The sequence below is a fragment of the Nocardia pseudobrasiliensis NBRC 108224 genome (assembly GCF_001613105.1).
Classification (GTDB): domain Bacteria; phylum Actinomycetota; class Actinomycetes; order Mycobacteriales; family Mycobacteriaceae; genus Nocardia; species Nocardia pseudobrasiliensis.
In genome coordinates, this window is the sequence record NZ_BDBS01000009.1 from 57347 (window position 1) to 172220 (window position 114874).

Sequence of the window (114874 nt, forward strand, 5' to 3'; positions counted from 1 at the left end):
CGCTCACCCCGTTCGTCGTCGATCTGCACACCGCCGGGGTGACCCGCAGCGATCCGTTCCCCAAGACCGCGCTGACCGCGGTTCCCATGGGCGCGATCGACTTCGACGACGCGGCGGCGCTCGCGATGGTCGGGGCCGAGGGTTCGGGTCTGGCGCTGCTCGCGGCGACCACGGCCTGGGAGCGGGCGCTGCTGCTGTCCTATGCGCTGGGACCGATGCATGTGACGCTACAGCGCTGTGTCCGCTGGGCCGGTGAGCGCAAGCAGTTCGGGCGGGCCATGGGCTCCAGCCATCTGGTCGCCGCGCGGATCGCGGATATGGCCGCATGCCTGTTCCGGTCGCGGCGGCTCGTGTACGACCTTGCGGCCCAATTCGATCGGGCCACCAGCTGGCGACGCCTGGCCACGACGGCGGCGATGGCGAAGATCTCACTGTCGGAGGATTTCGCCAAATTCACCACCCTGGCCGCGGGTCTGGGCGGCGCGCGCAGCTTCGTGGAGGGCACCGGCCTGACGGTCGATCTCATCAGCCCCGCCGCGGCGGCCACCTACGCCGGACCCAACGACCTGCTCCGGATCGCGATCGCCCGCGATCTCGGGCTGCCCGTCGAAAACTGAATCCTCGGAGGGGACTATGACAGTGGCGATGACGTCCGATCTCGAAGCGATCGCCACCGCGGTCGCGGACGGGTTGGCCAAGAACGCGGCGGATGTCGATGCGGGCAGGACCGACGCGCAGGACAGCTACCGGATCGTGAAGGAGTCCGGGCTGCTGGCCGCGCTCGTCCCCGAGCGGTTCGGCGGGTACGGGCTCTCGTTCAGCGGTTACACCCGGATTCTGGAGATTCTCGGGCGCTGCGACGGCAGTTCGGCGCTGGGCTTCAATATGCACAATGTCGCCATCGGCGCGATGTGCGATCTCGGGGACAGCGCATTGCCGAAGGCCGCGGAGGATTTCCGGGCCTGGGCCTTCGACGAGATCATCGGTCAGCGCCGAATGTTCGCCTCGGCGACATCGGAGATGGCGGGCGGGTCGAAGCTCAGCAAGATCACCACGACCTACGAGAAGACCGCCGACGGCGGCTATCGGCTCGAGGGGACCAAGGCGTTCGTCTCGCTGTCGCGGGTGGCGGACTATTACGTCGTGGCGGCCCGGGCGGCCGATTCGACCGACCGCTCCGAGGTTTCGCACTTCGTCGTGCACAGCGCCGACGCCGGGGTTCGGTTCGGCGGCAGCTGGGACGGCGTGGCGCTGAACGGAACGCACACCGGCACAATGATTTTGGACGACGTGCGGATTCCGCGGAGTCGGCTGTTCATGGGCATCGAGGGGATGTCGCTGTTCAAGGTCATCCGGGAGCCGCACTGGATGGTGGCCGGCTATATGGGCGCGTACCTCGGAATCGCCAGGGGGATGGTCGATTTCGCGGTGGATTACATCGGCCGCGACGAGAATCGGCGGTCCTCGGCGGCCGTGCGCGCCGAATTGGCGCGCATGAGTATCGAACTCGAGCAGACCCGCGCACTGGTCTTCCACGCGACCGCGCTGCTGGATTCCCAGCGCGGCACCACCGAGGCCAATCGCGCGGTGTATTCCGCGAAGTACTCGATCGGCTACACCGCGCCTCGAATCGCGCTCGACGTGGTCAAGCTGTGCGGATCGGCCGCGGTGCGCAAGGCGAATCCGTTGGAGCGCATGCTGCGTGAGTCTGTCTTCTGCTCGGTGATGCCCGCCAAGCCGGACGAATGCCTCGAGTACGTGGGCAAATCGCTGCTGGGGTTCAATATGCTCGACGCTCGCGAGATGACGTGGTGACCCATGCCGATGATCGAATTGTCGCCCGGGCCGATCGAATACCTGGTCCACGCCGGTGATCCCGGCCTGAACCCGCTGGTGTTCCTGCACGAGGGGCTCGGTTCGGCCGGTATGTGGGGCAAGCTGCCTCGACTGCTCGCGGCGCGGACCGGCCGCTCGACCGTGGTGTACTCGCGCAGCGGCTACGGCGGTTCCGGTCCCGCCCGATTGCCGCGTGAGCCCGGCTATATGCACACCGAGGCGCGGGTGCTGCGAGAGCTGTTGGGTGAGTTGGAGATCGACCATCCGATCCTGGTCGGTCACAGCGACGGCGCGTCGATCGCGATACTCTACGCCGGGTCGGCGGAGGTTTCGGCCGACGCGCTCGTCCTCATCGCACCGCACGTGATCGTCGAAGAGGTGACCTTGGCCGGTATCCGGACCGCGGTGGATCGGTTCACCGACGGCTCGCTGGCGCGCAAACTGGCCCAGTTCCACAATGATCCGGAGCGGGTGTTTCGCGGCTGGACCGATATCTGGCTCTCGCCGGGGTTCCGCGACTGGGATATTCGTCCGGCGCTGCCGGGCGTCGCCTGTCCGGTCCTGGTGATCCAGGGCGATGCGGATCAGTACGGGACCGCGGCGCAGTTGGACGCCATCGAGCACGGGGCCGCCGGAATCGTTCGGCGTCTGGAACTTCCGGAGACCGGGCATGCGCCACATCTCGAGCAGCCGGTGGTCATCGCCGAGGCGATCACCGACTTTCTCGGCCTCCTCGACCGTGATCGGACCGACCTACGAGGTTAGGGAGCATGTCTACCACTCCAGCGCCCGCGCTCACCGCGATTCGGCCCCGGGCCGGATTCGCCTCCGCCCTGGCCATTCTGCTGCTGGTCGTCGTCATGATGGGCGGCACCGTATCGACTCCGCTGTTCCCCATCTACGCGAAAGCCGATGGGCTGACGCCGATCACGATCACCACCGTCTTCGCTGTCTACGCGGTCGGAATCCTGGTGACGCTGTTGGGGTTCGGGCGCATCTCGGATTCGGTGGGGCGCTTGCCGATCATCGTGCTGGGTGTGGCGCTGGCCGCGGTCGGCATGGTGATTCCGATCCTGTCCTCGCAGTTGCCCGCATTGCTGATCGCGCGGCTGTTGACCGGGGTGTCGGTCGGGTTCACGACCGGGGCCACGACCGCCTATCTCGGTGAGCTGCACGGCAATCGGGCCCGCGCGGCACTGGTGGCGGGCATCGCGAATATGGCCGGGCTCGGGTTGGGCGCGCTGCTGGGCGGTGTCACCGCACAGCTCAGCGACGCGCCGCTGCGGCTGCCCTATGCGCTGATGATCGTGCTCATGCTGCCGGTGGCGGTCATCGGGCTGCTGCCCGAAACCGTGCCCGACCGGTCGGCCTGGTCGTTCCGTCCCCAGCGGCCGAGCATCCCGGAAAGCGCGATGGGCGTATTCGTCCCGGCGGCCGCCGGGGTGTTCACGGCGTTCTCGGTACTCGGTCTGACCGCGGGCCTGGCGGGAAGTTTCCTTGCCGGATCCCTGCATTCGACCAACCACATCCTCGCCGGCGGCGCGATCCTGCTGTCCTTCGGGGCCGCCGCGCTCGCCCAGCCGATCACCGTCCGCACCGATATCCGCACCGGCCTCATCGCCGGATCGATCCTCCTGCCCATCGGCGCGGTCCTTTTCGCGACGGCCCTCAACACCGCCTCCCTGCCGATCTTCCTGATCGGCACCACCATCGGCGGCGCGGGCGCGGGCACCGCCTTCCGCGCGGGTCTGTCCGCGGTCACGGTGGCCGCTCCGCCCACCCGAGTAGGCGAGGTAGCCTCCGCCTATTTCGCCGCCGCCTACCTCGGCCTCACCATGCCGGTGGTCGGCGTGGGCGCGCTGGCCATCTGGGTCCCCCTGTCCACCGCCGCAATCGTTTTCGCGATCGTCGTTCTCGTCCTGGCGACAGCGGTCGTCATCGGCGCGAACAGACGACACAGCGAGCCGAACTGTGAGAATCAGCCCTGAAACCCCAGCGCCGCCCCGAACCCGATCAGCGCCGTACCGGTCGCCGCGTCCAGTGAGCGGCGAACCTTGCGGCGCTGCAGGGCCGGGCGGATCCGACGGACGAGGAAGACCAGCGCCACGAGCCAGAGCCCACCCAGCGCGGATACGGTGTAGGCGAGCAACAGCGCATCCCACATAGTGGTGACGCCCGGATGCAGGAATTGGGGCAGCACGGAAAGGTAGAGCGCCAAGACCTTGGGATTGGTGATGTTGGACAGGAACCCCTCCCGCCAACGCCGCCACGAACCCACCCGCGCACCGGTCTCGTCCAACCCCGCGTACTCCCCACGTCGCGCGGACAGCAGCGCCTGAATACCGAGGTAGGCCAGATAGAGCGCGCCGACCCAGCGCAGCGTGATGAACACCGGCTGCGACCGCACGATCAGCGCCCCGAGCCCGAGCGCCACGGCCGTGCCCTGTACGACATTGCCCACGGTGATGCCGAATGTCGACATCAGTCCGCCCCGCTGTCCACCCGCGAGGGCGTTCTTCAGAACCACGACGGTATCGGGACCGGGAGCGATCACCACCAGCACGACGAAAACCAGATACGCGAGATAGGAACTCCAGGTCACCGGACCATATTAGCCAGATCGGCCGGTCACCTCCGCGTACTGCGCCTGGGTCACCGGAAGGACCGACAGCCGGAACCGCGCGACCTCCACCGGCCAGCGCCGTTGCGTCCGCCGATCCGACAGCTCGACCCGCCCGGGCGAGATATCGACCATCTCGAAGGTATCGGCACCGCGTCGCTCACCGCGCACCGGCGTGGACCAGATGAACCACCGAATCCGTTGGACGACTTGCGATCCCGTAGTCGTCCAGGATCCGCGCCGCCGAAAGGTCCCGAATCCGTTCGTAGCCGAGCGACTGCAGCAGGCTTCGCATCTCGTCCTCGTCGAAGAAGCTGAGCCATGGCTCACCCACCGCCGCCACCCGATCCACCCGCTGCCGATCGGGCGCGGCGACGGGATACCGATAGTCGAAAACCACCTCGACCGGACCATCCTGCTCGGCGATGTAGCGCAGCGTGTCCTCGATCGATTGCCGGGTCAGATACACCACGACACCGAGCCACACGAAGATGACGCCGCGGCCGCGATCGAACCCCACCGCGGCCAATCCGTCGGCCAGCGTGGACTGTTCGAAATCCACCGGCGCGAAAGTCAGTGAGGCGGGAACCTCGATCCCCGTCCGCGCCAGCCGCTGCCGCTTCCACTCCTGTGTCACGGGATGGTCGACCTCGAAGAATCGAATATCCGCCCGAGTATTCCGATACGCGGCGGTATCCAACCCCGCCCCGAGCACGACAACCTGATCGACCCCACGATCGATCGCCGCCGCGACGGCCTCATCGGCGAACCGACTGCGCGCCGCGATCAGCAATCGCCGATGCCGCACCGCGTCGTCATCGAGCCCCTCCTGGAAGTCGTTCGCTCCCCGATCGTCACCCTCGACGATCCGCACGGCCAGCGGATCGGCGAATACCCGCGCCCCATCGACGATTTGGTGATCGGCCCTGGCATGCGCCACGGCCATTGCCGTCCTACTGGGTTGCCCGACCTGCATACCGGCCAGCGTAATCGACCCTTCGCGCTTCGACTCGCGCTTGATTAATCAAGCTTGACTATATTTGGGCCGCCTCCTACCGTGGGGGCATGCGAGAGCGAGTGGCCGTACTGGTCGTAGGTGCGGGGTTGGCCGGTTCGGCCGCCGCGATGTTCCTGGCACGACGGGGAGTCGAGGTGTTGCTGGTCGAGCGGCGGTCCGCGATCTCACCCTTTCCGAGGGCGATCGGCCAGAACCAGCGCACGATGGAACTGCTGGGATTCGGCGGGATCGCCGGGGAGGTGCCGCAGGCGACCGAGCGGCTGGCCCGATTTCGGGTTCGGGTCGCGGCCACTGTGCCGGGCCCGGCTCTGCACGAAGAGGTTTCGAGCGAGGACGGCGGTGCGATCGGCGCGCTGTCCCCGGCCGGATTGGGTGCGGCCGGGCAGCACGAATTGGAGCCGATGTTGCTACGACGGGCCGAGAAGCTGGGCGCGGAAATACATTTCGGCACCGAGCTGGTCTCCTTCGAACAGGACGACGACGGTGTCACCGCACTGCTGCGCCACGACGGGCGGACCACGCGGGTGCGCGCGGCGTATCTGGTTGCCGCCGATGGCAATCGCAGCGATGTGCGCGCGGCGCTCGGCGTCGAACGTCACGGCCCCGGCAGCCTGTCACACCACATCAGCATCATCTTCGACGCCGATCTGGGCCGCCTGGTCGATCCCGAACACCCGACCCTGCACATCCTGCACAACGAACACCTCGGCGGCGTATTCACCACCATCGACCACGCCGCCGACCGGCATCTGCTGACCACCGGCTACGATCCGGCCGCCGGGCAGACCCCGCCCGACTTCACCACCGAGCGATGCGTCGACCTGATCCGGCTGGTCACCGAATTGCCCGGCCTGGAACCGAGAATCGCCGCGGTGCGCCCGTGGGAGATGGCGGCCGCGGTCGCCGACCGCTTCCTCGTCGGCCGGGTGCTGCTGGCCGGTGACGCCGCGAAGGTCACCCCGCCCAGCGGCGGACTGGGCGGCAATACCGCGATCGGTGACGCCTACGACCTGGCCTGGAAACTCGCCGCGGTACTCGACGGGACGGCCGGACCGCGGCTGCTGGAAACCTATGACGCCGAACGCCGTCCGATCGCCGAGCGGGTCGTCGCCGAGGCGCTGCGACTGCTGGCCGAGCGCGGATCCGCCTCGGACGCGAACGCCGAAAGGCAACGCGCACTAGAGCTCACCCTCGGATTCCGCTATCGCTCCGCGGCGATACGCACCGACGACGACGACCCCGCCGACACCGAGGATCCGTTCCATCCGAGCGGCCGCCCCGGATTCCGCGCGCCGCATGTGTGGCTGCGCCACGAAACACTGTCGACCATCGACCTTTTCGGCGACGGGTTCGTTTTGCTGACCGGCGCGGGCAATCTCTGGTCCGAGGCGGCCGCGGGGCTGGAAGCGGCCGTGAGAATCCACCCGATCGGCGCGGAGCCCGGCGGAGAATTCTTCGCCCGCTACGGAATAGGCCCGTCGGGCGCGAGTCTGGTACGCCCGGACGGCGTCATCGCGTGGCGCGTCTTCGAGGCCCCGAGCGATCCGAAGCAGGCCCTTTCGGACACGCTCGCAACGGTTTCGGCACGCTAGTTCAGCCCGCGTCGTCCATTACTTCAGATACCAATCGACCAATCGTTCGACGAGGTCGAGATCGCAGACCGCGTCCGGGACGGTCAGCGTCGATTCGAGATTACGCCGCTCGAATTCGATCGTATCGACCAGATATTTACCGGTATAGGCCAGCCGCGCGGCCACCGCCCGATCCAGCGTGCTGAGCCGCGAATCGGCCCAGTCCCGTGTGTGAACCGGCCGCAGCGTCATGCCGAGTCCCGCGCCGATCGTTCGAACCGTCTCCGCCGCCGAAACACCGACGCGGTCGGTCAGATTCACGATTCGCGGCGGTTTCTCGACCTCGGCCAGGGCCAGCAGCCAGTCCACACATATATCGATCGGCACAAGATTCAGCGTCGCGGACTCACCCACCTGCACCGCGGCGGATCCGCCGGGAAAGCGGGCGGCCACCCGGCGCATCCCCTTCATGAAGTTGTAGATCCCGAAATCGGAGGTGGTGTGCGCGGTTTTCGACGAGCCCACCACCTGCCCCAACCGAAATACCGCGCCGTCGATACCGTGTTCGGTCAGGTAATCGCGGAAGATCAGTTCACCGCCGCGTTTGGTCTCCTCGTAGACCGTGCGGAAGCGGCAGTCCGCGGTAATGGGTAGCCAGTCCTCCCGGGTCGGCGTATCCGAGACGCCACCGACATAGGCGGTGCTGATCAGAAAGAACCGCGAGCCCGGCCGAGCGTGCTCGGCGAACAATCGCAGCGCCCGCTCGGTCCCCCGGGTATTGACCTCCGCGAGCAGCGCGGGCCGGTTCGGAGACAGATCGACCGCGGCGGCGAAATGCCAGAAATCGCAAGGCTCGGCGAAGATCTCGGCCGCCACTGCGTCGTCGATGCCCAGATTCTCCCGCGTCAATTCGCACTCGTAGGTCTCGACCTTCTCCACCCCGGGCGGTGGCAGTTCCCCCTCGTTGACCGTCGCCATCGCGAGCGCCTGCGGAACCCGCGTCCGCGCCCCGCGCGCGAGCGCTTTCACGCGGACGCCGCGTTTGACCATCTCGCAGATCGTATTACTGGCGACGTATCCGTTCGCGCCGTCCACGACGGCCACTGTCGGGGGAACCATCAAACGCTCCATATGTTGCTGCGGAAGCGGCGATCGACGGTGTCGATCAGCCGCCCGAGTTCGACCGCGGGATCCCGAGCGGCCTCGAGGCACAGGTCGACGACGGTCGCGCACATGGCCGCGGACAGCTCGTCGCTCCACAATCGCTGTGCCGCATTGAATGTCATCGCCAGCGCGTGCGGTGCGCCCTTGATCGTGAGCATGCCGTCGATGGGCAGCACATTGCCCACCGAGGTCCGATGCAGGGCGTACTCCGCGACGACGCAGTCGGGGCCGAAAAGCCCTTCGGCCCTGGTGGTTTTCGGGACATTGAGCATCTGCACCGGGAACAGGGCGCTGCTCGGATCGATCAGCGATACCGACAACTCCGGGCAGATCTCGAGCACCTCGATGAAGGGGTACCACTGAAACCGATAGGCGGGCAGCGCGTTTCGCTTGAACGTCGCGACCAGCTCCGCGAACGTCATCCCCGGCGACCAGGCGAATTTGATCAGGAAGGGATTGAAAAGCATGGCCACCGACTCGTGGAACCGTGGATCCCGGCGACCGTGGGTGAAGGTCGGCAACAGATACGCCTCGCTGCCGCCGAGCCGTCCCAGAATGAAGCCGTAGGCCGCGGCCAGCACCATGAACGGGGTCGCCCGCAACCGCCCGGCCAGACCGCGCACGGCCGCGGTCTCCGGCGGCCGCAGGCTGCGATCGCCCCGGCCGGTGATCGCCGGATCGCCCTGCGGCCGCGCCTGATCCAACCCGGCGGTCTGCAACACCTCGAACGAGCCCAGATACTCCGGCCAGAAGGTCCGGGCGGCATCGGCCTCCGCCGATTCCAGCGCGGCCAGCTCATCGAGGACGATTCGCGCGTAATTCACCTGCGGCGGTGCGGGTTTCGGTTCCAGACCGGCCGCCGCGCGGTAGTACCGGCCGATATCGCCCGCGAGCACCTCGAGCGACCAGGCGTCGGCCACGCTGTGATGGACCGTCACCTGTAGCAGCCATCGCCGGTCCGAGGCGTTCTCGAGCAGCAGTACCCGCAGCAACGGCGGCCGCGTGAGATCGAAGGGCCTGTTGTTGTACTCGGCCAGCAGCGCCTCGATATCCGGTTCGGCCCAGGATGTTCCGGCCGACACCCGTCGCACCGTCGCCTCGGGCTCGAAATCGACCCCGATGACCTGCTCGGCCATGCCTCGCCCGCGCACCACCGCGACCCGCAGCGCGTCGTGGCGTCCGACCGCCGCGGCGACGGCGTCGAACAGCCGCCCGCGATCGAGCCGACCGTCGATCGTGAGCCGCAGGGAGATGTTGAACGCCTCGGCCGCGCCGCCCGGCCGGATCGATTCCAGAAAGTCCAGCAGATGCTGCCCCGGACTCAGCGGCAGCCTGGTATCGCCGGTCTCGCGCGGACCCGCCATCACGAGCCGTCGCGCAGAAAGCGTTGTGCCGCAACAGCGTATGTCAGCGCGTACCGTTTCAGATCGCTCACCTCGACGTATTCGTCGGCCTTGTGCGCGATCCACTTACCCCCGGGCCCGTATACGACGCTGGGGACCTTGCCGTAATGGGTCAGGATGGTGCCGTCGGTGGTGCCGGGCACCCCGCCGACCACCGGCCGCACCCCGTTGACGATCTCGTGCGCCGCGACCAGCGATGCCACCAGCGGTGTGTCCGAGGCGGTTTCGACCCACGGACGATCGTCGATGACGGTCACGGCCGTGCCGATCTCACAGTCGCGCGCGGCGGTGTCGATACATTCGCCGATGCGCTTCAGGACCGTCTCGTGGTCCACCCCGGGAATCGTGCGGACATCGACGTACAGCGCGGTCGTGCCCGGAATGGTGTTCATCTGATCCGGAGTCCCCGCCCGCACCACAGTGGGCGTGATGGAGGGCGCGCCGAGCGTTGGCAGGCTGCCGACCTCCTGGATCAGGGTGTGTTCGAGCGTCTCGAGGGCGAGCACCACCCGGGCCATGGCGGGCAGGGTGTTGCGGCCCTGGGTCGGCATGGCGCCGTGGCTCATCACACCGGTGAAATCCACCCGCAGCCGGATCGCGCCCTTGGAGACCGGGCACACCTCGTCGCCTTCGGGCTCACAGCAGATCACCCCGTCGACATCGCGGACGAAGCCCTGGGCCACGGCCGCTTTCGCGCCCGTCATCAGTCCCTCTTCGTCGGCGAGCAGCAGCAGTCGGATACGTCCGGGGAAGGGACCGGCCAGCTGGAGCGCCCGCGTCCCGTAAAGCATTGTCGCGACGCCGGATTTCATATCCGCCGCGCCGCGGCCGTAGAGCTTGCCGTCGCGAATCTCGCCGCTGTAGGGGTCCATGGTCCACTGGGCCGGATCGCCCTCGGTCACCACATCCAGATGACCCTCGAACGCCAGGGTCGGACCCGCTCCCCCGCCTCCGTCCAGGGTGATCACGATATTCGGCCGGCCGCCGGAGTCGAAAAACCGCGGACGCCAACCCCATTCGGTGATCTTCGCGAGCAGGAAGGCCGCTACGGCGCGTTCACCCCTGCCTTCTTCGTCCGGGGTGTGGGTGCGCACGAGGTGCTGCGTGAATTCGACGAGTTCGCGCTCGTCGATCCCGGCATCCAGAGCGGCGATGTCCACGGAGCCTCCCAGGTGTCAGAGTGTCCATGCTACGACGCCGTCGGCGCCCTACAACCCGTTTCTTTTTTGGGCTTTGATCCAAGACATGGCCTGACGCAGCCCGGCCACCTCACCCGCCTCGGTCACGAAATTCGTACCGAATACCCCCTCGTCGTCGCTCGGTTCCAGCGCCGCCACATGCCGCCGCACCTCGGCCGATTCCTGCGCACCGGCTCCGCCGTCGGCCAGCCACTGCGCCAGCGGGCGATAGCTGGTGGTGCGTCGACATTCGAGTACGTCCAGCGAATTGATTTGCAGCAGTTCGACGATCCGGTCCTCGGTCAGCGTCGAGGAATGCCCCGGATCCCGCAGGCGCTGAATCGTCTCGACCCGCTCGTGCGCCGCACCGGACAGTCCCGTGACATTGTCGGCGACGACGAGATGACCGCCCGGGCGCACCACACGCGCCAGTTCGGCGACCGCGACGGCGGGATGTCGAACATGGTGCAGCGCACGGGTGCACAGCACCAGATCGAACGCGCCGTCGGCGAACGGCAATTCCTCGACGATGCCGACCACGGGCAGCACACCGGCCGCACGCGCCTGCACGAGCATCTCCGCCGAGGAATCGACGCCGATGATCTTCGCGCCCGCACCGACTTTCGCGGCCACCGCGGCGGCGGCGCCGGTTCCGGTGGCCACATCGAGAACGAATTCGAAACGCACCGGTCGGATCAGCTCGGCCAGTAATTCGCCGTCCAGGCGTCGGCCCTGCCCGTCCGCATAGGTCCGGGCAATCGTTTTGAACCTCAATCGGTTCCGGGAAACCTGTTCGCGGTAGCCTTCGGTCATCTGTTCGCGCAACCCCATAGAAATGATGGGTCGGCGAATTCTGATACTCGCCGATATCGACTCGGCCTACGGTACCGTGGATCGACCGGCGTCCGTACCGGGTTCTCGTCTTGTTGGAGGCAGGTGGTCGATGGACGCCGCCGATACTCGAGTCAGCGACCTGTTGCTGGACTCGCCTCGCACGATCGTCGGCGTGCGGGCCGCGGAGGTCGCCACCGAGATTGTGGCCGAAGCCGCGGGCACCGCCGTGGCCCCGCGCGTGGTCCTGATCGCGGGCGGCGGATTCACCGGACGCGGCTGGTCCGCACCGCTACTGACCGCGCTGCGTTCGTATCCGCTGCGCATGGTGATCCAATCCGGTTTGCCCACACCGGAATCCGTGGCAGTACTGGCCCGGCAGGTGCGCGCCCACCGCGCCGATGTGGTGCTCACGGTGGGCGGAGGCAGCGTCATGGACGCGGGCAAAGCCGCTGCGGCCCTGTCGATCCGCACCGATCCCACACCTGAGCTGGTCGTGCGCGCCTGCGCCGAGGAGACCGGCGGCGAGGCCGCGCCGCCCGTCATCGCCCTGCCGACCACACCCGGGACCGGAGCCGAGGCAACGCCTTTCGCGACGATCTGGCACCGGGGTCAGGGCCGGAAGCTTTCCCTGCGCGGGGCCTCGCTGCGGCCGGTGACCGCGGTGCTCGATCCGGATCTGCTCATCGGACTCCCCGAGGCCCACCTGATCAGCTGCCTGCTGGACACCCTCGCGCAGGGCCTGGAGGGCGCGTGGTCGATCCGCGCCGATCAGCAGTCCGAATGGCTGGGCGGGGCGGCGTGGGCGCTGCTGGCCGATCTGCTGGACCGCCGACCCGACGACTGGGGAGCGGCCCAGCGCCACGCCGCGCTGCTGGCCGGACATCTGGCCGGACGGGCGATCGCCCTCGCGGGAACCACTGTGTGCCATGCGATGTCGTATCCGCTGACCCTGCGCCACGGGCTCGGCCACGGGCACGCCTGCGGGCTCACCCTGGCAGCGGTGCTGCGCTACAACGCCTCGGTCGGCGCGGACTGCGCCGATCCGCGCGGACCACAGCGGGTGCGCGCGACCATCGCGCGGGTGGTCAGCGCCGCGGGCGTCGAGGACGTCGAGGAATTGGCGCGCAGGATCGACACGCTCGCGGCCTCGCCCGCGCTGCCGGTCGCGCCCGATCTGCGCCGCGACGCGATCCGGATCGCCACCGAAGCGCTCGCCTACGACCGCGCGGGCAACAATCCGCGCCGGGTGGATGTTCAGGCCCTGACGCGGCTGCTGGCCGGGATCACGGAGCGGGATTATGCGCGTTGACAATTACAAGGTCGTGCACTGGCTCAATATCAGGAAGACCACGACCGGGCAGCTGGCCGCGGCCGTCGGCGCCGATCACGAACACCTCGCGAAACTGATGTCCGCGCCCGGTGAGAGCGATTGGCCCGACGATATCGCCGACGCGGTGGCCCGCGCGTTGCAGCTCACGCCCGAACAGCTCGTCGCCAGCGGCCGATCCGATCTGACGGTGTCGATCCGCACCCCCGAGCAATTGCGCGACACCCGCCGACCGATTCAGCGTGACGGCATCCACTTCTACAACTACTACACAATGGCCGCGCCGCCGGGCGCGGTCGCACCGGTCATCCTCGATATTCTCTGCCCGGTCGATCGGGTGCCCGCCCTGAACAACGGACATCTCGAACCGGCGATCACGATCAACCTCGGCCCCGGCGACATTCACGGGCGATGGGGCGAGGAACTCGACGAGTCCACCTGGCAGGTCATCGAAACCAATGGGGGCCAAGACGATTGGATCGTCGGCGACTCCTATGTGGAACCTTCGTATTGCCCGCACAGTTATTCACTGGCCGGAACCACCCCGGCCCGAATCGTGTCCTACACGGGTCAATCCTCGCTGGCCGGACTGATCGAGGACCTCAACGACTGGTCCGATCCGGCCGCGACGGCGATGTTCGAATGGCTTGCGGGCGAATCGGTTCCGCGGCAGGTGGCGCTTCTGCTGCTGTCGCGTCGCGGACACACCCTGGCATCGGCCGCAGCCGGTCTGGGGGTGCGCGAGGCCGATCTCGCCGCGGCGATCGATGCCGGATCACCGGAATTGCTGCGGGAGTTGGGTACCGCGCTCGGCTTCGACTACCGGCTGCTGATACCGCCCACGACCCGGCACGACGCGGTGGGCAAGACCTTCAAATCCGTCGCGGAGTGCCGCGCGGAGATTCGCGCCTTCCAGGGTTATCGGGTCACCTCGATGGCCTCCGCGCCGCACCTGCCCGATCTCACCGGACTGTTCCTGCGCGTCGCGGGCGAGGGCGGCCGATTGTGCGAGCCGGCGCAATCCCACTACCTGGTCACCGGCGGCGCGCCCACGCTGCACTGGATTCGCGCCGACGGCTCCGAGGAGCGTGCCGAATTGGCCGCCGACGCCTCGGTGTGGGTGGCGCCGTTCGTCTCGCATCGTTGGTCCGGCGCGGGCGCGCTGATCAAGCTGGGGTCGGGACGACATCTGGGCTATCTGGACCTGTTCGAGCTGACCAACACCTACGCCCCGGCGGCCACCCTGCGGCGCGGCCGCCGGGACAGCCGCGGGTGGGGTTACGACTCCGGGAGATGAAGATTGCGCGTCGTCTACACCGATCCCGCCTGGGCGCTGAACGAGCGAGGACAGCCGGATCTCGCCCTGGCCGATATCGAGCGCGCGGCCTTCGGCGAGGGGATCGAGCTGCGGCTGGGGCTGTTCGACGGCCGATATATCCTGCGGGGCACGGACTTTCACGAACATGTGCGCGGCGCGGACGCCCTGGTGGTCTATCGCTGCCAGGTCACGCGGGAACTGCTCGACGCGCTCGGGCCGGGCTGCCGGGTCATCGCCCGCAGCGGCGTCGGCATCGATAATCTCAACGCCCCGCTGCTGGCCGAGGCGGGCATCATGTCGTTCAACGTGCCCGACTACTGCGTCGACGAGGTCAGCACCCACACCCTGGCCCTGCTGCTCGCGCTGGAACGGCGGGTCTGCACCCAGGACCGTTTGGTCAAGACCCGGCAGTGGAACATTCACGCGGGCGGGGTGCCGCGACGGGTGGGGACTCGGACCGCCGGAATCGTCGGATTCGGCCGCATCGGCCGGGCGACCGCGCGCAAACTACAGGCGTTCTATCAGCGCGTCATCGCCTACGACCCCTACGTCTCGGCCGATCTCATGGCCGGGTACGGCGTCACCGCCGCAATGGATCTCGCCGAATTGTTCGGCGCCGCCGACGCCGTGGTGATCCACGCGGCGCTGACTCCGGAAAGCGATCGGCTCGTCGACGCCGCGGCACTGGCCGCGGCGCGGCCCGACGCTTTCCTGGTCAATACCGCCCGGGGGCGGCTGGTCGATCCGGCCGCGGTCCTGGCGGCTCTGGAGGCCGGCCGGCTCGGCGGTTTCGCCTCCGATGTATTCACCCCCGAGGATCCCAACGACGATCCGACCGCGCGCAAACTGCTGACCCGCGACGACGTGGTGGTGTCGGCGCATCGCGCATTCCTGTCGGTGGAATCCGAGCGAAGCAGTAGGCGACGCATCGCCGAGGGCGTCGCGGGGGTTCTGGCCGGTGGCCCACCACCCGCCGAAGGCCGAGTCACCTGAGAGAGGCAGTGCGTGTGAGAGAAAACCTCCCTGTTCGAACGAGACCACCGGCCGCGGGCGTCGCCGGCGCGCAGTTACGCGGACTGCTCGCCGAACCCGAACCGTCCTACCTCATGGGCGCGCACGACGGGCTCAGCGCCCGCATCGCCGCCGAGGCCGGATTTCCCGCGATCTGGGCGTCGGGGCTGTGTATGTCGACGATCCTGGGCTGTCGCGACAACGACGAGGTGTCCTGGAGTGAGCTGCTGGATCTGACCGCGCGGATGGTCGAGGCGGGCGGCGTGCCCGTGCTAGTCGACGCGGACACCGGCTACGGCAATTTCAACACCGCCCGGCGCTTCGCCGCCCGCGCCCAGCGGATCGGCGCGGCGGGAATCTGCGTCGAGGACAAGGTCTTTCCGAAGATGAACTCGTTCTTCGGAGAACAGCATCCCCTGGCGCCGATCGGTGAGTTCTGCGCCAAGATCGCGGCGTGCCGCGACTGCGTCGACGACGAATTCGTGATCGTGGCCCGGGTCGAAGCCCTGATCGCCGGGGCCGGAATGGCCGAGGCCCTGCGCCGGGCCGAGGCATACCGGGAGGCGGGCGCCGACGCCATCTTCATTCACTCACGGCAGCGGACCGTCGAGGAGATCGCCGAATTCACCAGGGAGTGGGGCGCGCGCCTGCCGTTGGTGATCGCGCCGACCACCTATTACACCGTGCCCGCTCAGACCTTCGCCGAACTCGGTATCGCCGCGGTGATCTGGGCCAACCACGCCATGCGCGCCTCGGTGGCCGCCATGCGGGAGGCCTGCCGGGCGCTGCGCCGCGACGGCGCGGCCGCGGTGGAACCGGTGATCACCCCGCTCGACGAATTATTCTCGCTCATGGGCTATCCCGAGCTGGAGGCCGATCAGGCGCACTACAGCTCACTCGCGCAGAAGTGGGTGGATTCGTGATCGACGCCGACGAACTGCTCGGCGGACTGATCACCCGCGGCGTGGTCGATGTCGTCGGCGTGCCGTGCTCGTATCTGACGCCGATGATCAATCGGGTGGCGTCCGGTTCGGCCGCGGGCTATCTGCCGGTGACCCATGAGGGCGAGGCCGTGGCCATCGCCGCCGGGTGTTGGCTCGCGGGAGCCACGGCCTGTGTGATCGGGCAGAATTCGGGTCTGGGCAATATGGTCAATCCGCTGACCTCGCTCACCCATCCCAGCCGTATTCCGGTGCCGCTGCTGGTCAGCTGGCGCGGGGAACCGGGTTTCCCGGACGAACCGCAGCACGAGCTGATGGGCGAAATCACCCCCGCACTGCTCGAGCTCATGCGCGTCGGTCACGCGATACTGCCCGCCGAGGCCGCCGAACTCGACAAGTGCCTGGAGGCGGGCTGGACCGAAATGGACCGGGAGCAAACGCCTTTCGCGTTCATCCTCCGCAACGGCGTCATGGCCGCCCAGCGACTGGACGAGCCGCCGCTGGCCGATCCGGTGACCGCGACGTTCATCCGATCCCGGCGTTCTCGCGACGCGCCGACGCGCATGGCCGCCCTCGAATGTCTGATCGGAACCCTCACCGACGAGGCCGCCGTGGTGTCCACCACCGGCAAGACCAGCCGTGAACTCTATACGCTGGCCGACCGGCCGCAGCATTTCTATCTGGTCGGGGCGATGGGTTCGGCCAGCGCGGTGGGTCTGGGCGTCGCGCGGCATACCTCGCGACCCGTTGTCGTGATCGATGGCGACGGCGCGGCGCTCATGCGATTGGGCACGCTGGCCGCGGTCGGCGCGCACGGCGGACCGAATCTGACGCATGTCCTGCTGGACAACCGGGTGCACGATTCCACCGGGGGGCAGCGGAGTTTGGCGTCCCAGGTCGACTTTCCGGCCGTGGCGCGGGCCTGCGGCTACGCCCGCGTGTACGACTGCGCCGATCTCGACGAATTCGCCGAGGCCGTGGGTGCAGCGCAGGCCGAGCCGGGACCGGCGTTCGTCTATTTGACGATCCGCCCGGGTTCCCTCGCCGAATTGGGCCGTCCCGCGGTCCGCCCGCCCGAGGTGGCGAGGCGGTTCCGCGATTTCGTGACCGGTCGGGGGAAGGACGTCGACCATGTTTCGTGACGGCGCGATACAGCCCGCCGCCGACCGGCTCACCGTGCGCAATCCCTGGACCGGCGAGAGCGTGGGAACGGTTGCGCGCGATACGGTTTCGGATATGGACGCGGCGGTGCGGGCGCTTCGCGACTCCTGGCGACCGCTGCGGCCGGACCGGCGGGCGGGCATTCTGAACGCGGCCGCGACGCTGATCCGGGAGCGTTCCGGGGAGCTGGCCGAACTGATCTCGTGCGAATCCGGAGTGTGCATCGCCGAGACCCGCAAGGAAACCGAGCGCGCCGCAACCAATCTCGACGTCGCCGCGACCGAGACCGAGCGGCTGCGCGGGGAGACCATCCCCATTCCGGGCCAGGATCGGTTGGCGCTGACCGTCTTCGAGCCGATCGGGGTGGTCGCGGCGATCACGCCGTTCAATCGGCCGCTCAATCAGGTGGTCGTGAAGGTGGCTCCCGCGCTGGCCGCCGGATGTCCGGTCGTGGTGAAACCGTCGGAGCAGACGCCGCTGACCGCCCTGGCCTTCGCCGAGATCATGCTCGCGGCCGGGCTGCCGCCCGAAAACCTCGTCGTCACAACGGGTGAGCCCGGCGTCATCGGTCCCGCGCTGGCCGGGCATCCCGACATCGATATGGTGACCTTCACCGGTTCGGTCGGTACCGGCCGCGCGGTGGCGGCCGCGGCCGCGGGCCGCAAGACGCTGTTGGAATTGGGCGGCAACGATCCGCTGATCGTGCTGCCCGACGCCGATCTGGAACTCGCGGTGGGGTTGGCCGCCCAGGGCGCGTTCGCCACGGCCGGACAGTCCTGCCGGGGGATCAAGCGCATCATCGTCGTGGGCGAGGTGGCCGACGAACTCGTCGCCGCGCTGGTGGCGGCGGCCCGGGCCAAACGGGCCGGGGATCCGATGGATCCGAGCACCGATGTCGGGCCGCTGATCAGCGAGCAGGCCGCGATCACGGTACACCGGCGCATCACCGACGCGGTCGCCGCCGATGCGAAACTGCTGCTCGGCGGCGATCGGAACGGGCCGCTCATCACTCCGGCCGTGCTCGATCGGGTGCCCGCCGAGGCCGAATTGGTCGTGGAGGAAACCTTCGGGCCGGTGGCGCCGGTGATCCGGGTCGCCGATACCGCCGAGGCGATCCGGGTGGCCAACGGGACGCGCTACGGCCTGCAGGCCGGGGTGGTCACCTCGGATGTGGCCGAATTCTCCGCCGTCGCCGCGGCCCTGCGGGTCGGGGCGGTGAATCTCAATGCGGGACCGCATTTCGATTCGCCGCATATCCCGTTCGGCGGCGTGAAGGCCAGCGGTGTCGGCCGCGAGGGCATCCCGTATTCCGTGCGGGAGATGAGCGTGGTCAAGACGATCACGCTGCCCTACCACTCGTGAACGTTAGGACCATGCGATGACCGATTACCGAGCGCTGTTCCGGCTCGACGGGAGACGTGCCCTCGTGGTCGGCGCGGGCAGTGGCATCGGCCGCGAATCCGCGCTCGCCCTGGCGGCATTGGGCGCGGAGGTGGTGTGCGCCGATATCGATCCCGCGAAGGCGGAGGAGACCGCGGCGCTGGCCGAAGCTCCGGCCACGGCGTATCGGTTGGATGCCCGCGACGCCGACGCGGTCGAGGCGGCCGCCGCGGCGATGTCCGAGCTCGACGTCTTCGTCTTCACCACCGGACGCAATGTCCGCAAGCGCGTATTCGACTATGACATAGCGGAATTCGATGCCGTACTCGATCTCAATCTGCGGGCCGCCTTCCATATGATCCGGGCGTTCGGCAAGGGCATGGTCGCCCGGGGCAGCGGGTCCATTGTGGGTCTGTCGTCGATCCGGGCGGTCACGGTGGAACCCGGACAGGCCGTGTACGCGGCGACGAAAGGGGCTCTGCTGCAGCTGATTCGGGGGGCCGCGGCGGAATTCGGGCCCGCGGGGGTCCGGGTGAACGCGGTCGGGCCGGGCGTGGTGCGCACGCCGCTGACCGATTCGATCTACGCGGTGCCGGAATGGCAGGCGGCGTACGCGTCCAAGAGCGCGCTGGGCCGCTGGGCGCGGCCCAGCGAAATCGCCGGAGCCGTCGCGTTCTTGGCGACCGATGCCGCCAGCTTCGTCACCGGCACGATGCTCTACGTCGACGGCGGTTGGACCGCCGTCGACGGTCGCTACGATCCGCCCTGCTGAGAGGACCGCGAATTCAGCTGCGTCACCGTCTCTTCGACGAAGGTTCCCATATCGGGCGCCTCGAACAGCACGGTGACCGACAGCCCCTCGCCGAACTCGGTGCGCAGCGCGGCCATCAGCTGATCGGCCAGCAGCGAATCGCCGCCGAGCTCATAGAAGTTCGCGCCCGACTCGGTGTAGTCGCTGCCGCACACCCGCCCGACGACGGCCCAAACTCGTTCCCGCACGGTCATACCTCTCTCCGCAGTTTGCCGGAGGCCGTCCGGCGTACATCGTCGACGATTTCGATCACTCGCGGCGTCTGCGCGCGCGTGAGCTCCGCGCGGCAGTCGCGCCACAGCTCGGCCAGCACCTGTTCCGTCGCGCCATCGTGCAGGCTGACCTGCGCGCACACGACCTCCCCGAGCCGGGGATCGGGCATGGCGCGCACGCGGACATCACGGACCGCCGCGTGGCGTTCCAGGACCCGTTCGACGTCGCGGGGGAACACCTTCACACCGCCCACATTGACAGCGTCGTCCTTGCGGCCCACCAGAGTCACGTAACCCTCGGCATCCCGGTACGCCAGATCGCCGACGCTGAAGTACCCGTCCGCTTCGGCCAGTCGCGGTCCGTCGCCGAGATAGACAGGCTGCGCGGCGTTCTCGTCGGTCATGAACAACTCCCCCGTCGTACCGGTGGGGGCCTCGCGATGGAATTCGTCGAGGATCCGGACCGAACAGTGGATCGGCCGCCCGACGGATCCGGGATGGCGCAGCCATTCGTCGCCGCGAATGCTGAGCACCCCGATCCGTTCGACGCTGCCGTACTCCTCGTACACCCGATCCGGTTCGATCAGCTCCAGCCAGCGGCGTTTCACCGACTCCGGACAGCGGGCCGCGGTGTGCACGACCAGCCGCAGGGTAGCGAACCGGCGGGCGTCTCCGCCGCTGGCTTGGATGAGGGTGCCCATTTGCGCGGGGACGGTCCGAAACACCTCGACCCCTTCGGATTCGAGCAGTTCCAGGAACAGTTTGGGTGAGGCGTTGGCGGGCACGATGATCCGATGTCCCAGGGCGAGGCCGTGATACAGCGCGCCGAAACCCGCGTGGTAGAGCGGCAATCCGACGATCTGGGTCTGCCCGTAGGCCATTCCCCGCTCGCGTTCCTTCCCGCTGAGCGGTCCCGATTCGGGATAGGCCCACGGCCGGTTGCGGATGAGGAGTTTGGGAACGCCGGTCGTTCCACCCGACAGCGACACCGACCGGGGCAATCCGTCGGCGGTCAATTCGGCCAGGCCCGGAATCGGATCGTCACCCCCGTGATAGGAGACCAGGTTGAGCTCGCTCCCCTCGACCACCCAGCCGCGCGGATAGCGTTCGACCACATCGGATTTCGCCGCGGCGGTCCAGCGATGATCCACCGGAACGACCACCGCGCCGAGTTCCCACAGCGCCAGCGTCGCCACCACGTGGCCGATACCCGGCGCGAGCGCGACCGCGACCACATCGCCCGCGCGCAATCCGGTGCGCCGGAACGCCTCGGCTCGTTCACCCGCTCGGGCCGCGAGGTCGCGCCAGGTGATGGCGTCGCTGGTGGCGGCGGTGAAACCACGTACCTCCACGGCGTTGTCGCGCGGCCGCCCCGCCGCCGACCGCGCGACGAGTTCGCAGATCGACACCTTGCCCTCAGCCATGGCCGATCACGTATTCGTCCGCGATGGAAAGGGATCGGTCCAGCAGCGCCAGTCCCTCGCCGATCTCGGCCTCGTCGATGATCAGCGGCGGGCATACGAGCACGATGTTCCAGTGGGTGAGCAGATACAGCCCCCGGGCGAACGCGTCGGCGGTCAGCCGCGCCATCGGTTCAGCGGCCGCGGCGTCGGGGTTGTACGGGACGAGGGGCTGCCTGGTCTCGCGGTCGGTGACCAGTTCGATTCCCCAGAAGCAGCCGCTACCACGGATATCCCCGATCGAGGGATGCCGCTCGGCCAATTCGCGCAGTCCCGCGCCGATCAGCGCGCCCAGCTGCTCGGAGCGTTCGACGAGCCGATCCTTCTGATAGACCCCCAACGCGGCCACCGCGGCGGCGCAGGCCACGGGGTGGGCGCTGTGGGTCAGCCCGTAGGGAAACATCGACTCCTGCAGCCACGGGGTGAACCGGTCGCTGACCGCGACCGCCGCCAGGGGCAGATATCCGGCGGTCAAACCCTTCGCGCAGGTGATGATGTCGGGCACCACATCCCAGCGATCGCATGCGAACCAGGTTCCGGTGCGCCCGAATCCGGTCATGACCTCGTCCAGGATCAGCAGGATCCCGTACTCGGCGCACACCTCGCGGATGGCCCGCAGATATCCGTCGGGCGGGACGATCACGCCGTTGATTCCGGTGATCGGCTCGATGATCACCGCGGCCACATTCTCCGGGCCCTCGTACTGCAGCAGTTCGCGCAGATGCGGTGCGCCCGAGCACACCGGACACGGCGAGGGATGTCCGGCCGGGCAGCGGTAGGTGTAGGGATCGAGCATGCGCACCACACCGGGCACGCCCGGCTCCCCGACCCAGCGCCTCGGTTCGCCGGTCAGCGTGAGAGCGCCCGCGGTGCTGCCGTGATAGGACCGGTAGCGGGCGATGATCTTGTCGCGGCCGGTGTAGGCCCGCGCCAGCCGGATGGCGGCCTCATTGGCCTCGGTTCCGCTGCAGGCGAAGAAGAACGAGTTGAGATCGCCCGGGGTGACCTCGGCGAGCCGGTCGGCCAATTCGCCGACGACCTCGACATCCCAGGGACGGCCGAGGGTGGCCATGGTGGCGACCTGTTTCTGAATCGCCTCCTGAACCTCGGTGCGGCTGTGTCCCAGATTGGCGTTGACGAGCTGGGAACCGAAGTCGAGATAGGACCGGCCGGAGGCGTCGAAGAACCGGCAACCGCTACCACCGACGATCCGCGGCGGCGCTTGCAGACCCTGTTTCGACCACGACTGGATGACCCGCCCGCGGGCTGATGTGGACTCTGCCATTTCGGTGCTCCTCCTTCAGCGGATCGCGACCCGACGCTGACTTCCCGGATCGAAGGCGACGGTCGCGATGATCGACAGCACGCAGGCCCATCCGATGAGTACGGCGAGATTCTGCGCGATACTCGCCAACCCCCCGTGTTCGGTCAGGACCCGGCGCATACCATCCACCGCCCAGTACTGCGGGGTCAGCGGCGCGAGCGGACGATCCCAGGCAGGCATGAGCCGCACCGGCACGATCGCGCCGCCGACCGCGCCCATTCCGAGTACGACCAGCTGGCACAGGTTCTGCATGGCCGAGACATTGCGGGTGAGCGAGGTCAGCACGAGTCCCAGCGCGATGGCGGTCCAGGCGATGGTCACGACGAGTACGGCCAGGGCCACCGGTGAACCGTTGATCGTGCCGCCGAACAGCATTCGGCCGGTGAGCACCAACAGCGTCATCTGCGCCGCCGAGAGCAGGAAGTACGGTATCGCGAGCTGGATCGCCATCACACCCCGCGACAGCCCGCTGGAACGCACCAATGTCCATGCGCCGGAGGCATGTTCGCGATAGTGGGAGGTGCCCATGAACATCATGACATAGAAGCCGAACATGATCGTGAAGCCGGGGACGGTCTGATTCGCCCCCGCGCCGCCGGTGATCCCGGAGAAAGCATCGCTGAGCAACGCCTGCATCAGAAGCGGTGCGGCGAACAGGAATACGAACAGGGTCGGATCCTGCCGCCAGGTCGCCAGCTCCTTGCGAATGAAGGCCCAGGTGAGGGTCATCGAACCTCCGATCCGGGCCGGTACTGTTCGAGCGCGTGCAGGAACGCGTTCTCCAGCGAAACCGGTATCGAACGCACATCTTTGACGGGCAGGTGACTCTCGTCGATCGCGCGGACCACCGCGGGCAGGATCTCCACCTGTGGCGTGCTCACCCGAATACGCCTGTCGCGCACGGTGATCGCGATATCGGGCACCGCGTCGCGCAGCAGCGCCGCCACGGCCGCGGTCTCGTCGGTGGCGATCTCGCAGTACGGGCTGGCGTATTCGGCCACGAAGTTCTTCACGTCGGCGGTGACGACGATCGATCCGGTATCGAGCACACCCACACGGTCGCAGAGGGATTCGGCTTCCTCGAGATGGTGGGTGGTGTAGAGGATCGTCGAACCCTCGCCGCGCAGTTCACGCAGCAGATTGTGAATGGCGTGGCGAGAGTCGATATCGACGCCGGTACTCGGCTCGTCCAGCACCATCAGCGGCGGCGAATGCACGATTCCCATGCCGATCGAAAGCCGACGGCGTTCGCCCCCGGACAGATACGCCCCACCGCGATCGGCGATCCGATCCAGCCCGAGGCGTTCCATCACCTCCGCGGCCCGGCGCTGTGCGCCGCGCCGCGACAGGCCGCGCGCGATGGCGGCGAAGCGCAGGTTCTGCCACACCGTCATCGCCAGATACACCGTATTGTCCTGCGGCACATAGCCGATCCGCCGTCGCACCGATCGGCCGTGCCCGCGCACATCGCGGCCGAAGACCTCCACCTGTCCGGCGCTCGGCGCGAGCAGCCCGCAGATGATGTCCAGGGCGGTGGATTTACCCGCGCCGTTGCGGCCCAGCAGTCCGAAGATCTCCCCGCGCCCGATGGCCAGATCCACGCCGTTCAGGGCCGTGACCGAGCCGTACGCCTTACGCAATCCCCGCACGAGGACGACCGGCTCGTCGAGGGCCGCGTCCACGGTCAGGCCCGGTACTGGGCGACGATCGAGCGGACCTCGTCGCGATAGTGGACCGCTCGCCCGTAGCACTGGGTCATCAGCACCGCGCCCACCCCGCTGGGAATGTCGTAGACGAAACAGGTCGCCGCGCGGCCCAGCCAGCCCACGGTGTGCGCGCTCGGATCCGCTGCCGCCCAGGCCGGTTCGCTGCTCGGCACGTGCAGGCCGTAGGAGAAGCCGTAGCCCTTGCCGGGGATGTAGTCGGGGCCGCCGCCCGCGAGCGGTCCGATCCGATCGACGAATATGTCGCGGGTGACGGGTCCCAGGGCCGGGATGGACAGTCGGCCGTCGCGGTCGGCGGCGATCGCGCACAGCAGCCGGGCGAAATCGGCGGCGGTCGAGTAGCCGCCGGATCCGGCCGACAGCCAAGCGGGACGCTTGCGGTGGGTCACGAGGTGTTCGGGTGTTCCGGGTTGGTCCGGCAGCGGTTCGGCCACGCGGTGCAGATCCGCCGCACGGACGCTGAAACCGGTGTCGCGCAGGCCGAGTGGGCGGCAGACCCGCTGCTCGATGATCTCGTCGAGGGGTCGGTTGTCGGCGAGTTCCAGGATGCGGCCGAGGACGTCCATGGCCATGCCGTATTCCCAGACGGTGCCCGGGTCCGCGGCCAGGGGTTGGCGGGCGAGGGTGCGCACGACCTCGTCCAGGGTGTGCGAGTCGGTGCGGTGCTCGTACTTCCGCACCGCGGCGCGGTCGTAGTAGGGCTTGATATTGCGCGAGGTGTGATGCCCGCCGCCGATGCCCGCGGTCTGGCGCATCAGATCCTCGATCAGCAGTGGCCGTTTCGGCGGGCGCAGTACGCCGTCGGCCTCGACGCGTACGTCGGTGAAGTACGGCAGCCATGTCGACACCGGGTCGTCGAGTCGGAGCCGGCCCTCGGCCGTCATCGTCAGGGTCGCCAGGGCCGTGAAGACCTTCGTCATGGAGTAGATGCGAAAGATCGCGTCCTCGCGCATGGGTGTCGCGGCGTCGGGACCGAGGGTGCCGACGGCGCGCAGATCGATCAGCGAGCCACCGGCCGTGACCGCCACGACCGCGCCCGCGATTCGGCGCGCCCGCACATCGTCGGATACGGCCTCGAGCAGGTCCGTGATCATGTCCATTGTTGCCTTCGGGTCAAATCTCGAGATTGTCGATCAGTCGGGTGTTCCCGACCCAGACGGCCGCCACCAGCCGGTTGCTACGGATCGCGATCCGCACGGGTTCGAGGGTTTCACTGTCGACCAGTTCCAGATAGTCGATGCGCGCCACGCCCGCCCGCACCAACTCGCGGCGGCCCTCGTCGAGTATCGCGGCGACCGAATCCGGTTCGGCCCGCAGCGCCGCGACCAGTTCGGACAGGATGCGGAAAAGCGCTGCGGCGCTGGGGCGTTCGGCGATGGTCAGATAGGCGTTGCGGGAGGACAGGGCCAGACCGTCCGGCTCGCGCACGGTCGGCACCCCGCGCACCTCGAGTGGCAGGCCCAGGTCGCGGACCAGAGCCCGCATCACCACCAATTGCTGAAAGTCCTTCTCCCCCAGATACACCGCGGTCGGGGCGAGTTGGATCAGGATCTTGGCCATCTCGGTGGTGACCCCGGCGAAATGGGTGGGGCGACTGCGCCCGCACAGCACCGACGACAGCCGCGGCACCGCGACGGTCAGCCCGAAGCCGGGCGGGAACAGCTCCTGCGCCGAGGGCAGCCAGGCGATATCGACCTCGGCCTTCTCGCAGAGTCCCAGATCCCGGTCCTCGTCGCGCGGATAGGATTCGAAATCCTCATGGGGCGCGAATTGCAGCGGATTGACGAAAACCGACGCCACCACCACATCATCACGCGTCTTGGCCGCGCGGACGAGGGCGAGATGTCCTTCGTGCAGGGCGCCCATGGTCGGCACGTAGCCGATGCTCTCACCCCGATCGCGTGGCGCCGAGAGCATTTCGCGCAGCTCGGCCATACTCCGGACAACGATCATCGCGGTGAATCCTCAGCAGTACGACCCGCGGCGATCGCCGCCGTGGACATCCGGCAATCCTAACAAGGACTTCGCGGCACGGTCGCGAATCCGTCCTACTCCGAACGGATTTCGCGAGTGCGGACCGGTCGCTCTACCAGGGGACGGTCTTGCCGTGGCGATCCAGGAATTGCAGACCCGGCGCGCCCGCCTGCGCCTCGAGGACGTCGACGACCGCCGGGATGCTGTCCTCCGGTTCGAGGGGTGCGTCGGGTCCGCCGAGCAGGGTCCGGTTGTGACCCGGGTCGATGAGCAGTTTGGTGTGCCCGTCGTCGACATAACGGGTGGCGTAGCTGCGCATCAGCTGATTGAGCGCGGCCTTGCTGGCCTTGTAGAGCTCGTAGCCCTCCTCGGTGTTCTGCGAGACGCTGCCCTGTTCGGAGGACATGATCGCGACGGTTCCGCCGGGGACGACCAGGTCGCGCAGGGTCTCGACGGTGCGTAGCGGGCTCAGCGCGTTGGTGATCATCACCTCGGTGAACATCTCGGTGGGGACCTGATCGATCGACAGATCGCCGCGATCGATCGCGGCATTGACGAACAGCAGATCGAATGCGCGGTCGGCCAGGCGCTCACGCAGGGCGGTCAGTTGGGCGGGGTCGGTCATCTCGAGCGATTCGATGATCAGCTGTCCGTTCGACGCCTCGGCCCTGGCCTGTAGTTCGCCGCCGGGTCGGCGGGTCGTGGCGATGACCTGCCAGCCGCGGCGGATGAGCTCGTCGGCCAGGACCAGGCCCAGGCCGCGGGAGGCGCCGACGACGAGGGCTCGGCGGTGGGATGACGTGGACATATCTACTCCTATTTCGATTAGACGCAACGTTGTGTCTAGACGCAACGTTGCGTCAACGGTACAGCACGTCCCCGCTGGTTGGTAAGGTGTCGCCATGCCTGCTGCGGATTCCCACCCTCCCAGGCCGCGTTCCGGCAATCGTCGCGACGAGGCCGCGCGCCTGGCCGTGCTGCACGCGGCCGATGATCTGCTCGTCGAGCACGGCTTCGGCGCGCTGACCATCGAGGCGATCGCGCGGCGGGCCGGGGTGGCCAAGCAGACGATCTATCGCTGGTGGCCGTCGAAGGTGGAGATCCTGCTCGATACGCTGATCGAGGACAGCGAGAAGCGGTTTCCGGTCCCGGCGGACAGGGCAACGGTCGACGGCATCCGCGGTTATCTGCGCGGCTTCGCGCGATTTCTCACCCGCGATCCCGCGGGCAAGGTGCTGCTCGCGCTACTGGCCCAGGCGCAGCACGATCCCGCCACTGCCGCGAGTCTGCGGCAGCGTTATCTCGCGCCGCGCCGGGCTCGGGAGCGCGAATTGCTCACGCGCGCGGTGGATGCCGGGGAGATCGCGCCGCGCCTGGGCGTGGATGCCGCACTCGACGCCCTGGTCGGGCCGATCGTGTACTGCGCGCTGACCGGGTCGAGTATCGCGCGGGGCCTGGTGGACACCCTGGTCGAGGATGTGTTGCGGCCCCGGTCCACATGATCACAGCATCCCGGCGGCACGAAACAGACGGTCGTAGATCTCTCGAATCACCCTCTGCTTGCGGATGTTGTAGTCCATGACCCCGCCGCCGCCCGGAACCGCCTCCCGCTTGGCCCGTTCGTACAGTGCGCGATCCTCGGGATGTTCACGCAACCAGTCACGAAACATCCGATGGCGGATGATCTCCGGACTCTCCGGCCCGAACACATGCAGATTCACTCGAGGCTCGCCGAGCCTGAGACAACGATGCTCGTGAAACGACGGCTCCCGAACCGTCAGCACGTACCCGAGCGCTTCGAGGGCCGGAACATAGGAAGGCTCGTCGGTCGGATCCGCCACGGTGAGGTCGATATCGACCACATCCTTGGCGGCGAGCCCCGCCACCGCCGTGGACCCCACATGCTCGACCTCCAGCGCCGCCTCACCCAACACCGCCCGAATATCGTTGGCCAGCAGCTGAAAACGATCCGGCCACCGCGGATCGTAGGCGACGATCACCACGGTCTCCGCCCGCGGCGGCCCGTCGACCCAGGGGTTCTCGGTGGGGTCGGGGTCGGTATGCCGGGTGATCTCCTCGAATGTGGGCACCCCGAGGAAGTTAGCCGCGCGAAAGAGTCAGGGCAATCCTATTTCTCGGAGGTGAAGAGGTGGTCGCACAGTTTCGCGAATTCGGAGTAGGTCAGTTTGCCGTTTCGGTCGAGGTCCAGATCGGTCATGAATTGGTCTGTGCCGGTGGTGGCGCCGAATTCTCGGAGCATGGCGGCTAGTTCGTCGCGGTCGAGGTAGCCGCTGTCGTCGGTGTCGTAGACCCGGAAGATCGCCTCGTAGTTGTGACCGGTTGCCATGACTGGAGTATGGCAGACCGGCAGGTGGCCGGGACGGCGGTCAGCCCCAACGCATTTCGCCCTTCACCACCTTGGCGCTCAATTCCAGATTGCTGTCACCGGGCAGCCCGGGATAGCGCTGTCGCATGGCGGCGATGAGGGCCGCGCTGTCGGAGGTGTGCGCGTCGGCGTCGTCGAAGGCGGTCAGATAGTCGCGGGTGAAGCGCAGCGCGGCAATGCCGTTATCGATTCCGGCGGCCGCGTGTCCGGCCACGACGATCTTCGGATTTCGGCCGAGCATGGTGTCGAGCGTGGTGATCCACTGCTGCCGCTGTGCCAGGCCGGGCAGATCGGCGATGAACAGATGTTCGCCGGAGAAGACCAGATTGCCGCCGAAGATGGCGTCGAGATCGGGCGACCACAGGTAATAGTGATCGCCCAGATTGTCGGCGCGCACGATATCGATCGAATGCCCGCCGACGGTCAGCGTCTGCTGCGCGGTGGGATGCGGCGCCACGACATCGGCCACCGCGCGCGGCCCGTTGTCGCCCAGTTGTGGGGACCAGGTCGCGATCTTGCCCGCGACACTGCCGTGAATCGCCGCCACCACATCCTCGGGCGCGATCACCTTGGCGTCGGGGAATCGCTCGGTGATCGGGCGCAGGCCGAAGTAGTAGTCCGGATCGCTGGCGGAGACGAATACGCTCGTCAAAGGTTTGCCGATGGAGGCGATTCGGTCGGCGACGGCTTTTCCGTCGGAGAGCGTGAACCCACCGTCGACCAGAACGGATTCGTCACCGGAGGTGAGAATGACCGGCGCCCGCCCGAATCCGGCCGCATCCGCGCGAATGGCCGTCCACCGCAGCGCGTGGCCGCCATGCTCGTTCGAATCGCATGCCACGACGCTCGCTATGAGAATGCCCGCGCCGATCAGTAGTGTCACGCCCTTACCGAACTTCATGAAAGTCCTTCCGGTCGCCGCGCCTGTTTCGAGAATCCTCGCACGATGCTCGCCCTGCCGACCGGTAGGCATGCTTGGTAACCTGCGGATATGACGACCATCGATCGAGGCAAGAGCATATTTCCCGAATGGCTCGACCGGCTGCAGGTCCGGTACATGAATCCGTTGGTGCGCCCGCTGGCGCCGTATCTGCCCGGCTTCGCGGTGATCGAACATCGCGGACGCAAGTCGGGGCGGGCCTATTCGACTCCGGTCAACGGGTTCCAGCACCGGGGCAAGTTCTATGTCGCGCTCGGGCACGGGCGCACCGACTGGGCCAAGAATGTGGTCGCCGCCGGGGAGGCCGATGTACGACGTCTCGGACGCCGGCTGCATGTGGTCAACGCGCGCATCATCAACCGCGAGGACGAGGGTCCGGGCCTGCCGCTCGCCGCGCGCCTGGCCGGACGCCGACTGCTGTTGTTCGTCGCCGATATCGCCTAGCGGTACCGCACCCGCGCACCGGCGTAGAGGCAGATCGCCGCGGCGGCAGCCAGATTCAGACTTTCCGCGCGGCCGTGGATCGGGATGCGGATGCGATGGTCGGCGCGCTCGGCGACCGCCGGATCGAGTCCGTGCGCCTCGTTGCCGAACAGCCACGCCACCGGCCCGCGGAGTATCTCCTCGGCGTCGTCGAGGTCGACCTCACCCCGGGCGGTCGTGGCCAGCACGGTGATTCCGGCCTCGCGCAGCGCCGCCAGCACGGTGTCGGTATCGCGTTCGCGGGCGAGGGGAACGTGGAAAAGGCTGCCCGCACAGGCGCGTACGCATTTGCCGTTGTGCGGATCGACCGAATCCCCGGCCAGGACGACGCCGTCCGCGCCGACCGCGTCGGCCACCCGGATCAGGGTGCCCGCATTGCCCGGATCGGAGATCTCCACCGGTACGGCCAGCATGCGCGGCGCGGCCGAAAGTACCTGCGGCAGAGGGATATCCACCGAACGACACACCGCCACCAGACCGGGCGGGGTCACCGTCTCCCCCAGCTGCTCGGCGGCCCGCTCGCTCACCAGCGTGGCCCGCACGCCCTGGGCGATCGCACCCGCGACCAGTTCGTGTTCGCGTTCGGCGGCACGCACCGAATAGAACAGCTCATGGACCCGTTCCGTATCCAGCGCCGCCGCAACGGAATTCGCGCCCTCGGCCAGGAACAGCCCGGATTTGCGACGCGCGACGCCGCGATGCAGCTTCACAGCCGAAACGACCCGTGGATTGCGCTCGGACAGCGCTTCCACGGGTCGTTCCGAATGACGAGAGATCAAGGCTCGGGGCTCAGGCGGCCGGAGCGTTGACGTCCTCCGGCAGAGCCGCCTTGGCGACCGCGACCAGACCGGCGAACGCCTCGGCGTCGGACACGGCCAGCTCGGCCAGGATCTTGCGGTCCACCTCGACACCCGCGGCCTTCAGGCCCTGGATGAAGCGGTTGTAGGTCATGTCGTTCGCGCGAACCGCCGCGTTGATACGGGCGATCCAGAGCTTGCGGAAGTCACCCTTGCGCGCCCGGCGGTCCCGGAAGGCGTAGGTCAGCGACTTGAGCTGCTGCTCCTTGGCCTTGCGGTACAGCCGCGACCGCTGGCCACGGTAGCCCTTGCTGGCTTCGAGAACGGAACGGCGCTTCTTCTGAGCGTTGACGGCCCTTTTGACGCGTGCCACTGGTCAGTCCTTGTTCGATCGAGGGGCGCTCGCGGCGCCCGGAGGGATGGTCGGTTGAGGCGTCCGTAAACGGATCGCGGAGGGCTGGCTCTAGAGACCGAGCAGCTTCTTGATGCGACGGACATCGGCCTTCGCGACCGGCTCCGTACCGTCCAGACGACGAGTCCGGGTAGTGGGCTTGTGCTCGAGCAGGTGGCGACGGTTCGCCTGCTGGCGACGCAGCTTGCCGCTACCGGTCACCTTGAATCGCTTCGAGGCGCCGCTGTGGGACTTCATCTTCGGCATGGATTCCTCAATCTGTCTCGTTCCGGCGGCGCGCGAAACTCGCGAAACCGCCGGTCCTGTATCGGGTTTACTGCGGAGGGGCCCCGCCGGCCTCCGCGGCCGGAGCTTCTCCACCGGTGGCGGGCGCGGCATCTCGCTGCGACGATGCCGCCTGCTGTGCCTTCGTCCGCGTCTTCGCGCCCTTGTGCGGCGCGAGGACCATTGTCATATTCCGGCCGTCCTGCTTGGCCGAGGTCTCGACGAAACCGAATTCGGCGACGTCGGACGCCAACCGCTGCAGAAGCCGGAAGCCGAGCTCGGGCCGCGACTGCTCGCGACCACGGAACATGATCGTGACCTTGACCTTCGAGCCCGCCTGCAGGAAGCGCAGGACGTGACCCTTCTTCGTCTCGTAGTCGTGGTCATCGATCTTCGGACGGAGCTTCTGCTCCTTGATCACGGTCTGCTGCTGGTTCTTCCGGGACTCGCGCGCTTTCTGCGCCGTCTCGTACTTGAACTTGCCGTAGTCCATGATCTTACAGACCGGTGGGCGCGCATCCGGTGCGACCTCGACCAGGTCGAGATCAGCCTCCATGGCGACGCGCAGTGCATCTTCAACACGCACGATCCCAACCTGCTCGCCGCCGGGTCCGATGAGGCGGACCTCGGGTACGCGGATGCGATCGTTGATGCGGGTCTCAGTGCTGATGGGGCCTCCTAGGTCAAGCGGTGTCGTCCAACGACCGCAAGCTATAGCTGCAACCCCATATCCAACACGAAAGCCCCGTTACGGTATTTCACCGCCACGGGGCCCGATGTCGACCGGCCGTCGACGCGAACAACTCGCATCGACCCTGCGCTGGGAAAACCCCGCGCGAGGAACCCATCGAAAATGATGGGCGACCGGACCGTCGTACCTGGCGTGTCGCGTGAACAACACAGTGCCGGTGGACGGTGGGAGTCGGGCTCCACTTAGAGCCCCGAGCCGATCCGAAGAACGGGACCGGGGCGGTCGTCGCCGGACAGCTTAACATCCCCCACCGTGAACCCTGAAATCGCCCGCCCCCGCGACCAGGCACATCGGTTCCGGATGCCATGCTACGGGCATGAGTGAGGCGCCGCTGAACGAAGCCGAGACCGTGCGCGAACTGGCGGACATCCCCGCCGTCGAGGTGATCAGCCGCGCGGCCGTGATGCTGATGAGTTCGGCCGCCGAGAAGCTGGGCCTGGCCGACGAGGACCCCGACACCAGCCCGCGCCGCGATCTGGACGAGGCCCGCCGCGTCATCACCGCCCTGGCCGGACTGGTCACCGCGTCGGTGGAGTATCTCGGACCGCACGCCGGGCCGATCCGCGAGGGCCTGCAGTCGCTGCAGCGCGCGTTCCGGGAATCCTCGGCGCATCCGGACGAGCCGGGTAAGGGACCGGGCGAGAAGTACACCGGCCCGGTCTACTGATCGGCGAATTTGCAGGCGTAGCCCTCGGCGATCAGATCTATCTGCGGGACAGCGGCATTCGGCCGAGCCCGGACCGGTCGACTCCCGCGCCCATGGCGACGCCCGAGGTGGGCGCGGGTCATCGGCACGGGTGATATCCGTCGGTCCGAACCCACGGAATGCCGGACATACCAGGCAAATTCGCTACACCCGCCGCGCGGGCGCGACCCCGCCTCCTTGCTACGATTGACGCTCTGTCGCTGAGGAGGTGCGGGTGTCGAAGCTCGGGCGTGCGCCGAAGGGCGTCGATGCCTCCAAGCCGAATTCCGCGCGGGTGTACGACTATCTACTCGGCGGGCGCAACAACTACTCCGTCGATCGGCTCGTGGCCGAGCAGATGATCGAGGCCATCCCCGATATTCGAGCCATTGCCGCCGCCAATCGGCAGTTCGTGCTGCTCGCCACGACCACGGCCGCGCAAGCCGGGGTGCGGCAGTTCATCGATCTGGGCGCGGGCATCCCGACCTCACCGGCCGTACACGAGATGGCGCAGAAGATCGACGCGGACGCGCGGGTGGTGGCCGTCGATTACGACCCGGTCGTACAGGCGCACGCGAACGCGTTCCTGTCCGGTGTACCCGGCGTGACGCCGATCCTGGCCGACGCCCGGCGACCGCGCGAGCTCATCGCTGCGCTGCGCGACCGCGAACTGATCGATTTCGAGCAGCCGATCGCCGTCCTGCTCACCGGCGTACTGCACTACGTGATGGACGACGAACATCCGGCCGAGATCATCGCGGGGTATCGCGAGGCGATGGCGCCCGGCAGCTATCTGGTGCTCAGCCACGGCTCCACCGATACCGAGCCGACCTTTCTCGAGGAATCCGCGGGGGCCGCGGCGGGCAGCTCCGCCCAGTTCGTGTACCGCTCCCACGCCGAGATCGCCGAGTACTTCGAGGGATTCGAACTTCTCGAGCCCGGTGTGGCCCCGGTGCAGCGGTGGCTCGGCGACGACGCGCCCGCCACCCGGCTGACGATGCTGGGCGGTATCGCCCGCAGGCCCTAGGACGAAAACCCGCGCACAATTGGCGCACAGGGGCCAGGAAAATGCGGAGCGCCCCGCGGTCCAGGCATGCCATGCTCGAGGCCATGGCGATCCTTCTGGTACCCGGCTTCTGGCTGGGCGCGTGGGCGTGGGACGAGGTGGCCGGCGAGTTGCGACGCCGGGGCGACGAGGTGCGGGCCCTGACCCTGCCCGGATTGGATCCCGCCGATCCCGGACGGCTCGATGTCACGCTGAAACAGCAGGCCGACGCGATCATCGACGCGGCCGGGGACGAACCCGCGGTACTGGTATCGCATTCCGGCGGCTCCGCGCCCGCCTATCTGGCGACCGATCTTGCGCCACAGCGGTTCTCGCGCACGATCTACGTCGACTCCGCACCGCTGCCGAACGGCTTCGTCCTCGTCCCCCAACTGCCCGCGTCCGCGCGCGAACTGCCGCTGCCGGATTGGCCGGAGCTCGAGGCCGCGGGCAACAGCCTGGTCGGGCTGGACGAGGCGGCCCTGCGGCACTTCCGCGAGCACGCGGTCTCCGAACCCGCGAGCATCGCCACCGCACCGCTGGAACTGAGCGATTCCCCCGCGCGCCTGCACGTTCCCACGACGATCATCTGCAACAGCTTCAGCGCCGAACTGGTCCAGCGCCTGCGCGACGAGAGCTCCGAACCGCTGTTCGGCGAACTGTCCCGGCTGCCCGCCGACTACCTCGATCTGCCGACCGGGCACTGGCCGATGTGGTCGCGACCGACCGAACTCGCCGAACTGATCCACAGGATCGCCGCTGGGTGATATCGGTCAAAGCGCGCTCAATTCGCCACGCGCCGCGCTGGTCCGCTCCTACCATGCCAGACACGAACGATCAGGAGCAGCATGAGCGCGAGAGCAGACCTCGAACAGGAGCTACGCGGGCCGCTGGCGGCCACCGACGAGCTCACCGAGCACGAAACCAATGATCTGCTGGCGCTTTTCCACTCCGCGCGCGAGCACGAGGCGGCCGCCCTCGGCGAGGCCGTCGACGCCATGATCGGCGCGCTGCCGCGGCCGCTGCGGGGCGTCACGAAGAAGATCATGTTCGGCGACCGGCTCGGCCGATGAGCGATCCGATCACTCGGGCGCAGATCGTCCTGCTGGCGCGCACCCTGCACGTGCCGCCGGAGCGGCTGACGCATCTGGAACGCCTCGGCGCACAACAGGTGCACGAGATCCAGCAGCGGATGGCCGCGATGCTGTTCGATCAGCATGCCGAAACATTCGGGCGGATCAGTAAATTGGTGCCGATCATCCCGCTGTCGATCTCGGTGCCGCTGGTGCAGCGGCTGGTGCCGCCGCTGGTGGCCGGGCGCGCCGCGGGCGCGGTCGGGGTCGATCATCCGAAGAAGGCGGCCGAGGTCGTCGCGCTGTTGGATCCCGCCTACGCCGCCGACTGCGCGCCCTTTCTGGATCCGCGCACGGTCGGCACGCTCGCCGATGTCGCGCCGCCGGAACCGGTGGTGCGCATCGTCAACGAGATACTGCGCCGCGGCGACTACATCACGGCCGGGCCGTTCCTGGCCTATGCCACACCGGCGCTGATCGAGGCCGTCGAACAGGGTGTGCAGGACGACGCGGGATTGATGTTCTCCGCGGCCTACGCCTTCTCCGCCGAGGCCCTCAGCGCCATCGTGCGCCAGCTGCTCGGCGGTGCGGGACAGCGGATCCTGCGCATCATCGATACCGTGCTGGCCGGGACGCCGGAGCTGCAGACGGCATCGCTGACGGTGTTCGCCCGCTGCGAGCCCGATATCATCGCCACGGTCGGCGACATCCTGTTCACCGTCGGCTCCGATCAGGCGCTGGGCACGCTCATCGATACGGCCATTCGCGCGGGCGCGGTACCCGAATTGTTCGCCGTCGCGGGCCATCTCGGTCCCGAGGCGCTGACCCGGCTGGCCGCCAATCCGATCGTTTCCCACGAACCCTCGATGCGGGCGCTGATCGCCGCACTCGACGGCGATTCCCGGCCGACCAGCTGGCGTGGCCTGTTCACACTGCTCGGGGCCCTCGAGCCGGAGACCCGCCGCTGGTTCGCGCGGCTGCTGGCGGGCCTGTCGCCCACCACCCTCGCCGATCTGCCCGCCTGTGCCACCGAGGCCGATCTGTGGCAGCCGATGCTGGAATTCCTGGCGGGCGCCGATGCCGAGGTGCAATCGCATATCGGCGCGGTCTGGGCGACGCTGCGGCGCGAGCGCCGGGCCGGATTGCATTGGCATCTGGCCGAATACCGTGACGATGCCCGGTTGAGCGTTCTGGTCGACGCGATTCCGTGGGAATCGATGGAAGAGGTGTTCTTCAAACGCCGCCAGCTCGGGCGTCGACGGGGATAGTCGCGGATCTAACGCCGGGTATCCAAGCGTTCCAGAAGTTGGCGCGGGCCCATGGTTTTCGCGCCGAGCGCCGTCACGCGCTCGCGCAGGCCGCGATCGGCGGTGACCACGGTGACCGAGGCCGTACCCGCGCGGATCGCCGAATCGACCACCGCGACGATCGCGTCGTCGCCGGCCCCCTCGGCCGCCACCACCTCCACGCGTGAATCCGCCTCCGCCGCAGCGCCTTTCGCCGCACCCTCGAGGACAACCACCGTGCGCGGCAGTTCGTCGCCCAGCGCCGACAATCGCGACAGCAGCCGCCGGGCGGCCCCCGCGCGATCGCGCCACCAACCGTCGGGCCGCGAGCCGATCACATTGGCCGCGTCCACCACCAGCAATTGCTCCTCGCCCTCGGTCATCCCCTCAGTCTCCCCTATCCGCCGAATCGGTTCGCATATGCGTCGCGCCCCCTCGACAGGAACTCTTGCCTTTACGGCGCATGGTGATAAATTCGATTCATGGTCGCCGGAAAGTATGTGACCGCAAGGGTTTGCGGGGGAATTCTCGGTGCCGTGGGATGTCTGTTCGGGACGAGCCTGTTCGGTGTCGGCGCCGCGCACGCCGCCGACACCGTGTATTTCGCCATGGGCGGGTGGAACTGCTCGATCGGCGCGGACTCGGTGGTGGGCTGTGACCTGACGCCCCCGGCGCCGTCGATGAATGTGCTCTATGCCGGGGCGCAGATGTCGGTGCCGAATGTGCCCGCGATCGTCATCGATTCGGCCGCGATGCCCGCACATCCGCAGTGGAACTCCAACGGCAGCCATACCCTGCCGGGCGGAAATCCGCCGCTGGCCCGCATCGAATCCGCCGATGCCCGCGCCGCGCGGTTCTCGATCACCTACGCCGGGGCGAATTGCCAAATCACCTATCGCGATGTCGCCGTATGCTCCTCGATGGGCCACGGCTTCAGCCAGTGGGGACCAGTGCCGCAGGGCTACTGATCCCCAGGATTCATCGGATTACCGGTACCAGACCCCGGAATCCCAATCGCCGTAGTCCCAGACGTTGAAATCGTAGCGACCGTGCGCGCCGGCGAACAGGTAGCCATACCAACCGGCCGAGGTGTCGCAGATCTGATCGTCGTGGTTGCAGACGGTCAGGACCGGGAACGGACCGAACCAATCGTCGACACCGGCCAGCGGATAGCCGACGATCCCGCTGCCGGGCGTCGAGGACAAACCGCCCCACCCGGGTCCGGGTGCGCGCTTGGGATCCGCCAGCAGAATGGCATTGGCATTGTCGACGCCCTGATGGGCCGTGACCCACGCGTGCAGAATGCCCGCGCCTTCGCTGTGCCCGATCAGCCGGATGTGATCGCCCGGGCATTCGTCGCGATGCGACCAGAACAACCGGTCGAGTTCGTTCAATCCCGACAGCGGATCGGTGGAGTTGTAGCCGACTGGCTGATCGACGAACGGAATGAACACCGACGATGTGTTGTCTCCCAGTCCGCCGATTCCGATGGACCACTCCCCGAAACAGCTGGCGGCGTTCGCCTTCGGTCCGGTCAGATTGACGAGAGTGAAGAGGATGGCCAACAGTATTGCGGCGGAGAGCGCCGTTGCTCTACGCATGATCGTAACTTCTTCATTTGTCGTGCCTCCGGGTCTCGCCCGGCTTGCAGGAGTGTGTACCCAGAAATTGCCAGGCCCCCGGTCTCCGCGCGAAACAGTTATGACAATTGTCAAAATGGTGGCCGATCCGAGACCCCGGCACTCGCTCAGAATACGATCATGTGGTCAAAATTGTTCGGGCATTGCGGATTTCGGGGATTCCGAGCGCCCGGGCCGCGAGCAGGAAGACCGCGACGCCGATCGACGCGCCCGCCGCGAGGGTCAGCAGTCGGGCGAGCATCGGATCGGCGACCGCGTGCCGCGCGGCGGCCATGGCGATCAGACACGACCACCCGGCCAGCGCGGCGGCCCAGCTCGCGCGCGCGAAAGTGACTGCGACGGTGGAGAATCCGAGGAGTCCGTAGCGTCTGCGCAGCAAAAGATGCCCGGCGAGCGCGCCGACGAGGTAGGCGGCCGACCCGGCCACGCTCAGCATCACCACCACCGCGTGATCGGGCAGCGCCGCGGCCGATACGGCCAGCACCGACACCTTGGTCGCCACCATAGCGAGGTTGATCAGCGTGGGCGTGCGAGTGTCGTTGTCGGCGTAGAACACTCGCATCTGCAGCATCACCAGGGCGAACGGCGCCAGCCCGAATGCCGACGCCGCCACCGCCGCACCGATCAGCCGGGCCGAGTCCGCGTCCACGCGACCGGTGAACACCACCGCGGTGAATACCGGCCCGAGCAGCGCCATGGCCACCGTCATCGGCACCATGGCCACCGTGAGATACCGTGCGCCCCGGCCCAGATCGGCGATCACGGCCGGACGATCACCGGCCGCGGCGGCGCGCGACAGGCGCGGCATGAGCACCGTGAGCAGCGAGGCCGCGAGAATGCCGTAGGGAACCTGGAACAGCGGATCGGCGTAGGTGTACACCGAGATGCCGCCGTGATCGGAGGCGACGCGCATGGTGACCGCGACGCCGATCTGGCTGATCGCGGCGTAGCACAGGACCCAGGTCAGCAGCGGCGTCGCGGCGCGCACCGGACGCCAAGTGTAGGGAATCGGCCGGACGCGGAAGTTCCAGTGAAAGCCGTTGCGCCGCAGTGCGACCGCTACCCACGCGGCCTGTCCCGCGATGCCCGCGGTGGTGCCGAGGCCGAGGGTGAGGACCTGCGCGGTGGTCATCGAGGTCGGCGTCAGCGTGACCGGCCCGGGCAGCAACACGAACACACCCGCCGTCGCCAGCACGACGACATTGTTGACCACCGGCGCCCACGCCGCCGCGGCGAAGCTGTCGCGGACATTGAGCACGGCGGTCAGCATTACCGTGATCCCGTAGAAGAAGATCTCCGGCAGCAGCAGGTACGCGAACAGCGTTGTGAGACCGCGCCGCTCGGCCCCGGCACCGAGCAATCGCACCAGCAGCGGCGCGCAGAGTACGGCCACGGCGGTGACCGCGGCCAGGCCGAGGACGGCCGCCACCAGTACCCGCTGGGTGAACTCGTGGGACCGGGCGCGGCCGAGCCCGCGCGACCGCATGAGCAGCGGCACGACGGCACTGGCGAATACGCTGCCGAGGATCAGCTCGTAGACCATGTTCGGCATATTGTTCGCGAGGTTGTACGAATCCCCGACGGCCGCCGCGCCGATCGCCGCGGCCACCACGATCGTCTTGGCGAATCCCGTGATCCGACTGATCAGTCCCGCGACGGCGACGTGTCCCCCGGCGCGGGCCAGACCCGGCTGCACCGAAAGTGGCTGCGTCGGAAGTGGCTGCGTCGGAAGTGGCTGTGTCGGAAGTGGCTGTGTCGGAAAGTTTCCGTAGTCGATCACCGATCCCCCTTCAGTTCGCGGACATCGCCTCATGCTGCCGCGCGGAAGGGGGTTTTGTCGATTCCGGCCCCGTCTAGCGGAAGGGCGTGATTTCCGAAAGCCGGCCTGCCTGGACCTTATTGACCCATTCCGGATCGGCCAGCAATGCGCGGCCGAGGGCGACGATATCGAATTCACCGCGTTCGAATTGCTGTTCCAGGACCCGCAGGCGCTGAGCCTGGGTCTCATCGATTCGATCGCCACGGAAGACGCTGTCGACCCCGACGGAACCGACCGTGATCACCGGCAAGCCGGTGATTTTCTTGGTCCAGCCAGCGAGACTCAGATCCTGTGCGTGCTCGGTGAATTCGGGCAGCCAATGCCGCCGCAGAGAGGTGTGGAAGATATTCACTCCGGCATCGACCAGCGGAGTGAGCAGTTCCTCGAGTTCGCCCGGTGTTTCGGCGATTCGGGCGGTGTAGTCGACGCCCTTCCACTGTGAATAGCGGTAGATGATGGTGAATTCGGGGCCGACGGCCGCGCGGATGGCGGCCACCACGCGGGCGGGGAACGCGGCGCGGCGGCGCAAGGTCCCGCCATAGTCGTCGCCGCGGTGATTGGTTGCGGCCCAGAAGAATTCGTCGAGCAGATAGCCGTGAGCGCCGTGCAGTTCGATGCCGTCGAAGCCGAGTTCCCTGGCCAGCACGGCCGATTCGACATAGGAGCCCACCAGCGTGTCCAGATCTCCGGATTCCAGCGCCCGGCCGACCCGGCGTCCGGTGTAGTCGACGCCGGACGGGCTCACCGTCGGGCTCTCCGGCTCGAATTCGGGCTGCTCACCACGTTCGACGCCCAGATGCCACAGCTGCGGAACGATGGCCGAGCCCTCGGCGTGCACCGCCTCCACCACCGCGCGCCAGCCCTCGGCGCTGTCGCCGTAGAAGCGCGGCACCTCGGTGAGCGGACCTGCGGCGGGTCCGCGGACGAGGGTGCCCTCGGTGACGATCAGACCCACGCCACCGGCCGCGTGGGCGCGGTAGTACTCGACATTCTCCGCATTCGGGACACCGCCCGGTGACTTCCTTCTCGTCATCGGGGCCATCGCGAATCTGTTTCGCAGTCGCAGTGATCCGGTATCGAACTCGGCGAAGAATTCATCGAGTGACATGGAGCACATTTCCTTTCGGCGGGACCTCCAATTCTCTAGACAACGCCGATGACAGCGCGACCATTCCCGTGGCATCGGCCGCCTCGAATACGGACTAGAAGCCGAAGCGCTCCCCGAGTTTCGAGACGCGGTCGCTCACTTCCTGTCCCACGGTGCTCACCGCCGCGCCCAGATCGCTGCCGAGATTGCGCACCGTGCGGATGAGCGGATCCTCGGACTGGTCGAAATCCTGGCGGTAGGTGCGGGCGGCCTCGCGGATCTCATCGCTGATGCGGGTGTTCCGATCCTGTTCGCGAAGTGGGTAGCGGCCGTCGAGGATTCGGTCGTATTCGCCCGAGGCGATCCAGCGGCGCAGTTCGGCCGCGCGCAGCACCGAGAACGGATGCGATTGCAGTTCCAGATTCAGCAGTTTCAGCACGCCGTCGCGCAGATCGCCGGTGCGGTCGTAGTCGTCGGCCTGTTCGAGGAAGGCGGCGTGGTTCATCTCCCGCACCATCGCGCCGCCCGCCTGTTTCATATGCACCCGCACCGACGCCTCGACATCCTGCCCGCACAGCAGGCCGGCCCGATCGCCGGACAGCTCGGATTTGCGGCTCCATTCCATGAGCGCGGCCACGATGGCCCGCAGGGCCCAGCCACCGACGGGCATCCAGCCGATCGATCCGGCCAGGCGCAGCAGATGCATGAGCATCGTCCGATACACCGCGTGCCCCGACATCGCATGTCCCAGTTCGTGTCCGATCGCGAACCGCAACTCCTCGACATCGAGCAGATCGACCAGTCCCGTGGTGAGCACGATGAACGGCACATCCATTCCCACGGTGAACGCATTGGCCGCGGGATCCTGGATGACGAACATCTCCGGGGTCACCGGCGCGTCCAGAATCCGCACACAGTCCGCCCGCAGCTCGTGCAGGGTCCGGAACTGCCGCTCGTCCACCCGCACCGCGGTCGCCAGATACAGCAGTCGATGCTGACGCTCGCGCAGCAATCCCGACAGCATGCGCAGCACGCTGTCGAACCCGCTCAACGACCGCAGCATCACCAGCGCGGTGCGATCGGCGGGATGCTCCCAGGCCCGGGTGCTGATCCCGGGAAACTCACGGCGGATTCGATCCGGACTGTCGGTCATCTGGCCCCCATTTCGACGTCGAATGCAACCATCTGATCCCATCGCGGGCGCGAGGGCAAGATGTGACCGTCACCGGTCCCGACCCAGCCGGAATCGCAGTGGTGGTTCGGCGTATTCCTCGCGGGTGTGGGCGATCCAGCCGATGGTGCGGGCCAGGGCGAACAGGGATTCGCCGGTGTCCGGGCGCATTCCGAACGCGTGCATGAGGATTGCCACGGCCAGGTCGATATTGGGCAGGGTGGTCCAGGCCGGGCCCAGCTGGGCGGTGATGGTGTCCAGCGCCGAGAAGGCCGGTGCGGCTTCGGGAATGGGGCGCAGCAGGCCGAACAGGTGCTCGGCGCGCGGGTCGCGGGTTCGGTAGACCAGGTGGCCGAAGCCGGGAATGCGATTGCCGAGGCGTAGTTGTTCGGAGAGCGTGCCGACGGGGTCGGCGATCGCGTCGGCGAGGAAGCGGTGGGCGAGAGTGCTTGCGGCGCCGTGGAATCGGCTGTCGAGTGCGCCCAGCCCGGCGCCGACCGCGCCGTAGGGATGGACGCGGGCGCTGGCGGCGACCCGGACCGCGACCGTGGATACGGCCAGGGTGTGATCGGCCAGCAGGGTCAGCGTGGTGTCGAGCAGATCGGCGCGCGGGTCTCGATCGGTCACGCACGGCCACAACCGCTCACCCAGCGTCCCCTCGCGCGAGGCGGGGCCGAAGCAATCGGCCTCGACGGCGAGAATCGTTCGCGCCGTGCGTAATACGCCGTGTTCGGACAGATCGAATCGCAGCTGGTCGCTGGCGCCCGCGACGGTCACCGCCACCCGCATCCGATCGGCGATGCGCGCCTGCGGCCCGAGGGTGGCGGCGGCCGTGCGCGCCGCGGTGAGGATTTCGACCGGGGCCTCGATCGCCTGCGGCGCGCCGAGCTCCCCGGTCCACAGCAGCGTCGCGACCGATTCCACCGCGACGACGCCCGCCAACTCGGTCACATCATGCCCGCGATAGAACAGCCGATCGTCGTCGATGACCGAGATCGCGGTCATGACATCGCCGAGCGCGCCGCCGCGGCTCGAACCGCGCCGCCGACGCGCGAGCCGGACGACCTCGTCCTCGGCGAACAGGCTGCCGCGCCGCCCGGGAGCGTCGATCTTGGTCAGCAGCCCACGGCTGACATAGGCGTAGACGGTCGCGGGCTTGATGTCGAGACGCTGCGCCACCTCCTCGGTAGTGAGGTGGCGTACGTCACTCTCCTCGCTCATGACCTGCGCCTTTCCCAACTATATTGACTTGATCAATATTGACTGTGATCGATGGTAGTCGCACTGTTCAGTACAGGAGGTTCTGAGCATGACGACCAATGGCACCGAACTCGTCGACGTCCCCGCGGGCCTGCGCAATGTGGTGGCCGCCGACACCCGACTCGGCGATGTTCGCGGGACGGAAGGCTTCTACCACTACCGCCAGTACTCCGCGATCGACCTCGCGACCGCCTGCGGTTTCGAGCAGGTGTGGTTCCTGATGTTCGAGGGACGACTACCCGACGACCACGAGCTGGCCGACTTCGGCGAACGCATCGCCCGATTACGTGCCCTGCCAAGGGAATTGGAGCCGGTTCTGGCGGCGGCCGCGGCCGCCGGCAGCGAGTTCCGGCCGATCGCCGGACTGCGCACGGCGCTGTCGATGCTGGCCGCCGTGCGCGATCTGCGCCCTCTGTGGGATACCGACGCCCCAACCCATCGCGCGGACGCGCTGCTGATCTGCGCGGTCACCCCCACGATCCTGGCCGCCCTGTATCGGCTGCGCCACGGCCTGGAACCCATTGCGCCGCAAGCCGATCTGCCGACCGCGGCGAACTGGCTGTACATGCTGACCGGAGAACTCCCCGATCCCGCCGCCGCACGCGCGGTCGAACGATATCTGATCGCCACCATCGATCACGGCTTCAACGCGTCCACCTTCACCGCCCGCACCGTCGCCTCTACCGGAGCCGATATCGCCTCGGCCGTCATCGCCGCCCTGGGCGCGTTCTCCGGCCCGCTGCACGGCGGCGCACCCGACCGCGCGCTGGACAGCCTCGACGAGATCGGCGCGCCCGACCGGATCGACGAATGGGTGCGCGCGAAAATCGAACGGGGCGAGCGCATCATGGGATTCGGGCACGCGGTCTACCGCACCGACGATCCCCGCTCGCTCATGCTGCGCGAGATCGCCACCGCACTCGGCGGCGACCTGGTCGGCTTCGCCACGCTGGTCGAGCGGCGCGTCGTGGAGATCCTCGCCGAACTCAAACCCGGCCGCCGTCTCTACGCCAATGTCGAGTTCTACGCCGGTGTCGTCATGGAACTGTGCGGCATCCCGCGCAGCATGTTCACCCCGACCTTCGCGGTCAGCCGCGTCGTCGGCTGGTCAGCCAACGTCCTCGAGCAGGCCGCCGACCCGCGCATCATCCGTCCGGCCGCCCGCTACATCGGACCGCCCGCGCCGCAACCCATTTCGACGCGGGGCTGAACGGCGCGGCCCTCACAGGCGCGGCCGGAATTCCAGCGCGGTCCGGCTGTCCGACACCGCAGTCGCGGCCTGGAATACGAGACCACAGTCCGCGGCCAATTCGGTCAGTTCCGCCACGGTCCGCTCGCGGCCGTCGAAGCACATCAGCATGAACAGATCCATCGCGGTGCCCACGCCCGCGCCCCGGATCGGCTCGATCACCACCACGACGCCGTTCGGGCGGGCGGCACGGGCGCATTCGGCGAGAATCGCGCACGCGTGCTCGTCGTTCCAGTCGTGCAGGATGTCGGACAGGACGTAGGCGTCGGAGCCGCTGGGCAGCGGGTCGAAGAAGCTGCCCGCGATGGTGGTGGCACGGTCGGTCAGATCGGCCGAGGCGAATCGATCGGCGGCCGCGGCGGCGGTGGGTGCGAGGTCCAGCAGCCGTCCGCCGACGCCGGGGTGGGCGCGCAGGATCGCCGCGAGCAGCGTGCCGTCGCCCCCGCCGACGTCGAGGATGTCGGTGAAGCGACTCCAGTCGAAACGTTTGGCGATCTGCCGGGCCTGAATTCGGAAGCGCCAGTTCATCTGCGCGTCGAAGGAGCTCCGCAGCGCGGGTTCGGCGTCGAGATCGGCCCAGAACTGCTGCCCGTATCGCAGCGGATAGGCGGGCTTGCCCGTGGTGATGGTGTACAGCAGTTCGACGAACGCGAGTTCGGCGCGCCCGCCCGCGGTGTTGATATCGAGCAGCGGGTTGAAATCGCGCATCTGCTGACCGAGGCCTGTGGGGCGATAGCGGCCGGATCGCGGGTCCAGCTCGAACACGTCCATCGCGACCAGATGATCGAGCAGTCGCCGTAGGGCCGGGGCGGAAGTGGCTGTGCGAGCGGCGAGTTGGTCGGCCGTCTCCCCCGCGCCGCTCGCATGCTCCACCAGCCTCAGGGTCGCGGCCACCCGAATGGCCATCGGCGTGGCCAGATCCGCCAAGGCCATGATCGAACGTGAATTCTGCGGCGTGCTCACTATCCCCCCGAACTCTCGCGCCGGCTCGATGCCGACCCTGATCACGATAGCGTTCCGGGCCGACACACCACGAAAGGCGTTCTCCGGCAGCGGCCTCAGCCCTCCGGATAGAAGACGAACAGCGTGCAGCCGGTCGCGGTCGCGGGGACGTGCCAGGAACCGGCCGGAGCGTGTAGGAAGGTTCCGGCCGGATAGTCCCGCGCGCCATCGTTGAAGGTGCCCGCGACGACGTAGACCTCCTCCGGTCCGGGCTCGTGATAGTCGCGGCGCGGCCACGACGTTCCCGGATCCATTTCCAGCACATTGGCGTGCGCGCCGGACGGTCCGGTCCACAGCGGCCGTAGCCGAATGCCCGGAAAAAGTTCGCGCACAGGCACTTCGGTGACGGCGACGGAGGTGTAGCCCGGTTGGTTCAAGATCTCGGAGTGCATATCCGCCAGCCTGCCGCGCGCGAACGGCCCCGGACAGTGTCGGGTTGGACACCGAGGGGTACATTTCTGCCATGCATCGCGTGGTGGCCCTGGTGCGGCCGGTGCAGTCGACCTTCGAGCTCGGCTGCGCCGTGGAGGTTTTCGGCACCGAACGGGCGGCGGTGCCGCGGTACTACGAATTCGAGGTGTGTGCCGAAACACCCGGTCCGGTGCCGACGACGGCCGGATACGCGATCTCGGTGCCGAACGACCTCTCCGCGCTGGCCTCGGCGGATACCGTGCTCATCCCGGGCTGGACGCCGGTCGAGACGCCGCTGTCGGATCCGGTCCGCGACGCGCTGCTGCGGGCGCACGCTCGCGGGGCGCGGCTGGTCACCATCTGTTCCGGGGTGTTCGCGCTGGCCCGCACGGGACTGCTCGACGGCCGTTCGGCCACCACGCACTGGGAGCGGGCCGCGCAGCTGCGACGCGAGTTCCCGCGCGTGCGAGTGGAACCGGATCGGCTCTACATCGATCACGGCGATGTGGCCACCAGCGCCGGAGCGGGTGCGGGCATCGATCTGTGCCTGCATCTGGTCCGCCGCGATCACGGTGCCGCGCATGCGGCGCTCATCGCGCGTCATATGGTGATGCCCCCGCATCGCGAGGGCGGCCAGGCCCAGTACGCGCCACCCCCGCCGCCCGGCGACGCGCTGGACGGACTGCTCGAATGGGCCGAGGCGCGCGTCGGAACGTCGCTGTCCGTGGGCGATATGGCCGCGCGGCTCAACGTCTCGCCTCGAACCTTGGCGCGCCGCTTCGCCGAACAGCTCGGCACGAGTCCCGGCGCATGGCTGCTGTCGCGCCGGGTGACCGAGGCGCGCACCCTGCTCGAGGAGACCGATCTACCGGTGGACGCCATCGCCTGCCGCGTCGGCCTCACCTCGGCGGTCAATCTGCGCCGCCGCTTCCGCGCCCAGGTCGGGACGACGCCGGGTGCATATCGGCGGGCCTTCCGGCTGCGATGATCAGCGAAAAAGCTCCACGGGACGCGCAATTCGTCATATGCGGTGCCGATCTCGCGGCGGCACAGACGTTGGCGAGCCGATTCGTCGGTGCAGGTCAATAGGACGGCGGTCAGCGCCGGGTGGTCGCCCATCGCCGCGGTCAGCTCGGCGGTGACGGGACCGAGGACGGCGGCCGTATTGATGTAGATCAGGCGGCGATAGCCCAGCTCGCGATAGTTGGACCACATCGCGGCCAGATTCCGTTCGGCCAGTCCGTATTCGGAGGTCGAGGGATGGGCCATATCGAGAAAGTCACCCTCGATCAGGCAGTGCCGCACCCCGGCCTCGGACAACCGGGCATGCGCCTCGAGGCCGACACTGCTCTTGCCGACCCCCGATGAACAGGGCGGCGGTACGGTCACATTCCGATCGCGCCATCGATCCGCTCGCGGAGGAGGTCGGCATGGCCGTTGTGCCTGGCGTATTCGGCGATCTGGGTCAGCAGCAACCAGCGCAGCGAGAACGGTTCGCCGGTGCGGCGACCGGTGCCGGTGGCGTCCAATGACTGTGCGGCGCTGACGATCTCGCGGGAGTGTCGACATTCGGTGCGCCAAAGTTCCAGGGCCTGTGCGACATCGCCGTCGAGGCGGTCGAAATCCTGGTCGGGGTCGTCGTCGGAGTAATGCAGCATCGGAATGTCCTCGCCCGCGAATTGGATACGGAACCACCAGCGTTCGACTCCGGCGAGGTGCCGCACCAGACCGTGCAAGGACAGGGTCGAGGGCGGGACGGCGCGTTCGGACAGGCGCTCGGGGGCGATTCCGGCGCATTTGAGTTCGAAAGTCGTTCTGTGCCAATCCAGAAACGCGCACAGGCTTTCCCGCTCGCCGCCGATTCGCGGTGGCTCGGCGCGAGCGCCCTCGCTCCAGCGCGGTGAGAAACCACTCGGAACCGTCATCGCACACCCTCCCGTCGCAACGGCCCGAGTCTGCCACGGGCCACCGACAACAATCCGGGGCTGCGATGAGTTTCGCCCGCCCCCACCGTCGGTATCGATAGCCGACCGAGGAGGACCATCATGCAGTTCGAAACCACCAATCTGGATATCTACGGCCATGATCCGCTGCCGTGGTCGCGGGCCCGGGACGCGCTCGACGGCTTCGCCGCCGAACCCGGTAAGCCCGTATTTCTCAGCACCTGCCGCCCCGACGGCCGACCGCATACGGCCGGAGTCGGCGCGCTGTGGCTCGACGGAGGGGTCTACATCGTCAGCGGACCATCGACACGCAAGTCACGCAATCTCGCGGTGAATCCCGCCTGCACCGTGACCTTTTCGTTGCCGGGGCTGGATCTCGTGATCGAGGGCGACGCGGCCGTGGTCACCGATACGCCGACCCTCGAGCGCATCGCGGCCCGCTACCGCGAACTCGGATGGCCCGTCGAGGTGGATGGGCGGGCCTTCACCGCGCCCTACAGCGCCCCGAGCGCGGGCACCCCGCCGTGGCAGCTGTACTTCGTGACGCCACGAGCCGCCGTGGGGGTCGCCAGCGCCGAACCCCACGGCGCCACTCGCTGGCATTTCGGATGAACTAGCCGACCGCCACCTTGCGCCGGGTGGTGGTCTTCTTCGCGGCCTTGGCGGCCTTCTTGACCGGTTTCGGATCCGTGGCGGGCTCGGCGGACAGCGCCTCGCGCAGGAACTGGCCGGTATAGCTTTCCGCCACGGCCGCAACATCTTCCGGTGCGCCCTCGGCAATGACCGTGCCACCGCCGGAGCCGCCCTCCGGACCCATATCGATCACCCAGTCGGAGGTCTTGATGACGTCCAGATTGTGTTCGATGACGATGACGGTATTGCCCTTGTCGACCAGACCGTTGATCACGCCGAGCAGTTTGCGGATGTCCTCGAAGTGCAGGCCTGTGGTCGGCTCGTCGAGGATGTAGACCGTGCGACCGGTCGACCGCTTCTGCAATTCCGCCGCGAGTTTGACGCGCTGCGCCTCACCGCCGGACAGGGTCGGCGCGCTCTGGCCCAGCCGGACATAGCCCAGTCCGACATCGACCAGCGTCTTCAGATACCGGTGGATCGAGGTGACCGGCTCGAAGAATTCGGCCGCCTCCTCGATCGGCATATCCAGCACCTCGGCGATGGTCTTGCCCTTGTAGTGCACCTCGAGCGTCTCGCGGTTGTAGCGGGCGCCGTGGCAGACCTCGCACGGCACATACACATCCGGCAGGAAGTTCATCTCGATCTTCAGGGTGCCGTCGCCCGAACACGCCTCGCAGCGGCCGCCCTTCACATTGAAGGAGAACCGGCCGGGCTGATAGCCGCGCACCTTCGCCTCGGTGGTCGCCGCGAACAGGGTGCGGATCTTGTCGAATACGCCGGTGTAGGTCGCCGGGTTCGAGCGCGGGGTTCGCCCGATCGGCGACTGGTCCACCTGCACCAACTTGTCCAGATGATCCAGCCCGTTCACCCGGGTGTGGCGGCCGGGCACCTGACGAGCGCCGTTGAGCTTGTTGGCCAGCACGGTCGCCAGAATGTCGTTGACCAGAGTGGATTTGCCCGACCCCGATACGCCCGTCACCGAGGTGAGCACGCCCAGCGGGAAACTCACGTCGATACCGCGCAGATTGTGCTCATTGGCCCCGACGACGGTGAGCTGCTTCTTCTTGTTCACCGGTCGCCGTACCAGCGGCACCTCGATGCGCTCGCGGCCCGAAAGATACGCGCCGGTGAGCGAATTGCGGTCGGCGAGCAGACCCTTGTAGGGCCCGCTGTAGACCACTTGGCCGCCGTGTTCGCCCGCGAGCGGGCCGATATCGACCACCCAGTCCGAGGCGTGGATGGTGTCCTCGTCGTGCTCGACCACGATCAGCGTATTGCCGAGATTGCGCAACCGGGTGAGGGTTTCGATGAGTCGGCGGTTATCGCGCTGATGCAGGCCGATGGACGGCTCGTCCAGGACGTAGAGCACACCGACCAGGCCCGAACCGATCTGGGTGGCCAGCCGGATGCGCTGCGCCTCACCGCCGGACAGCGTCGCCGCCGCGCGCGAGAGCGTCAGATATTCCAGGCCGACATCGAGTAGGAAGCCCAGCCGCGCCTGAATCTCCTTGAGCACCTGGCCCGCGATGGCCGCCTCGCGCTCGCCCAAAACGAGGGAGTTGAGGAATTTCGAGCAGTCGCGGATGGACAGCTCGCTGACCTCGGCAATGGAACGGCGTCCCCCGGCCGCGTCCAGAGTGACGGCCAGAATCTCCGGGCGCAGCCGCGCGCCGTTGCAGACCGGGCACGGCACATCGCGCATGTACCCGTCGTACTGCTCCTTGGCGGTCTCGGACTCGGTGTTCTCCATGCGCCGGTGCAGGAACGGCATCACGCCCTCGAAATCGGCGTAATAGGAACGCTTGCGGCCGTAGCGGTTGGTGTAGGAGACATGCACCTGATCCGAACTGCCCTCGAGCACCGCCTTGCGGGCCTTGGCGGGCAACCGGTTCCACGGGGTGTCCATCGAGAAGCCCTGCGCCTCGGCCAGGCCCTGCAGCAGCCGGTTGAAGTATTCGGCCGTCTGCCCGCGCGACCACGGCGCGATCGCGCCGTCGTTCAGGCTCAGCTCCGGATCGGGCACCACCAGATCCGGATCGACCTCCTTGCGGATGCCCAGGCCGGTGCAGTCGGGGCAGGCGCCGTAGGGCGAGTTGAACGAGAACGACCGCGGTTCCAGATCCTCGATATCGAGCGGATGCGCGTTGGGGCAGGCCAGCTTCTCGGAGAAGCGGCGCTCGCGGTCGTGGGCGTGCTCGTCGCGGTCGACGAAGTCCAGCACCACGATGCCGTCGGCCAGCCGCAGCGCGGTCTCGATCGAATCGGTCAGGCGCTGTTTGGAACTCGGCTTGACCGCCAGGCGGTCGACGACCACCTCGATATCGTGTTTCTCCTGCTTCTTCAGCTTCGGCGGCTCGGTGAGCGGATACACCACACCGTCGACGCGCACGCGCGAATAGCCCTGGGTGTTGAGACCCTCGAACAGGTCGACGAATTCGCCCTTGCGCGTGCGCACCACGGGCGCGAGCACCTGGAAGCGGGTGCCCTCCGCCATCGCCAGCACCTGGTCCACGATCTGCTGCGGGCTCTGCTTGGCGATCAGCTCACCGCAGACCGGACAGTGCGGCGTACCCGCACGCGCGTAGAGCAGGCGCAGATAGTCGTGCACCTCGGTGATGGTGCCGACCGTCGAGCGCGGATTACGGTTGGTCGATTTCTGATCGATCGACACCGCCGGGGACAGGCCCTCGATGAAATCCACATCGGGCTTGTCCATCTGGCCGAGGAACTGGCGCGCGTACGCCGACAGCGACTCGACGTATCGGCGCTGCCCCTCGGCGAAAATGGTGTCGAACGCGAGACTCGACTTGCCCGAACCGGACAGCCCGGTGAAGACGATGAGGCTGTCGCGGGGCAGGTCGAGATCCACCCCCTTGAGGTTGTGCTCCCGCGCTCCGCGCACCGTCAGGCGATCCGCCACAGGCCGTCCCTTCTCCCTCGTGTTCGGCGTCCAGATTCATCCCCGCGCCGTCATGCTAGGACCACCCACCGACAAGTTTCGGAAGACGGCAGCCGACCAGGCGTTATCGGGATTTCGGCGGTCGCCGACGGATTGCCGATCGCGCGACGCGACCGTTCATCCAGCCTACGTTCTCCGACGCGCGACCCGCACGCGACCGGCGTATCCATCCAGGCGCCGCGAAAACCTCGCTCCGGCAGTCTCGCGCGCCTGTAATGATCAACGGCCCGGCTCCGATGAAGTGCCCGAACTGTGATCGACGCAATATTGCCAGCACGATCCCCGAATGCCGCCGACGCAAGTCGCCAACGATCAGGGGGTACATCAGGTGGACGCGGACCGGGCCGACGTACCGGCCGATGCCGAACAGCTCGCGCAGCGGTATCGGACGCTGGTGGCGGTCGTCGCGCAGCTCGAGGAGGGCGTGGTGGTGCTCGATCGCGCCGGGCGCATCGAGTCGATCAACCCCGCGGCCCGGCGCATCTTCGGCCGTCCCGACGACGAGCTGATCGGACTGCCCCTCGGCGCGCTGTCGTTGTCGCTGCTGGACGCCAACGCCCAGCCGCTGCCGCCCGCGCTGCATCCGCTCGCGCGCACCTTGGCCACCGGCGAGACCATCTCGCGCTTTGTGTTCGGCATCGACCGTCCCGACGGGCAGCGTCGCTGGCTGTCGGCCTCGAGCCGACTGCTCGAACCCGACGATCCGGACTCATCGGCGGTCTCCTCGTTCAACGACATCACCGAATATCGCGCCAGCCGAAGGCAGTTGGAATACCAGGCCACCCACGATCCGCTGACCGGACTGGCCAATCGGTCACTGGTGCTGGCCCGGCTGGCGGCCGCGCTGGGCGACGGTGTGGAGCAGCCGGTCTCGACCGTGCTGTTCATCGATCTGGACGGGTTCAAGGTCATCAACGACACGCTGGGACACGCCATCGGCGATACGGTGTTGCAGATCGTCGCCCAGCGGATGCAGCGCGGTCTGCGCCGCGAGGATGTGGTCGGCCGGATCGGCGGCGACGAATTCCTGGTGCTGCTGTCCGGGCTGATCCGGCCGCGGGATCTGGCCGCGCTCGTGGCCCGATTGCGGGCCACGATGGCGGAGCCGATCATCGCCCGCGGCCATCGCATTCACATCGCGGCCACGGTCGGTGTCACCGTGCTGCGGCCCGGTGACACCCGAACACCGGAGGCCGTGCTGCACGATGCGGACCGGGCGATGTACCGTGCGAAACCGGCCGCCCATCACGAGGGCGGCGCCCTGGTGCGGCGGCCGAACAGCACCCACGCATCCTGAAAGACTCGCCGATGATCCTCGAACACGCGTTGCTTCCGGTCATGCCCCATCGCACCGCGGAATTCGAGGCGGCCTTCGACGAGGCCCGTACGATCATCGCGAGTATGCCCGGCTTTCGCTGGCTGACACTGTCCCGTTCGATCGAGACCCCGAACACCTATCTGCTGCTGGTGCAGTGGGACCGGCTCGAGGATCACACCGAGGGCTTCCGGGGTTCACCGCAATACCAGCGCTGGAGGCAGGCGCTGCACCACTTCTACGCACCGTTTCCGGTCGTCGAGCACTTCACGACCGTCCTCGGGGCGACACCGCCGGGCCTACCTGCGGTTACGGCGAGTGAGCCGAACCCACATTAGACTCGACAACTCTGTTTTCCGCTCGCGCGCGGCCTCGTCCGGCCGGCCGTGGTGACTAAGGAGTTCCGTTTTGCCCGACCGCCTCACCGAGGACAGACAGGCGACCGATCGCGCGGCCGAACTCGAGCGCGAGCAGGTTCACCTCACGCGGCTGTACCAGCGACTCGACGAGATGCGCGCCTATGCCCAGCGGCGGTTGCGCGAGGTGTTGCTGGAGACCGGGGGCACGCCGCAGGCGCGCAGCGAACGCGAGTCGTTCACCCAGCTCTACTCCGAGGATCTGTCCAAATACGACGCCGCCGAACACGGTCTGTGTTTCGGGCGCATCGATCTGGCGGACAACGACGACGAGGAGCATCGCTATATCGGCCGTATCGGCATCCTCGACGAGGACGACGATTACGAGACGCTGCTGCTGGACTGGCGCGCCCCGATGGCCCGGCCGTTCTATCTCGCCACCACCGCCCAGCCCGACGGGGTCACCCGGCGTCGACACATCCGCTCGCGCAACCGCCAGGTCACCGCCGTCAACGACGAGTATCTGAGTCTCGAGGCCGCGCGCCGCGACGGGGCCATCGACTCCGACGAGGGCGGGGTGGGCAGCGAGAGCGCGCTGCTGGCCGCGCTCAACGCCGCCCGCACCGGGCATATGAGCGACATCGTCGAAACCATTCAGAGCGAACAGGACGCGATCATCCGCTCCGAGCACAAGAGTGTGCTCGTGGTGCAGGGCGGACCGGGCACCGGTAAGACGGCCGTGGCGCTGCATCGCGCGGCGTATCTGCTCTATACCTATCGCCAACAGCTGGACAAGGCCGGTGTGCTGATCATCGGACCCAACACCACCTTCCTCGACTACATCGGCCAGGTGCTGCCCTCCCTCGGCGAGACCGGCGTACTGCTGTCGACGATCGGCAATCTGTATCCGGGAGTTCGGGCGACGCTGGAGGATTCGCTGCGCGCGGGCGAGCTGAAGGGCTCGCTGAATATGCTCGAGGTGCTCAAGAAGGGCGTGCGCGACTGGCAGCAGGTGCCGAGCGAGCCGATCCGGCTGCGCTTCGACGGCTACGATCTGACCCTCGATCGCAAGATCGCCACCCGCGCCCGCGGCCGGGCCCGCTCCTCGCGCCGGGCGCACAATCTCGCGCGGCCGGTCTTCGCCGCCTCGGTGGTCGACGCGCTCACCGATCAGCTGGCCGAGACGATGGGCCGGGATCTGACGGGCGGCCGGAACCTGTTGAGCCAGGCCGATCTCACCGAGATCCGCGACGAGATGCGCGCCGACGCCGAGATCCAGCGCGCGATCGCCGGACTGTGGCCGATCCTCACCCCGCAGGAGGTACTCGCCGGGCTGTGGGCCGATCCCAAACGGCTGGCGCGGGCGGCCGATCAGCTCTCCGCCGAGGATCGCCAGGTGCTGTACCGGCCCGACGACGGAAATTTCAGCGCGGCCGATACGCCGCTACTGGACGAGCTGGCCGAACTGCTGGGCGTCGACGATACCGAGGAGCGCGAGCGGTCGCGGCGACGCTGGCGGGCACAGCTGGCCGAGGCGCAGGACGCGCTGGACATCCTGACCGGTTCCGCGCCACAGGATCTCGAGGATGAGCTGGATCCGGAAATCCTCATGGCATACGACCTGATCGACGCGAGCCAGCTGGCCGAGCGGCAGCAGGTGCGGGCCCGCCAGACCACCGCCGAGCGCGCCGCAGGCGACCGAACCTGGACCTACGGGCACGTGATCGTCGATGAGGCACAGGAACTTTCGGAGATGGCGTGGCGAATGGTCATGCGGCGCATCCCCAATCGCTGGGTCACGGTGGTGGGCGATGTGGCGCAGACCGGCGATCCGGCGGGCGCCTCGTCATGGCAGTACATGCTGGAACCCTATGTGGCCAAACGCTGGAAGCTCACCGAGCTGACTGTCAACTACCGCACCCCCGCGGAGATCATGGCCGTGGCCGCGGATGTGCTCGCGGCCATCGATCCCGACACCACCGTGCCCCGCTCGGTTCGCGAATCGGGTTATCCGCCACGGGCTTTGCGCGTCGAACCGGCCGACCGCGCCGAACAGATCGCCAAGCTGGTCGCCGAGGAGGCCGACCGCCCGGGCATCACCGCGGTCCTCGCCCCGCACGATCTGGTGCACGAATTCGACGATCAGGCAGGCGATTCGGTGCGAGTGCTGACCGTGGCGGAGGTCAAGGGCCTGGAATTCGACGCGGTGATCCTGGTCGAACCACAGCGGATCCTCGACGAGTCGCCGCGGGGACTCAACGACCTCTATGTGGCGCTCACGCGTGCCACGCAACGGCTGTCGGTCGTGCACAGCGATGCGCTACCCGGGGTGTTGAGGGGCCTCCAGAAAGACTGAGCGCCCCGGCCCGAGTACCCCGCTCCGCCCCCGAAGCCCGTGACGACAGGCAGCTCGAACGCATCCCGGAGATCCTCCGGCCCCGCGTCGAGAAGGTGGGCAGGCACAAGCCGCGCGCCGCGAGCAGGTTCTCGACGGCAGACAACTCGGCACGTCTGGAGAAAGTCCAGACACGCTGCGTCGAAACGGCCCGCGAGTACGCGACGTCCCCGGCCGCCTGGCCGGGGACGTCGCGTACTTGTGGGCTCGGGTCAGCGCACCGTGTGCACGATCAGCACATCGGTGCGAGACTTGCGGGCCACGTCCGAGGGGACCGAGCCCAGCAGGCGGCCGGTGAGGGTGTTCAGGCCCCGGTTACCTACTACGAGCAGATCGGCGCTGACCTCCTTGACCAGGGTCAGCAGGGATTCGACCGGCTCGCCGACGACGGCGCGCTCGACGATATTCGTGGCGCCCGCGGCGGTCGCCCGGTCGCGGCCGGTCCGCAGAATCTCGTGCGTGGGCGCCGAGCCGCGGACCTGGTAGGCCTCGTCCTTGAGCACATCGGCCGCGGCGGCGACATCCCGATCATCGGTCGGGTAGTACGCGCAGGCGAGGTACAGGGTGGCGCCGGCAGCGCCGGCCAAGGCCGCCGCTTTCTCGACGGCGACGTACGACGAGTCCGAGCCATCGGTACCGACGACAATGGTCCGATAGGCGGTCATCTGTCCTCCAAACGTCCAAAGGGGTCGGATGCCGACGCGATTTGCCCGTGACGCCGGGTACCGCGTGGCAACTGCGCTAGACGATAACCTTTACGGGGCCGGAAATATCCCGAATCGCAACACATCACACCCGCGCGGCGAGTAACGCACAGCACATGTTCCCGGGCCGAATGTCATATACGGCCTCGGTTACCAGCGCCGATTCCCGGACCTCGGCGTCGGCGAGATCTTCGCCACCGAACCGAACGGTCTTGTGCCGCTGGGATTTCCGTCACATCAGCCGAGGTGGAAAAGCGGCCCGCTGATGGTGAGCCCGAGCTCCGGGGTATGGGCGAAGAAGGCGAACAGCATCAGCGACGCACCGCCCAACGCCACATTTTTGTTGAAATTCACCATCTCGCCCTGCTTGGCTTGTGGATCGGTCTCCTTCCAGAACGCGTGCATGAGCACCGCGGTCGGCAACACGAAGACCAACAGAATGAGCGAGCCCAGATCGGCCCAGATCCCGAGCAGCACGCTCAGGCCGCCGACGGCCAGCATCGCGCCCGACAACAGCACGCTGATCTTGGCGGCGGGCACGCCTTTACTCGCGCTGTATCCCGCCATGGCATCGGTTTGAGTGAAATGACCGACGGCCGATCCGAGGAACAACAGGGCGAACAGGATCCGCCCTATCAGCACCAGAACATCCATCGCCAACTCCTCCTCGCTTGTCGGCATTACCTGCCGAGCCGGTAATACAGGATTCAACCGGACATCAGCGAGTTGCGGGCGTATTCCAGCGGCGCCATTCCGACTTCCTTGGCGAACTCGCGAGAGAAATGAGCCTGATCGAAGTAACCCAGGTCCAGGGCCAGCGCGGCCAGGTCGCCGGTTCGCCCGTCGGCCAGCAGCTGCGCGCCGTCCTGGAGGCGATAGCGCCGCAGCACCCATTTCGGCCCGGCCCCCACATAGCGGCGGAACAGGCGCTGCAATGTGCGGATCGGCAGGTCGAAACGGTCGGTTACCTGGTCGACCCGAGTCAGATCGCGATCGGATTCCATGGCCGCGATGATGCGCAACACCAGGCGATAGGACTCGTCGACCGGTGTATGCCGGGCGGCGTCGGTGAAGAAATCCTCGACGATATCGCGGCGCTCCTCGTCGGTGACGGCGGCGAGCACCTTCTCGGTCAGGCCCACCGCATCGGGCAGTATCGCGGTGAGTTCGGCCGCGGAATCGCTCAGTGAGCCGACGTCAAGACCGGTGAATGCGCCGAAGCCGCCCGGTCGGAATTTCACGCCGAAGGTCTCCCCCAGCCCGGACAACTCGCGAATGTATTTGACCGTGCTGACCCCGCTGACCCAGCCGCCGCTGCGCGTGTGGGTGCGCTCGAAGGTCAGATTGACGCTCGGAAACGGCAGCACCTCGGCCCGATAGTCCGGTCGGCCGCGCAGATCCCAGGCGACCGACCAGTACCACTCGATGAAACGGGCGGTCTCCCCGCGAGCGGGCAATCGGCCCAGCGTGCGCTGGCGCGCCTGCTCGCGCGGATACAGAATGCCCTTGGCCACCTCCGGTGGTGGCACCGGAATCAGTTCGGGCGCAATATTTTTCGCACGATCCTCAGCCTCGGTCACGATCTCGCCTCCGATCGCGGCGAGCCTGTCGCGTTCTTACAAGATCCGAACCGGGCAAACGACGAGAGTGGTTCGCATGACGAACACAGTGAATCCGATCCCCGAGGGCTACCACTCCATCACCTGCTTCCTCGCCGTCCCCGACGCCAACCGGGCCATCGAGTTCTACACTGCGGTCTTCGGCGCGCAGGTGCTCAGCCGCAACGACCTGCCCGACGGCCAGGCCGCACACGCGGAACTGAAGATCGGTGATTCGACCATCCAGGTCGGCATGCCGGTCGCCGAACACGGCCTGCGCGCCCCCGCCGACGACTGGGTCCACACCAGCATCGTCCACTACTGTCCCGACGTCGACGCGGTCGTGAAACTGGCCCGTGAACACGACGCCCGCCGCGTCGAGGATCCGGCAACCTTCGTCACCGGCGACCGCTTCGGCGCGGTCATGGACCCCTTCGGCCACCGCTGGGTCGTCATGACCCGCGTCGAGGACGTATCCCGCGAGGAGGGCGAGCGCCGGGTCAACGAGTGGATGGCCCAGCAGCAGGCGTGACCAGCCCCCTGCGCGGCCGCCGCTGGCCGCGCAGGGGCCACGCCCCGGGTCGTGAACCACAGCCGGGAGACCATCGCGGGGAAGTGCGCTCCCGGCTGGAAAACCTTCCGGCGCAACCGAACGCGCCGCGATCCGAGTCATTTCAAACCGGCGGCGTCCATGCCGCGCAGTTCCTTCTTCAGGTCGGCGATCTCGTCGCGCAGGCGACCCGCGAGTTCGAATTGGAGCTCTCGCGCGGCGTTCATCATCTGGGCGGTGAGGTCCTTGACCAGATCGGCGAGTTCGGCGCGAGGCATGGACTTGATGTCGCGGCCCTCGTAGACACCGGCGCTCACCGCGCGGCCCGGTTCGCCCTGGGCGCGGCGGCCTCGGCTGGCATTGCGGCCGGAGCCGCCGACCTCGACCACCTCGGTCTCGTCGGCCTCGCGGTAGACCTGATCCAGGATGTCGGCGATCTTCTTACGCAACGGTTTCGGGTCGATGCCGTTGGCCTCGTTGTAGGCGACCTGTTTGGCCCGACGGCGCTCGGTCTCCTCGATGGCCTGACGCATCGAGTCGGTGACCTTGTCGGCGTACATGTGCACCTCGCCGGACACATTGCGCGCCGCGCGGCCGATGGTCTGGATGAGGCTGGTGGCGCTGCGCAGGAAGCCCTCCTTGTCGGCGTCGAGGATGGCCACCAGCGAGACCTCGGGCAGGTCCAGACCCTCGCGCAGCAGGTTGATGCCGACCAGCACGTCGTAATCGCCGAGTCGCAACTGCCGCAGCAACTCCACGCGCCGCAGCGTGTCGATCTCCGAATGCAGATATCGCACCCGGATGCCCATGCCGAGCAGATAGTCGGTGAGATCCTCGGCCATCTTCTTGGTGAGAGTGGTGACCAGCACCCGCTCATCGCGTTCGGCGCGCTCGCGAATCTCGTGCACCAGATCGTCGATCTGCCCCTTGGTCGGCTTCACCACCACATGCGGGTCGACGAGGCCGGTCGGGCGGATGACCTGTTCGACGAATTCGCCTCCGGTCTGGCCCAATTCGTAGGGTCCGGGCGTGGCCGACATATATACCGTCTGCCCGATCCGGTCGGCGAACTCCTCCCAGGTGAGCGGGCGGTTGTCCACCGCGGAGGGCAGCCGGAAGCCGTATTCGACCAGATTGCGCTTGCGCGACATATCGCCTTCGTACATGCCGCCGATCTGCGGGACGGTCACATGCGACTCGTCGATGATCAGCAGGAAGTCGTCGGGGAAGTAGTCGAGCAGGGTCGCCGGGGCCGAGCCGGCCGGGCGGCCGTCGATATGACGCGAGTAGTTCTCGATACCCGAGCAGAAGCCGACCTGCTTGATCATCTCCAGGTCGTACTGGGTGCGCATGCGCAGTCGCTGTGCCTCGAGCAGTTTGCCCTGCCGTTCCAGCTCTGCCAGCCGCTGTTCGAGCTCGATCTCGATGTCGTGCACCGCGCGGGCCATGCGATCGGGCCCGGCGACGTAGTGGGTCGCGGGGAAGATGCGCAGCCGGTCGACCTGACGCACGACATCGCCGGTGAGCGGGTGCAGATAGTAGAGCGCCTCGATCTCGTCGCCGAAGAATTCGATGCGGACCGCGAGCTCCTCATAGGACGGGATGATCTCGACGGTATCGCCGCGCACCCGAAAGGTGCCGCGGGTGAAGGCCATATCGTTGCGGGTGTACTGCACATCCACCAGCAGTCGCAGCAGCCGGTCGCGGTCGACCTCGACACCGACCTCCAGGGGAATCGAGCGATCCAGATACGACTGCGGCGTACCGAGGCCGTAGATGCACGACACCGAAGCGACGACCACGACATCGCGCCGCGACAGCAGGCTCTGCGTGGCCCGGTGGCGCAGTCGCTCGACATCGTCGTTGATCGAGCTGTCCTTCTCGATATAGGTGTCGGTCTGGGCGATGTACGCCTCGGGCTGGTAGTAGTCGTAGTAGGAGACGAAGTATTCGACCGCGTTGTGCGGCAGCATCTCCCGCAGCTCATTGGCCAGCTGGGCGGCCAGCGTCTTGTTCGGCGCCATGATCAGCGTGGGCCGTTGGACGCGCTCGATCAGCCAGGCCGCGGTCGCCGACTTACCGGTACCGGTGGCGCCCAGCAGCACCACATCCCGCTCGCCGGCGCGCAACCGGCGCTCGAGGTCGTTGATCGCCGTCGGCTGATCGCCGGCGGGTTGGTGCTCACTGACCACTTCCAGGCGGCCGTCGGCCCGCTCGATCTCACCGATGGGCCGGAACTCCGAATGCGCCAGCGGCGTGCTCCCCTCGGCGGGGACCTCGGTTGCGAAAGCCATGTGACCACCCTAGGACGACCCACCGACAACAAACAGGCACTCGCCGCGGCCCGACCGGCCAGGCCCGACGCGCCGATGCGGGATCGTGACTCATCTCACTTCCCCGGACTCGACGGACCCGCGCGGAACCTTCCGGCAAGGCGGAGCCGCGCGGCCGCTCGGCGCGGGCCGCAATCCGGAACGATCACGACCGCAACTCCGCGGCAACCATGCGCCGTCGATGGGGTGGCATTCCACCGGCACACTCCGAGCCGACCGCGGCGAACACCTGCCAGCCACCGGCGAACAGCCCGAAACCGCTGCACGATAAGGCTTTTCACCCCGGACGGGGATTACCGCGCAGACAGCCGCACCCGCACGCGCCCGCACAACAGCCGTCAACCACCCTGGCACACAGGCGAAATCAGCTCCGAAACCACCGCGACAATTATCGGCGGCGCATATTTCGACTCCCCACGACACACCTTTCGACCGCACGAATTCCTCCCCCGATCGCTCGCGCGCGGCAGCATGGGAGCAAGACGGAATCACCCGCCCGAACAAGGTTGCCGGTCGCGCCGAGCACAGTCGCGGCTACAGCGGACCAACCGGAAAAGATCAAACGTCCAATGTCCGAATTGTCCGGTGCCACAACGGGGCTCATCCGCGATAGCGATTCTGCGGCAGGACAATTCCGGTCTGTTCACGTTCACACGCACGGGGTTGCTGAGGTGTACTCTGACACGGTCCGAGATTCGGCAAGAATCGAGAAGGGCAATGTCATGGCCGGTTTTCACATATCACTTCTGGCAGTACCCGCGATCGCCGGACTCGTCGAACGAGCCCGGGCGTCGCGGAGCACCGCGCCCGATGGAGTAGTACCCATGTTTGCGAAGCGCACGAACACCACCGGTTCCAACTCTCCCGTTGCGGAGGCCACGAGAACCCCACACCGGCCGCGCGTCGAATATTTCGATCTCGCAGACCTCACCAAGACCGACGCCCGCGGCTTCGTGCGCTCCGTCGAGAGCTGCCATGCCGAACCGTTCGGTTTGTATCTGGTCTGCACCGCGGACACCCCGCCCAACCGCTACACCGAGATCTGGCTGCTGCCCGAGCTGTCGATCCAGGTGGCGATGCACCACGTCAACGCCGGTCACGACCGCGACCCGATCTATCACATCCAGGTCGGGGACTTCGCCCGCATCGAGCCCAAGCGTTGGCGCGGCTGCTATCACTACATCGATATCGTCGCCCGCAACGGCCGCGTCCCCGAACTGCGCGGGGTCGACGAGCTGTTCGCCGCGCACGCCGCCGGTCATATCGACGCCGCAACCGCTCAGCAAGCCTTCGAGCGCGCGACCGCGGTCGTCGACGGGATCGCCTCACACGACCACAACTTCGAACGCTGGCTGACCACCAAGGGAATCACACTCAGCTGGCTGTGAGCAGGCCGCATCCCGGCACATCGGATGGCCGCCGCATCGCGATGGCGCATAATCTCCCCAGGCGACGACTGATCTCGTACGCCCGCGGAAGACAAACCTGTGACCAGGCCATGCGGCGGAACCCGAGTGGCCTGCACACGAGAGGCGGCGTGGATGACGCAGGCAGAAACGGGTTCGACCCGGACGGTGGATCTGCATCGACCCAAGGTCGAGCATTTCAACCTCTCCGATCGGACGAATGTCGACCCGAAGGGTTTCGTCCGCCCCGTCGATCGCTATCACGTCGAGCCGTGGGGCCTGTACATGGGCCGTCCCGCCGACCACCTCGAATTCCACTACCTCGAATCGTGGTTACTTCCGGCGCTGGGCATCCGCGCGACGAAGTTCCACCACAACCCCGGTCATGAGCGCCGCGAGGACTACTACGTCGATATCGGCGACTTCGGCGAGGTCGAACCCGGCCGGTGGCGTTCGCTCGATCTGTACCTCGACATCATCGTGCGCAACGGCGAGGATGCCGAACTGCTCGACATCGATGAGCTGCTCGCCGCGCACGCCGCCGGCTATCTCGAACTCGCCGAGGCCGAGCGGGCGGTGGCCATCTCGACCGCCACGATCGACGGAATCGCCTCGCACGGCCACAATTTCGACCGCTGGCTGGCCGCGCTCGGCATCGAACTCACTTGGCGTTGAGACGCTCCCACTCCCGCACGCGCGGATAGATCTCGTCGAACCACGGCGTCTTGACATCGAGGTAGGCCTGTATGGCCCGCTCACCGGACAGGCCCGCCGCGGCGGCCTCCGCCTTCTGCTTCACCGCCAGATACTCCTCGCGCGCGGCCGGTTCGGCGCGCAGCCAATCGCGAAACGACAGCGCGAACCGCTGATTGGGCCAACCGTCCACCCGCACATGGACATTCGCCCGACGGCCCGCGTCGGCGCTGACATGGATCCGCTTACCCCACCGCGCGGGATCGGTTCCGGGCTTGGGATCGTCGTGGTCGTATTCGGCGATGCGCGGGAATCCGGCCTGCTCCAAAGGTTCTCGCAGCGCGTCGGCGACATCCAGATCGGCCACGGTGATCTGGATATCGATGACGTCCTTGGCGGGCAAGCCGGGCACCGCGGTCGAGCCGATGTGGTCGATGCGCACTGCCGACCCACCGCAGGCCACGGCCAGGCGGGCGATCAGCCGCTGCGCCGCCGGGGCCCAGTCCGGATCCGCGGGGACCAGCCGCACCGCGCCGCGTTCGGGCCGGGTTCGGGTGCGCAGATTGTGCTCGAACGGCACCAGCCGATCGTCCCAGAGCGCGCGCACCCGAGGTTCCAGCGCCTCGGCGTCGGCATTGTTGTCCAGCAGCACATCCGCGGCCGCGCGGCGCTGCTCGTCGGTGGCCTGGGCCTTGATTCGGGCCAGGGCGTCGGCGTGTGCGACACCGCGGAATTCCTCGAGGCGACGCACCCGGGTCTCGACCTCCGCGGTGACCACGACGACCAGATTCATGAACGCGCCCAGGCCGTTTTCGACCAGTAGTGGAATATCCTGCACCACAATCGAATCGGCCGGCGCCGCGGCGATCAACTCGGCGGTGCGCTTACCCACCAGCGGATGGGTGATGGAATTCAACGTCTTGCGCGACTCGTCGTCGGCAAATGCCTTGGCGGCCAACGCGGCCCGATCCAGTCCGCCGTCCGCGGCGAGTATTTCCGCGCCGAAGGCCTCGACCAGAGCCGCCAATCCCTCGGTGCCGGGCGCGACCACCTCGCGCGCGATGACATCGCTGTCGACGAGTACCGCGCCCCGCTCCACCAGCAGACGAGCCACCGTCGACTTACCCGCGCCCATTCCTCCGGTGAGACCGATTCGCAACATTCGACCAGTGTCCCATCCCGAATCCGGCCACGCTCGGCGCACCCCGCGCACGGCCAATCGGGCTGGTTACCCACGGCGGCAATGACTCTCACCCGATTCCCAGCAAATTACCCATTCCGTGACTGGCGCGATATCAATTCGAAACTTTTTCGCCCGTATCCGGACCGTAGGTACACAACTTTCCGACACGCCGGGGTCGAAGTTTCGCAAAATACGGCGCTTCACACTTTTGTTCCGCTAATGTTTCGCCGCAGGCGATCCAGGCCGTCTCGAGCTAGCAAAGGAACACCATTGGGCACCAAAAACATCCAGACGGGTCGCCACCGACTGGGTATGCCGGGCACGGTGCACTGCGTCCACCTCCCCGCCGTCGCCACCGCCTTGGCCGAATACCGTCGCCCCTGGCTCACCGCCCTGCTCAGCCCCGCCAGGCACAGTTTCGCCTCCATGCGCCGGCGCACGCTGCTCTCCTCTCGCTGGGTTCCCGCGACCGCCAGCTGATTTCCGGCCGAATCTCTCCCCATGCGACGCCGTCTCGTCCGACACTGACCTGGTGGCCGAAGACGCACGCGCGACAGGCGGACTCAGCAGGCGACGAATTCTGACCGCGGCCGCGGCCGGTATGGCGGCGTTGACTTTCGACGCGACCGCCGCGGCCGCACCGGCCGGCCGGCGAGTGGCCGTCTTCGGCGGCGGCGTGGCCGGATTGACGGCGGCGCACGAGCTGATCGAACGCGGTTACGACGTCACAGTCTACGAACCGGTCGCCTTGGGCGGTCGAGCGCGCAGCATTCCCGTGCCGGGCACGGGCCGCGACGGTCGCGCCGATCTGCCCGGCGAGCACGGCTTCCGTTTCTTCCCCGGCTGCTATCAGCACGTGCCCGACACGATGGCTCGAATCCCGTTCTCCGGCAATGCCGACGGCGTCGCGGGCAATCTGACGCAGGTCGGTGTGACCACCCTCGCCTTCCCGGACCGCCCGCCCGTCACGGTCCCGGCCGCGCCGGGCGGAATCGCCGACCTCACCCCCGAGGGGATCCGACGTTCGATCACGACGACGCTGTCGTTCCTGCCCGGCCTGCCGCCGCAGGAGCTCTCCTATTTCGCCGACCGGATGCTGATGTGGTATTCGATGTGCGACGAGCGGCGCTTCGGACAGTGGGAGTACCGTTCCTGGCCGGATGTTATCGGCGCACAGGGCAAGTCCGCGATCTATCAGGACTATCTGGCGCGTGCGCCGTTGCAGCTGGTGGCGGCCGCGCGGCCGGAGCTCACCTCGGGGCGGGCGTGGATGACCGCATGCCAGATCCTGCTGCTGGCCGGGACGGGCCTGGCCCCCGACTACCGCGGCGGACTCGATCGCGTACTCGACGGCCCGACCAGCGCGGCGTGGATCGATCCGTGGGTGGCGTATCTGCGGTCGCGGGGCGTGCGCTTCGTCCTGGGCGCGGCGCTGGATCGCCTGGTGCTCGACGGCGCGCGGATATCGGGCGCGGATCTGGGCGCGAGTTCGGTCGCCGCCGATTGGTTCGTATGCGCGATGCCCGCGAATCGGCTGGCCCGGTTGCTCGGCGATGACATTCTCGCGGTGGATCCACAGCTGGCCGGGGTGCGGGATCTGGTGCTGGAGTGGATGATCGGCGTGCAGTTCTATCTGCGCCGCCCGAGCGCGCTGCCGCACGGGCATATCGCCGCGATGGGCACACCCTGGGCCCTCACCGCGATACCGCAGGCCCCGATCTGGCGCGGCGACTTCGCGGCGGCCTACGGCGACGGCTCGGTGGCCGATTGTCTGTCGGTGGACGTGTCGGTATGGGACGCGCCCGGAATCCTGTTCGGCAAGCCCGCCCGGGACTGCACGAAAGCCGAAGTCGCCCAGGAGGTCTGGGCGCAGCTGACGCAATGGCTCGACAACGGCACCGACTGGCTGCGCGATGCGGACGTGCATTCGTGGTTCATCAATCCCGGCGTACGGTTCGAGCCCGGCGGCGTGGTCAACGACGCGCCCCAATTCGTGAACACGATCGGGGCGTGGTTTCGCAAGCCGCAGGCGCGGTGCGCGGTCGAGAACCTCTTCTTCTGCGGCGAACACGTCCGCACGACCTTCGACCTGGCGTCGATGGAGGCGGCGAACGAGGCGGGCCGCCGCGCGGCCAATGCGGTACTCGACGCCGCGAACGACGACGCCCCGCGCGCACGGCTGTTCGGGGCGTTCGAACCACCGATCTTCGAACCGCTCAGGCGCGTCGACGCCGACCGCTACCGCGCGGGTCTACCCCACCTGCTCGACACGTGAAGCGTCTCAGACGATTCCGCTCGGCCGACGACGGCTGCCCGGTTCCTGGGACGGCATATTGTTCGGCGGCACCGGATACGGGACACCCTTGTCGGCCGTGCCGAGGGCGATATTCGGGCCGCACTGGGCCAGGGCGGCGGCGGTGCGGGAATTCGGATCGGTCACCCGGGGCCGCGCCACGTTCGGGGCCGAGGCGAAATCGAAGGCCGAGGTCATATCCCCGGTGACGCCGCGCCGCCAGGCGGTCAGATTGGGCACGTCGACGCCGAAACGGCGTTCCAGCAAACGTAATTGGGAGGTGTGGTCGAAGGTCTCCGAGGCCACCAGCCCGCCGCGCGAATACGGCGAGATGACGAAGCACGGGACCCGGTAGCCCAGACCGATCGGCCCGGCGATGCCATTGGCCTTGGATACGCGGTTCAGGTCGACGGTCAGGAATTCGCCCGGGGTGCCTGGCGGCGGGGTGGGCGGGGTGACGTGATCGAAGAAGCCGCCGTTCTCGTCGTAGCTGACGATCAGCGCGGTCTTCTCCCACACCTTCGGATTCGAAGTGAGAATGTCGAGTACCTGCATGATGCCGACCGCGCCGAGGGCGGGCGGGAGCGCGGGATGTTCGCAGTTGAACAACGGCGGGATCACCCACGACACCGACGGCAGGCTGTCGGCGGCCACATCGGCGGCGAAATCGCTCGGATACACCGGGGCCTTACCACGGCGGGCCAGCTCCGAGGCCGGGTCGGCGGCCTGTTTGAAACAGCCGAGCATGCCGTCGAGGATCACCGAGGAGATCGGGCCGACGTCGCGGTTGTTGTAGATCTTCCAGCTGACTCCGGCATCGGAGAGGTTCTCCGGCATGGTGCGCCAGCTGTAGACGTTCTGCGGGATCAGCGTCGGGGTCTCGACCAGGGGGCCGCCGGCGTTCCCGTCCGGATCGATGGTTCCCGAGACCCAGTACAGCCGGTTCGGGTCGGTCGGACCGAGAACCGAACAGTGGTAGTGGTCGCAGATGGTGAAGGCGTCGGCCAGATCGTGGTGGACGGGGATGTCCTCGCGGGTGTAGTAACCCATTGCGGCGGGGCCGTTTCCGGCGCCCACGCTCGCGATGGACATCGGCATCCAGCGGTCGTTGCGGCCGCCGTTCCACGATTCGTGCATACCGGCCCAGGTGTGGTCCGGATCGTTGATGCACTCGCCGTCGAGGGTCGCGCCCTTGGTGGTGTCGAGGCGGAACGGTTCGATGTAGCCGTCCGGCGTCGGCCCGACCCCGGGTGCGTACCCGTACTGCCGCCACGCCGGGGAGGGATCGTCGAATCCCCGCACGCCCGACAGGGTTCCGAAGTAGTGGTCGAAGGACCGGTTCTCCTGCATCAGCAGCACGAAATGCTCGATATCCCCGAGCCCGCCCATCCCGGCCGGATCGGCCGCGTGCGCCCGCTCGATAATCGGATTCGCCCACGACGCCAGCGTCGCCGCGCCACCGGCGGCCATGGCCTTGGCCAGGAAATCACGCCGATTGATGCCGTCGAACAGCCCCATGAAGCCGAACCTTCCGCAGGTTTGTGAAACATCCCAGTTTCGAGACCGCCGCTGAGGCTACCCGACATGATCTTCGGCGACCAACCGGGAGTTCTCGCGAACGGGGAAGGCCCCGGTCCGAGGACCGGGGCCTTCCGTTGTCTTGCGGCGCGAATTACGCGTTGCCGGACAGCTTCTCGCGCAGGGCGGCGAGCTGCGCGTCGCTGGCGAGCGAACCGCCGGCCGACTCCGACTGCGAGGTCGAGGCACGCTCGCCGCTCTCCGAGGAGTAGTTGGACGGTGCGCCGTTCGCGGCTTCCGCGGCGGCGTCGGCGGCCATCTTCTCCATCTGGGCGGTGTGCATCTTGTGGCGACGCTCCGCCTCGGCGTAGCGGCCTTCCCACTCTTCCCGCTGCTTCTCGAAACCGTCGAGCCACTCGTTGGTGTCGGGGTCGAAGCCCTCGGGGAAGATGTAGTTGCCCTGGTCGTCGTAGCTGTCGGCCATGCCGTACTTCGACGGGTCGAATTCGGCGTGGTAGTCCTCGTTGGCCTGCTTCAGCGACAGCGAGATCCGGCGACGCTCCAGGTCGATGTCGATGACCTTGACCATCGCGTCGTCGCCGACCTGCACGACCTGATCCGGCACCTCGACGTGGCGCTCGGCCAGCTCGGAGATGTGCACCAGACCCTCGATGCCCTCCTCGACGCGCACGAACGCACCGAACGGAACCAGCTTGGTGACCTTGCCGGGCACGATCTGGCCGATGGCGTGGGTGCGGGCGAACTGACGCCACGGATCTTCCTGGGTCGCCTTGAGCGACAGCGAGACCCGCTCGCGGTCCAGGTCGACGTCGAGAACCTCGACGGTGACCTCCATGCCGACCTCGACAACCTCGGACGGGTGGTCGATGTGCTTCCAGGACAGCTCGGAGACGTGCACCAGACCGTCGACGCCGCCGAGATCGACGAACGCGCCGAAGTTGACGATCGAGGACACGACGCCCTTGCGGACCTGGCCCTTCTGCAGCTGGTGCAGGAACTCGCTGCGGACCTCGGACTGGGTCTGCTCGAGCCACGCGCGGCGGGACAGGACCACGTTGTTGCGGTTCTTGTCCAGCTCGATGATCTTGGCCTCGATCTCCTTGCCGACGTACGGCTGCAGATCGCGGACCCGGCGCATCTCCACCAGCGAAGCCGGGAGGAAGCCGCGCAGGCCGATGTCGAGGATCAGACCGCCCTTCACGACCTCGATGACGGTGCCCTTGACAGCCTCGTCCTTCTCCTTGAGCTCCTCGATGGTGCCCCACGCCCGCTCGTACTGCGCGCGCTTCTTCGACAGGATCAGGCGGCCTTCCTTGTCCTCCTTCGTGAGGACCAGGGCCTCGACCTCATCGCCCACGGAAACGACCTCAGCCGGGTCGACATCGTGCTTGATGGAGAGCTCGCGGGAAGGGATGACACCTTCGGTCTTGTAGCCGATGTCGAGCAGGACCTCGTCCCTATCGACCTTGACGATGGTGCCTTCGACGATATCGCCGTCGTTGAAGTACTTGATCGTCTTGTCGATTGCGGCGAGGAAGTCCTCGGCGGTGCCGATGTCGTTGACGGCAACCTGCGGCGAGGTGGTCGTGGTGGGCATATGTTGGGGTGCTCCGGACGGATTGTGGTCGGTAGTGGACATTGGTACTTTCGGTTTTGCCGTGCGATCACAGCCAGGGGTCTACGTTGAACATGCACAGCACATCGCTGCCGCACTGCACAACGCTGCACTTGGCGCATGTAATCTCACAGCACGCGCGGCTTCGGTACGCAAGTACAGAAGACACTCGCGGGACACAGCGTACGCGACGTGAGTTGCGTCAAGCAAACACGGGGCCCTCTGCGCAAAGTGGATACCCTTACATGATGCCCGATGATCATCCCGTCGCGCTGGACGAAGATCGACACGCCCAGGCCAACGCCCTACTCGGCACCACCGGGGTGACCCGCACGAAGATCGATTCCGTGGCCAGTCAGCGCGCCAGCCGGCGCTGGTGGGACGCCGACGCCACGCAGTATCACGAAACCCATGCCGACTTCCTCGGCGTCGACTCCCCCGACGGCGAATTCATCTGGTGCCCGGAGGGTTTGCACGAGGGCGACTGGCGGCTGCTGGGCGAGATCACCGGCAAACGCGTGCTGGAGATCGGCTGCGGCTCGGCGCCGTGCGCGCGCTGGCTGGCCGCGCGCGGCGCGCATCCGGTCGGCCTGGATCTGTCGCGGGGGATGCTCGAGCGGGGACTCGCGGCGATGGACCGCGGCGGACCGCGGGTGCCGCTGATCCAGGCCGGGGCCGAGGCGCTGCCGTTCGCCGACGAATCCTTCGATCTGGCCTGCTCGGCCTTCGGCGCGGTGCCCTTCGTCGCCGATTCGGCCCGGGTGATGCGCGAGGTGGCGCGGATTCTGCGACCGGGCGGGCGCTGGGTGTTCTCGGTGAATCATCCGATGCGCTGGATCTTTCCCGACGATCCGGGCCCGGAGGGGCTGCGCGCGGCCATTCCGTATTTCGACCGCACGCCGTATGTGGAGGTCGACGCGGACGGCGAGCCGACCTATGTCGAACACCATCGCACCGTCGGCGATCGGGTCCGCGAGATCGTCGGCGCGGGACTGACGCTGGTCGATCTGATCGAACCGGACTGGCCCGAGTGGCTCGATCGCGAATGGGGTCAGTGGAGTCCCCTGCGCGGTGAGATCTTCCCGGGCACAGCCATATTCGTCACCGAGAAACCGGTTAACCCCGCCTGATCGGCACCGTTTCCGCGCGCACCGGACTGGTGGGAATCGCCGTGGTCTCCGCGCGCGTCCCGGTCGGAATCGCCACGGTCTGCGCGGCGGGCGGTGGTGTCGGAGTCGGGGCGACGAACGGCGGCAGCGCGGCGAAGCGCGGATCGATGCGCGCGGTGCGGCTGATGTAGGTGATCCACCCGCGCGCCCGAGTGAGCGGATGGCCGGGGAACTGCGGATCCCAGCGCGCGTCGTCGGCGGCGTTGTAGGGCAGTTTGCCCTTGATCTCGGGTGCGTACGGATGCGGCGGGAACATGTTCTGAAAGCCGACCTTGGGCACGACCGCCGCCTCACGGACACCGGACCGACCGGTCTCCATGCACATAATTTTCAGAATCGCGCTGCAGGTCGCCTTCGGAATCACGAGGCCCGCGGTGAATCCGAGTCCGGATTGACGACCCTCGAGCGGGAACTTCTCCAGCCGCAGCAGCGCCGGTTGACCGTCGACGGTGATGGCGTGCGCCTCGATGAGGCAACCGAATTCGGCCTGCAGCTCGGTGAGCCGTCGCCGTAGGGTCTCCTGATCGCCCAATCCGGCGGGCAGGTCCGGCACCTGATCGATGTAGGTGAGGGTCACCACATCGCCGGTGGCCGGATTACCCCATCTGCTGTGATCGAACTGCTGTAATCCCTTGGTTTCGAACGCGATCGGCACGCGACCACGGTACCGACTCGTAGCGTTTTCGCATGTCCACAGGTGTTTTGTGCCCAACACGTGACTTAGCGGTAATAATTTTCGGACAAAGCGGGTGCGGGGACTTTTCTATCCCCGACTCTTCGGAGACCGACCGGCCTGTTCCAGCGCCTTGCGGAGCGCGTACTCGATCTGGGCGTTGACGCTGCGCAGATCGTCGGCCGCCCACTTGGCGATCGCCTCGTGGACGGCCGGATCGAGCCGCAGCAGCACCTTCTTCGGCTCGCGCTTGGCCATCACGCGTAGAGCGAGCCGGTGTTGACGACGGGCTGGGCCGAGCGATCACCGCACAGCACGACCAGCAGATTCGACACCATCGAGGCCTTGCGCTCCTCGTCGAGTTCGACCATGCCCTCACTGGCCAGCCGCTCCAACGCCATACCGACCATGCCGACCGCGCCCTCGACGATGCGGCTGCGCGCGGCCACGATCTGGGCCGCCTGCTGCCGCACGAGCATGGCCTGGGCGATCTCCGGCGCGTAGGCCAGATGCGTGATGCGGGCCTCGAGGATATCGATTCCGGCCAGGGCCGTCCGCTCGCTGAGTTCGGTGGTCAGCTCCTCGGCGACCTCGGTGCCGTTGCGCAGGCTGGTGCGGTTCGGATCGTCGGAGTCGTAGGGATGCACGGTCGCCAGGTGCCGGACCGCGGCCTCGGACTGGGTCTGCACGTACTCCTCGTAATCGTCCACGGCGAAGGCCGATTTGAAGCTGTCGACCACGCGGTAGACGACCACCGAGGCGATTTCGACCGGATTGCCGTCGGAGTCGTTGACCTTCAGCTTCTGGGTCTCGAAGTTGCGCACCCGCAACGAGATCCGCCGCTTGTTGGTCAGCGGCACCACCCAGAAGAAGCCCGCCTCGCTGAGCGAGCCGATATAGCGGCCGAAGAACTGGATCACCTTGGCCTCGTTGGGGCTGACCGTGGTGAGTCCGGTCAGCATCAGCACCGCGAGCCCGACGACCACGAACAGCGCCACCGCGCCGATCGGCGATCCGCCGTCCGCGTCGGCCGTGGCGCTGGTGAGCGCCACCCCGCCGAACAGTCCGAGGCCACCGACGACCAGCAGGACCAACAGCATGAGGAACCCGTTCACCCGAAAGGCCGGACGAAGCTCCATGACATCCTCCCAATATTGAAGTGATATCATGAAGATAGCGCGCCCGGCCCTCCCCCGCTAGCCCCGGATATTGCGGTTGGCCCGGAACAGGTTGGCGGGGTCGTACTCCCGCTTCAGCTCCGCCAGTCGCGCATAGGTGTCGGGTGCGTATCCGCCTCGGGTCTGCTGCTCGTCGGCCCAGTCGCCCGCGCCGTAGAGGAAGTTGAGATTGTGGCCGACGGTCCACGGCGACAACGCCTTGCGGATCAGCTCGTGCTGATCGCGCACGGCCCCCTCGCCCGGTTCGGTGATGAAGCGGGCGACGTACTCGGCATCGCGGTGGTCGATGGTCGCCGGACCCGGACGGCGCAGCGCGCCGCCCAGATGCCGGAATCCGGCGACCACCGACACCGGGGCGTCGGGACCGGTCGAGTCCAGAAACGCCTGGGCCGCATCGGCGTTCAGCTCGTTCAGCAGGACATTGGTCGCGGTGTAGGCGTGCGGGAAATCGGGATCGCGGTAGATCGCGTGACTCTCGGCGTACGGCATCGAGCGCAGTTCGTCTTTCAGGCGATCACCCACCCGGCGCAGCGGCTCGACGAGGCGTTCGCCCTCTTCGGCCGAACCGGTGTAGGCGATATTGATCGTGGCGATGTAGCGCCCGCGCAGCGGTTCCGGAATCACCGGGATATCGGGCATGGTCATGACCGTGATGGCCGAGGTCATCTCCTCGGGCACGTCTCGGGTCCACTCCCGCCACGCTCGCAGCGCGGGCCCCACCAGTGCGGTGTCGAAGACCAGCTGACCGCCGTAAACCGAAGTCAGCGGCACCAATTCGAATTCCAGCGCGGTGACCACGCCGAAATTACCGCCGGTGCCGAGCACCGCGCCGAACAGCTCGTCACCGGGAACCAACCGGCGCAGCCGGCCGTCGGCGGTGACCAGTTCGATCGCGCGCACATGATCGGCCGCATAGCCGAAGGTCCTGGCCAGGATGCCCAGGCCGCCGCCGAGGTGGTAGCCGATCACGCCGACCGACAGCGAGGAGCCGTTCAGCGGGGCGAGTCCGTGCGCGGTGGCCGCCTCGATCAGCGGTCCGGCCTGGACCCCGGCCGCGACCTTCGCGGTGCGGGCGTCCGGATCGATCGAGATGTCGGTCATCCGGCGAGTGCTGATCAGCACGCCGCCGTCCAGCGCCACCGACAGGCCGTGGCCGGTCGCCTGCACCGCGATCGGAAGACCGTGGCGCGCGGCGTATTCCACGGCGGCGCGGACATCCTCGGCGTGCCGGGCGCCGACCACCAGGGCCGGGCGATGGGTGTAGGCGGTCTGGAAGCCCGCGATCTCGGCGTCGTAACCCTCCTCGCCCGGGCGGAAGATCGGGCCGGTGAAGGTGGGGAAGTCCGTGTTGCTCATGTCTTCGACCATTCCGCAGCCGCGATGAGAAGTAAAACAGATAGATATTCTCGTAGCTAGAATTATCAGTTATGGAACTTCGCCAGCTGCGCTACTTCGTCACCGTGGTCGAGGAGGCCAACTTCACCCGGGCCGCGGCTCGGCTGCATCTGGCCCAGCCGGGACTGTCGGCGCAGATCAAGCAGCTGGAACGGGAGTTGGGTCAGCCGCTGCTGGACCGCTCGGGGCGTTCGGTCACCCCGACGACGGCCGGGGCGGCGGTGCTGCCGCACGCCCGAGCCGCGCTCGCGGCGGCCGAGCGGGTGCGCGATACCGTCGACGAGTTCACCGGCCTCATGCGCGGGCACATCCGGCTCGCCACGATCTCCGGCGTCGCCATGGGCGAATTCGATCTCGCCACCGTCCTGGCCGGATTCCACACCGACCACCCGCAGGTCGAAATCACCCTCACCGAAACGAATTCCGACGACATGCTCGAGGAGCTGAACCGCGGCGCGCTCGATATCGCGCTGATCGGCCTGACGGGTGCGGAACTGGATCCCCGGCTCGGGCTCGATGTCGTCCTCGAGACCGGCGTGGTGGCCGCGCTGCCCGCCGATCATCCCGACCGGGAGCGGATCACCTTGGCGGAGCTGCGCGATCAGCGGCTGATCTGCCTCACCCGCGGGACGGGCCTGCGCGGACTGCTCGAACGCCATTGCGCCGCCGCCGGATTCGTACCGGATGTGGCCTTCGAGGCCGCCGCTCCCCCGCTGCTGCTGCGGCTGGCGGCGCGCGGTCTGGGCGTGGCCGTCGTCCCCACGCTCAGCGCGCAGGAGGCTGCCGCCTTCGGCGTGCGCACCGTTCCCATCGTCGAACCGGAGTTGCGTGGTCGGCTCGCCCTCGCGTGGCGCACCGACCGTCTCACCGCGCCCGCCGCGAAAGTCCTACTTGGCCAACTGCGTATCGCCCTGACCCGGCAGAAGGCGGTTCTCTCAGCGGCGCTCGAATAGCACCGGGCGCAGTCCGCCATCCCGGATCGCCTGCAGCACAACGACTCCGATCAACACGAGGCCGGTGACGATATGCTCCACCGCGTCCAGCCGGTGATTGGGAAAGCTGAACACCAGGACGTTGCGGGCGAACAGCGCCCAGATGCCGACGATGAAACCGCCGCCGACCCCGGCGGCCAGGCAGTACCACGCCGACCACGATTTACGCCGCATCGCAACGAGTCCCGGCGCGAACAGCAGCAATCCGGCCACCGCGTGCCAGCCGTTGTAATCCATGCCGAGTACCGGCGTCGCCGGTGCGTGCGCGCCCATGGCGAAACTGGGCTCGGCGATCCATCCGGCGATCGCCCAGGCGATGTGGACCACGGCGATGACGAATACCGCCCACTGGATCGAACTCCACTGCCCCGCCGCGATTCGGCGCTCCGCTGCGACCTGCGCCCCCATGGCTCGACCTCCACCCGATCGGCTCAGTTGATACTACACAGCGTAGTTGACGAGCCGATCGAGTGGAAGGGTTCGGGCCCTACAGGATCCGCGAGAGGAACGCCTTGGTGCGCTCGTGCTGCGGATTGGCCAGTACCTCACGGGGATCGCCCGCCTCGACGACCACACCGGCGTCCATGAACACCAGCTGGTCGGCCACCTCGCGGGCGAATCCCATCTCGTGGGTCACCACGACCATGGTCATACCCGAGGCCGCCAACTCACGCATGACGCCGAGCACCTCGCCGACCAGTTCGGGGTCCAGCGCCGAGGTGGGCTCGTCGAACAACATGAGCTTGGGATCCATGGCCAGCGCCCGCGCGATCGCGACCCGCTGCTGCTGCCCGCCGGACAGCTGCGCCGGATAGGCCTGCGCCTTGTCCGCCAGACCGACCCGGTCGAGCAGTTCCTTGGCCCGGGTGACCGCGTCCTGTTTGCGGATCTTCTTGACCTGAGTGGGCGCCTCGATGATGTTCTCGAGCGCGGTGCGATGCGGGAACAGGTTGAAGTGCTGGAACACCATGCCGATATCGCGACGCTGGGCCGCGGCCTGCCTGGGGCTCAATTCATAGAGCTTGTCGCCCTTTTCGCGATAGCCGATCAGTTCACCGTCGACATACAGCCGCCCGGCGTTGACCTGCTCGAGGTGGTTGATGCAGCGCAGGAAGGTCGACTTGCCCGAACCGGACGGCCCGACCAGGCACATCACCTCACCCCGCGACACCTCCAGCGAGATGCCCTTGAGCACCTGCAGCGCGCCGAAGTTCTTGCACACCTGCTGGGCGCGGATCATCGATGTCACAGGACCTTGTCCTCCCCCCGCTGCACCTTGGCCAGCGCCTCGAGCTGCTTCGCGTTCAGCTGCCGGCTCTGGCCGCGCGCGAAGTACCGCTCCAGATAGAACTGACCCACCATCAGAATGCTGGTGACGACCAGATACCAGGTCGCCGCGACCAGCAGCAGCGGGATGGGTTGAAAGTTCTGGCCGTAGATGGTCCGGGCCACACCGTACAGATCGGTGGTCAGCGGGATCGCGGCCACCAGCGAGGTGGTCTTGAGCATGCTGATCAACTCGTTGCCGGTCGGCGGGATGATCACCCGCATCGCCTGCGGCAGGACCGTACGCCACAGGGTCTGACCCCACGACATGCCGAGCGCGACCGAGGCCTCGCGCTGCCCCTCGCCGACGGAATTGATTCCGGCGCGGACGATTTCGGCCATGTACGCGGCCTCGTTCAGCCCCAGGCCGAGCATCGCGAAGAAGAACGCGGCCGACAGGTTCTGGATGTCCAGATGTACGAAATGCGGTCCGCCGAACGGGATTCCGAGATCGATGCTCTGGTACAGCGCCGGGAACAGGCCCCAGAACACCAGCTGCACATACACCGGCGTCCCGCGGAAGATCCACAGGTACACCCACGCCACCGCGCCCAGCACCGGATTCGGCGACAGGCGCATGACGGCCAGGATCACGGCGAGCACGACGCCGATGGCCATCGCCAGCACGGTCAGCTCGAGGGTGACGATGACACCGTCTCGGGCCAAGCGGGTGTCGAACAGGTACTTCCAGTAGACATCCCAGTGATAGCCCGGATTGGTCGCCGCGCCGTAGACGAACAGGCCCACCAGCGCCAAAATGATCGCCGCGGCGATCCAGCGGCCTGGATGCCGTAGCGGAACCGCTTTGATCGGAACGGGATCGGCCGGTGCGGCCGCGTCCAAGTCTTCGGAACTCACCCGCTATCAGGCCTTCGCGCCGTTGATGACCGACTTGCTGATCGCGCCGTCCTGAACGCCCCAGTTCTCGCAGATCTTGCGGTACTCACCGGAGTCCATCAGATGCTGCACGGCCTCCTGCAGCACGGCCGCCAGCGGCGAACCCTTCTTCACCGGCCAGCCGTAGGGCGCGGATTCGAACAGCGGACCGGCCGCTTCGATCTTGTCCTTGTTCTGCTTGATGGCGTACGCGGTCACCGGCGAATCGGCGGAGAAGGCGTCGACCTGACCCAGCACCAATGCGGTGGCCGCGGCGCTCTGCTCGTCGAAGGGCACCTTCGTGATCTCCGGCTTACCGGCCTCGACACAGGCCTTGCTCTTGGCCGGGATCTCGTCGTTGTCCTCGATCGTGGTGCGCTGCACGGCGACCTTCTTGCCGCAGGCGTTGTTCGGGTCGATCGCCTTACCCTTCTGCTGGGCCCACTGGATGCCCGCGGAGAAGTAGTCGACGAAATCGACGGTCTTCTGACGCTCGACATTGTCGGTGAACGACGACATGCCGAGGTTGAAGGTGCCCGCCTCGATGGACGGGATGATCTTCTCGAAGTCGGCTTCCTTGTAGTCGGCGCTCACGCCGAGGACCGACGCCACCGCGTCCATCAGGTCGACGTCGAAGCCCACGATCTTGCCGCTACCCGGATCCTTGTACTCGTTGGGCTGATAGGGAACGTTGACACCTACGACCAGCTTGCCCGACTGCTTGATGTCGGCAGGCAGCTTGGCGGCGATCGAGTCGACCTTGGCGACCTGAACCTTGTCCACCTTCGGACCATTGTCCTCGGTGTTGGTGGTACAGGCGGTCAACGCCAGCGCACCACCGGCGATGACACACGCGGCCCGCAGGATGTACCCGCGGGCACCGGATCGAACAGACACAGCAGCCCTCCATGTTTGGGTGGGCGACATCCGGGCGTCGCCCGCCGTTCGAAATCTAGGCGATTCGGACCGACTGTGCCGGTCGGTTACCGAAGGTTAATCCGCGCCGGGTCGGCGCATGGCCCATACACGCCGAGTTCGGCACCCTATCACCATCGGTTCAACCGAGCGCGCACCTGTTCGGTGAACTCCGTGGTCGAGGCCAGACCGCCGAGGTCGGCCGTGGCCACTCCGGCGGCGAGGGTGGCCGCGATCGCGCGGTCGATGTGATCGGCGGCGCGAATAAGGGCCGGATCGGGGTTGCGCGCGCCGAGCCAGCGCAGCAGCATGGCCGCCGACAGCTGCAGCGCCGCGGGATTGGCGCGGTTGCGTCCGGCCAGATTCGGCGCGGCGCCGTGCACGGCCTGGGCCATCGCCTGGGTGTCCGAGCAGTTCAGCGAGGCGGCCAGGCCCAGCGAGCCGCCGAGTTCACCGGCCAGATCCGAGAGGATGTCGCCGAACAGGTTCTCGGTGACCAGTACGTCGTAATCGTCCGGGGCGCGGACCAGATGGGCCGCGGTGGCATCGACGTGTTCGTCCTCGACGGTCAGTCCCCGATATCCGCGCGCGACGTCGAAACACACGTCGCGGAACAGGCCCATGGTCATCGGCAGCACATTGGCCTTGTGCACGATGGTCAGGCGCCTATGCCGGGTCATCGCCAGTTCGCAGGCCTGACGGGCGATCCGCTCGCATGCCGCGCGGGTGATCACCCCGACCGCCAGCGCCACATCCTCGGTCGGGCGGAACTCCCCCGAACCGGCGGCCATATTGCGATCGGCGTAGAAGCCCTCGCTGTTCTCCCGGACGATCACCAAATCCATACTCGCCGCGGTGGACCGCACGCCCGGAAACGTCCGCGCCGGACGGATATTGGCGTAGAGGCCGAAGCGTTTGCGCACCGCGCCGCCGGGCGGGGCGCCGGTGCGATGCTCGGGGGCGTAGGAGGCGTTGTCGTGCGGGCCGAGGATCCAGCCGTCCAGTCCCGCCAGCGCGTCGAGGGTGGAATCCGGTAGCGCGGAACCGAATTCGTCGATGGCGCTGCGACCCATGGGCAGCGATACCCAGTCGACGGCTCCCCCGGTCGCGTCGTCGACCACATCGCGGGTCGCCCGGACCACCTCCGGGCCGATCCCATCGCCCTCGATCAAACCCAGTCGTATGCGCACGTCCCCATCCTGGTCGGTCGGCTTCACCCGGTGTCCGCCGGATGCCGCCGACTGCCCAGCGCGCACCCGTGACCTGGCGTATCTTTGCCAAGATCATGGTGCAATCGGTTGAATTGCTGTTGGACGACACGGCCGATGCGGAGATCCGCCGACAGTGGGAGCTGTTGTCGGAGGCGGGGGTTCACAGTCCCGCAGCCGATCACCGACCACACATCACCCTCGCGGTGGCGCGCCAGATCTGGTCGCGGCTCGATCAGGCGCTGGCCGCACAGGAATTCCGGCCGCTGCCGGTGCGGCTCGGCGGTCTGGTCGTATTCGGCTCGCGCAATCCGATTCTCGTGCGGCTCGTGGTGCCCACCGAATCGCTGCTCGATCTACAGCGCCGGGTGTACACCGTGATCGCGCAATGTCCCGGCGTACCGGCGAATGTGCGACCCGATGCGTGGACCCCGCATGTGACGCTCGCGCGGCGATTACGACCGCAGCAATTAGGGGAGGCGATCCATGTGGTGGCCAGTGATCGCGATTTCCCGGCTACTGTCGTGGGTATTCGACGGTGGGACGGTGACCAGCGGCGTGAATGGCCGGTCGCCCGTGGAACCGCCAGTGGAAGATAACCGGGGTGCACGGCGTTGTACCCTGCACAACCCGACGAGAGGATCCCATGGCCACCCAGAACCTGACCGAGCAGAATTTCGACGAGATCGTCACCGGTAACGACATCGTGCTGGTCGATTTCTGGGCCGAGTGGTGTGGACCGTGCAAGTCCTTCGGCCCGACGTTCGAGAAGTCCTCGGAGCAGCACCCCGACGTCGTCCACGGCAAGGTCGACACCGAGTCCCAGCAGGGCCTGGCCGCCGCGGCGAACATTCGCTCGATCCCGACCATCATGGCCTTCAAGGAGGGCGTGCTGGTCTTCGCCCAGCCCGGCGCCCTGCCCGCCTCCGCCCTCGAGGACCTGGTCACCCAGGTGAAGGCCCTCGATATGGAAGAGGTCCGCAAACAACTCGCCGAATCCGACCAGAAGTAACGGCAAACCCCAACCGCCGCACCACCTTTCGGTGGTGCGGCGTTGTCGTGGTGAGCTAGCTGCCGAGCTGGTTGATCCCCGCGATCATGGCGCGAATCGTCGACTCCGCCCCATCATCGGCCAGGGCGGCGCCCCAGCCGCGGCGGCCGTTGAACTCGCATTGCACGAAGGTCGCCGTGCCCGCGGTGGTGCGGCGCTGGTGGAATTGCAGGATTTCGACCGGGTAGCCCTCGTCGTAGAGGGCCGAGGTCAGGGCCGCGACCGGGCTGCCGGCCGAGACCACGGTTCGCAGGCGGCCGGTGAATTCCAGCGTGGCGGTGTAGGTCGCGGCGGGCTGGTGCAGCGCGGCGCGGGTCCAGTCGCTGAGCTTGACCGGGCCGGACGGACCGCAGTAGCGGTCGTAGAACTCGGCGGGCGTCAGGCCGGCGCATTCGGTGCGCAGGCTCTTGGGCGCGGCCGAGATGAAGTCGTGGGTTTCGATCGTGATCGTCATGGGTTTCAGGTCTTCCCGAGGCATTGTCGTGTCTGCTGACAAAAGGGGACCAGCGCAAGCAAATGAGAGTACGGCCGCAGCGAGGGGGCCGGTCCGAATCAGACCCCGCTACGGCGAAGTACTACGAGAATTCGACCGGCAGTCACCATCGCGGTCAGCGAAAGGAGCGCGGCGCGGTCGCGGTCGGCGACGTGCGGCGCTGCGCTGTGACTGGCGGCGGGATTCGGCACGGGAACGAGAATATGGACTCCGATCAGCGATGGCAACCACATTCACGCGGAACCGATGAGTAACTTCGTCACAATCGTCCGTAAACGGAACACGAACCACGGATGACCTGCTAAGCAAACCTCCAGTTGACGCCTTTTACGGCCCTTGGGATGATTGCGACACGCCGCAGCAAACTTCCAGATATCCGGCACGCATGTCCGTTTTATGCCAATCTGAGCATGATCCGCGACCCGCCGAGCCGACTCGCCGAGGAGCCCGCGATGACCGACCCGATTCTGCAGAATGCGCTCAATCATCTGCTCGGCGGACATCGCCGCTGCGAACATCAGATCCGAGAATCCCTCGATCGCGGCGGCGAGCACGCCACCGCCCATCACATTCAGACCCTGACCGATTGTTCGGATCTGTGCCGGGTCGCCGCCGATCTACTGGACCGCCGCTCGGAATGGGGGCCGTCGCTGTGCGAGGTGACCGCCCGCGTCTGCACCGACACCGCCGAACGCTGCGAGCGCCTCGGCGAAACCGCCTGTGCCACCGTATGTCGCGCCGCCGCCGATGCCTGCACGGTCTACATCGAGCAGATCCGCCACCCCGCCGAGAAGGAGTTGCTGCGCGACGACGAATGGCTACCGAGCTGAGCTACAGCGGTTTTCGCCACGTCAGCAGATAGCGCCAGAACACCAGCCGTCGCACCCGCGCGTCCGGCAGAATTTCGCGGACCTGCCGCCGCACCTGCCGCGTCGTCGATTCCGGGTCGAGGACGACCGGCATATCGGCATCCTCGGGCGATCGCGCGTACCAAGGATCGTCACCGAATCTGCGCAACGTCGCGAATGTCACCCCGAACAGTCGATGCGCCAGCGCCGCGGTCAGTTCGACCGGCGCCTCCCGCGGCAAATCCGCGCGCGGCAGGGCCACCGCCGCCAGCACCCCGCCCGGTCGCAGCGCCTCGGCCAGGATCGGCAGGACGCGCTCGAGCGGCATGTGATGCAGGGCCGTCACCGATACGATGGCGTCGTATTCGCCGCGTGGTAGGTCGACATCCAGCACATCGGCGACGGTGCAGGTGAGGTTGGGCGGCGCGATCCGCCGAGCCGCGGCGATCATCTCCGGCGAGCGATCGATCGCGTCGACGCGTTCGGCCCGGCGCGCCAGCCGCGCCGCGAAAGCACCCGTGCCGCAACCGACATCGAGCACATGCCGCGGATGCGGCGGCAGCAGGCGCAGCAGCGTGTTCTGGTAGTAGGCGTTGTGATCCCAGTCCAGCGCGTCCATCGCGATCAGGCCGGGACCGGGCGCGCGCGATCGGTGGCCAGCAGGACCGCGATGGCCCCGAGCATGGTGCCGGTGATCCAGCGCTGGGCGCGCAGCCACAGCGGTCGGTCGCCGAGGAAGCCCGCGATCGCGCCCGCCGCCAACACGATCAGACCGTTCACGGTGAGCGCGACACCGATCTGCACCGCGCCCAGGCACAGGCTCTGCAACCAGATCCGCCCGTGCTCGGGCGTCACGAACTGCGGGATCAACGCCATGTACATGATCGCGATCTTGGGATTGAGCAGATTGGTGACCAGGCCCATACCGAACAACCTACGCGCCGGATCGGCGGGCAGATCCGAGGGCTGGAACGCGGAAACGCCGCCGCGCAACGTCTTCCACGCCAGATACGCCAGATATCCCGCACCGGCCAGCTTCACGGTCAGATACAGCCCCGGCACGACGGCGAAGATCGCGGTGATTCCGGCCGTCGCCGCCGCCAGATAGGCCAGAAAGCCCACGGCCACCCCCGACAACGACACCAACCCGGCCCGGCGACCCTGCGAAACGGTTCGCGAAACCAGATACATCATGTTCGGCCCCGGCGTCAGCACCATCCCCAGCGCGGCCGCCGCCACCCCCAGCACCGCCGTCATCTCGATCATGTTCCCCATGCTCGCCCATCCCGCCCATCCTTGTCACGAGCCAGTTCCGACCAACTGGTCCGGCCCGAAACCGTTTGTCACGGATTCGATTCCCGATGATGATTCGGCGGGTGACCGATGAGATCACCATCAGGACATTGGATACGGCCGATCCTCGCACGATCTCCGCGGCCTTTACCGCGCTGGGATGGATCAAGCCGCTGGAGTTGTATCTGCGATATCTCGCCGAACAGCGAGCGAATCGGCGAATCTGCCTTGTCGCCGAGCGCTCCGGGGCGTTCGCCGGATATTGCACGCTGGTCTGGGAATCGTCCTATGCGCCATTTCGAGCCGAGGGCATTCCGGAGATCAGCGATTTGAACGTGCTACCGGAATATCGCGATCGCGGCATCGGGACTCGGCTGCTCGACACGATCGAGGAGCTCGCACGCGCACGCGGTGAGCGGATCGGCATCGGCGTCGGTCTGACCGCCGATTACGGTGCGGCGCAACGGCTCTACTGCCGACGCGGCTATCTGCCCGACGGGCGGGGCATCGTGCACGGCGATCGGCCCGTGACGCCGGGCGAGTCGATCACGGTGGACGACGATGCCGTGCTGATGATGATTCGCGAATTCACCACCCCAGCCGCCGGGCCAGCCACGTCGTGAGCAGTTCGGCCTTGCGGCCCTGATACGCGCGCAGGGACGGGGCACCCTCGGGGGCCGGGAGGCGGCTCGCGTGAGTCCAGTAGCCGCACAGGGCGCACAGGAAGGTGTCGATGACGGCCGGGGTGAGTCCGGCGGTCAGCGGTAGGTTCGCCAGGATCGGCTCGGGGTCGACGCCGACCTCGAGCAGGCACGGGGCGAGCGTCGCGGCGTCCACCCAGGCCGCGCCCCGGCAGGGCCACGCCCAGTCGACCACGACCACTCGACCGTCCTCGGTCAGCAGCATGTTGTCGGGCCGAAGATCGAAGTGCAACAGGGTGTTTCCCGCGGTCACCGTCGTCCATTCGGATTCGATTTCGGCCAGCCGGTCAAGATGACGGAGTGCCCACGGGTCGAGATCAGACGGCGGTCCGTCGGTCGCGAATTCGCGCCAGCCGCGCAGCGACGCGGCCGACGAATCACCGAGTGTGGAAATATCAGGCAGCGGATTCGGCGTCAGCGCGTGCGCCATCCGTCCCACGGTGTCGAAGACCGCGGCCCGTTCGGCGGGATGGTCGAGGCGGGGGTGGCGACCCGCGACCGCCTCGAAGATCAGCACCAGCCAGCCGTCGGTTTCCAGCGCGGCCACCACCCGCGGCGCGGGCACGGCTTCGGGAAGCCTTGCGGCCGTGTGCATCTCGACGCGAAAGAAGTCGGCCGAGCGGCCGCGATCCGGGACCGCCTTGGCGAAAACACGCTCGCCGCGGTCCAATTCGAGCACCGAGGCCAATCCGCGCCCATAGCCGCCGTCGGGGACCACGGCCCCGACCACCCGCCCGCCGAGCCGTTCCTCGATCACCGCCCGGACCCGACCGGGCAGATCGGTCCATCGTGTGCGACCGCTCCACCCGGTCACTCGCGCTCGTCCCCGCGCGGCAGGGCGATCGACGCATTGGTCAGCCCCGGTGAATTCGCCTGTCCCGCAGCGGCCTGCAGGCTCAGCGCGGCCTCGTTGATGAAATGCTTGATCGCGTCCAAGGCCGCGTCGGCCTGCTCCAGCCATCGCTCCCGGTCGACGGCCTCGTGGATCTGCCGCGTCTGCTCGAGCGCCACCTCGCCCAATTCGCGCAGCCGCGGATCATCGGTGACGAGGTGAACCCGCAGCAGGGCGGTCCGGGCCACCGCGCGCTTGCGATGCGATTCGGCCTTGGCCAGCAGATACGGCTCACCCTCGGGATCCTCCTGCTGGCGTCCCCACCGGTCCTGCTGGGCCTGCCGGAACTGCAGCACCGCCTCGGCGTAGGCGGCGTAGGCCGCCAGCCGATCCTGTCGCAGCCGATCGGCCAGGGTGACCGCCGCGGCCCGATCGGCGATCTTGCGCTGGAAGACGAAGGTCACGATCGAGCCGAGAAGCGTTCCGGTCACGGCGATTACGGCGGCCACGATGGTCAGCACACAAGCCCCCAGAGGTCGATCGGCACCGAGGCGCAACCATAGCAGCCCGCGCTAGGGGCAACCCCGGCGCAGATCCTCGCAGTCGTGGCGCGTGCCGTCGGCGAGGGTGATGTCGGTGCGGGAACGGTAGTGATAGGAATACGCGTTCGGATCACGGGACGGATCCACGGCGGCGGTCCCGGCGTCCGCACGCCAGGGCGGGTCGATCAGGCGGTCGTCGGCGCTCGGGTCGTGAGCGAGGTATTTGTCGAACCAGGCCGTGGTGTACCAGGTGATCATGTCGCGCCCGCGCAGCGAGGACGGCAGCAGCCCCACGCTGTCCGCGCCGTCGAAATGGTCGCCGCCGCGCATGATGATCGCCGCCGAATCGACACCGGTTTGCGAGTATGCCAGTGACGCACGGGATTTGGCCAGTGGATCGGGCGCGAGCGCATAGGGCACGGGCGCGACGACGTAGTCGCCGGTCACCGACAGTCCGGGTTTGGTGATCGCCGGGGCCGGTTCGTCGGGTGAGCCGAAGCAGCGGTCGGGAAAACCGTAGCCAGCCGGAATCTGCAGTGCGCCACCGACATTGTTGACCGGGGCGGTGGCGAACGCGACCATCTCGTCCAGCGGCGGCCCGGGCAGGCAGAGAGCGTCGAGGGCCACCACCGCGTTCACCCGCGGGTCGGCCTGGGCGTTCCAACTCGCGGCGATCGCGCCGTAGGAATGCCCGGCCAGCCCGATTCTGCTGGGGTCCAGCATCTCCCACAGCGGGTTGTAAGCGCTGTCGCGCCCCTCGCCGACCCGCCGCTGCTGTTTGGCGGCATGACCGGTCGCGGTGGTGCGACTGGGCCGGGGCTCGAAAGGTCTGTCCGGAGTGGACAGAAAGTAATCCAGCGCGTCGATCTGCCCGTCGTAGAAGCCGAGTCCATTGCCGCCCAGCCCCAATCCATCACCGACGGGCCGATGGGTGCCGTTGAGCATTGCGCCCGTGACGCTTTGGGGTCCGGCCAGGCCCAGGAACGGCATTCCGGCGAAGGCGTCCTCGAGTTCGTCGGGCGTCTCCCCCAGCTGATCCGACATCCCCTCGCCCTGCGGATCGTAGGTGATCACCACATAACCGGCGCGGGCGAGCGCCTGGGCGATGAACCAGTGGGCCTGTTCGAAGGCGAGAATCGAACCGTTGGAGAACACCACTCCCGGCCGCCGCGCCGGACCCTCGCGGGTGGCCCACACATGACCCGACAGCGTCGCGCCCGAGCGCGAGGTGAACAGCACGTGCTCGACCAGCCCACCCCCGGCCCGCCAGCGTTCGACGCCGACCTCGGGATCGATCGGACAGCTCAGCACGAGCGTGCACGAATTCGGATCCGGTCGTCGCTCGGGATCCGCGCGCAGCGCGCTGAGCCGCTGCCCCTGATAGTCGGCCGTGGCCGCCACCAGCCCGTTCACATAGTCCGGCCCGAGTTCGCGGACCAGCGCATCGGTGGTCTCGCCCCAGATCAGCAGATTGCGCGCCTCCGCGGCCGGATCCACCCACGACCCCGGATCACCGCCCGCCGTCGGCGAAACCAGCAGCAGCCCAGTCAGACCCACCGCTCCCAGCACCCGAGCCACACCGCTCATCAGACCTCCAAATACCACAGGTACTCGGAATCTTCCGGTATCCCAAGTTCCGCCGACGATGCCACATCAGCGCCCGACCAGGGGCGTTTTCGGCGGATTTCCACACAGTGCACAACTCGGTGCACGAGCGGCGCATCCCGTGGATGATGGGATGTTGTTGTACCAACTGATGTGGAGAGGCACGATGAAGACCAGGCTCAATTGCCCCTGCGGGGAGTACATCACGGGCGCCGACGAGGATGAGCTCGTCACCAAGACCCAGGCCCACCTCAACGAAAAGCATCCGGGCCACGACTATTCGCGCGACGAGATCCTGTTCATCGCGTACTAGCGACCGGCTGGCGCTCCCACAGCTTCCACATCGTCAACCCGTCGTCGTAGGTGCGCACTCGGTGCGCGGCCTCCCGCAGGGGGCGTCCGATGGTGAGCTGATGGAAAAGCAGCAGCACGGCCACGAAGGCGTCATGGCCCTCCGGGGCGTCGGTGGGGGCGAAGTAGGCGTCCGCCCCGGCGTCCAGGAAGGCTTGTGCGAGTGCGGGTTTGCCGGTGTCGCAGCCGGTGCAGACGACGGTGCTACCGGCCAGGCGCAGATGTCTGCGAACGCGCTTGGGGCCCATGCGATCGGTGAAGGGCTGTTCGGCGGCGATCGGACCGGCGAGTTCGGGCAGCAGAATGCGACCGTCGTCGCCGTGGCAGCTCACGATCACATAGGGCGCCACGATCCGCTCCCCACCCAGTGCGGCGAGCACATGCCGCGGCTGCCCGATCGGCAGATAGTTCACCCGAACGCCGAACTCCTCCAGACCACTTCGCATCCGCAGGGCCGAATTGTCCCCGATATCGAGCAGATCCACCTCGGTCCAGGCGAGCTGACCCTCGATTACGTCTTCGATCCTCGAACGCGGCACCGACCCACAGTAGCCATACCCGCCATCAGCGACGGTCCAGGGCCGATGTCATCCCGAAGCCGATCAGAACGGTCCCCGTCACACCGTCCATGGCGCGGCGACGACGGTGAACGGTGAGCGAGTTCATGATCGAGATCGACACCCTCGGAGCCTGCGGCGGTAACGTCGGCGGCGGTGGAGTCGAAAACCATTGCGGCCAGTGATCTTTCGAATCGCCCCGGTTCGATGATCGTTTAACATACCGGAACTCTTCCGATTTCGCCGCGAGCATCCGCCCGGCCTGCGTCGCCGCGCGGTCGTGTGAAGGCCCTTCTTACCTCGCTCGTCGGTCGTCCGCGCGAACTCTACGGTTGCGGCCGGAAACGAAAAAGAGCGATTTCCGAAGGTGACATAAACGGAATGACATTGCGTAGGTATGTGTTCGCGCGTCGGGGATACCTGGCGATCGCCACGCTGGCGACGTGTACGGCCACGGCGATCGGATGGACGATTGCGGTCGGCCCGGTCCACGCCGCGCCGGGTGACGGTCTCGACGATGCGGTGAAGATCACAGTGGCGGAGGAGCCCGCGCTGGAGGCCAACGCGCCGGAGAAGAAGGACGGCATGGTTGTCGACCGGTTGCGAAGCGACGGCGACTGGGTGTTCGGCGGTGCGACAGTGCCCTCCCCCGAGGAGGATTCGCCCAAATCCACACTCTATGTGGCCAAGCGGCAGGGCAATCGCGATTGGCAGGTCGCGCTGCAGGGCACCGACGAATTCCGCGGCCTGACCGAACAGGCGCCGGAATCGGTGGTGAGCCGGGAGGAGAAGGCGACCCTGGCCGCGCCGACGCCCCGGGCGGATCGGTCCGGGCTGGGGCTGCCGTGGAAACAGGGCGAGTCGTGGTTCATGGGCGGCGGCCCGCACGGCATCAGCGGTAACAGCCGCCCGTTCAACTCGATCGATTTCAATGGCGGGGACGAGCGCGTACTCGCTCCCGCGGCGGGCCGGGTCTACAAGACGTGTGTGCGCAATGGGAGTGCGGAGGTGAAAATCGTTCACCCGAACGGCTATACGACCTCCTACTACCACATGACGAATCTGATCAATGTGAAGGACGGCACCGAGATCGCGGCCGGGACCTATCTCGGCCACACCGGCGTCCAGCTCCCCTGCGGCGGCAGCGCCAGCGGTCCGCATGTGCACATGTCGCTGTATCAGGGCAGTAAGCCGGTGCCGGTGAACGGGGTGAACATCGGCGGTTGGACCTTCCACGAGGGCGGCGGACCCTACGGCGGTTTCGCCGAGCGCAACGGGCAGCGGGTGGGCCCGGGCGGGCGGCTGACGAATTTCGGCGGCGGCGACGCGATCCCGAATCCGGGGCCCAAGCCGGATCCCACCCCGAAACCGGAACCGCCGAAACCCAATCCGGGCCCGAACCCCTCGCCGGTCAACGGCACCATCCGGCCGCAGAGCGGCACGCGCGGGGTCAATCTGCGGTCCGAGCCGAATCTGCGCGCCAAGGTCGTCAGCGTCGCCCGCGACGGTGACAAGGTGAATATCGTCTGCACCGCTCGCGGTGACCGCCTCAATGGCAATTGGGGCCAGACCACGCTGTGGAACAAGCTCGACAACGGCTCCTGGGTCAGCGACGGCTTCGTCGACACCGGCAGCAATGATCCGGTCGCTCCGGCGTGCGGCGGGGACAAGCCCGATCCGAAACCGGATCCCAAGCCCGATCCCAAGCCGAATCCGGATCCGAAGCCGAATCCGCCGGCCCCGAAACCGGATCCGAACCCGGCGCGCGGGACGGTGCGGCCGAATCCCGATCGCTCGCGTCCGGTGAACCTGCGGTCGGAGCCGAGCGTGCGGTCCAGGATCGTCGGCACCGCCCGCGACGGTGACACGGTCAACATCGTGTGCACCGCGCGCGGCGACCGCCTCAACGGCACCACGCTGTGGAACAAGCTCGACAACGGTTCCTGGGTCAGCGACGCGTTCGTCGACACCGGCCGCGACGACGCGGTGGCGCCCGAATGTGAGTGATCCCGGCTGATGTCGGTTGCGAAAGCGGCCCCCGATGGCAACGATGCCGCCGGGGGTCGTTTGCGTGCAGACCCGTGGGGCGATTCGGGGGCTGGCACGATGGGCGTGCGGCCGCGACTTTCCTACTGTGATTCCCGCAGGGTGTCACGGAGGGAAGAAAACGCTTGAGTGGGAAGATGTTTCGGCCACGGGTCGTCCGATGGGCCGTGGCCGCGGCGGTCGCGGGGTTGGTCGCCGGGGTCGGCGCGTGGGAGACCGTATCCGCAGGTCCGGTGGCGGCCGAGGGGCTCGACCGCTTCACCCGGCAGCAGTTGGACTGGCGCGCATGCGACGAAGAACAGCTGGACAGGGCCGGGGCGCGGTGTGCCGATGTGACGGTACCGCTGAATTACGCCGAACCGCAGGGCCGCACCATCACCGTCGCGATATCCCGGATACCGGCCGCCGATGCGGCCCATCGACGCGGGATCATGCTGTCGAATCCGGGCGGGCCCGGCGGATCGGGCCTGGGCTTCGCGCTGAATCTCGGTCAAGGCCTGCCGTCCTATCCCTGGCAGCAGTACGACCTGATCGGCATGGACCCGCGCGGTGTCGGCCGGTCGTCGCGGATCGACTGCCGGTGGCCGGTCGGCACCTACGGACAGTCGGCCGGGATCGATGACGCCGGATTCGCGGAATCGGTTGCGACACAGGCGGATCTGGCCGCACGCTGCCAGGCCGCGGCAGGCGACCGGCTGCCGCACATCACCACCCGCAATACCGCGCGCGATATGGATCTGATCCGCGCCGTACTCGGGGAGGACCGGATCAGCTACTTCGGCCTGTCCTACGGCACCTATCTGGGCGCGGTGTTCACCCAGATGTTCCCGCAGCGCGCCGATCGCGTCGTGCTGGACAGCGCGGTCGATCCCGCCCAGTGGGCGATCGGGACATTCCGCGATATGGGCCCGGCCGACGAGGCCGCACTCGACGCCTGGGCCGACTGGGCCGCCGACCGCGACAGCGAATATCACCTGGGCACAACGCGTTCGGCGGTCCGCGCGGTAGTGACGGACCTGATCGCCACGGCTGCCCGGCAGCCGATCCGGATCGGCGCCTACGACCTCGACGAACACTGGTTGCCGACGGTGGTATTCGACAATGTCACCGATCCGCGCGGCTTCGACGTACTCGCCGCGATGGTGCGCCAACTCGCCGATGCCGCGGCGGGCGTCGCGGTGCGGCCGAGCCCGGAATTGGAAGCGGAGTTGAGCCATCTGCTCGCCGCGACGCCGTCGAGCGAATTCGACGATGCGGGCGCGGCCGTGCGCTGCGGTGACGTCGCCGAACCCCGCGACCCGTCCTGGTATCGGTCCGCGATCGACTCCGCCCGCGCCACCCAGCCGATCTTCGGGCCGCTCGCCAACAACATCTCGCCGTGCGCGTTCTGGCCCGCGCCCGTGGAAGCGCCTACCGCCGTGCGCAATTCGACGCCCGCCCTGATCCTGCAGGCCACCGGCGACCCCTTGACCGCGTATCGGCAGGGCGTCGGCCTGCACCGGGCGCTGACCGAATCGCGCCTGGTGACACTGCGGGACGTGATCGTCCACGGCGTGGTCACCATCGACAGCGCCTGCGTGCGGCAGACCGTCGACGCCTATCTGCGCGAGGGAACCCTGCCCGCCGCCGATCTCACCTGCCGCGCGGACTGATACCCGCGGCGTCGAACCCGAGACCGACTACGGCAGCACGAGACATACCGGTCCGAGCGCGATACCGGTTCCCACCGTCACGGTCGTGACGACGGAGGTCGCGCCCGGATGGTTCTCCTGCACCCGGATCCGATGCTTGCCCTTCTCCGTCGGTGTCCACGTCACGGTCGACCGGCCATCGGTGTCGGTGGCCAGATACGACGGGCTCAACGTCCGAGTCGTTGCGCCCGAATCGGTTTCGTCGGTGAACATGATGGCATCGTCGGGTGGGGCGAAGGCCGTCACCTTGTAGGAGCATCCGGTGCCATACGCGGTCGAACTACCGAAACTCAGGCCGGGCGCGACCTCGACCTTGGTGATCGAGGTGTCCGCGACAGCCACGGGCGCGGCGAGGACCGCGGCGGCGACCAAGGCCCCGGCCGCCACGGCCCCGGACGCGATTCTGCTGGCAGTGATCATATCGAAATATCCCCTCGCGCAACGGTTCTCCGTGCCCCGACCATGCCGAGACTGCCATATACCGCGATCCGTTGCGCGCCCGGACTTTCCGGGGCTCAGTGCGCGGCCGAATCCCAGCTGCGCCCCACGCCGACCGAGACCTCCAGCGGAACCGACAGCTCGATCGCCTTCGACATATGTTCGCGGGCCAGCGCTTCCAGCGCCTCGCGCTCACCCGCGGCGACCTCGAAGACCAGTTCGTCGTGGATCTGCAGCAGCATGCGCGATTTCAGGCCGGAGGCGTGGACGGCGTTCTGCACATTGATCATCGCCACCTTGATGATGTCGGCGGCGGTGCCCTGGATGGGCGCGTTGAGGGCCATACGTTCGGCGGCCTCGCGGCGCTGGCGATTGCTGGAGTCCAGATCGGGCAGGTAGCGGCGGCGGCCGAACAGGGTTTCGGTGTAGCCGACCTTGCGGGCCTGATCCACCGCGTCGTTGAGATAGTCGCGGATGGCCCCGAAGCGGCTGAAGTACACCTCCATCTGCGCCTTGGCCTCCTCGGCGCTGATCTTCAGCTGCTGGGACAGCCCATAGGCCGAAAGACCGTACGCCAGACCGTACGACATGGCCTTGATGCGGCGGCGCATCTCCGGATGGACTTCGGAGATCGGGATGTCGAACGCCTTGGACGCGACGAAGGTGTGCAGATCCTCACCGGAGTTGAACGCCTCGATCAGGCCCTCGTCCTTGGACAGATGCGCCATGATGCGCATCTCGATCTGGCTGTAGTCGGCGGTCATCAGCGATTCGAAACCCGCGCCGACGACGAAGGTGTCGCGGATGCGACGGCCGGTGTCGGTGCGGATCGGAATGTTCTGCAGATTCGGTTCGGTCGAGGACAGTCGACCCGTCGCGGCGATGGTCTGGTTGAAGGTGGTGTGAATGCGGCCGTCGTCGGCGACCGACTTGAGCAGGCCGTCCACGGTCACCTTCAACCGGGTCGCGTCGCGGTGGGCGAGCAGATGTTCCAGGAACGGATGCTCGGTCTTCTCGAACAGCGATTCCAGCGCGTCGGCGTCGGTGGTGTAGCCGGTCTTGGTGCGCTTGGTCTTCGGCATCTCGAGCTCGTCGAACAGCACGACCTGCAGCTGTTTGGGCGAGCCGAGATTGATCTGCTTGCCGATCACCTCGTAGGCGGCATTGGCGGCATCGGCGACCCGACCGGCGAATTCGGATTGCAACGCCTCCAGCTCGTCGACATCGACGGCGATGCCCGCGTCTTCCAGCTCGGCCAGCACGCCCAGCAGCGGCAGCTCCATCTCGGTGAGCAGCTTGGTGGATTCGATGCCCCGCAGTTCGGAATCGAAGGCGTCGGCCAGATCCGATACCGCACGCGCGCGCAGGATTTCGGCCTGGGCGAGTTCGGCGTCGACCTGTTCGGAATCGTCGAGCAGCGACAGCTGGGTGTCCTCGGCGGCTTCCACCCGCAGCTCGCGCGACAGATAGCGCAGCGACAGATCGTCGAGGTTGAAGGTGCGCTGGCCGGGGCGGACCAGATAGGCCGCCAATGCGGTGTCGCTGGTCAGTCCGCGCAGTCGCCAGCCGCGGCCCCGCAGCGCGTGGATGGCGGATTTGGCCTCGTGCACCGCCTTCGGCGTCGCGGGATCGGCCAGCCAGGTCGCGAGCGCCTGCTCGTCCTCGGGGGTCAGGCTCACCACATCGAAGTAGCCGCCCTCGCCGTCGGCCGCCGAGATCGCGAGCGCCTTCACATCGCCGTGCGCCGGAATGCCGGTTCCGACCACCGAGATACCGTGGCGCGCACCCGCTTTCGCATGTTCGGCCAGCCAGTCGCCCACCGCGCCGGGTTCGATCGCGCCGCCGCTGATCTCGAAACCGCCCTCGGCCTCGGGCTCCGGCGGCGCCAGCGTCTCGAACAGTCGATCGCGCAGCACCCGGAATTCCAGATCGTCGAACAGGCGATGGATCTTGTCCCGATCCCACGGCTGCTGGGCGAGTTGGTCGGGGGTGTAGGGCACGGGGACGTCGCGGACCATCTCGGTGAGCTGACGATTGAGCACCACGCTGGACAGGTTGGCGCGCAACGCGTCTCCGACCTTGCCCTTGACCTGATCGACCCGATCGACCAGCGTGTCGAGATCGCCGTACTCGCGAATCCACTTGGCGGCCGTCTTCTCCCCGACACCCGGAATGCCGGGCAGGTTGTCGCTCGGATCGCCGCGCAGCGCCGCGAAATCCGGATACTGCGCGGGGGTGAGGCCGTACTTCTCCTCCACCGCGGCCGGGGTGAAGCGGGTGAGCTCCGAAACGCCCTTGCGCGGATACAGCACGGTCACATCGTCGTTGACCAGTTGGATGTTGTCGCGGTCACCGGAAACGATCAGGACCCGGAACCCCTCGGGCACGGCCTGGGTGGTGAGGGTGGCGATGATGTCGTCGGCCTCGTAGCCCTCGATGGCCATGACCGGGATGCCGAGCGCGCCCAGCACCTCCTGGGTGATCTCGACCTGACCGCGGAATTCGTCGGGCGTGGTGATCCGGTTGGCCTTGTACTCCGGATACGCCTCGGTGCGGAAGGTCTTGCGGCTGACGTCGAAAGCCGCGGCCACATGGGTGGGCTTCTCGTCGCGCAGCAGGTTGATCAGCATCGCGGTGAACCCGTACACCGCGTTGGTCGTCTGCCCGGTGACGGTTTTGAAGTTCTCCGCGGGCAGCGCGTAGAACGCGCGATAGGCCAGCGAATGCCCGTCCAGCAGCAGGAGGGTGGGCCTCTCACCGGAGGCTGCTGCGGGCACGCTGCTCTGACGCTGATCGGTGGTGGCTGGGGTCACGGCACAGAGTCTATGTATCGGCACCGACAACCTGCGACGCCACCACCGCAGCGGCTATCGAATCGGTGTGCTCAGGTCGTAGACCGCGACGCCGCCGATGCGTTCGACCGCGTAGTGCGCGGCCACCCAGTCGGCGATATCGCGATGCGAGGCCTGCGACCACGGGGAGGTCACCACGGGTGCGGAGGGGTCGTAACGCCAGGTCGGAGGCAGTCGCATCTCCTGGGTCACATAGAAACCGATGCGGTGGTCGCGAACCAGTTCCTCGAAACGATCCAGCGTGGGCACGGGATCGTCACCGGCGAATCCGCCGATCGCCATGACCGCGGTGTGGCTGGCCAATTCCATCGCCGCGGCGATGGAGGAGCGTTCGACCGCGGCCGACCAGCGCGTGTCGGAGTGACGCAGGCGCTCGACGATGCGCGGATCGGTGAACGCCGTGCCGTCGGCGAAATTGCGCATCTGCCCCTTGATGATGGCCTGGAATCCGGTTTCCGGCGGAGGCGGCGGGCCGACGACGGGACTGCGCCCGGTATGGGCCTGCGGCAGGGTCGCGGCGGCATAGGCCGTGGAGCCGCCGAGCCCGGCGATCAGCCCGACCACGACCAGCACCGCGGTGGCCGCCGCGCGCGCCCGATCGAACGAACGCACCAGCGCGACCACGAGCAGACCCAGCGCCGCCGCGACCGCGACGCCGAGCACGATCCAGCGCAGCGACGGCTGCCAATCGGCATTGCGTTGCAACACAAGGAAACTCCACGCGCCCGCGGTCAGGATCAGCGTCGCCGCACCGATCCGTCCGAACGCTTCGGCGCGTCGCCGCCACAGCTCGGCCACGCCGACCGCGAGCGTCCCCGCGACGGCCGGTGCGATGGCCAGCGAGTAGTAGGCGTGCTCGGCCGATTTCATCGAACTCAGCGCCGCGCCCACCAGAATCAGCCACGAGCCGAACAGCAGTGCGGCGGCACGGGTTCGGTCGGTGCGTGGGGCGCGCCAGCGCGAGGCGAGCACCAGCGCGAATGCCACCAGCGCGGCGGGCGCCAGCCAGGAGATCTGGAAACCGCTCTCCCCCAGGAACATTCGGGTGGGCCCGGCCGAACCGAAGTCGTTGAAGCTGTTGAGCAGTTTGGGCGGCACCCGATAACCGGGCGGCAGCGGCGCTTGTCCGCCGGACTGCTCGTTACCCAGGAAGCGCCCGAAACCGTTGTAGCCCAGCACCAGATCCATGAACGAGTTGTCGTCGGATCCGGCGATATAGGGTCGCGACGAGGACGGCCACACGATGGTGAGCAGTACGTACCAGCCCGAGGACACGACCAGCGCGACCGCGGCGACCACGAGATGGCGGATCCGCCGACCCAGGGCGATCGGCGCGGCCACCAGATAGACCAGTGCGAGCGCGGGCAGCACCAGCAGCCCCTCGAGCATCTTGGCCAGGAACGCGAACCCCAATGCGACACCGGCCAGGACCAGCCAGCGCGCATCCGCCCGGGGCAGCGCGCGGATGACGCAGTAGGCGGCCGCGGTCATCAGCAGCACCATCGCGGCATCGGGATTGTTGAACCGGAACATCAGCGCCACCACGGGCGTCACCGCGAGGGTCGCGCCCGCGAGCAGGCCCGCGCCCGCATTGCCGGTGGCCCGGGTCACGGCCGCGTAGAGCAGCGCGACCGCGGCGACGGCCATGAGCGCCTGGGGTACGAGCATGCTCGCGCTGGAGAATCCGAACAGTCGCCCGGACAGGCCCATCACCCACAGCGCCAGTGGCGGCTTGTCGACGGTGATGAAGTCGGCGGGATCGACCGAACCGAACAACCACGCCTTCGTGTCGCGGGTGGCCGACCACACCGCGCCCGCGTAGAAGTTGTTGGCCATTCCGCTGTCGGTGATTCGCCACAGATAGACCGCCGCGGTGGCGACGAGCAGGGCGGCCAACCCGATACGCCTGGTCAGGCGTCCAGATTGAGGGGTCGGGGAGGACGGACTCGGGTCTACCGCAGGGTCGGCCCGGGGTTTCTCGACGACTGAAGCTTCCACTTGGAAGAGTGTCCCAAGGTGACCATACGGTCGCAACAGCTACCGGTCGGCATTCATATCGCTTTGATCACATGATCACCATGTTTGACGCGTGATCCCGGGCGCTGAGCACCCGGGATCGCGCATCGGACATCACGCCACGCCGAGATAGGCCGACTTGACGGCCGGATCGGTCAGCAGCTCCCGTCCCGAACCGGTCTTGGTGACCTCACCGGTCTCCAGGATGTAGGCGCGATCGCTGCGCACCAGGGCCTGCTGGGCGTTCTGCTCGACCAGCAGCACCGTGGTGCCCTGTGCGTTGATCTCACCGATGATCCGGAAGATCTGCTGAATCACCATGGGCGCCAAGCCCATCGACGGCTCGTCGAGCAGCAGCAGCTTCGGCCGGGCCATCAGCGCCCGCGCGATGGCCAGCATCTGCTGCTCACCGCCGGACAGGGTGCCGCCGACCTGCTTGCGCCGCTCGGCCAGCCGCGGGAACAGCTCGAAGACCCAGTCGAGGGTTTTGGCGTAGTCCGTGCGCTCCTTGAAAGGCCGTGCGTGACAACCCATGTCGAGGTTCTCCTGCACGGTCATACCCGGGAACACACCGCGACCCTCGGGAGCCTGGATCAGACCCGCCACCACCCGCTCGTGCGCCTTGACGCGGCTGATGTCCTTGCCCTCGAACAGGATCCGGCCGCGCGTCAGCGGCAGCAACCCCGACAGCGCACGCATGGTGGTGGTCTTGCCCGCGCCGTTGGCGCCGAGCAGGGTCACCAGCTCGCCCTGGTCCACACGCAGCGAAACCCCGTGCAGGGCTTGGATTCTGCCGTAGTTGACGACCATGTCCTCGATGAGCAGCAGCGGCTCGCCGCTGGGCTCGGGCACGGCGTGCAGCGGTGCGGGCTCGGTGTCGCGCTCGGAGACCTGCATCGCGATCTCCGCCACGGCCTCGGTCGAGGTCGCCTCGGCGATCTGGTCGTCGGCCACGCCGAGGTAGGCGGCGATGACGGCGGGATCGTCACGGATCTCGTCGGGCAGGCCGTCGGCGATCTTGCGGCCGAACTCGAGCACCACGATACGGTCGGTCACGCCCATGACCAGGCGCATATCGTGTTCGATGAGCAACACCGTGAAGCCGTCGTCGCGGATCTTGCGGATCAGATCCATCAGCGCCGACTTCTCGCTGGGATTGAATCCGGCGGCCGGTTCGTCCAGGCACAGCAGTTTCGGCTCGGTCGCCAGCGCGCGGGCGATCTCCAGTCGGCGCTGATCGCCGTAGGAGAGGTTGCGCGCCTTCTCCACCGCGCGCGGCGCGATGCCCACGAATTCCAGCAGCGCCATACCGCGCTCGATGGCGTCACGCTCCTCGCGACGATGCCGCGGGGTGCGCAGAATCGCGCCCGGCACCGAGGTCTTGTGCCGGGCGTCGGTGCCGACGACCACATTCTCGAGCGCGGTCATCTCGCTGAACAGCCGGATGTTCTGGAATGTGCGGGCGATGCCCAGGCGGGTGATCTCGTTGCGCTTGGTCTTGGTCAGCGGTTTGCCGTCGAAGTAGACCGTGCCCGCCGACGGCCGATAGACGCCGCTGATCGCGTTGAAACAGGTGGTCTTTCCCGCGCCGTTGGGTCCGATGAGGCCGAGGATCTCGCCGCGGCGGATCTCGAAACTCACATCGTCGAGCGCGGTCAGGCCGCCGAAGCGCACCGTGAGACCGTCGGTGCGCAGCAGCGACTCGCCCATCGCGGTCTGGATATCGCGCTGTGGGGCAACGACTTCCGCGACCGTCCCGGCATCGGCGAGTTCGGGGATGACCGCGGTGACGTCCACCTCCCCCGCAGCCCGCACCCGTTCGGTGTCGGCGTAGCCCGCGGCCATATCCTCGTTGTCGAACAGCGCGCCACCGGCGCCCGGCCCGGTCATCGGCCCGCTCCGATCGGTCCGGGTTCGGCAGGTCGCCGAACCGCCTGGAATACCTGTCTGCCGAAGGTGAGCAGTTTCTGCCGCACCGGGAACAGGCCCTGCGGTCGCAGAATCATCATCACCACCAGGGCGACACCGAAGTAGAGATACTTCAGGTCGCCGAGGGACTGCGCCCCGCCCTTGCGGAACAGCAGCACGCTACCGAGCAGCAATGCCGCCATCACGCCGGTGATCACCATGCCGGTGATCACCCCGCGCCGCGGCCAGTGCGACATTCGCGCGCCCCGGAACCGGTAGAGCAGATACAGCCCGACGAAGATCGCGACATCGACCAGCAGGTAGACGTAGCCGGTCGTCTCGTCGGAGGTGATCTTCACCGAGGCCAGGCGCGCGGGCAGGTACGCGATGATGAACGCGCCGGCCAGCACCCCGAGTTTATTGCCCTGTCCGCCGATCACGACCGCGCACAGGAACAGCATCGAGTTGACCACGTTGAACTGCGTCGGATTCACGAACTGCACCTGTCCGGCGTACATCGCGCCGGAGATGCCGCCGACGGCGGCGCCGATGGTGAAGGCCCACAGCTTGTATTTGAAGGTGGGCACGCCCATGATTTCGGCGGCGTCCTCATCCTCGCGGATGGCCACCCACGCCCGGCCGACCCGGCTGCGTTCGAGATTGCCGACGATCAGCAGCATGACAATGATCAAGATCATGCCGAACCAGTACCAGTAGGTGCCGTATCCGGCGCGGTCCAGCGGATTCAGGCTCGACGAGTCGCCGCCGTTGCCCGCGGAGAACCAGCCCTTCGGCTTGTCCGCCGATTCACCCAGATGCGGATAGGCGACCTCGGACAGGCCGAGGCTGCCATTGGTGATCTCGTTCAGATTGTCGGCGAGCAGTCGCACGATCTCACCGAAGCCGAGGGTGACGATGGCCAGATAGTCACCGCGCAACCGCAGCGTCGGTGAGCCGAGGATCAGTCCCGACAGCGCGGTCACCACGACCGCCAGCGGAAGACAGGCCAGCCAGGCCCATTTCGGATCCAGCCAGCCGCCCGCGGTCTGATTCCACGGGCTGTTCTTACTGGTGAGCAGCGCCACGGTATAGGCGCCGACGGCGTAGAAGCCGACATAGCCCAGATCGAGCAGACCAGCCTGGCCGACAACGACATTCAGGCCGATGGCCACCAGGCAGTACATCGCGACCTGGGCCATCACGAGGCCGAAATTGTAACTGGGAGTGTCGATTCCGGGCGGCGGGAACAGCGGCAGCAGCGCCAGCAGGGCCAGCACCGGAACACCGACGCCCCACTGCGCGGGCCTACTCAGCCCCTCCCACCAACCACGCAGCGAATCGCCGAGGCCGTGCCGCGAACTCTCCTGCGGCTCAGCGGGTTTTGTAGTGACGGTGACACTCATGCCCGCGCCCTCCCTAGACTCTCACCGAGGATGCCGGTCGGGCGGATCATCAGCACCAGCACCAGCACCACGAACGCGACCACGTCGCGCCACTGGGTGCCGAACAGGATCTGGCCGTACTGTTCGACCACGCCCAGCAGGATGCCGCCGAGCAGCGCGCCGCGCAGATTGCCGATGCCGCCGAGGACCGCGGCGCTGAATGCCTTGATGCCCAGGATGAATCCGCCTAGATAGATGACGCCGTTGGGCACCTTGAGCGTGTACAGCAGCGCCGCCCCGCCGGCGAGTACCCCGCCGATGAGGAAGGTCAGCATGATCACCTTCTCCCGCGAGACGCCCATGAGCGTCGCGGTATCGGGATCCTGGGCCACCGCGCGGATGGCGCGGCCGAAGCGGGTCCGATTGATCACGATCTCGGTGCTCACGGCCAGTGCCACGGCGGCGAGCACGATGATGATCATGACATTGGTGACCGAGGTCCCGAGGAAGCGGAACTGCTCGATCGGCTCGACCAGCCGGATCGGCTGCTGGGCATTGGTGCCGCCCAGATCCGGATCGATCTTCGGCAGGATGAAGTGCACGAATTCCTGCAGCACGAACGACATTCCGATCGCTGTGATGAGGAAGCTCAGAGGTCGGGCGCCGCGTTTACGCAGCGGCCGATAGGCGATACGTTCCAACCCGACGGCCGCGCCGCCGGACACCAGCATGCCGATGATCATCGCGGCCACCAGATATACGCATGTCAGCAGGATTCCCTGCGCGTAGGCATCGGGTGCGGCGGCGAAACCCAGCAGCATCAGTCCGATCAATTGGCCGAACATACCGAGCATGAATACCTCGGAATGCGCGAAGTTGATCAATCGCAGTACGCCGTAGACCAGGGTGTAGCCCACAGCGACCAAGGCATAGATCGACCCATAGGTCACTCCGTCGACGGTCAGTCGCCAGAAGTTATCGATCAGACCGTGATAGTCGAATCCGATCGAGGCGCCGACCAGGTGTACCGAGTCGGCTAGCGCGGTTGTGGTCATACTTTTCTCAAACCCTCATTCACCGAGCCTGACGAAACAGCACGTGTGGGGCCGATAAACTCCGGCAGCTTCCCCACACGTGCTGTTTATCGTCGGACTACTTCACCGTGTAGATCCACACCACCGCGTTGGTCAGCTCGCCCTGCGCGTTCCACTTGTAATGACGGCCGCCCGTGCCGTCACCCTCGTAACCACGGACGTAATCGAGCACATCGGCGCGCGTCGACTTACCTCCGTCGATCGCCTTCAGCAGGATCGTGGCCAGGTCGTAGGCCTCCACGGAGTAGACGCCGGACTTCTGACCGTTGAGAGCCTGGTAGTCCTTCTCGAACTGATCGGGCGCCGGGCCGCAGGGGCAGCTCAGCACCGCGCCCTTGGCGGCGCTGCCGGCCTGGGCGAGGAACTGCGGGTCGTTGACGCCGTCGGGGCCGACGAAGGTGGCCTTCACACCGCCGGACTTCAGCTGCGCGGCGAAGGGCGCGCCCTCGGCGTAGTAGCCGGAGTAGAACACCGCATCCGGATTCGCGGCCGCGACCTTGGTGACGGTGGCCGAGAAGTCCTTGTCACCGGTCTTCACACCGGCCGCGCACGACGGATCGGCGACCGCGCCGAGACCGGCGGTAATGCTCTTGGCCAGGCCGGTGCCGTAATCGCTGTCGTCCTGGACGACGCAGACCTTCTTGTAGTTGGCGGCCAGGTACTTACCGACCGAGGTGCCCTGCACGTCGTCGTTGGCCAGACCGCGGAAGAACGTCTTCCAGTTGTTGGTGGACAGCGTGGCGTTGGTGGCCGAGGAGGTCAGCGCGGCCAGGCCGTTGTCGGACAGGATCTGTCCGGTCGCCTTGGTCTCACCGGAGAACGCCGGGCCGACCAGTCCGATGATGGACTTGTCGTTGAGCACCTGCGGGATCACCGAGGTCGCCTTCTGCGGATCGCCCTCGGTGTCGAAGATCTTCAGATCGACCTTGCAGTTCGGGTTGGCCTTGTTGTGCTTGTCCACGGCCAGTTTCGCGCCGAGGGAGATGTTGATGCCGAGTGCGGCGTTCGCGCCGGTCTGCGCGCCCGCGAAGGCGAGGGCCGTACCGGGGGCGCAGGTGGCTTTACCGTCACCGGCCGGATCGGCCGCCTTGGCGACCTCGCCCATCGACAGCGTCTTACCGCTGGAGTCGACCGGCCCGATCGGCTGGATGGACAGAGCGCCGCTGCCGCCGCTGGTGCCCGACTCCGAACCACCGCCGCTTGTGGTCGACTTGGAACTGCATCCGGTCAGCACCAGCGCCGCGGCAGCGCCGAGGACCAACAAACCTCGCGTGGTACGACCGCGCCATGACGAACTGAGCACGTTTCACCTCTAAATCCTGCGCACCCCCCGGGGTCACCGAGAGGGAGTCGACCTAAACATCGACTCGCCTGCAGAACTTAGCGGCGCGGCGTTAGCTCCGCATCACATTCGGATCATTCATGTAACTTCGATCCCGAGTATTTACGAGGCCGTGTTGCCGGAGCGTTAATTTCCGGCAATCACGCAGGCAGAAGCCCTCGCGCATGACCCGATAATTTCCGTCTGGGAAATTTGCGAGCGCCATTCGTCCTATGATTTCGGCGCCAAGTTCTCCAAAACCACCTCGGCGACGGCTTTCATCGTGGTGCGGCGATCCATTGCGGTCCGCTGAATCCACTTGAAAGCCTGTGGCTCGGACAAACCCTGGGTCTGCATGAGCACACCCTTGGCCCGCTCGACCAGCTTGCGGGTCTCGAGCCGGTCGGCCAGATTGGCCACCTCGCCCTCGAGCGCGGTGATCTCGTGGAAGCGGCTGGCCGCCAATTCGATCGCCGGGACCAGGTCCGACTTGGTGAACGGCTTCACCAGGTAGGCCATGGCGCCCGCGTCCCGGGCCCGCTCGACCAGATCGCGCTGACTGAACGCCGTCAGAATCACCACCGGCGCAAGGCGTTTCGAGGCGATCTCGGCGGCCGCGTCGATGCCATCGCGTCGCGGCATCTTGACGTCCATGATCACCAGATCGGGCCGCAACTCCTCGGCGAGGTCGACGGCCTGCTGACCGTCCCCCGCCTCACCCACAACCTGATACCCCTCTTCGGAGAGCATCTCCACCAGGTCCATCCGGATCAGAGCCTCGTCCTCGGCCACCACCACACGCTTGGCGGCCGCATCCTTCTTCGCGCCCCCTGCTGACGTTCCCATAGACAGACCCCTCGTGATTCCGATGCCGACACTCGCCACCCACCGCACCCAACGCCCACCCACGCCGGCCCGGCACGCACCCGAGTGCCCTAAAGCGTACAGTTCAACCCGTCGAGCAACCCATCTACCCAGCGCAAAGCCGCCAACCCCACACCGATTCGTCGTCGACGCCCCCCACCCGCTATCATTTCCCCCCGGTGCGCCGAGTTGGCGGAACTGGCAGACGCGACGGTCTCAAAAACCGTTGTCCTCACGGACGTGTGGGTTCGAGTCCCACACTCGGCACCAATCCAGGGATCCTCACCCGGCATCCGTCCCGCGAGTCGAAGCTCATGTGGCGCAATCGCTTTCCCTCACGCGGTGAGCAGATACGCCGCCGAGGCGAGCGTGATGCCCAGGAGCGCGCCGACTTCCGCCTGCTGGCGAATGTGATCGCCGAGCCGGACCCCCGACCAGCCGATCACCGCGGTCAGCGGGAGCGCCGCGAGCGCCCAGGGTGAGGCGATCATCGCCAGTAATACGGTGGTACCCGCGGCGACCGCGGTGTGGGCCGATACCTTCCATTTCCATACCGCCGTCACCACGCAGACACCCGCCAGAACGGCGAGCACCGAGGCCGTCCAGGCGATCAGCTCGCGCGGTCCGGCCAAGAGAATCTCGATGACCAAGCCGAAACCGATGGCGGCGAGGATCGCCGGATTCACGCCGTGTGGCTCGCTTTCCACAACTCCGTGCCGTCCGACCGACAGATTGATGATTACCGGAATGCCGCCCGTGATCACCGCGACGAATACACCCCATGCCAGAGCGCCTACCGCGATGCCCGCCGATATCGCGGTGCAAAAGTTGACCATCCACGGCGCACCGAGCTCGGTGACAACTCGCGCGGCCGGCACATAGGTCCTCGTCCTCGTCGTCTCGACGCGGTCGTCTCGAAGATTCTGGAATTCCCCGCGAAACGCCCCCGTCACCACGACACCTACCACCTGACCGCCGATCACGCCGTCATCCAATCACCCGCGAGACCGATGTCAATCCAATCCGGGAAACCCCTGAGAAATCAGCGGATTTGTTTAGCGGAGCTGAAAGAAACGGCGCACTGACTCCGAAGTGACACCGGCCTGACGGCCGGGAATCTTCTGTATGGAATCGTGGGCCGCACGTGACGAGACGGAAGGTGCGGGATGCGGTTGAGTCGGTGGGTCGGGGTTGCGGTTGTCGCGGGGGTCGTGATGGTGGCGGGGTGTTCGAGCACGGGGTCTGTTCCGACTACACCGGCGGCGAGCTCGTCGGATCAGCGGTTCGGTGAGCTGGAGCGGAAGTACGGGGCTCGGCTGGGGGTGTTCGCGATCGACTCGGACGGCAAGCGGGTGGGATATCGGCAGGATGAGCGGTTCGCCTTCGATTCGACGTTCAAGACGCTGGTGTGCGGGACGTTGTTGCGCGAGCATCCACTGGCTACCGGGTACTTCGAGCAGGTGGTGCACTACACGCGCGAGGACGTCGTGAAATATTCGCCGGTGACCGAGACGCGGATCGATACGGGGATGAGCGTCGCGGAGCTGTGCGAGGCGGCAATCACCAAGAGCGACAATACGGCCGGGAACCAGTTGCTGAAACTCGTGGGTGGGCCGGAGGCCTTGACGAAGGCATTGCGGACGCTCGGCGACTCGGTAACCCGGTCGGATCGGTGGGAGACCGAATTGAACACCTCGATTCCGGGCGACGAGCGCGACACCACGACGCCCGCCGCGATCGGAAACGACTATCGCGCGCTGCTGACCGGTGAGGCGCTCGGCGCACCCGAGCGGGACCGGCTGAAATCCTGGCTCGTCGCCAATACCACCGGCGGACAACGCATTCGAGCGGGCGTACCGAAGGAGTGGACCGTCGGCGACAAAACCGGCACCGGCGACTACGGTTCGGCCAACGACGTCGCGGTGGCGTGGACCGAGCGGGGCACGCCGGTGGTGATCTCGATCCTCAGCGTGAAATCCGATCAGCAGGCTCAGGCCGATAACGCACTGCTGGCCGATGCCGCCCGGATCGTGGTCGACGGGCTGCGCTGAACCGGTCCGGCCGCGAATGCGTAGATCCGCGTAGGGTGAGATACAGCCCTCGAGCGGAGGTCGCGAATATGCGGGTGAACCGGCTGACGGCGGACCTGTCGGAATACCCGGATCTCGTCGTCATCTATCTCGGTATGCGGGTGCGCAGACCGAGGGGTGTTCTACGGCTGCTCGGGCTCGGCCCGAAACTGTATCGCTCGCATCGGGATCGGCCCGACGGGCTGCTGCTGCACGAGGACGTCATCTGGTCGCTGTTCCCGCCGCACTGGGGAGCCCGGCAGTATTGGCGGGATCTGGACAGCCTGGAGCGTTGGACCCGATCCGCGCCGCACCGGGACTGGTGGCAGCAATTTCTCCGCGACTCCGGCGGCACCGGATTCTGGCACGAGGCGTACTTCGCCCGCGGCGGTATCGACGCGATGTACGACGATATGACAATCCCGACCGGACTCGCCCAGTTCGCGCCCACGGTCCCGTCGCGCGGCAGGCTGTTCTCCACCCGCGGCCGGGTGCAACGAACCGATCCACTGGTCGCGCCCGTGGTCGACGAAACGGCTTACTACCCGGACGGTTCCGGCTGAAAACAGTCGTTTTCCGATGATCTACCCTGTACGGCGACTTGCGGGCGAACACTCGTGCACGACTCGCTACCTAAACATGAACATCTGACCAAATCAGGCGGATACGGCCATTTCGCGCTACCCGTGTCGCCGAAGGGCCGCTTAGCGTACCTGCCATGCACGTCCTGTTCGTCTGCACCGGCAATGTTTGTAGGTCGGTGATCGCGGAGCGCCTCACCCGCGCCATGGCCGCCGAACACGGATTGTCCGACCTCACCGCCGAAAGCGCCGGCACGCGAGCGCTCGTCGGATTCGGCGTGGAACCGCTCGCGGCCAAGACCATCACCGGACTCGGCGGCGACGCCGACGGATTCAAGGCCCGCAAACTCAAGCCCGACATGATCGAACGCGCCGATCTGGTGCTGGCCATGACCGAACACATCCGCGACGACATCATGAAACTGGATCCGCCCGCGGCCGCGCGCACCTTCACGCTGCTCGAGGCGCACCGGATCGCGAAGGTCAGCGGCGCCCGCACGATCTCCGAAATCGATCGCGCCCGAAACGATCTCGCGCTGGTGGGCCGGGAGAACATCGCCGATCCGGTGGGCTTGTCGGAGGAGAAGTACTGCGAGGTCGGCGACCGCATCGCCGAGGCGCTGGTTCCGCTGTTGCTGGCGTTGCACATCCACGAGAACCAGGGCACCGACGAGCGCGGACGACCCCGGCTGGTGGTGCTGCCGGGCGGGCGCAGCGAGCCGCCGGCCTACACCACGATGACGCGACTGGGCCGGCACGCCTGATCCACGCGGAAAAGGTTCGGCAGAACACGCATGTGTCCTCCCCATAACGCGCGACAAAGGATTACACTCCCCGCGGAACAGTGCTGCCGAAGGTTCGACACAAGAACAGGACTCAGACATGCCGAAACGCATTTCGGATGTTTCGCTCCATGTTTATGTGACGCCGGAAACCCTCGAACGCGTCGTCGAAACCGTGCGCGGTGTGGTCGATGATCATGTGGCCGACCGGGACATCTTCGCCTGGCGCTTCACCCTTCCGGTCGATACCGACCAACCGGATCATACGGTCCTCGAAACGCAGTGGCGGCTGGATCATCCCGGCGCCGAATCGGGCGATCGACGCACCTACGAGATAGCGCTGAGCCTGGTCGGGGACAAGAAACTGCTCACCGCGGCGAATCTGGCCACCCTGGAACGCGAACTCGCCCTCGGAATGACCGCCGAGGACGCGGCGCCCTACTCCATCCACGCCCTCCATCGCGAGGGCTTCGATCTCGAGGAAAACCGCGAGTTGATCTAGATTCGCGTATCCGTTCGTCAAGCGGGCCGGACGGACGAACTCGATCCGGTTACGCTTCAGCGTCTTCGACGACCCCGGAACGAACTCGTGTCGCAGAATGCCTTGCGATGCGAAGTACGACAACGAATCTTCCGGGAAAGTAGTACCAATGCTGTCCGGCCTGCTACCAGGTATTCGTCAGATCAGAACCCCGTTGGCGGCCGGATATCTGATCGCGGCCACCCTCGCGCTCGCCTCGGGTCTCACCGCCGCGCGCGGCCTGAAAACGCCGCTGTTCCAAGATCTTTCCCGGCTCGCCACGGCCGGCGGGCGCGGGCCGACGCTCGCGGCAATCACCTTCGCCGCCTATCTGGCCGGGGTGATCTGGGTTCCGGTCTGGCAGAACGCACTCCGGCTCAGCGGCCGATATCTCGGCGGGCGCACGCGGCGCGAGATATTCGCGACCACCGCCAACGCCGTGAACGGCGGACTCTCGGGCGCCAATATTCGCCGACTGTCCGAACTCGTGCAGCGACGCCTGGACAATGAAACCACCCGGCCGGATTCGCCGACCTCCCGGAATTTCCGCAACACGCTCGGCCAACTCGCGCAGATGTATACCGACCGCCGGGCCTCCGACGGTCGCGAGCGATTACTCGCCGAGGGCACCGCGGCGCTCCTTCCCGCCGCGGCGGCGGAATTGCTCGATCTGGTTCCCGCCCGGCTCGTCTCCGCCGATCGTGAAATCTGGAACAGCTGGGACCAGACGCATGCCGAGGCGGAATTCCGCTCGACGGTGGCGATTCCCGCGGGCGCGGTCTTCGCCGCCCTCGCCTGGACCTACGGATCGCTGTGGCTCATCGGTCTGATCGTCTCGCCGCTGCTGCTCTACACCGCGGCCAAACACAGCGAGCGAGCCACCGCGATTCTGGTCGAGGCGGTTCGGGTCAAACAGATCCCGCTGTTCGTGAACGACGACGATATGCCCGAGTTGAGCTGGACCGTGGCCGACGGGACGACCGCGGACGCGCCACCGGCGGTGGCGGCTCGGGCGCGCGCGGTATGCGCGCCGATCGGTTGATGCGACGGCCTTCGGGGAGGCCGCCGACCGAAGCAGTTCGAAAGGTGAGGTAGTGGGAGCAGTGGACGCGGAATTCGTTCGATCCGTCGCGTCGGTCGGCGATCAGGTCGAAATCCGGTTGGTGAGCGGGGATCTGCTGCCGGGCCGACTGGCGAGTCTGGGCGAGGATCGGCTCGTGCTCGATCAGGGCCCCGACGGTCAGCTGGTGCTCACGCTCGGGGCGGTCCTGTTCGTGCGCACCGTCGCCGCCGCCGGCGAACAGACGCCCGCGCCGCCGACTTCGCCGCCTCGCCCGGCCGACGATCCCCCGGCGGATATCGATGTCTCCGCGCCGCTGGCCGAACTCGCGGCCATGAGCGTGCTGCCGCTACGCGCGCCGCTGACCGCGCCCGATCCGGTGCGTCGCGACGTGGTCTCCATAACCAACTCCCTGGGCAATGCGGTCAAAATCAATGAGCTGGACCCGAAATACGGCCGGGTGCGGCCGCTGCTGCTGCGGGCCAAGGGTTTGGTGAGCCGCTATCCGAGCGCGGCGGATCTGCGCTATCTGGCCGGGGTGCTCGCCCTGCTGGTGGGCGAGGATCGCGACGCGCGACAATCGCTGACCACCGCCGCGGAGATCGGCGACGATCCGGAGTATCTGCGCCTGACGGCGATCGCCTGCGCGCGGACCGAGGAGACCGCGGCCGCGGTCTTCGCACTGGTGGACTATTTCAAATCGGTCCCACCCAAACGCACCGATCCCCTGTGGCGAATCCTGCGGCAGCTCAGCGCCGGCGGCTCGACCCGAAATGTGCTGGACGACATAGCCTCCGAGCACGCGCGCAAATTGGTCGGGCCCGCCGAACCGGAACCCGCGCCGGTGCGGACGCCCGTCCCGGCGGCGAAACCACCCGTCCCGCGGCCCACGCGGATCGCCCCCGTGCGCCGGGTCCCGACCGCGAAGCCGGAGACCAGAACTCCGGAGAACCCCTACGACAAGGCCAAACACCTCGAACATCGGGAGAAGGATCTCGCCGGAGCCCAGGCCGCCTACCGCCAAGCCATCAAACTGGGTTTCAAAGCCGAAAGCGCGGTCAAAGATCTGGCATGGCTGACCAAACGGGTCGAGGGCCCGCACGCGGCCCTGCGCGTGATCAATGTCGAATTCGCGGGCATGGTCAGCCCCGGGGACGCGCTGGACAACATCCTCATCGACTTCTACCTGTCCACCCAGGAATACGACGCCGTCATCCCGCTGCTCGAGCGGCAGGCGCGACGCACGGATATCAATGAGGGCCAACGCGCCCATCGCACCTACCAACTCGCCATCAGCAAGCTGTCCGACGGGCGCGAATGCGTCGAGGACTGGCATCGGATCAATCAGACCAGACCGTCGCCCGCGGCCCGGCGCGGCCTGGCGCTGGCGCTCATCCAGCGCGCGAACGTCGACGATTACGACGAGGCCGAGCGGGTGCTCGAGGGCGATGTCGACGAGAAGTCGGCCGATATCCGCCGCCGGATCGATGAGATCAGAAGCGGCGACTACAAGGACATCGACCTGCGCGAGTGGGCCACCGAGATCCTCGGCGAACCGGACCGCCTCCCGCTGACCCCGCTGGTGAATTTCGTGATGGAGCACTATTCCGTCAGCGCCACCAAACTTCGCCAGCAGAAGGAGGGCGAAGGTAAGCGGCCGTCCTATCAGGACGCTCGCCGTCTGGCCGATATCGGCCGCCAGAATCGGCAGCACGCCCGAGAGCTCAGCGCCGACAACTACATGTCGGCCGCGGCGATCACCTGGGAGTCCACCAAGGAGGAATTCGCCGAATTCCTGACCTCGGGCCTGACCACGGTCGCCGATGTCATGCTCGAGCGGCAGTCGCCGGACGCGGCGCGCGAACTCTATCTCGAGGCGCTGCGCGCTTCGGAGGGTCTCGACGATCCGGAGGCGCTACAGGACACCTGGTTGGCATTGAATCGCTTCGTCCGCTCCCGCGACGGGCGCATGGTGCTGCTGGGCGGTCGTCCGCAGAAAAGCCGATCCAATATCGCCAAGGCTCTGGCCGATCAGCTGAAAGCGCACGGCGAGAACGTCTTCGACCTCGTCACCCAATTGGTGTCGCAGACCAGTCTGGGCGGGGAGATCATTCTCGAGGCCGTCGGCAAGGTCGACGGTCTGGGTCGCCCGGCGCGGGACTATCTGCGCCAGCAGGTCGATTCGCCCGGCGGCCTGGGCTCGGCCGAATTGCTCAAGAACGCCTGGCGGCGGCTGGCCGAACGCTGGTCGCAGGAGCAGTCGCAGACGATCGCGCAGCTGTCGTTCCTACAGGACATCGATCTGTCCAACGATGTGCTCGCCGTGACCATCGAGCGGATCGATCAATATCTGACCGGACCGCACGAACAGGATCAGCTGTATCGGGTGTCCACCGCGCTGCAGCGGCTGCGAGATTATCTGGCGGAGAAGTCCTTCGAGGATCGCGAGGCCCGCCTGCGCCGGGCCAGCGAAACGGTGAAGATCCTGCAGCAGGAGATTCGGCAGGCGCCGACCAGATTCTCCGTCGAGGCGATCTGGCCGGTCTGCGAGAAGATTCTGCAGTTGGTCAGCGCGGCCACCAGCGATCTGCACGCCCAGCACAAACCGGAACCGGAACTGTCGCTCGCGCTGAATCAGGCAACGATGGATCAGAGCGGTCGAATCACCGTGCAGATCAAGGTGTCCAACCGCGCCGGGGCCGCGCCGCTGGAATCACCGACCCTGATGTGCGCCGATGAGGAACTGCTCGACGGAAAGAGCCTGTCGGACAATCTGCCGGTGGCGATCCGGGGCGGCGACCACCACATCCAGGTGATGAAGATCCGGGTGCGCAGCCGAATTCGCGACGACGGCGCGTTCTCGCTGCCGGTCACCCTCGAGTACGGCGCGCGCAATCTCGACAGGCGGGAATCGCGCGAGACCACCCTGCCTGTGCGCTTGCTCAACGGCGACGATTTCGTCCCGATCGTCAATCCGTTCCAGGACGGCGCGTCCGGGCGGGTGGTCGACCGCCCGGACATGTTCATCGGGCGAGGCGAACTCATCTCCCGCATCTACCGCCATCTCGACAGCGCGCTGCGGCCCGGCAACGGCGTCGCCATCTTCGGGCAGAAACGCGCGGGCAAATCATCGATCCGATTGCATCTGACGCGGCGGCTGATCACCGAATCCGGTTTCATCGTCGTCGATCTCGAGAATATCGGCGATTTCGCGCCGGAGCCGGGTGAGACCTCCAGCCGCAAATTGGTCGCGGCCCTGCTGTGGAAAATCCTCGAGCGCGCACAGGAGGCGTATCGCGCACGCGCAGGGGACGCGGTGCCGGTGATTCCGCCGGAGTGGACCCGCCGCGCGCTGCTGGACGACGAACAGCCCATGGCGGTGTTCATCGATCTGATTCAACGGTTCCTCGACCGATTCCCACCCGGACAGAAGCCGCGGCTGGTGGTTCTGATCGATGAGTTCCAATACTTCGACCAGTGGATCAAATCCGGCCTGCTGTCACCCTCGTTCATGCAGTCGATCAAGGCGCTGATCGAACGACGGCTGTTCCATCTGGTCATCGTCGGTCAGGACGCGGTCGAACGATTGATCGCCGAACACGCGAACGTCTTCGGCGTCTTCGCGAAGGAACGCGTGAGCTATCTGGAACCGAAGTACGCGCACATCCTCATCGACCGGCCGATCCAGGATCCGCCGACCGGTTCGGGCCAGAGCCGGTTCCGCGAACGGGCGATCGATCGAATCATCGAATTGACCGGCGGCAGCGCGTTCTACATTCAGAAATTCTGTTTCGAACTCGTCGAATACATGAACGAGCAGCGGGCCCCCGCGGTCACCGAGGCCGATATCGAACTCGTGCGTGAACTGCTGCTGGAATCCATGCGCTGGGCCGATTTCGACAATCTGGAGACCTCCGGCTACACCGATCTCGACAAGTCCGACGGGCCGACCTATCGCCGCGCGCTGCAGGCGGTGGCGGTGGCCTCCCGCGACGGCGTGGCGTCGTTCGACCGGGTCGCCGACCAGTACACCGGCGCCACCGAATTGCGGGGCCTGCTCGACGATCTGGTGCTGCGCGATGTGGTCCGGGAGGAAAAGGGTCAGTACCGCATCGTGGTTCGGCTGTATCAGGAGTGGTTGCTGGCGCAGATGCTCGGTGATCATCCGCAGAACCGCGAGGGAGGCGGCCGGGGTGAGCAGGCATAACCCGTACCGATTCGTCGGGGAGATAGTGACCGGCGATGCCTTCGTCGGCCGTAGCGCGCAGGTGCGGACCGTTCGATCCTGCTGGCAGAGTGGCGGGTCACCGAGCAATCTGAGTGTGCAGGGCAGCCATCGCATGGGTAAGTCGAGCTTCGTCATGCGGGCGGTGGAACTGGATCGCGGCGCACGTCCCGAGCTGATCTTCGTCCGAATCTCGGTGGGCGATCATCAATCCGGCGATGATGTACTGCGGGCGATCGTCAAAAGGGCCGGGGCACTGTACAACTCGTTGCCACCGGAGCTGACCTCGGCGCGTTTCGATGTCAGCGCCGCCGCCAAGGAGGTCGCGACCAGCTCCGACTGGTACGGCCTCGAGGGGGCGATCAAGGATTTCTTCGCCGCGGTCGCCCGGTCGAATGTCTGCATCGCGCTGATCCTCGACGAATTCGACCGGGCCGCGGTGACTTTCACCAATCGCTCGCATTTCCAGGTGCTGCGGACGCTGGCCAGTGAATCCAATTACGCGACCGGCCTGATCACCATCTCACGCCGACCGGTCGACGTGATCGAGAAGGACGCCGTCGGCGGATCCACCCTCGACGGGGTGCTGTCGCTGCGCTGCTATGCGGAATGTTTCGGCGATCCGGAGATCGACGCGCTGCTCGGCCTGGCGCGGTGGGTCGACATGGACCTGCGCCCGGCGCGCGACGCCATGGTCGAACTCGCGGGCGGACATCCGTATCTGCTGGGACTGCTGTGCCGCGAACTGGTCGGCGCGGCCATGGCCGAGGCTCCCCTCGTGGTCGCCGCCGCGTATCTCGATCTCGAGAATCAGTTCCACGGGCAGTTCAAGTCGATGTGGAAGGCCCTGGACGCGGCGACCGAGAATCGCGCCGCCGATCTGCTCGCGCTGATCCTGCGCGACCGCCAGAACGCCGTCCGACCGACGGATCTCACCTCGATGCGACGGTTGGGCATTCTATCGATGCGCGGGGACAACCAGTTCTTCTCGAACACCTTCCGCGGTTACGTCGCGCAGGAATTGGGTTAGGCGCGCGGCGGGAAGTGACGGATGACGCCCTCCTGCACCACCGTCGCCAGCAATTCGCCTGCGCGCGAATAGAAATGGCCCGTCGCCAGGCCGCGCGATCCGGCGGCGACCGGGGACTGGGTGGCGTAGAGCGCCCAGTCGTCGAAGCGGAACGGCCGGTGGAACCAGATCGAATGGTTCACCGTCGCGGCGATGATGCGATCGAAACCCCAGGACAGGCCGTGGGTGGTGATGATCGAATCGAGCACCGTGGTGTCGGACGAATAGCCCAGGGTCGCAACGTGAATCAGCGCGTCGTCGGGCAGCCGCCCGTCGGCCTTCATCCAGACCCGGTTGTAGTCCAGCGTGCCGCCGGTGCCCTTCAGGATCCAGGCCGGATCGTTGGCGTAGCGCAGATCGATCGGATGCGGCGCGTTGACGAACATCTGCAGCCGGTCCTCGAGACCGGTGAACGACTCCTCCACGCGCGGCAGCTGTTCGGGATCGGGAACCTGCGGCTGCGGCGTGGCGTGTTCGAGGCCGGGCGACCAGTCCTGGAAGGCCGCCAGCATGACGAACAGTTCCTGATCGTTCTGATACGCCGTGACCGTGCGATTGGCGAACGAGCGGCCGTCGCGGTGGCGTTCCACCCGGTACTCGATCGGCTTGGTCACATCCCCGCCGCGCACGAAATGCGCGTTGACCGCGTGCACCGGGCGTTCGGGCCCCACCGTCCGGCCGGCCGCTACGATCGCCTGCCCCATCAGCTGCCCGCCGAAGGTGCGGCTGTGCACCTTCTCGGGGTGATGGCCGAGGAAGTGATCCTCGCCGATCTGCTCCAGATCGAGCAGATCGAGCAGCACCTCGAGGTCGGTCTTCCAGTGTCCATCGGCGGCATGAGCTCTGGGCCCTGCGTGGTTACGCTCCGCTGCCGCCTCCGGGCCCTGACCGCTCCTGCCGGTGGAAACCGATTCGCCCAGTGACGCGTTCAACCTAGTGGTCCTCCTCGCCGATACGGTGCACGTGAATCAGATTGGTGGATCCGACCGTACCCGGCGGGGAACCGGCGACGATAACGACCAGGTCGCCCTTCTGGTAGCGGTTGAGCGAGAGCAGCTCCTTGTCGACCTGACCGATCATCTCGTCGGTGGTGCCCACCGGCGGCACGATGAAAGTCTCGGTGCCCCAGGTCAATGCGAGCTGGCTGCGCACCTCCGGCAGCGGGGTGAACGCCAGCAGCGGCAGCGGGGTGTGCAGCCGGGCCAGGCGGCGCACGGTGTCGCCGGACTGGGTGAAGGCCACCAGGGCCTTGGCGTTGAGCCGCTCGCCGATATCGCGGGCCGCGTAGGAGATCACGCCGCGCTTGGTCCGCGGGACGTGCGTCAGAGGCGGGACCCGCGTGGAGGATTCGGCCTCCACCGCGTGCACGATGCGGGCCATGGTCCGCACCGCCTCGATCGGATACTGA

113 protein-coding genes, 1 tRNA gene and 1 pseudogene (2 of these 115 cut by a window edge) are annotated in these 114874 nt (G+C 67.2%); 48 read left to right on the forward strand and 67 right to left on the reverse strand.

What is annotated here, in order from left to right; translation table 11 throughout:
• The 4 genes in view from NP4_RS09820 to NP4_RS09835 are tightly spaced (at most 28 nt apart) and all read left to right on the forward strand, a layout consistent with a single transcriptional unit that may run on beyond the window.
• Positions 1-617 carry the 3' portion of an acyl-CoA dehydrogenase family protein gene (locus NP4_RS09820; protein ID WP_211335880.1) on the forward strand. The gene continues 496 nt to the left of window position 1, outside the view, so the window shows 617 of its 1113 coding nt (coding positions 497-1113); its start codon lies off the left edge, out of view; the stop codon is at positions 615-617.
• Positions 618-645: 28 nt separating this feature from the next.
• On the forward strand, positions 646-1815 hold the full coding sequence (locus NP4_RS09825; protein WP_245997911.1) for an acyl-CoA dehydrogenase family protein: 1170 nt from the start codon (positions 646-648) through the stop codon (positions 1813-1815).
• Positions 1816-1818: 3 nt separating this feature from the next.
• Positions 1819-2601: an alpha/beta fold hydrolase gene (locus tag NP4_RS09830; RefSeq protein WP_067995282.1), complete on the forward strand. Its 783-nt coding sequence runs from the start codon at positions 1819-1821 to the stop codon at positions 2599-2601.
• Between the two features lie 5 nt (positions 2602-2606).
• Positions 2607-3824, forward strand: a complete 1218-nt coding sequence (locus tag NP4_RS09835) for an MFS transporter (protein WP_067995291.1) — start codon at positions 2607-2609, stop codon at positions 3822-3824.
• On the opposite strand, the gene NP4_RS09840 is transcribed toward NP4_RS09835, so the two are convergent.
• From NP4_RS09840 to NP4_RS09850, 3 genes are read right to left on the reverse strand one after another with little or no spacing between them, the layout of a single operon-like run.
• Positions 3815-4438, reverse strand: coding sequence for a LysE family translocator (locus NP4_RS09840; protein WP_067995294.1), 624 nt, complete (start codon positions 4436-4438; stop codon positions 3815-3817). The two genes, NP4_RS09835 and NP4_RS09840, sit on opposite strands and share 10 nt — an antisense overlap.
• Positions 4439-4447: 9 nt before the next feature.
• Positions 4448-4627, reverse strand: a complete 180-nt coding sequence (locus NP4_RS09845; protein WP_067995297.1) for a hypothetical protein — start codon at positions 4625-4627, stop codon at positions 4448-4450.
• On the reverse strand, positions 4617-5432 hold the full coding sequence (locus tag NP4_RS09850; protein WP_067995300.1) for a class I SAM-dependent methyltransferase: 816 nt from the start codon (positions 5430-5432) through the stop codon (positions 4617-4619). Before NP4_RS09850 ends, NP4_RS09845 begins: the two co-directional genes overlap by 11 nt.
• An 89-nt stretch (positions 5433-5521) precedes the next feature.
• On the opposite strand from NP4_RS09850, the gene rdmE reads away from it, so the two are divergent.
• Positions 5522-7066, forward strand: a complete 1545-nt coding sequence (gene rdmE / locus NP4_RS09855) for an aklavinone 12-hydroxylase RdmE (RefSeq protein WP_067995302.1) — start codon at positions 5522-5524, stop codon at positions 7064-7066.
• Positions 7067-7084: 18 nt separating this feature from the next.
• Here the strand turns inward: rdmE and NP4_RS09860 are convergent, their stop codons facing one another.
• From NP4_RS09860 to NP4_RS09875, 4 genes are read right to left on the reverse strand one after another with little or no spacing between them, the layout of a single operon-like run.
• Positions 7085-8164: an SDR family oxidoreductase gene (locus NP4_RS09860; protein ID WP_169813702.1), complete on the reverse strand. Its 1080-nt coding sequence runs from the start codon at positions 8162-8164 to the stop codon at positions 7085-7087.
• Entirely contained in the window at positions 8164-9573 is a 1410-nt protein-coding gene (locus NP4_RS09865) for a condensation domain-containing protein (RefSeq protein ID WP_067995308.1), read from the reverse strand. The genes NP4_RS09860 and NP4_RS09865 overlap by 1 nt, the downstream gene beginning before the upstream one ends.
• Positions 9573-10772: a M20 family metallopeptidase gene (locus tag NP4_RS09870; protein WP_067995310.1), complete on the reverse strand. Its 1200-nt coding sequence runs from the start codon at positions 10770-10772 to the stop codon at positions 9573-9575. Before NP4_RS09870 ends, NP4_RS09865 begins: the two co-directional genes overlap by 1 nt.
• Positions 10773-10820: 48 nt before the next feature.
• A complete protein-coding gene (locus NP4_RS09875; protein WP_170216782.1) occupies positions 10821-11564 on the reverse strand; it encodes a class I SAM-dependent methyltransferase in 744 nt (247 codons plus the stop codon).
• Positions 11565-11733: 169 nt separating this feature from the next.
• Between NP4_RS09875 and NP4_RS09880 the strand changes: the two genes are divergently transcribed.
• From NP4_RS09880 to NP4_RS09910, 7 genes are read left to right on the forward strand one after another with little or no spacing between them, the layout of a single operon-like run.
• Entirely contained in the window at positions 11734-12933 is a 1200-nt protein-coding gene (locus NP4_RS09880) for an iron-containing alcohol dehydrogenase (protein ID WP_169813703.1), read from the forward strand.
• Complete coding sequence (locus NP4_RS09885; protein ID WP_067995318.1) at positions 12923-14248, forward strand: cupin domain-containing protein; 1326 nt, start codon at positions 12923-12925, stop codon at positions 14246-14248. The genes NP4_RS09880 and NP4_RS09885 overlap by 11 nt, the downstream gene beginning before the upstream one ends.
• A 3-nt stretch (positions 14249-14251) precedes the next feature.
• A complete protein-coding gene (locus tag NP4_RS09890; RefSeq protein WP_067995323.1) occupies positions 14252-15262 on the forward strand; it encodes a C-terminal binding protein in 1011 nt (336 codons plus the stop codon).
• 14 nt (positions 15263-15276) lie between these two features.
• A complete protein-coding gene (gene aepX, locus NP4_RS09895; protein ID WP_067995325.1) occupies positions 15277-16203 on the forward strand; it encodes a phosphoenolpyruvate mutase in 927 nt (308 codons plus the stop codon).
• Positions 16200-17363, forward strand: a complete 1164-nt coding sequence (aepY, locus tag NP4_RS09900) for a phosphonopyruvate decarboxylase (protein WP_067995916.1) — start codon at positions 16200-16202, stop codon at positions 17361-17363. The genes aepX and aepY overlap by 4 nt, the downstream gene beginning before the upstream one ends.
• Complete coding sequence (locus NP4_RS09905; RefSeq protein WP_067995328.1) at positions 17353-18744, forward strand: aldehyde dehydrogenase family protein; 1392 nt, start codon at positions 17353-17355, stop codon at positions 18742-18744. The genes aepY and NP4_RS09905 overlap by 11 nt, the downstream gene beginning before the upstream one ends.
• A gap of 16 nt (positions 18745-18760) precedes the next feature.
• Entirely contained in the window at positions 18761-19534 is a 774-nt protein-coding gene (locus NP4_RS09910; protein ID WP_067995337.1) for an SDR family NAD(P)-dependent oxidoreductase, read from the forward strand.
• On the opposite strand, the gene NP4_RS09915 is transcribed toward NP4_RS09910, so the two are convergent.
• The 8 genes from NP4_RS09915 to NP4_RS09950 form a co-directional block, all read right to left on the reverse strand.
• The gene (locus NP4_RS09915) at positions 19516-19767 is read right to left on the reverse strand and encodes an acyl carrier protein (RefSeq protein WP_067995339.1); all 252 of its coding nucleotides are present in this window, start codon (positions 19765-19767) and stop codon (positions 19516-19518) included. The genes NP4_RS09910 and NP4_RS09915 overlap by 19 nt on opposite strands.
• A complete protein-coding gene (locus NP4_RS09920) occupies positions 19764-21209 on the reverse strand; it encodes a class I adenylate-forming enzyme family protein (RefSeq protein WP_067995341.1) in 1446 nt (481 codons plus the stop codon). The genes NP4_RS09915 and NP4_RS09920 overlap by 4 nt, the downstream gene beginning before the upstream one ends.
• Positions 21202-22530, reverse strand: a complete 1329-nt coding sequence (locus tag NP4_RS09925) for an aminotransferase class III-fold pyridoxal phosphate-dependent enzyme (RefSeq protein ID WP_067995344.1) — start codon at positions 22528-22530, stop codon at positions 21202-21204. The genes NP4_RS09920 and NP4_RS09925 overlap by 8 nt, the downstream gene beginning before the upstream one ends.
• Positions 22531-22545: 15 nt before the next feature.
• Positions 22546-23298 carry an ABC transporter permease gene (locus NP4_RS09930; RefSeq protein ID WP_067995346.1) on the reverse strand — a complete coding sequence of 251 codons (753 nt, stop codon included), beginning with the start codon at positions 23296-23298 and terminating at the stop codon, positions 22546-22548.
• The gene (locus tag NP4_RS09935) at positions 23295-24251 is read right to left on the reverse strand and encodes an ABC transporter ATP-binding protein (RefSeq protein ID WP_169813704.1); all 957 of its coding nucleotides are present in this window, start codon (positions 24249-24251) and stop codon (positions 23295-23297) included. The genes NP4_RS09930 and NP4_RS09935 overlap by 4 nt, the downstream gene beginning before the upstream one ends.
• A 2-nt stretch (positions 24252-24253) precedes the next feature.
• The gene (locus NP4_RS09940; RefSeq protein ID WP_169813705.1) at positions 24254-25387 is read right to left on the reverse strand and encodes a serine hydrolase domain-containing protein; all 1134 of its coding nucleotides are present in this window, start codon (positions 25385-25387) and stop codon (positions 24254-24256) included.
• A gap of 19 nt (positions 25388-25406) precedes the next feature.
• A complete protein-coding gene (gene panC / locus NP4_RS09945; protein WP_067995350.1) occupies positions 25407-26246 on the reverse strand; it encodes a pantoate--beta-alanine ligase in 840 nt (279 codons plus the stop codon).
• A 133-nt stretch (positions 26247-26379) separates the two neighbouring features.
• Complete coding sequence (locus NP4_RS09950; protein ID WP_067995352.1) at positions 26380-27075, reverse strand: SDR family NAD(P)-dependent oxidoreductase; 696 nt, start codon at positions 27073-27075, stop codon at positions 26380-26382.
• 94 nt (positions 27076-27169) lie between these two features.
• On the opposite strand from NP4_RS09950, the gene NP4_RS09955 reads away from it, so the two are divergent.
• Positions 27170-27769, forward strand: coding sequence for a TetR/AcrR family transcriptional regulator (locus NP4_RS09955; protein ID WP_067995356.1), 600 nt, complete (start codon positions 27170-27172; stop codon positions 27767-27769).
• Here NP4_RS09955 and NP4_RS09960 read toward each other — a convergent pair whose 3' ends face one another.
• From NP4_RS09960 to NP4_RS09970, 3 genes are read right to left on the reverse strand one after another with little or no spacing between them, the layout of a single operon-like run.
• Positions 27770-28357: a GrpB family protein gene (locus NP4_RS09960; RefSeq protein WP_067995360.1), complete on the reverse strand. Its 588-nt coding sequence runs from the start codon at positions 28355-28357 to the stop codon at positions 27770-27772. It lies immediately after the preceding gene.
• A gap of 38 nt (positions 28358-28395) precedes the next feature.
• Positions 28396-28614: an EF-hand domain-containing protein gene (locus NP4_RS09965; protein ID WP_067995364.1), complete on the reverse strand. Its 219-nt coding sequence runs from the start codon at positions 28612-28614 to the stop codon at positions 28396-28398.
• Positions 28615-28654: 40 nt separating this feature from the next.
• On the reverse strand, positions 28655-29554 hold the full coding sequence (locus NP4_RS09970) for an MBL fold metallo-hydrolase (RefSeq protein WP_067995366.1): 900 nt from the start codon (positions 29552-29554) through the stop codon (positions 28655-28657).
• A gap of 90 nt (positions 29555-29644) precedes the next feature.
• Here NP4_RS09970 and NP4_RS09975 point away from each other — a divergent pair, with 90 nt between their 5' ends.
• Positions 29645-30037, forward strand: a complete 393-nt coding sequence (locus NP4_RS09975) for a nitroreductase family deazaflavin-dependent oxidoreductase (protein ID WP_067995369.1) — start codon at positions 29645-29647, stop codon at positions 30035-30037.
• On the opposite strand, the gene NP4_RS09980 is transcribed toward NP4_RS09975, so the two are convergent.
• The 4 genes from NP4_RS09980 to infC form a co-directional block, all read right to left on the reverse strand.
• Positions 30034-30828: a TrmH family RNA methyltransferase gene (locus NP4_RS09980; protein ID WP_067995372.1), complete on the reverse strand. Its 795-nt coding sequence runs from the start codon at positions 30826-30828 to the stop codon at positions 30034-30036. The genes NP4_RS09975 and NP4_RS09980 overlap by 4 nt on opposite strands.
• 37 nt (positions 30829-30865) lie before the next feature.
• Positions 30866-31246, reverse strand: coding sequence for a 50S ribosomal protein L20 (gene rplT / locus NP4_RS09985; protein ID WP_062514031.1), 381 nt, complete (start codon positions 31244-31246; stop codon positions 30866-30868).
• A 90-nt stretch (positions 31247-31336) separates the two neighbouring features.
• Positions 31337-31531, reverse strand: coding sequence for a 50S ribosomal protein L35 (rpmI, locus tag NP4_RS09990; RefSeq protein ID WP_062514033.1), 195 nt, complete (start codon positions 31529-31531; stop codon positions 31337-31339).
• Positions 31532-31598: 67 nt separating this feature from the next.
• Positions 31599-32264 (reverse strand): translation initiation factor IF-3, encoded by a 666-nt coding sequence (infC, locus tag NP4_RS09995; RefSeq protein WP_082875722.1) that lies wholly within the window; start codon positions 32262-32264, stop codon positions 31599-31601.
• Between the two features lie 352 nt (positions 32265-32616).
• On the opposite strand from infC, the gene NP4_RS10000 reads away from it, so the two are divergent.
• From NP4_RS10000 to NP4_RS10020, 5 genes are all read left to right on the forward strand, one after another.
• Entirely contained in the window at positions 32617-32967 is a 351-nt protein-coding gene (locus NP4_RS10000; RefSeq protein ID WP_067995377.1) for a DUF1844 domain-containing protein, read from the forward strand.
• Positions 32968-33220: 253 nt separating this feature from the next.
• Entirely contained in the window at positions 33221-34012 is a 792-nt protein-coding gene (locus NP4_RS10005) for an SAM-dependent methyltransferase (RefSeq protein WP_067995922.1), read from the forward strand.
• 83 nt (positions 34013-34095) lie between these two features.
• Positions 34096-34797: an alpha/beta fold hydrolase gene (locus tag NP4_RS10010; RefSeq protein WP_067995380.1), complete on the forward strand. Its 702-nt coding sequence runs from the start codon at positions 34096-34098 to the stop codon at positions 34795-34797.
• Between the two features lie 81 nt (positions 34798-34878).
• Complete coding sequence (locus NP4_RS10015; RefSeq protein WP_067995383.1) at positions 34879-35103, forward strand: hypothetical protein; 225 nt, start codon at positions 34879-34881, stop codon at positions 35101-35103.
• Positions 35100-36371: a hypothetical protein gene (locus NP4_RS10020; protein ID WP_067995386.1), complete on the forward strand. Its 1272-nt coding sequence runs from the start codon at positions 35100-35102 to the stop codon at positions 36369-36371. Before NP4_RS10015 ends, NP4_RS10020 begins: the two co-directional genes overlap by 4 nt.
• An 8-nt stretch (positions 36372-36379) precedes the next feature.
• On the opposite strand, the gene NP4_RS10025 is transcribed toward NP4_RS10020, so the two are convergent.
• Positions 36380-36772 (reverse strand): NYN domain-containing protein, encoded by a 393-nt coding sequence (locus tag NP4_RS10025; RefSeq protein WP_067995389.1) that lies wholly within the window; start codon positions 36770-36772, stop codon positions 36380-36382.
• A 99-nt stretch (positions 36773-36871) separates the two neighbouring features.
• On the opposite strand from NP4_RS10025, the gene NP4_RS10030 reads away from it, so the two are divergent.
• Positions 36872-37357, forward strand: coding sequence for a hypothetical protein (locus NP4_RS10030; RefSeq protein ID WP_067995393.1), 486 nt, complete (start codon positions 36872-36874; stop codon positions 37355-37357).
• 18 nt (positions 37358-37375) lie between these two features.
• Here NP4_RS10030 and NP4_RS10035 read toward each other — a convergent pair whose 3' ends face one another.
• The 5 genes from NP4_RS10035 to NP4_RS10055 form a co-directional block, all read right to left on the reverse strand.
• The gene (locus NP4_RS10035; RefSeq protein ID WP_067995396.1) at positions 37376-37990 is read right to left on the reverse strand and encodes an alpha/beta hydrolase family protein; all 615 of its coding nucleotides are present in this window, start codon (positions 37988-37990) and stop codon (positions 37376-37378) included.
• Positions 37991-38147: 157 nt separating this feature from the next.
• Entirely contained in the window at positions 38148-39725 is a 1578-nt protein-coding gene (murJ, locus tag NP4_RS10040; RefSeq protein ID WP_067995399.1) for a murein biosynthesis integral membrane protein MurJ, read from the reverse strand.
• Between the two features lie 157 nt (positions 39726-39882).
• Positions 39883-40956 (reverse strand): oxidoreductase, encoded by a 1074-nt coding sequence (locus NP4_RS10045; RefSeq protein ID WP_245997910.1) that lies wholly within the window; start codon positions 40954-40956, stop codon positions 39883-39885.
• Positions 40957-41050: 94 nt separating this feature from the next.
• Positions 41051-42088, reverse strand: coding sequence for a M48 family metallopeptidase (locus NP4_RS10050; RefSeq protein WP_067995407.1), 1038 nt, complete (start codon positions 42086-42088; stop codon positions 41051-41053).
• A gap of 69 nt (positions 42089-42157) precedes the next feature.
• Positions 42158-43327, reverse strand: coding sequence for a citrate synthase (locus tag NP4_RS10055; protein ID WP_067995925.1), 1170 nt, complete (start codon positions 43325-43327; stop codon positions 42158-42160).
• A gap of 88 nt (positions 43328-43415) precedes the next feature.
• Between NP4_RS10055 and NP4_RS10060 the strand changes: the two genes are divergently transcribed.
• On the forward strand, positions 43416-44576 hold the full coding sequence (locus NP4_RS10060) for a citrate/2-methylcitrate synthase (RefSeq protein ID WP_174556115.1): 1161 nt from the start codon (positions 43416-43418) through the stop codon (positions 44574-44576).
• A gap of 12 nt (positions 44577-44588) precedes the next feature.
• On the opposite strand, the gene NP4_RS10065 is transcribed toward NP4_RS10060, so the two are convergent.
• Together NP4_RS10065 and NP4_RS10070 are read right to left on the reverse strand one after the other, a co-directional pair.
• On the reverse strand, positions 44589-45548 hold the full coding sequence (locus NP4_RS10065; protein ID WP_067995413.1) for a methyltransferase: 960 nt from the start codon (positions 45546-45548) through the stop codon (positions 44589-44591).
• Positions 45549-45673: 125 nt separating this feature from the next.
• On the reverse strand, positions 45674-46009 hold the full coding sequence (locus tag NP4_RS10070; protein WP_067995415.1) for a cupin domain-containing protein: 336 nt from the start codon (positions 46007-46009) through the stop codon (positions 45674-45676).
• 71 nt (positions 46010-46080) lie between these two features.
• Between NP4_RS10070 and NP4_RS10075 the strand changes: the two genes are divergently transcribed.
• Positions 46081-47016 carry a GlxA family transcriptional regulator gene (locus NP4_RS10075; protein ID WP_067995418.1) on the forward strand — a complete coding sequence of 312 codons (936 nt, stop codon included), beginning with the start codon at positions 46081-46083 and terminating at the stop codon, positions 47014-47016.
• A 397-nt stretch (positions 47017-47413) separates the two neighbouring features.
• Here the strand turns inward: NP4_RS10075 and NP4_RS10085 are convergent, their stop codons facing one another.
• Positions 47414-47953: a DinB family protein gene (locus tag NP4_RS10085; protein ID WP_067995423.1), complete on the reverse strand. Its 540-nt coding sequence runs from the start codon at positions 47951-47953 to the stop codon at positions 47414-47416.
• Between the two features lie 120 nt (positions 47954-48073).
• On the opposite strand from NP4_RS10085, the gene NP4_RS10090 reads away from it, so the two are divergent.
• A complete protein-coding gene (locus NP4_RS10090; protein ID WP_067995426.1) occupies positions 48074-48583 on the forward strand; it encodes a pyridoxamine 5'-phosphate oxidase family protein in 510 nt (169 codons plus the stop codon).
• Between the two features lies 1 nt (position 48584).
• Here NP4_RS10090 and uvrA read toward each other — a convergent pair whose 3' ends face one another.
• Positions 48585-51524, reverse strand: coding sequence for an excinuclease ABC subunit UvrA (gene uvrA / locus NP4_RS10095; RefSeq protein ID WP_067995429.1), 2940 nt, complete (start codon positions 51522-51524; stop codon positions 48585-48587).
• Positions 51525-51849: 325 nt separating this feature from the next.
• On the opposite strand from uvrA, the gene NP4_RS10100 reads away from it, so the two are divergent.
• From NP4_RS10100 to NP4_RS10110, 3 genes are all read left to right on the forward strand, one after another.
• Positions 51850-52860: a GGDEF domain-containing protein gene (locus NP4_RS10100; protein WP_082875726.1), complete on the forward strand. Its 1011-nt coding sequence runs from the start codon at positions 51850-51852 to the stop codon at positions 52858-52860.
• An 11-nt stretch (positions 52861-52871) separates the two neighbouring features.
• The gene (locus tag NP4_RS10105) at positions 52872-53216 is read left to right on the forward strand and encodes an antibiotic biosynthesis monooxygenase family protein (protein WP_067995431.1); all 345 of its coding nucleotides are present in this window, start codon (positions 52872-52874) and stop codon (positions 53214-53216) included.
• Positions 53217-53286: 70 nt separating this feature from the next.
• Entirely contained in the window at positions 53287-55590 is a 2304-nt protein-coding gene (locus tag NP4_RS10110; protein ID WP_067995433.1) for a HelD family protein, read from the forward strand.
• Between the two features lie 251 nt (positions 55591-55841).
• Here NP4_RS10110 and NP4_RS10115 read toward each other — a convergent pair whose 3' ends face one another.
• The 3 genes from NP4_RS10115 to NP4_RS10125 all read right to left on the reverse strand — a co-directional run bounded on the left by NP4_RS10115 (position 55842) and on the right by NP4_RS10125 (position 57913).
• Positions 55842-56294, reverse strand: coding sequence for a universal stress protein (locus NP4_RS10115; RefSeq protein ID WP_062514067.1), 453 nt, complete (start codon positions 56292-56294; stop codon positions 55842-55844).
• Between the two features lie 276 nt (positions 56295-56570).
• Positions 56571-56987 carry a DoxX family protein gene (locus NP4_RS10120; RefSeq protein ID WP_067995436.1) on the reverse strand — a complete coding sequence of 139 codons (417 nt, stop codon included), beginning with the start codon at positions 56985-56987 and terminating at the stop codon, positions 56571-56573.
• 53 nt (positions 56988-57040) lie between these two features.
• Positions 57041-57913: an AraC family transcriptional regulator gene (locus NP4_RS10125; RefSeq protein WP_082875727.1), complete on the reverse strand. Its 873-nt coding sequence runs from the start codon at positions 57911-57913 to the stop codon at positions 57041-57043.
• Positions 57914-57989: 76 nt separating this feature from the next.
• Between NP4_RS10125 and NP4_RS10130 the strand changes: the two genes are divergently transcribed.
• The gene (locus NP4_RS10130; protein WP_067995439.1) at positions 57990-58463 is read left to right on the forward strand and encodes a VOC family protein; all 474 of its coding nucleotides are present in this window, start codon (positions 57990-57992) and stop codon (positions 58461-58463) included.
• Positions 58464-58600: 137 nt separating this feature from the next.
• Here NP4_RS10130 and uvrB read toward each other — a convergent pair whose 3' ends face one another.
• On the reverse strand, positions 58601-60775 hold the full coding sequence (uvrB, locus tag NP4_RS10135; RefSeq protein WP_067995442.1) for an excinuclease ABC subunit UvrB: 2175 nt from the start codon (positions 60773-60775) through the stop codon (positions 58601-58603).
• An 863-nt stretch (positions 60776-61638) separates the two neighbouring features.
• On the opposite strand from uvrB, the gene NP4_RS10140 reads away from it, so the two are divergent.
• Together NP4_RS10140 and NP4_RS10145 are read left to right on the forward strand one after the other, a co-directional pair.
• Entirely contained in the window at positions 61639-62202 is a 564-nt protein-coding gene (locus tag NP4_RS10140; RefSeq protein WP_067995929.1) for a DUF402 domain-containing protein, read from the forward strand.
• A 153-nt stretch (positions 62203-62355) separates the two neighbouring features.
• Positions 62356-62895 (forward strand): ribonuclease FAU-1 family protein, encoded by a 540-nt coding sequence (locus NP4_RS10145; protein ID WP_067995447.1) that lies wholly within the window; start codon positions 62356-62358, stop codon positions 62893-62895.
• Here NP4_RS10145 and coaE read toward each other — a convergent pair.
• Positions 62882-64075 (reverse strand): dephospho-CoA kinase, encoded by a 1194-nt coding sequence (gene coaE / locus NP4_RS10150; protein ID WP_067995451.1) that lies wholly within the window; start codon positions 64073-64075, stop codon positions 62882-62884. The genes NP4_RS10145 and coaE overlap by 14 nt on opposite strands.
• Positions 64076-64366: 291 nt before the next feature.
• Here coaE and NP4_RS10155 point away from each other — a divergent pair, with 291 nt between their 5' ends.
• Together NP4_RS10155 and NP4_RS10160 are read left to right on the forward strand one after the other, a co-directional pair.
• Positions 64367-64576 carry a hypothetical protein gene (locus tag NP4_RS10155; RefSeq protein WP_067995454.1) on the forward strand — a complete coding sequence of 70 codons (210 nt, stop codon included), beginning with the start codon at positions 64367-64369 and terminating at the stop codon, positions 64574-64576.
• 52 nt (positions 64577-64628) lie between these two features.
• Complete coding sequence (locus NP4_RS10160) at positions 64629-66371, forward strand: hydroxysqualene dehydroxylase (protein ID WP_245997909.1); 1743 nt, start codon at positions 64629-64631, stop codon at positions 66369-66371.
• Between the two features lie 6 nt (positions 66372-66377).
• On the opposite strand, the gene NP4_RS10165 is transcribed toward NP4_RS10160, so the two are convergent.
• Positions 66378-67907: a phospholipase C gene (locus NP4_RS10165; RefSeq protein ID WP_067995457.1), complete on the reverse strand. Its 1530-nt coding sequence runs from the start codon at positions 67905-67907 to the stop codon at positions 66378-66380.
• 154 nt (positions 67908-68061) lie between these two features.
• On the reverse strand, positions 68062-69525 hold the full coding sequence (rpsA, locus tag NP4_RS10170) for a 30S ribosomal protein S1 (RefSeq protein ID WP_067995459.1): 1464 nt from the start codon (positions 69523-69525) through the stop codon (positions 68062-68064).
• Between the two features lie 266 nt (positions 69526-69791).
• On the opposite strand from rpsA, the gene NP4_RS10175 reads away from it, so the two are divergent.
• Positions 69792-70673, forward strand: a complete 882-nt coding sequence (locus tag NP4_RS10175; RefSeq protein ID WP_174556116.1) for a class I SAM-dependent methyltransferase — start codon at positions 69792-69794, stop codon at positions 70671-70673.
• On the opposite strand, the gene NP4_RS10180 is transcribed toward NP4_RS10175, so the two are convergent.
• The 4 genes from NP4_RS10180 to NP4_RS10190 all read right to left on the reverse strand — a co-directional run bounded on the left by NP4_RS10180 (position 70660) and on the right by NP4_RS10190 (position 73919).
• On the reverse strand, positions 70660-71367 hold the full coding sequence (locus NP4_RS10180) for a hypothetical protein (protein WP_067995462.1): 708 nt from the start codon (positions 71365-71367) through the stop codon (positions 70660-70662). The two genes, NP4_RS10175 and NP4_RS10180, sit on opposite strands and share 14 nt — an antisense overlap.
• A 108-nt stretch (positions 71368-71475) precedes the next feature.
• Complete coding sequence (locus NP4_RS41595) at positions 71476-71643, reverse strand: type II toxin-antitoxin system antitoxin (protein WP_169813706.1); 168 nt, start codon at positions 71641-71643, stop codon at positions 71476-71478.
• The gene (locus NP4_RS10185; RefSeq protein ID WP_067995465.1) at positions 71643-72524 is read right to left on the reverse strand and encodes an SPFH domain-containing protein; all 882 of its coding nucleotides are present in this window, start codon (positions 72522-72524) and stop codon (positions 71643-71645) included. The genes NP4_RS41595 and NP4_RS10185 overlap by 1 nt, the downstream gene beginning before the upstream one ends.
• 57 nt (positions 72525-72581) lie before the next feature.
• Positions 72582-73919: an FAD-binding oxidoreductase gene (locus tag NP4_RS10190; RefSeq protein ID WP_245997908.1), complete on the reverse strand. Its 1338-nt coding sequence runs from the start codon at positions 73917-73919 to the stop codon at positions 72582-72584.
• Positions 73920-73990: 71 nt separating this feature from the next.
• Here NP4_RS10190 and NP4_RS10195 point away from each other — a divergent pair, with 71 nt between their 5' ends.
• A complete protein-coding gene (locus NP4_RS10195) occupies positions 73991-74911 on the forward strand; it encodes a LysR family transcriptional regulator (RefSeq protein ID WP_067995484.1) in 921 nt (306 codons plus the stop codon).
• Here NP4_RS10195 and NP4_RS10200 read toward each other — a convergent pair.
• The 5 genes from NP4_RS10200 to NP4_RS10220 form a co-directional block, all read right to left on the reverse strand.
• Positions 74894-75358, reverse strand: a complete 465-nt coding sequence (locus NP4_RS10200) for a DUF4383 domain-containing protein (RefSeq protein ID WP_067995492.1) — start codon at positions 75356-75358, stop codon at positions 74894-74896. The genes NP4_RS10195 and NP4_RS10200 overlap by 18 nt on opposite strands.
• A 79-nt stretch (positions 75359-75437) precedes the next feature.
• Entirely contained in the window at positions 75438-76190 is a 753-nt protein-coding gene (locus tag NP4_RS10205; RefSeq protein ID WP_067995935.1) for an amino acid ABC transporter ATP-binding protein, read from the reverse strand.
• Between the two features lie 5 nt (positions 76191-76195).
• Positions 76196-77134, reverse strand: coding sequence for an amino acid ABC transporter permease (locus NP4_RS10210; RefSeq protein ID WP_067995496.1), 939 nt, complete (start codon positions 77132-77134; stop codon positions 76196-76198).
• Positions 77135-77140: 6 nt separating this feature from the next.
• Complete coding sequence (locus tag NP4_RS10215) at positions 77141-78079, reverse strand: ABC transporter substrate-binding protein (RefSeq protein ID WP_067995498.1); 939 nt, start codon at positions 78077-78079, stop codon at positions 77141-77143.
• Positions 78080-78198: 119 nt separating this feature from the next.
• Positions 78199-79251 carry an isocitrate/isopropylmalate dehydrogenase family protein gene (locus tag NP4_RS10220; protein WP_373863822.1) on the reverse strand — a complete coding sequence of 351 codons (1053 nt, stop codon included), beginning with the start codon at positions 79249-79251 and terminating at the stop codon, positions 78199-78201.
• 101 nt (positions 79252-79352) lie between these two features.
• On the opposite strand from NP4_RS10220, the gene NP4_RS10225 reads away from it, so the two are divergent.
• The gene (locus NP4_RS10225; protein WP_067995941.1) at positions 79353-79874 is read left to right on the forward strand and encodes a 2'-5' RNA ligase family protein; all 522 of its coding nucleotides are present in this window, start codon (positions 79353-79355) and stop codon (positions 79872-79874) included.
• Positions 79875-79921: 47 nt separating this feature from the next.
• Positions 79922-80287: a thioredoxin gene (gene trxA, locus NP4_RS10230; protein WP_067995500.1), complete on the forward strand. Its 366-nt coding sequence runs from the start codon at positions 79922-79924 to the stop codon at positions 80285-80287.
• A 55-nt stretch (positions 80288-80342) separates the two neighbouring features.
• On the opposite strand, the gene NP4_RS10235 is transcribed toward trxA, so the two are convergent.
• Entirely contained in the window at positions 80343-80780 is a 438-nt protein-coding gene (locus NP4_RS10235) for an alpha-isopropylmalate synthase regulatory domain-containing protein (RefSeq protein ID WP_067995502.1), read from the reverse strand.
• 491 nt (positions 80781-81271) lie between these two features.
• Here NP4_RS10235 and NP4_RS10240 point away from each other — a divergent pair, with 491 nt between their 5' ends.
• Entirely contained in the window at positions 81272-81649 is a 378-nt protein-coding gene (locus tag NP4_RS10240; protein WP_147287975.1) for a four-helix bundle copper-binding protein, read from the forward strand.
• A gap of 1 nt (position 81650) precedes the next feature.
• Here the strand turns inward: NP4_RS10240 and NP4_RS10245 are convergent, their stop codons facing one another.
• On the reverse strand, positions 81651-82286 hold the full coding sequence (locus NP4_RS10245) for a class I SAM-dependent methyltransferase (RefSeq protein WP_067995511.1): 636 nt from the start codon (positions 82284-82286) through the stop codon (positions 81651-81653).
• Between the two features lie 5 nt (positions 82287-82291).
• A complete protein-coding gene (locus NP4_RS10250) occupies positions 82292-82933 on the reverse strand; it encodes a LysE family translocator (RefSeq protein WP_067995944.1) in 642 nt (213 codons plus the stop codon).
• A gap of 110 nt (positions 82934-83043) precedes the next feature.
• Between NP4_RS10250 and NP4_RS10255 the strand changes: the two genes are divergently transcribed.
• Positions 83044-83583 carry a GNAT family N-acetyltransferase gene (locus NP4_RS10255; protein WP_211335879.1) on the forward strand — a complete coding sequence of 180 codons (540 nt, stop codon included), beginning with the start codon at positions 83044-83046 and terminating at the stop codon, positions 83581-83583.
• On the opposite strand, the gene NP4_RS10260 is transcribed toward NP4_RS10255, so the two are convergent.
• The 3 genes from NP4_RS10260 to NP4_RS10270 form a co-directional block, all read right to left on the reverse strand.
• Positions 83549-84475 (reverse strand): phosphotransferase family protein, encoded by a 927-nt coding sequence (locus tag NP4_RS10260; RefSeq protein ID WP_067995516.1) that lies wholly within the window; start codon positions 84473-84475, stop codon positions 83549-83551. The genes NP4_RS10255 and NP4_RS10260 overlap by 35 nt on opposite strands.
• The gene (gene kilB, locus NP4_RS41600) at positions 84472-85002 is read right to left on the reverse strand and encodes a plasmid transfer protein KilB (RefSeq protein ID WP_169813707.1); all 531 of its coding nucleotides are present in this window, start codon (positions 85000-85002) and stop codon (positions 84472-84474) included. Before kilB ends, NP4_RS10260 begins: the two co-directional genes overlap by 4 nt.
• 63 nt (positions 85003-85065) lie before the next feature.
• The gene (locus tag NP4_RS10270) at positions 85066-86622 is read right to left on the reverse strand and encodes an alpha/beta hydrolase family protein (RefSeq protein WP_067995519.1); all 1557 of its coding nucleotides are present in this window, start codon (positions 86620-86622) and stop codon (positions 85066-85068) included.
• 184 nt (positions 86623-86806) lie between these two features.
• Between NP4_RS10270 and NP4_RS10275 the strand changes: the two genes are divergently transcribed.
• Positions 86807-86953, forward strand: coding sequence for a DUF1059 domain-containing protein (locus NP4_RS10275; RefSeq protein WP_067995947.1), 147 nt, complete (start codon positions 86807-86809; stop codon positions 86951-86953).
• Here the strand turns inward: NP4_RS10275 and NP4_RS10280 are convergent.
• Entirely contained in the window at positions 86940-87530 is a 591-nt protein-coding gene (locus NP4_RS10280) for a hypothetical protein (protein WP_067995522.1), read from the reverse strand. The two genes, NP4_RS10275 and NP4_RS10280, sit on opposite strands and share 14 nt — an antisense overlap.
• Before the next feature lie 399 nt (positions 87531-87929).
• On the opposite strand from NP4_RS10280, the gene NP4_RS43090 reads away from it, so the two are divergent.
• Together NP4_RS43090 and NP4_RS10290 are read left to right on the forward strand one after the other, a co-directional pair.
• Positions 87930-89555: an SH3 domain-containing protein gene (locus NP4_RS43090; RefSeq protein WP_082875729.1), complete on the forward strand. Its 1626-nt coding sequence runs from the start codon at positions 87930-87932 to the stop codon at positions 89553-89555.
• Between the two features lie 176 nt (positions 89556-89731).
• The gene (locus NP4_RS10290; RefSeq protein WP_067995525.1) at positions 89732-91246 is read left to right on the forward strand and encodes an alpha/beta hydrolase; all 1515 of its coding nucleotides are present in this window, start codon (positions 89732-89734) and stop codon (positions 91244-91246) included.
• A 27-nt stretch (positions 91247-91273) separates the two neighbouring features.
• Here the strand turns inward: NP4_RS10290 and NP4_RS10295 are convergent, their stop codons facing one another.
• The 9 genes and pseudogenes from NP4_RS10295 to NP4_RS10330 all read right to left on the reverse strand — a co-directional run bounded on the left by NP4_RS10295 (position 91274) and on the right by NP4_RS10330 (position 103142).
• Complete coding sequence (locus NP4_RS10295) at positions 91274-91705, reverse strand: hypothetical protein (protein ID WP_067995528.1); 432 nt, start codon at positions 91703-91705, stop codon at positions 91274-91276.
• 95 nt (positions 91706-91800) lie between these two features.
• The gene (gene polA, locus NP4_RS10300) at positions 91801-94536 is read right to left on the reverse strand and encodes a DNA polymerase I (RefSeq protein ID WP_067995530.1); all 2736 of its coding nucleotides are present in this window, start codon (positions 94534-94536) and stop codon (positions 91801-91803) included.
• A 54-nt stretch (positions 94537-94590) separates the two neighbouring features.
• Positions 94591-96471: an ArnT family glycosyltransferase gene (locus NP4_RS10305; RefSeq protein WP_245997906.1), complete on the reverse strand. Its 1881-nt coding sequence runs from the start codon at positions 96469-96471 to the stop codon at positions 94591-94593.
• Positions 96472-96705: 234 nt separating this feature from the next.
• Complete coding sequence (locus NP4_RS42510; protein ID WP_245997961.1) at positions 96706-97401, reverse strand: ABC transporter ATP-binding protein; 696 nt, start codon at positions 97399-97401, stop codon at positions 96706-96708.
• 123 nt (positions 97402-97524) lie between these two features.
• Positions 97525-98481 (reverse strand): annotated as a pseudogene (locus NP4_RS42515) (ABC transporter ATP-binding protein); the annotation flags it as partial.
• Positions 98478-99902, reverse strand: a complete 1425-nt coding sequence (locus NP4_RS10315) for a branched-chain amino acid ABC transporter permease (protein WP_067995534.1) — start codon at positions 99900-99902, stop codon at positions 98478-98480. The gene NP4_RS10315 and the pseudogene NP4_RS42515, both read right to left, overlap by 4 nt.
• Positions 99899-100936 carry a branched-chain amino acid ABC transporter permease gene (locus NP4_RS10320; RefSeq protein ID WP_067995536.1) on the reverse strand — a complete coding sequence of 346 codons (1038 nt, stop codon included), beginning with the start codon at positions 100934-100936 and terminating at the stop codon, positions 99899-99901. Before NP4_RS10320 ends, NP4_RS10315 begins: the two co-directional genes overlap by 4 nt.
• Before the next feature lie 97 nt (positions 100937-101033).
• Entirely contained in the window at positions 101034-102239 is a 1206-nt protein-coding gene (locus tag NP4_RS10325; RefSeq protein WP_067995538.1) for a branched-chain amino acid ABC transporter substrate-binding protein, read from the reverse strand.
• A 288-nt stretch (positions 102240-102527) separates the two neighbouring features.
• Positions 102528-103142 carry an ANTAR domain-containing response regulator gene (locus NP4_RS10330; protein ID WP_062510116.1) on the reverse strand — a complete coding sequence of 205 codons (615 nt, stop codon included), beginning with the start codon at positions 103140-103142 and terminating at the stop codon, positions 102528-102530.
• 201 nt (positions 103143-103343) lie between these two features.
• Here NP4_RS10330 and NP4_RS10335 point away from each other — a divergent pair.
• Positions 103344-103430: transfer RNA gene (locus NP4_RS10335), tRNA-Leu, on the forward strand.
• Between the two features lie 65 nt (positions 103431-103495).
• On the opposite strand, the gene NP4_RS10340 is transcribed toward NP4_RS10335, so the two are convergent.
• Positions 103496-104038, reverse strand: a complete 543-nt coding sequence (locus tag NP4_RS10340) for a hypothetical protein (protein WP_067995953.1) — start codon at positions 104036-104038, stop codon at positions 103496-103498.
• A gap of 336 nt (positions 104039-104374) precedes the next feature.
• Between NP4_RS10340 and bla the strand changes: the two genes are divergently transcribed.
• From bla to NP4_RS10375, 7 genes are all read left to right on the forward strand, one after another.
• Complete coding sequence (bla, locus tag NP4_RS10345) at positions 104375-105211, forward strand: class A beta-lactamase (RefSeq protein ID WP_373863823.1); 837 nt, start codon at positions 104375-104377, stop codon at positions 105209-105211.
• 68 nt (positions 105212-105279) lie between these two features.
• Positions 105280-105792: a monooxygenase family protein gene (locus NP4_RS10350; RefSeq protein ID WP_067995543.1), complete on the forward strand. Its 513-nt coding sequence runs from the start codon at positions 105280-105282 to the stop codon at positions 105790-105792.
• Positions 105793-105947: 155 nt separating this feature from the next.
• Positions 105948-106574 carry an arsenate reductase/protein-tyrosine-phosphatase family protein gene (locus tag NP4_RS10355; protein ID WP_067995544.1) on the forward strand — a complete coding sequence of 209 codons (627 nt, stop codon included), beginning with the start codon at positions 105948-105950 and terminating at the stop codon, positions 106572-106574.
• Between the two features lie 118 nt (positions 106575-106692).
• Complete coding sequence (locus tag NP4_RS10360; RefSeq protein WP_067995546.1) at positions 106693-107094, forward strand: hypothetical protein; 402 nt, start codon at positions 106693-106695, stop codon at positions 107092-107094.
• 148 nt (positions 107095-107242) lie between these two features.
• Positions 107243-108154 carry a hypothetical protein gene (locus NP4_RS10365; RefSeq protein WP_114755686.1) on the forward strand — a complete coding sequence of 304 codons (912 nt, stop codon included), beginning with the start codon at positions 107243-107245 and terminating at the stop codon, positions 108152-108154.
• Between the two features lie 52 nt (positions 108155-108206).
• Positions 108207-112379 carry an AAA family ATPase gene (locus NP4_RS10370; RefSeq protein WP_147287974.1) on the forward strand — a complete coding sequence of 1391 codons (4173 nt, stop codon included), beginning with the start codon at positions 108207-108209 and terminating at the stop codon, positions 112377-112379.
• Positions 112366-113427 (forward strand): ATP-binding protein, encoded by a 1062-nt coding sequence (locus NP4_RS10375; RefSeq protein ID WP_147287973.1) that lies wholly within the window; start codon positions 112366-112368, stop codon positions 113425-113427. Before NP4_RS10370 ends, NP4_RS10375 begins: the two co-directional genes overlap by 14 nt.
• Here the strand turns inward: NP4_RS10375 and NP4_RS10380 are convergent.
• Positions 113424-114269 carry an acyl-CoA thioesterase gene (locus NP4_RS10380; RefSeq protein WP_067995564.1) on the reverse strand — a complete coding sequence of 282 codons (846 nt, stop codon included), beginning with the start codon at positions 114267-114269 and terminating at the stop codon, positions 113424-113426. The genes NP4_RS10375 and NP4_RS10380 overlap by 4 nt on opposite strands.
• A 130-nt stretch (positions 114270-114399) precedes the next feature.
• Positions 114400-114874 carry the 3' portion of a pyruvate kinase gene (pyk, locus tag NP4_RS10385; protein WP_082875732.1) on the reverse strand. It continues 947 nt past the right edge of the window, so only the last 475 of its 1422 coding nucleotides appear in the window; its start codon lies off the right edge, out of view; its stop codon occupies positions 114400-114402.

Excerpts from the sequence above, each read along its gene's own strand:
- NP4_RS09825 (WP_245997911.1), top strand. The coding sequence starts at position 646 with ATGACGTCCGATCTCGAAGCGATCGCCACCGCGGTCGCGGACGGGTTG.
- NP4_RS09830 (WP_067995282.1), top strand. The coding sequence starts at position 1,819 with ATGCCGATGATCGAATTGTCGCCCGGGCCGATCGAATACCTGGTCCAC.
- NP4_RS09835 (WP_067995291.1), top strand. The coding sequence starts at position 2,607 with ATGTCTACCACTCCAGCGCCCGCGCTCACCGCGATTCGGCCCCGGGCC.
- NP4_RS09850 (WP_067995300.1), bottom strand. The coding sequence starts at position 5,432 with ATGCAGGTCGGGCAACCCAGTAGGACGGCAATGGCCGTGGCGCATGCC.
- rdmE (WP_067995302.1), top strand. The coding sequence starts at position 5,522 with ATGCGAGAGCGAGTGGCCGTACTGGTCGTAGGTGCGGGGTTGGCCGGT.
- NP4_RS09860 (WP_169813702.1), bottom strand. The coding sequence starts at position 8,164 with ATGGTTCCCCCGACAGTGGCCGTCGTGGACGGCGCGAACGGATACGTC.
- NP4_RS09865 (WP_067995308.1), bottom strand. The coding sequence starts at position 9,573 with ATGGCGGGTCCGCGCGAGACCGGCGATACCAGGCTGCCGCTGAGTCCG.
- NP4_RS09880 (WP_169813703.1), top strand. The coding sequence starts at position 11,734 with ATGGACGCCGCCGATACTCGAGTCAGCGACCTGTTGCTGGACTCGCCT.
- NP4_RS09885 (WP_067995318.1), top strand. The coding sequence starts at position 12,923 with ATGCGCGTTGACAATTACAAGGTCGTGCACTGGCTCAATATCAGGAAG.
- NP4_RS09905 (WP_067995328.1), top strand. The coding sequence starts at position 17,353 with ATGTTTCGTGACGGCGCGATACAGCCCGCCGCCGACCGGCTCACCGTG.
- NP4_RS09910 (WP_067995337.1), top strand. The coding sequence starts at position 18,761 with ATGACCGATTACCGAGCGCTGTTCCGGCTCGACGGGAGACGTGCCCTC.
- NP4_RS09915 (WP_067995339.1), bottom strand. The coding sequence starts at position 19,767 with ATGACCGTGCGGGAACGAGTTTGGGCCGTCGTCGGGCGGGTGTGCGGC.
- NP4_RS09920 (WP_067995341.1), bottom strand. The coding sequence starts at position 21,209 with ATGGCTGAGGGCAAGGTGTCGATCTGCGAACTCGTCGCGCGGTCGGCG.
- NP4_RS09925 (WP_067995344.1), bottom strand. The coding sequence starts at position 22,530 with ATGGCAGAGTCCACATCAGCCCGCGGGCGGGTCATCCAGTCGTGGTCG.
- NP4_RS09930 (WP_067995346.1), bottom strand. The coding sequence starts at position 23,298 with ATGACCCTCACCTGGGCCTTCATTCGCAAGGAGCTGGCGACCTGGCGG.
- NP4_RS09940 (WP_169813705.1), bottom strand. The coding sequence starts at position 25,387 with ATGATCACGGACCTGCTCGAGGCCGTATCCGACGATGTGCGGGCGCGC.
- panC (WP_067995350.1), bottom strand. The coding sequence starts at position 26,246 with ATGATCGTTGTCCGGAGTATGGCCGAGCTGCGCGAAATGCTCTCGGCG.
- NP4_RS09950 (WP_067995352.1), bottom strand. The coding sequence starts at position 27,075 with ATGTCCACGTCATCCCACCGCCGAGCCCTCGTCGTCGGCGCCTCCCGC.
- NP4_RS09955 (WP_067995356.1), top strand. The coding sequence starts at position 27,170 with ATGCCTGCTGCGGATTCCCACCCTCCCAGGCCGCGTTCCGGCAATCGT.
- NP4_RS09965 (WP_067995364.1), bottom strand. The coding sequence starts at position 28,614 with ATGGCAACCGGTCACAACTACGAGGCGATCTTCCGGGTCTACGACACC.
- NP4_RS09970 (WP_067995366.1), bottom strand. The coding sequence starts at position 29,554 with ATGAAGTTCGGTAAGGGCGTGACACTACTGATCGGCGCGGGCATTCTC.
- NP4_RS09975 (WP_067995369.1), top strand. The coding sequence starts at position 29,645 with ATGACGACCATCGATCGAGGCAAGAGCATATTTCCCGAATGGCTCGAC.
- rpmI (WP_062514033.1), bottom strand. The coding sequence starts at position 31,531 with ATGCCGAAGATGAAGTCCCACAGCGGCGCCTCGAAGCGATTCAAGGTG.
- NP4_RS10000 (WP_067995377.1), top strand. The coding sequence starts at position 32,617 with ATGAGTGAGGCGCCGCTGAACGAAGCCGAGACCGTGCGCGAACTGGCG.
- NP4_RS10010 (WP_067995380.1), top strand. The coding sequence starts at position 34,096 with ATGGCGATCCTTCTGGTACCCGGCTTCTGGCTGGGCGCGTGGGCGTGG.
- NP4_RS10015 (WP_067995383.1), top strand. The coding sequence starts at position 34,879 with ATGAGCGCGAGAGCAGACCTCGAACAGGAGCTACGCGGGCCGCTGGCG.
- NP4_RS10020 (WP_067995386.1), top strand. The coding sequence starts at position 35,100 with ATGAGCGATCCGATCACTCGGGCGCAGATCGTCCTGCTGGCGCGCACC.
- NP4_RS10025 (WP_067995389.1), bottom strand. The coding sequence starts at position 36,772 with ATGACCGAGGGCGAGGAGCAATTGCTGGTGGTGGACGCGGCCAATGTG.
- NP4_RS10030 (WP_067995393.1), top strand. The coding sequence starts at position 36,872 with ATGGTCGCCGGAAAGTATGTGACCGCAAGGGTTTGCGGGGGAATTCTC.
- NP4_RS10035 (WP_067995396.1), bottom strand. The coding sequence starts at position 37,990 with ATGCGTAGAGCAACGGCGCTCTCCGCCGCAATACTGTTGGCCATCCTC.
- NP4_RS10045 (WP_245997910.1), bottom strand. The coding sequence starts at position 40,956 with ATGTCACTCGATGAATTCTTCGCCGAGTTCGATACCGGATCACTGCGA.
- NP4_RS10050 (WP_067995407.1), bottom strand. The coding sequence starts at position 42,088 with ATGACCGACAGTCCGGATCGAATCCGCCGTGAGTTTCCCGGGATCAGC.
- NP4_RS10055 (WP_067995925.1), bottom strand. The coding sequence starts at position 43,327 with ATGAGCGAGGAGAGTGACGTACGCCACCTCACTACCGAGGAGGTGGCG.
- NP4_RS10060 (WP_174556115.1), top strand. The coding sequence starts at position 43,416 with ATGACGACCAATGGCACCGAACTCGTCGACGTCCCCGCGGGCCTGCGC.
- NP4_RS10065 (WP_067995413.1), bottom strand. The coding sequence starts at position 45,548 with ATGGCCTTGGCGGATCTGGCCACGCCGATGGCCATTCGGGTGGCCGCG.
- NP4_RS10070 (WP_067995415.1), bottom strand. The coding sequence starts at position 46,009 with ATGCACTCCGAGATCTTGAACCAACCGGGCTACACCTCCGTCGCCGTC.
- NP4_RS10075 (WP_067995418.1), top strand. The coding sequence starts at position 46,081 with ATGCATCGCGTGGTGGCCCTGGTGCGGCCGGTGCAGTCGACCTTCGAG.
- NP4_RS10085 (WP_067995423.1), bottom strand. The coding sequence starts at position 47,953 with ATGACGGTTCCGAGTGGTTTCTCACCGCGCTGGAGCGAGGGCGCTCGC.
- NP4_RS10090 (WP_067995426.1), top strand. The coding sequence starts at position 48,074 with ATGCAGTTCGAAACCACCAATCTGGATATCTACGGCCATGATCCGCTG.
- NP4_RS10100 (WP_082875726.1), top strand. The coding sequence starts at position 51,850 with ATGCCGCCGACGCAAGTCGCCAACGATCAGGGGGTACATCAGGTGGAC.
- NP4_RS10105 (WP_067995431.1), top strand. The coding sequence starts at position 52,872 with ATGATCCTCGAACACGCGTTGCTTCCGGTCATGCCCCATCGCACCGCG.
- NP4_RS10115 (WP_062514067.1), bottom strand. The coding sequence starts at position 56,294 with ATGACCGCCTATCGGACCATTGTCGTCGGTACCGATGGCTCGGACTCG.
- NP4_RS10120 (WP_067995436.1), bottom strand. The coding sequence starts at position 56,987 with ATGGATGTTCTGGTGCTGATAGGGCGGATCCTGTTCGCCCTGTTGTTC.
- NP4_RS10130 (WP_067995439.1), top strand. The coding sequence starts at position 57,990 with ATGACGAACACAGTGAATCCGATCCCCGAGGGCTACCACTCCATCACC.
- uvrB (WP_067995442.1), bottom strand. The coding sequence starts at position 60,775 with ATGGCTTTCGCAACCGAGGTCCCCGCCGAGGGGAGCACGCCGCTGGCG.
- NP4_RS10140 (WP_067995929.1), top strand. The coding sequence starts at position 61,639 with ATGTTTGCGAAGCGCACGAACACCACCGGTTCCAACTCTCCCGTTGCG.
- NP4_RS10145 (WP_067995447.1), top strand. The coding sequence starts at position 62,356 with ATGACGCAGGCAGAAACGGGTTCGACCCGGACGGTGGATCTGCATCGA.
- coaE (WP_067995451.1), bottom strand. The coding sequence starts at position 64,075 with ATGTTGCGAATCGGTCTCACCGGAGGAATGGGCGCGGGTAAGTCGACG.
- NP4_RS10165 (WP_067995457.1), bottom strand. The coding sequence starts at position 67,907 with ATGGGGCTGTTCGACGGCATCAATCGGCGTGATTTCCTGGCCAAGGCC.
- rpsA (WP_067995459.1), bottom strand. The coding sequence starts at position 69,525 with ATGCCCACCACGACCACCTCGCCGCAGGTTGCCGTCAACGACATCGGC.
- NP4_RS10175 (WP_174556116.1), top strand. The coding sequence starts at position 69,792 with ATGCCCGATGATCATCCCGTCGCGCTGGACGAAGATCGACACGCCCAG.
- NP4_RS41595 (WP_169813706.1), bottom strand. The coding sequence starts at position 71,643 with ATGGCCAAGCGCGAGCCGAAGAAGGTGCTGCTGCGGCTCGATCCGGCC.
- NP4_RS10185 (WP_067995465.1), bottom strand. The coding sequence starts at position 72,524 with ATGGAGCTTCGTCCGGCCTTTCGGGTGAACGGGTTCCTCATGCTGTTG.
- NP4_RS10190 (WP_245997908.1), bottom strand. The coding sequence starts at position 73,919 with ATGAGCAACACGGACTTCCCCACCTTCACCGGCCCGATCTTCCGCCCG.
- NP4_RS10195 (WP_067995484.1), top strand. The coding sequence starts at position 73,991 with ATGGAACTTCGCCAGCTGCGCTACTTCGTCACCGTGGTCGAGGAGGCC.
- NP4_RS10200 (WP_067995492.1), bottom strand. The coding sequence starts at position 75,358 with ATGGGGGCGCAGGTCGCAGCGGAGCGCCGAATCGCGGCGGGGCAGTGG.
- NP4_RS10205 (WP_067995935.1), bottom strand. The coding sequence starts at position 76,190 with ATGATCCGCGCCCAGCAGGTGTGCAAGAACTTCGGCGCGCTGCAGGTG.
- NP4_RS10215 (WP_067995498.1), bottom strand. The coding sequence starts at position 78,079 with ATGTCGCCCACCCAAACATGGAGGGCTGCTGTGTCTGTTCGATCCGGT.
- NP4_RS10225 (WP_067995941.1), top strand. The coding sequence starts at position 79,353 with ATGGTGCAATCGGTTGAATTGCTGTTGGACGACACGGCCGATGCGGAG.
- trxA (WP_067995500.1), top strand. The coding sequence starts at position 79,922 with ATGGCCACCCAGAACCTGACCGAGCAGAATTTCGACGAGATCGTCACC.
- NP4_RS10235 (WP_067995502.1), bottom strand. The coding sequence starts at position 80,780 with ATGACGATCACGATCGAAACCCACGACTTCATCTCGGCCGCGCCCAAG.
- NP4_RS10240 (WP_147287975.1), top strand. The coding sequence starts at position 81,272 with ATGACCGACCCGATTCTGCAGAATGCGCTCAATCATCTGCTCGGCGGA.
- NP4_RS10245 (WP_067995511.1), bottom strand. The coding sequence starts at position 82,286 with ATGGACGCGCTGGACTGGGATCACAACGCCTACTACCAGAACACGCTG.
- NP4_RS10250 (WP_067995944.1), bottom strand. The coding sequence starts at position 82,933 with ATGATCGAGATGACGGCGGTGCTGGGGGTGGCGGCGGCCGCGCTGGGG.
- NP4_RS10270 (WP_067995519.1), bottom strand. The coding sequence starts at position 86,622 with ATGAGCGGTGTGGCTCGGGTGCTGGGAGCGGTGGGTCTGACTGGGCTG.
- NP4_RS10275 (WP_067995947.1), top strand. The coding sequence starts at position 86,807 with ATGAAGACCAGGCTCAATTGCCCCTGCGGGGAGTACATCACGGGCGCC.
- NP4_RS43090 (WP_082875729.1), top strand. The coding sequence starts at position 87,930 with ATGACATTGCGTAGGTATGTGTTCGCGCGTCGGGGATACCTGGCGATC.
- NP4_RS10290 (WP_067995525.1), top strand. The coding sequence starts at position 89,732 with ATGTTTCGGCCACGGGTCGTCCGATGGGCCGTGGCCGCGGCGGTCGCG.
- NP4_RS10295 (WP_067995528.1), bottom strand. The coding sequence starts at position 91,705 with ATGATCACTGCCAGCAGAATCGCGTCCGGGGCCGTGGCGGCCGGGGCC.
- NP4_RS42510 (WP_245997961.1), bottom strand. The coding sequence starts at position 97,401 with ATGGTCGTCAACTACGGCAGAATCCAAGCCCTGCACGGGGTTTCGCTG.
- NP4_RS10315 (WP_067995534.1), bottom strand. The coding sequence starts at position 99,902 with ATGAGTGTCACCGTCACTACAAAACCCGCTGAGCCGCAGGAGAGTTCG.
- NP4_RS10320 (WP_067995536.1), bottom strand. The coding sequence starts at position 100,936 with ATGACCACAACCGCGCTAGCCGACTCGGTACACCTGGTCGGCGCCTCG.
- NP4_RS10330 (WP_062510116.1), bottom strand. The coding sequence starts at position 103,142 with ATGGGAACGTCAGCAGGGGGCGCGAAGAAGGATGCGGCCGCCAAGCGT.
- bla (WP_373863823.1), top strand. The coding sequence starts at position 104,375 with ATGGTGGCGGGGTGTTCGAGCACGGGGTCTGTTCCGACTACACCGGCG.
- NP4_RS10350 (WP_067995543.1), top strand. The coding sequence starts at position 105,280 with ATGCGGGTGAACCGGCTGACGGCGGACCTGTCGGAATACCCGGATCTC.
- NP4_RS10355 (WP_067995544.1), top strand. The coding sequence starts at position 105,948 with ATGCACGTCCTGTTCGTCTGCACCGGCAATGTTTGTAGGTCGGTGATC.
- NP4_RS10360 (WP_067995546.1), top strand. The coding sequence starts at position 106,693 with ATGCCGAAACGCATTTCGGATGTTTCGCTCCATGTTTATGTGACGCCG.
- NP4_RS10365 (WP_114755686.1), top strand. The coding sequence starts at position 107,243 with ATGCTGTCCGGCCTGCTACCAGGTATTCGTCAGATCAGAACCCCGTTG.